The 98,371-nt window shown below is 58.2% G+C and carries 80 protein-coding genes, 4 tRNA genes and 1 riboswitch (1 of these 85 running past the window's edge); of the genes, 31 read left to right on the top strand and 53 right to left on the bottom strand.

Annotated elements, in window-relative coordinates:
* Nucleotides 1-215 carry the beginning of a hypothetical protein gene (locus G505_RS0110240; protein WP_028109470.1) on the bottom strand. The gene continues 574 nt to the left of window position 1, outside the view, so 215 of the gene's 789 nt are visible here — the first part of the coding sequence; its start codon is at nucleotides 213-215; the stop codon falls past the left edge of the window.
* Between the two features lie 223 nt (nucleotides 216-438).
* Between G505_RS0110240 and G505_RS0110245 the strand changes: the two genes are divergently transcribed.
* Nucleotides 439-2,034, top strand: a complete 1,596-nt coding sequence (locus G505_RS0110245; RefSeq protein WP_028109471.1) for an ABC-F family ATPase — start codon at nucleotides 439-441, stop codon at nucleotides 2,032-2,034.
* Between the two features lie 54 nt (nucleotides 2,035-2,088).
* On the opposite strand, the gene G505_RS0110250 is transcribed toward G505_RS0110245, so the two are convergent.
* Complete coding sequence (locus tag G505_RS0110250) at nucleotides 2,089-2,979, bottom strand: LysR family transcriptional regulator (RefSeq protein ID WP_028109472.1); 891 nt, start codon at nucleotides 2,977-2,979, stop codon at nucleotides 2,089-2,091.
* A gap of 84 nt (nucleotides 2,980-3,063) precedes the next feature.
* Here G505_RS0110250 and G505_RS0110255 point away from each other — a divergent pair, with 84 nt between their 5' ends.
* A complete protein-coding gene (locus tag G505_RS0110255; protein ID WP_028109473.1) occupies nucleotides 3,064-3,507 on the top strand; it encodes a PACE efflux transporter in 444 nt (147 codons plus the stop codon).
* A 484-nt stretch (nucleotides 3,508-3,991) separates the two neighbouring features.
* Nucleotides 3,992-4,603, top strand: coding sequence for a chromophore lyase CpcT/CpeT (locus tag G505_RS22450; protein ID WP_028109474.1), 612 nt, complete (start codon nucleotides 3,992-3,994; stop codon nucleotides 4,601-4,603).
* Between the two features lie 45 nt (nucleotides 4,604-4,648).
* Here G505_RS22450 and G505_RS0110265 read toward each other — a convergent pair whose 3' ends face one another.
* Nucleotides 4,649-5,266, bottom strand: coding sequence for a response regulator transcription factor (locus G505_RS0110265; RefSeq protein ID WP_028109475.1), 618 nt, complete (start codon nucleotides 5,264-5,266; stop codon nucleotides 4,649-4,651).
* Nucleotides 5,267-5,396: 130 nt separating this feature from the next.
* Here G505_RS0110265 and G505_RS21270 point away from each other — a divergent pair, with 130 nt between their 5' ends.
* The 5 genes from G505_RS21270 (at nucleotide 5,397) to nrfD (ending at nucleotide 11,684) form a co-directional block, all read left to right on the top strand.
* Nucleotides 5,397-7,202, top strand: a complete 1,806-nt coding sequence (locus tag G505_RS21270) for a sensor histidine kinase (protein ID WP_051216059.1) — start codon at nucleotides 5,397-5,399, stop codon at nucleotides 7,200-7,202.
* An 82-nt stretch (nucleotides 7,203-7,284) separates the two neighbouring features.
* Nucleotides 7,285-7,578: a DUF3144 domain-containing protein gene (locus tag G505_RS0110275; protein ID WP_028109476.1), complete on the top strand. Its 294-nt coding sequence runs from the start codon at nucleotides 7,285-7,287 to the stop codon at nucleotides 7,576-7,578.
* Between the two features lie 297 nt (nucleotides 7,579-7,875).
* Complete coding sequence (gene phsA, locus G505_RS0110280; RefSeq protein ID WP_028109477.1) at nucleotides 7,876-10,155, top strand: thiosulfate reductase PhsA; 2,280 nt, start codon at nucleotides 7,876-7,878, stop codon at nucleotides 10,153-10,155.
* Nucleotides 10,156-10,167: 12 nt separating this feature from the next.
* Nucleotides 10,168-10,740, top strand: a complete 573-nt coding sequence (locus tag G505_RS21275; RefSeq protein ID WP_035385301.1) for a 4Fe-4S dicluster domain-containing protein — start codon at nucleotides 10,168-10,170, stop codon at nucleotides 10,738-10,740.
* Complete coding sequence (nrfD, locus tag G505_RS0110290) at nucleotides 10,737-11,684, top strand: NrfD/PsrC family molybdoenzyme membrane anchor subunit (protein WP_028109478.1); 948 nt, start codon at nucleotides 10,737-10,739, stop codon at nucleotides 11,682-11,684. The genes G505_RS21275 and nrfD overlap by 4 nt, the downstream gene beginning before the upstream one ends.
* A 379-nt stretch (nucleotides 11,685-12,063) precedes the next feature.
* Here the strand turns inward: nrfD and G505_RS0110295 are convergent, their stop codons facing one another.
* Nucleotides 12,064-13,047: an alpha/beta hydrolase gene (locus G505_RS0110295; RefSeq protein WP_051216060.1), complete on the bottom strand. Its 984-nt coding sequence runs from the start codon at nucleotides 13,045-13,047 to the stop codon at nucleotides 12,064-12,066.
* 68 nt (nucleotides 13,048-13,115) lie between these two features.
* On the opposite strand from G505_RS0110295, the gene G505_RS0110300 reads away from it, so the two are divergent.
* Nucleotides 13,116-13,424 (top strand): YqfO family protein, encoded by a 309-nt coding sequence (locus G505_RS0110300; RefSeq protein WP_028109480.1) that lies wholly within the window; start codon nucleotides 13,116-13,118, stop codon nucleotides 13,422-13,424.
* Nucleotides 13,425-13,430: 6 nt separating this feature from the next.
* Here G505_RS0110300 and G505_RS0110305 read toward each other — a convergent pair whose 3' ends face one another.
* Nucleotides 13,431-13,934: a CBS domain-containing protein gene (locus tag G505_RS0110305; protein WP_028109481.1), complete on the bottom strand. Its 504-nt coding sequence runs from the start codon at nucleotides 13,932-13,934 to the stop codon at nucleotides 13,431-13,433.
* A gap of 221 nt (nucleotides 13,935-14,155) precedes the next feature.
* Between G505_RS0110305 and G505_RS0110310 the strand changes: the two genes are divergently transcribed.
* Nucleotides 14,156-15,061 (top strand): LysR substrate-binding domain-containing protein, encoded by a 906-nt coding sequence (locus G505_RS0110310; protein ID WP_028109482.1) that lies wholly within the window; start codon nucleotides 14,156-14,158, stop codon nucleotides 15,059-15,061.
* 248 nt (nucleotides 15,062-15,309) lie between these two features.
* Entirely contained in the window at nucleotides 15,310-16,140 is an 831-nt protein-coding gene (gene nadE, locus G505_RS0110315; protein WP_028109483.1) for an ammonia-dependent NAD(+) synthetase, read from the top strand.
* A 45-nt stretch (nucleotides 16,141-16,185) separates the two neighbouring features.
* On the opposite strand, the gene G505_RS0110320 is transcribed toward nadE, so the two are convergent.
* The 3 genes from G505_RS0110320 to G505_RS21280 all read right to left on the bottom strand — a co-directional run bounded on the left by G505_RS0110320 (nucleotide 16,186) and on the right by G505_RS21280 (nucleotide 20,292).
* Entirely contained in the window at nucleotides 16,186-17,262 is a 1,077-nt protein-coding gene (locus tag G505_RS0110320) for an alkene reductase (RefSeq protein ID WP_051216061.1), read from the bottom strand.
* A gap of 194 nt (nucleotides 17,263-17,456) precedes the next feature.
* Nucleotides 17,457-18,704 (bottom strand): diaminopimelate decarboxylase, encoded by a 1,248-nt coding sequence (lysA, locus tag G505_RS0110325; RefSeq protein WP_028109485.1) that lies wholly within the window; start codon nucleotides 18,702-18,704, stop codon nucleotides 17,457-17,459.
* Between the two features lies 1 nt (nucleotide 18,705).
* Nucleotides 18,706-20,292 carry a Na+/H+ antiporter NhaC family protein gene (locus tag G505_RS21280; protein WP_051216062.1) on the bottom strand — a complete coding sequence of 529 codons (1,587 nt, stop codon included), beginning with the start codon at nucleotides 20,290-20,292 and terminating at the stop codon, nucleotides 18,706-18,708.
* A gap of 90 nt (nucleotides 20,293-20,382) precedes the next feature.
* Nucleotides 20,383-20,581: riboswitch (Lysine riboswitch) on the bottom strand.
* A gap of 252 nt (nucleotides 20,582-20,833) precedes the next feature.
* Here G505_RS21280 and G505_RS0110335 point away from each other — a divergent pair.
* Nucleotides 20,834-21,775 carry a YeiH family protein gene (locus G505_RS0110335; RefSeq protein ID WP_051216063.1) on the top strand — a complete coding sequence of 314 codons (942 nt, stop codon included), beginning with the start codon at nucleotides 20,834-20,836 and terminating at the stop codon, nucleotides 21,773-21,775.
* Here G505_RS0110335 and G505_RS23050 read toward each other — a convergent pair.
* On the bottom strand, nucleotides 21,752-21,904 hold the full coding sequence (locus G505_RS23050) for a hypothetical protein (protein WP_157509162.1): 153 nt from the start codon (nucleotides 21,902-21,904) through the stop codon (nucleotides 21,752-21,754). The genes G505_RS0110335 and G505_RS23050 overlap by 24 nt on opposite strands.
* Nucleotides 21,905-22,011: 107 nt before the next feature.
* Nucleotides 22,012-22,905, bottom strand: coding sequence for a DMT family transporter (locus G505_RS0110345; protein WP_035385302.1), 894 nt, complete (start codon nucleotides 22,903-22,905; stop codon nucleotides 22,012-22,014).
* A gap of 107 nt (nucleotides 22,906-23,012) precedes the next feature.
* On the opposite strand from G505_RS0110345, the gene G505_RS0110350 reads away from it, so the two are divergent.
* Nucleotides 23,013-23,894: a LysR family transcriptional regulator gene (locus G505_RS0110350; protein WP_028109488.1), complete on the top strand. Its 882-nt coding sequence runs from the start codon at nucleotides 23,013-23,015 to the stop codon at nucleotides 23,892-23,894.
* A gap of 123 nt (nucleotides 23,895-24,017) precedes the next feature.
* Complete coding sequence (locus G505_RS0110355) at nucleotides 24,018-24,923, top strand: manganese-dependent inorganic pyrophosphatase (RefSeq protein ID WP_028109489.1); 906 nt, start codon at nucleotides 24,018-24,020, stop codon at nucleotides 24,921-24,923.
* Nucleotides 24,924-24,992: 69 nt separating this feature from the next.
* Here G505_RS0110355 and G505_RS21285 read toward each other — a convergent pair whose 3' ends face one another.
* A complete protein-coding gene (locus G505_RS21285) occupies nucleotides 24,993-25,853 on the bottom strand; it encodes a hypothetical protein (protein WP_035385303.1) in 861 nt (286 codons plus the stop codon).
* A 224-nt stretch (nucleotides 25,854-26,077) separates the two neighbouring features.
* Between G505_RS21285 and G505_RS0110365 the strand changes: the two genes are divergently transcribed.
* On the top strand, nucleotides 26,078-27,352 hold the full coding sequence (locus tag G505_RS0110365) for an O-acetylhomoserine aminocarboxypropyltransferase/cysteine synthase family protein (RefSeq protein WP_028109490.1): 1,275 nt from the start codon (nucleotides 26,078-26,080) through the stop codon (nucleotides 27,350-27,352).
* A 62-nt stretch (nucleotides 27,353-27,414) separates the two neighbouring features.
* Here the strand turns inward: G505_RS0110365 and G505_RS0110370 are convergent, their stop codons facing one another.
* The 3 genes from G505_RS0110370 to G505_RS0110380 all read right to left on the bottom strand — a co-directional run bounded on the left by G505_RS0110370 (nucleotide 27,415) and on the right by G505_RS0110380 (nucleotide 28,993).
* Complete coding sequence (locus G505_RS0110370) at nucleotides 27,415-27,630, bottom strand: DUF7661 family protein (RefSeq protein WP_028109491.1); 216 nt, start codon at nucleotides 27,628-27,630, stop codon at nucleotides 27,415-27,417.
* Nucleotides 27,631-27,781: 151 nt separating this feature from the next.
* The gene (locus G505_RS0110375; protein ID WP_028109492.1) at nucleotides 27,782-28,525 is read right to left on the bottom strand and encodes an outer membrane protein OmpK; all 744 of its coding nucleotides are present in this window, start codon (nucleotides 28,523-28,525) and stop codon (nucleotides 27,782-27,784) included.
* Nucleotides 28,526-28,744: 219 nt separating this feature from the next.
* Nucleotides 28,745-28,993, bottom strand: a complete 249-nt coding sequence (locus G505_RS0110380; protein ID WP_028109493.1) for a hypothetical protein — start codon at nucleotides 28,991-28,993, stop codon at nucleotides 28,745-28,747.
* A 539-nt stretch (nucleotides 28,994-29,532) separates the two neighbouring features.
* Between G505_RS0110380 and G505_RS0110385 the strand changes: the two genes are divergently transcribed.
* Both G505_RS0110385 and G505_RS0110390 read left to right on the top strand, forming a co-directional pair.
* Nucleotides 29,533-30,678: an efflux RND transporter periplasmic adaptor subunit gene (locus G505_RS0110385; protein ID WP_028109494.1), complete on the top strand. Its 1,146-nt coding sequence runs from the start codon at nucleotides 29,533-29,535 to the stop codon at nucleotides 30,676-30,678.
* Between the two features lie 12 nt (nucleotides 30,679-30,690).
* Nucleotides 30,691-33,840 carry an efflux RND transporter permease subunit gene (locus G505_RS0110390; protein ID WP_028109495.1) on the top strand — a complete coding sequence of 1,050 codons (3,150 nt, stop codon included), beginning with the start codon at nucleotides 30,691-30,693 and terminating at the stop codon, nucleotides 33,838-33,840.
* Between the two features lie 45 nt (nucleotides 33,841-33,885).
* On the opposite strand, the gene G505_RS0110395 is transcribed toward G505_RS0110390, so the two are convergent.
* The gene (locus G505_RS0110395) at nucleotides 33,886-34,587 is read right to left on the bottom strand and encodes a tellurite resistance TerB family protein (protein ID WP_028109496.1); all 702 of its coding nucleotides are present in this window, start codon (nucleotides 34,585-34,587) and stop codon (nucleotides 33,886-33,888) included.
* Nucleotides 34,588-34,915: 328 nt separating this feature from the next.
* Here G505_RS0110395 and G505_RS0110400 point away from each other — a divergent pair, with 328 nt between their 5' ends.
* Entirely contained in the window at nucleotides 34,916-36,628 is a 1,713-nt protein-coding gene (locus G505_RS0110400) for a hydrogenase maturation protein (RefSeq protein ID WP_028109497.1), read from the top strand.
* A 110-nt stretch (nucleotides 36,629-36,738) separates the two neighbouring features.
* A complete protein-coding gene (locus G505_RS21290) occupies nucleotides 36,739-37,467 on the top strand; it encodes a GTP pyrophosphokinase (RefSeq protein ID WP_051216078.1) in 729 nt (242 codons plus the stop codon).
* 9 nt (nucleotides 37,468-37,476) lie between these two features.
* On the opposite strand, the gene G505_RS0110410 is transcribed toward G505_RS21290, so the two are convergent.
* The 8 genes from G505_RS0110410 to G505_RS0110445 form a co-directional block, all read right to left on the bottom strand.
* Nucleotides 37,477-37,953: a L,D-transpeptidase family protein gene (locus tag G505_RS0110410; protein ID WP_245568361.1), complete on the bottom strand. Its 477-nt coding sequence runs from the start codon at nucleotides 37,951-37,953 to the stop codon at nucleotides 37,477-37,479.
* A gap of 110 nt (nucleotides 37,954-38,063) precedes the next feature.
* Nucleotides 38,064-39,668, bottom strand: a complete 1,605-nt coding sequence (locus tag G505_RS0110415; protein WP_245568362.1) for an endonuclease — start codon at nucleotides 39,666-39,668, stop codon at nucleotides 38,064-38,066.
* A 321-nt stretch (nucleotides 39,669-39,989) separates the two neighbouring features.
* Nucleotides 39,990-40,610, bottom strand: a complete 621-nt coding sequence (locus G505_RS0110420; RefSeq protein ID WP_028109500.1) for a 3'-5' exonuclease — start codon at nucleotides 40,608-40,610, stop codon at nucleotides 39,990-39,992.
* A gap of 68 nt (nucleotides 40,611-40,678) precedes the next feature.
* Entirely contained in the window at nucleotides 40,679-41,554 is an 876-nt protein-coding gene (locus tag G505_RS0110425; RefSeq protein ID WP_157509167.1) for a YjjW family glycine radical enzyme activase, read from the bottom strand.
* A 14-nt stretch (nucleotides 41,555-41,568) separates the two neighbouring features.
* Nucleotides 41,569-43,116, bottom strand: coding sequence for a YjjI family glycine radical enzyme (locus tag G505_RS0110430; RefSeq protein ID WP_051216064.1), 1,548 nt, complete (start codon nucleotides 43,114-43,116; stop codon nucleotides 41,569-41,571).
* 122 nt (nucleotides 43,117-43,238) lie between these two features.
* Nucleotides 43,239-45,191 carry a DNA topoisomerase III gene (locus tag G505_RS21295; protein ID WP_051216066.1) on the bottom strand — a complete coding sequence of 651 codons (1,953 nt, stop codon included), beginning with the start codon at nucleotides 45,189-45,191 and terminating at the stop codon, nucleotides 43,239-43,241.
* A gap of 72 nt (nucleotides 45,192-45,263) precedes the next feature.
* Nucleotides 45,264-46,022 (bottom strand): TetR/AcrR family transcriptional regulator, encoded by a 759-nt coding sequence (locus G505_RS21300; protein WP_051216068.1) that lies wholly within the window; start codon nucleotides 46,020-46,022, stop codon nucleotides 45,264-45,266.
* Nucleotides 46,023-46,220: 198 nt separating this feature from the next.
* Entirely contained in the window at nucleotides 46,221-47,858 is a 1,638-nt protein-coding gene (locus G505_RS0110445; protein WP_028109503.1) for a methyl-accepting chemotaxis protein, read from the bottom strand.
* Nucleotides 47,859-48,303: 445 nt separating this feature from the next.
* On the opposite strand from G505_RS0110445, the gene G505_RS0110450 reads away from it, so the two are divergent.
* The 3 genes from G505_RS0110450 to G505_RS0110460 all read left to right on the top strand — a co-directional run bounded on the left by G505_RS0110450 (nucleotide 48,304) and on the right by G505_RS0110460 (nucleotide 53,045).
* The gene (locus tag G505_RS0110450; RefSeq protein ID WP_028109504.1) at nucleotides 48,304-49,707 is read left to right on the top strand and encodes a wax ester/triacylglycerol synthase family O-acyltransferase; all 1,404 of its coding nucleotides are present in this window, start codon (nucleotides 48,304-48,306) and stop codon (nucleotides 49,705-49,707) included.
* 106 nt (nucleotides 49,708-49,813) lie between these two features.
* Entirely contained in the window at nucleotides 49,814-52,630 is a 2,817-nt protein-coding gene (locus G505_RS0110455) for a TolB-like translocation protein (protein ID WP_028109505.1), read from the top strand.
* 58 nt (nucleotides 52,631-52,688) lie between these two features.
* Nucleotides 52,689-53,045 carry a hypothetical protein gene (locus G505_RS0110460; protein WP_028109506.1) on the top strand — a complete coding sequence of 119 codons (357 nt, stop codon included), beginning with the start codon at nucleotides 52,689-52,691 and terminating at the stop codon, nucleotides 53,043-53,045.
* Between the two features lie 46 nt (nucleotides 53,046-53,091).
* Here the strand turns inward: G505_RS0110460 and fabV are convergent, their stop codons facing one another.
* The 8 genes from fabV to tig all read right to left on the bottom strand — a co-directional run bounded on the left by fabV (nucleotide 53,092) and on the right by tig (nucleotide 63,045).
* Nucleotides 53,092-54,294, bottom strand: a complete 1,203-nt coding sequence (gene fabV, locus G505_RS0110465) for an enoyl-ACP reductase FabV (protein ID WP_028109507.1) — start codon at nucleotides 54,292-54,294, stop codon at nucleotides 53,092-53,094.
* Nucleotides 54,295-54,540: 246 nt separating this feature from the next.
* Nucleotides 54,541-56,385 carry a SurA N-terminal domain-containing protein gene (locus G505_RS0110470; protein WP_028109508.1) on the bottom strand — a complete coding sequence of 615 codons (1,845 nt, stop codon included), beginning with the start codon at nucleotides 56,383-56,385 and terminating at the stop codon, nucleotides 54,541-54,543.
* A gap of 95 nt (nucleotides 56,386-56,480) precedes the next feature.
* Nucleotides 56,481-56,557 (bottom strand) — tRNA-Asp (locus tag G505_RS0110475).
* A gap of 44 nt (nucleotides 56,558-56,601) precedes the next feature.
* Complete coding sequence (hupB, locus tag G505_RS0110480; protein ID WP_028109509.1) at nucleotides 56,602-56,874, bottom strand: nucleoid-associated protein HU-beta; 273 nt, start codon at nucleotides 56,872-56,874, stop codon at nucleotides 56,602-56,604.
* A gap of 294 nt (nucleotides 56,875-57,168) precedes the next feature.
* Nucleotides 57,169-59,517 (bottom strand): endopeptidase La, encoded by a 2,349-nt coding sequence (lon, locus tag G505_RS0110485; protein WP_028109510.1) that lies wholly within the window; start codon nucleotides 59,515-59,517, stop codon nucleotides 57,169-57,171.
* Nucleotides 59,518-59,672: 155 nt separating this feature from the next.
* Nucleotides 59,673-60,953, bottom strand: a complete 1,281-nt coding sequence (gene clpX / locus G505_RS0110490) for an ATP-dependent protease ATP-binding subunit ClpX (RefSeq protein WP_028109511.1) — start codon at nucleotides 60,951-60,953, stop codon at nucleotides 59,673-59,675.
* Nucleotides 60,954-61,025: 72 nt separating this feature from the next.
* Nucleotides 61,026-61,643, bottom strand: a complete 618-nt coding sequence (clpP, locus tag G505_RS0110495) for an ATP-dependent Clp endopeptidase proteolytic subunit ClpP (RefSeq protein ID WP_028109512.1) — start codon at nucleotides 61,641-61,643, stop codon at nucleotides 61,026-61,028.
* A gap of 91 nt (nucleotides 61,644-61,734) precedes the next feature.
* Entirely contained in the window at nucleotides 61,735-63,045 is a 1,311-nt protein-coding gene (tig, locus tag G505_RS0110500; RefSeq protein WP_028109513.1) for a trigger factor, read from the bottom strand.
* Between the two features lie 407 nt (nucleotides 63,046-63,452).
* Here tig and G505_RS0110505 point away from each other — a divergent pair, with 407 nt between their 5' ends.
* Nucleotides 63,453-63,746 (top strand): hypothetical protein, encoded by a 294-nt coding sequence (locus G505_RS0110505; RefSeq protein ID WP_028109514.1) that lies wholly within the window; start codon nucleotides 63,453-63,455, stop codon nucleotides 63,744-63,746.
* 251 nt (nucleotides 63,747-63,997) lie between these two features.
* Here the strand turns inward: G505_RS0110505 and G505_RS0110510 are convergent.
* The 3 genes from G505_RS0110510 to G505_RS0110520 all read right to left on the bottom strand — a co-directional run bounded on the left by G505_RS0110510 (nucleotide 63,998) and on the right by G505_RS0110520 (nucleotide 64,298).
* Nucleotides 63,998-64,073 (bottom strand) — tRNA-His (locus tag G505_RS0110510).
* An 8-nt stretch (nucleotides 64,074-64,081) separates the two neighbouring features.
* Nucleotides 64,082-64,158: transfer RNA gene (locus G505_RS0110515), tRNA-Arg, on the bottom strand.
* A 63-nt stretch (nucleotides 64,159-64,221) separates the two neighbouring features.
* Nucleotides 64,222-64,298, bottom strand: a tRNA-Pro gene (locus tag G505_RS0110520).
* A gap of 303 nt (nucleotides 64,299-64,601) precedes the next feature.
* Here G505_RS0110520 and folD point away from each other — a divergent pair.
* Nucleotides 64,602-65,456, top strand: coding sequence for a bifunctional methylenetetrahydrofolate dehydrogenase/methenyltetrahydrofolate cyclohydrolase FolD (gene folD / locus G505_RS0110525; protein ID WP_028109515.1), 855 nt, complete (start codon nucleotides 64,602-64,604; stop codon nucleotides 65,454-65,456).
* 78 nt (nucleotides 65,457-65,534) lie between these two features.
* On the opposite strand, the gene cysS is transcribed toward folD, so the two are convergent.
* Entirely contained in the window at nucleotides 65,535-66,908 is a 1,374-nt protein-coding gene (gene cysS, locus G505_RS0110530) for a cysteine--tRNA ligase (RefSeq protein WP_028109516.1), read from the bottom strand.
* 166 nt (nucleotides 66,909-67,074) lie between these two features.
* Between cysS and G505_RS0110535 the strand changes: the two genes are divergently transcribed.
* The 3 genes from G505_RS0110535 to G505_RS0110545 all read left to right on the top strand — a co-directional run bounded on the left by G505_RS0110535 (nucleotide 67,075) and on the right by G505_RS0110545 (nucleotide 69,111).
* A complete protein-coding gene (locus tag G505_RS0110535; RefSeq protein ID WP_028109517.1) occupies nucleotides 67,075-67,569 on the top strand; it encodes a peptidylprolyl isomerase in 495 nt (164 codons plus the stop codon).
* Nucleotides 67,559-68,317 (top strand): UDP-2,3-diacylglucosamine diphosphatase, encoded by a 759-nt coding sequence (locus G505_RS0110540; protein WP_051216069.1) that lies wholly within the window; start codon nucleotides 67,559-67,561, stop codon nucleotides 68,315-68,317. Before G505_RS0110535 ends, G505_RS0110540 begins: the two co-directional genes overlap by 11 nt.
* 194 nt (nucleotides 68,318-68,511) lie before the next feature.
* Complete coding sequence (locus G505_RS0110545) at nucleotides 68,512-69,111, top strand: Yip1 family protein (protein WP_028109519.1); 600 nt, start codon at nucleotides 68,512-68,514, stop codon at nucleotides 69,109-69,111.
* Nucleotides 69,112-69,183: 72 nt separating this feature from the next.
* On the opposite strand, the gene purF is transcribed toward G505_RS0110545, so the two are convergent.
* The 10 genes from purF to fabB form a co-directional block, all read right to left on the bottom strand.
* Nucleotides 69,184-70,698, bottom strand: a complete 1,515-nt coding sequence (purF, locus tag G505_RS0110550) for an amidophosphoribosyltransferase (protein ID WP_028109520.1) — start codon at nucleotides 70,696-70,698, stop codon at nucleotides 69,184-69,186.
* A 54-nt stretch (nucleotides 70,699-70,752) separates the two neighbouring features.
* Nucleotides 70,753-71,241 carry a CvpA family protein gene (locus tag G505_RS0110555; RefSeq protein ID WP_028109521.1) on the bottom strand — a complete coding sequence of 163 codons (489 nt, stop codon included), beginning with the start codon at nucleotides 71,239-71,241 and terminating at the stop codon, nucleotides 70,753-70,755.
* Between the two features lie 134 nt (nucleotides 71,242-71,375).
* Nucleotides 71,376-71,951, bottom strand: a complete 576-nt coding sequence (locus G505_RS0110560; RefSeq protein ID WP_028109522.1) for an SPOR domain-containing protein — start codon at nucleotides 71,949-71,951, stop codon at nucleotides 71,376-71,378.
* A 3-nt stretch (nucleotides 71,952-71,954) separates the two neighbouring features.
* A complete protein-coding gene (folC, locus tag G505_RS0110565) occupies nucleotides 71,955-73,208 on the bottom strand; it encodes a bifunctional tetrahydrofolate synthase/dihydrofolate synthase (RefSeq protein WP_028109523.1) in 1,254 nt (417 codons plus the stop codon).
* On the bottom strand, nucleotides 73,208-74,074 hold the full coding sequence (gene accD / locus G505_RS0110570) for an acetyl-CoA carboxylase, carboxyltransferase subunit beta (protein ID WP_028109524.1): 867 nt from the start codon (nucleotides 74,072-74,074) through the stop codon (nucleotides 73,208-73,210). The genes folC and accD overlap by 1 nt, the downstream gene beginning before the upstream one ends.
* A gap of 224 nt (nucleotides 74,075-74,298) precedes the next feature.
* The gene (truA, locus tag G505_RS0110575) at nucleotides 74,299-75,090 is read right to left on the bottom strand and encodes a tRNA pseudouridine(38-40) synthase TruA (protein WP_028109525.1); all 792 of its coding nucleotides are present in this window, start codon (nucleotides 75,088-75,090) and stop codon (nucleotides 74,299-74,301) included.
* A gap of 269 nt (nucleotides 75,091-75,359) precedes the next feature.
* Complete coding sequence (locus G505_RS0110580) at nucleotides 75,360-77,165, bottom strand: FimV/HubP family polar landmark protein (protein ID WP_028109526.1); 1,806 nt, start codon at nucleotides 77,163-77,165, stop codon at nucleotides 75,360-75,362.
* A gap of 150 nt (nucleotides 77,166-77,315) precedes the next feature.
* A complete protein-coding gene (locus G505_RS0110585; RefSeq protein WP_028109527.1) occupies nucleotides 77,316-78,332 on the bottom strand; it encodes an aspartate-semialdehyde dehydrogenase in 1,017 nt (338 codons plus the stop codon).
* Entirely contained in the window at nucleotides 78,316-79,461 is a 1,146-nt protein-coding gene (locus G505_RS0110590) for a 4-phosphoerythronate dehydrogenase (RefSeq protein WP_028109528.1), read from the bottom strand. The genes G505_RS0110585 and G505_RS0110590 overlap by 17 nt, the downstream gene beginning before the upstream one ends.
* A gap of 103 nt (nucleotides 79,462-79,564) precedes the next feature.
* Nucleotides 79,565-80,785: a beta-ketoacyl-ACP synthase I gene (gene fabB, locus G505_RS0110595; RefSeq protein ID WP_028109529.1), complete on the bottom strand. Its 1,221-nt coding sequence runs from the start codon at nucleotides 80,783-80,785 to the stop codon at nucleotides 79,565-79,567.
* A gap of 125 nt (nucleotides 80,786-80,910) precedes the next feature.
* Between fabB and mnmC the strand changes: the two genes are divergently transcribed.
* Entirely contained in the window at nucleotides 80,911-82,866 is a 1,956-nt protein-coding gene (gene mnmC / locus G505_RS0110600) for a bifunctional tRNA (5-methylaminomethyl-2-thiouridine)(34)-methyltransferase MnmC2/FAD-dependent 5-carboxymethylaminomethyl-2-thiouridine(34) oxidoreductase MnmC1 (RefSeq protein ID WP_169628211.1), read from the top strand.
* 79 nt (nucleotides 82,867-82,945) lie between these two features.
* On the opposite strand, the gene G505_RS0110605 is transcribed toward mnmC, so the two are convergent.
* The 7 genes from G505_RS0110605 to prmB are packed head-to-tail and all read right to left on the bottom strand — an operon-like array spanning nucleotide 82,946 to nucleotide 89,308.
* A complete protein-coding gene (locus tag G505_RS0110605) occupies nucleotides 82,946-83,218 on the bottom strand; it encodes a YfcL family protein (RefSeq protein ID WP_028109531.1) in 273 nt (90 codons plus the stop codon).
* Nucleotides 83,219-83,227: 9 nt separating this feature from the next.
* On the bottom strand, nucleotides 83,228-84,340 hold the full coding sequence (locus tag G505_RS0110610) for an ATP-NAD kinase family protein (protein WP_028109532.1): 1,113 nt from the start codon (nucleotides 84,338-84,340) through the stop codon (nucleotides 83,228-83,230).
* A 7-nt stretch (nucleotides 84,341-84,347) separates the two neighbouring features.
* Nucleotides 84,348-84,875 (bottom strand): elongation factor P hydroxylase, encoded by a 528-nt coding sequence (locus tag G505_RS0110615; protein ID WP_028109533.1) that lies wholly within the window; start codon nucleotides 84,873-84,875, stop codon nucleotides 84,348-84,350.
* A gap of 1 nt (nucleotide 84,876) precedes the next feature.
* Nucleotides 84,877-86,043 carry an MFS transporter gene (locus tag G505_RS21305; protein WP_051216072.1) on the bottom strand — a complete coding sequence of 389 codons (1,167 nt, stop codon included), beginning with the start codon at nucleotides 86,041-86,043 and terminating at the stop codon, nucleotides 84,877-84,879.
* Nucleotides 86,044-86,050: 7 nt separating this feature from the next.
* Entirely contained in the window at nucleotides 86,051-87,256 is a 1,206-nt protein-coding gene (locus G505_RS21310; protein WP_051216073.1) for an MFS transporter, read from the bottom strand.
* Entirely contained in the window at nucleotides 87,253-88,353 is a 1,101-nt protein-coding gene (gene aroC, locus G505_RS0110630) for a chorismate synthase (RefSeq protein WP_028109534.1), read from the bottom strand. The genes G505_RS21310 and aroC overlap by 4 nt, the downstream gene beginning before the upstream one ends.
* 31 nt (nucleotides 88,354-88,384) lie before the next feature.
* A complete protein-coding gene (gene prmB, locus G505_RS0110635) occupies nucleotides 88,385-89,308 on the bottom strand; it encodes a 50S ribosomal protein L3 N(5)-glutamine methyltransferase (protein ID WP_028109535.1) in 924 nt (307 codons plus the stop codon).
* 243 nt (nucleotides 89,309-89,551) lie between these two features.
* Here prmB and smrB point away from each other — a divergent pair, with 243 nt between their 5' ends.
* Nucleotides 89,552-90,082 carry an endonuclease SmrB gene (gene smrB / locus G505_RS0110640; protein WP_028109536.1) on the top strand — a complete coding sequence of 177 codons (531 nt, stop codon included), beginning with the start codon at nucleotides 89,552-89,554 and terminating at the stop codon, nucleotides 90,080-90,082.
* Here the strand turns inward: smrB and sixA are convergent.
* Entirely contained in the window at nucleotides 90,056-90,529 is a 474-nt protein-coding gene (gene sixA, locus G505_RS0110645; RefSeq protein WP_028109537.1) for a phosphohistidine phosphatase SixA, read from the bottom strand. The genes smrB and sixA overlap by 27 nt on opposite strands.
* Nucleotides 90,530-90,902: 373 nt before the next feature.
* On the opposite strand from sixA, the gene G505_RS0110650 reads away from it, so the two are divergent.
* Together G505_RS0110650 and G505_RS22735 are read left to right on the top strand one after the other, a co-directional pair.
* Nucleotides 90,903-93,686, top strand: coding sequence for an insulinase family protein (locus tag G505_RS0110650; RefSeq protein ID WP_028109538.1), 2,784 nt, complete (start codon nucleotides 90,903-90,905; stop codon nucleotides 93,684-93,686).
* Between the two features lie 140 nt (nucleotides 93,687-93,826).
* Entirely contained in the window at nucleotides 93,827-98,107 is a 4,281-nt protein-coding gene (locus G505_RS22735) for an EAL domain-containing protein (RefSeq protein WP_084643950.1), read from the top strand.
* Nucleotides 98,108-98,371: the final 264 nt, after the last annotated feature.

Below are 98,371 nucleotides of genomic sequence, written 5' to 3' on the forward strand. Positions count from 1 at the left end.
CCGGACAACTCGGTGTCCAGCAGCGGCGTGCCGTCCGGCCCGGTCATCTGAGCCGTCTCCCAGCCGTCACCATCGAACAGAGTATGGAAGCCGATGTCCCCGTCAATGGCATTGATCTCGATGTAGACCCGGCACTCCCCCAGATCCCCGCAGGGGGCATCCGCCCACGCAGGGGCGGCCAACAACAGAGCCATGGCGCTCAGTGCGTACCTCATACCCACCTCCCTTCAGCACAGTCTTCGGTTCCAATCCCGCGCCTGCGGCAAGAAACCATGGATTCGAGCCCAATAAGGATAGCAGCATAGACACATAAAAATTGTGGATACTGCCGCCCTCGGTCCTCGGCTGAACAGGACAGGATCGAACAACACTTGCACAGTGACGCTCTGACAGGTACCCTGCGGCGTTTTTTTAATTTCATACTGGGAATGCAGCACCTTGATCATCGCCTCCAACATCACCATGCAGTTCGGGGATAAGCCCCTTTTCGAAGACATCAGCGCCAAGTTTGGCGGCGGCAATCGCTTTGGCCTGATCGGCGCCAATGGTGCCGGTAAGTCCACCTTTATGAAGATCCTCTCCGGTGAGCTGGAGCCCTCCGCCGGCAACGTCAGCCTGGAAGCCAACACCCGCATGGCCAAGCTGGGGCAGGATCAGTGGGCCTTCGAAGAGTACACGGTGATCGACACGGTGATCATGGGTCACCAGGAGATGTGGAAGGTCAAGGCCGAACGTGATCGCATTTACAGCCTGCCGGAGATGAGTGAAGAGGAGGGGATGCTGGTTGCCGATCTGGAGGTGCAGTTTGCCGAAATGGATGGCTACAGCGCCGAAGCCCGTGCCGGAGAGCTGCTGCTGGGCCTGGGCATTCCTGAGGATCAACACTTTGGCCTGATGAGCGCCGTCGCCCCCGGCCTCAAGGTACGGGTTCTGCTGGCCCAGGTGCTGTTTGCCGACCCGGACATCATGCTGCTGGACGAGCCCACCAACAACTTGGATATCCACACCATCCACTGGCTGGAAGAGGTGCTCAACGGGCGCAACTGCACCATGATCATCATCTCCCACGACCGCCACTTCCTGAACTCGGTGTGCACCCACATGGCGGACATCGACTATGGCGAGCTGCGGATGTACCACGGCAACTACGACGAGTACATGACCGCTGCCGAACAGGCTCGTGAGCGGATGTTGGCGGACAACGCCAAGAAGAAGGCGCAGATCGCCGAGCTGCAGAACTTCGTCAGCCGCTTCTCCGCCAACGCCTCCAAGGCGCGCCAGGCCACCTCTCGTGCCAAGCAGATCGACAAGATCCAGCTGCAGGAGGTCAAAGCCTCCAGCCGCCAGTCTCCCTTCATCCGTTTCGAACAGGAGAAGAAACTGTTCCGAAACGCCCTGGAGGTGGAGAAGCTGTCCCAGGGCTTTGATGACGGCCTGCTGTTTAACAACCTGGAGCTGCGGGTGGAAGTGGGTGAGCGCATCGCCATCATCGGTGAAAACGGCATCGGCAAATCCACCCTGCTCAACACCCTGGTGGGCCGCATGGCGCCCAAATCCGGCACCGTGAAGTGGTCTGAAAACCACAACATCGGCTACTACGCCCAGGAGCATGCCGCCGACTTCGATACCGATCTGAACCTGTTCGACTGGATGGGACAATGGGCCACCGAAGGCGCCGACGAGCAGACCATCCGCTCCTTCCTGGGAAGAATGCTGTTCTCTCAGAATGAGATCAAAAAATCCACCCGGGTGATCTCCGGTGGTGAACAGGGACGGATGCTGTTCGGTAAGCTGATGATGCAAAAGCCCAACATTCTGGTGATGGATGAGCCGACCAACCACATGGACATGGAATCCATCGAGGCGCTCAACCTGGCCCTTGAGAACTACGCAGGCACCCTGCTGTTCGTCTCCCACGACCGTCAGTTTGTCTCCTCCGTGGCCACCCGCATCATCGAGCTGAAGGCGGACGGCATCACCGACTTCCACGGCACCTACGACGAGTACCTGCGCAGCCAGGGCGTCGAAGGCTGATCATCGCGGCCCGGGACTGCGTGTCCCGGGCTGGCCCTGCCAGCTAGGCGACTGTTACTCCAGCCCATCTCTAAGTAATCCCTTCAGTGCGTGCTTCAGCCAGTTCAGGGCTGGGCCGCTCTCCGCTCCCGGGCGAGTGACCAGGTCCACCGGCACCTGCCAAGCCTGGCTATCAAACTCTGGTTCCAGCGGCAAAAGCCGGGGGCCAAATACCGGGTCTTGGGTCAGGTGCTGCGGAATGTAACCCCAACCAAAACCTCGGCTGGCCAGCTCCGCCACCATGTAGAAGTTGTTTGTGCCCCAGCAGTTTGGACTGACCGCAGGGAAATCTCCCATCAGAGTTCCCGCCGTCCCCCTCACCAGAAGCTGCCGATGCAAACTCAACTGATCCAGGGTCAGGTTCTGCTCCTTCGCCAAGGGGTGCTTTGGAGACACCACCGCCACAAAGGGCAGACTGCCTATATAGCTAGTATCCAGTTCAGTTGGGTAGGGGATTTGAGAAAACATCAGCCCCAAATGTACGCGGCCGCTATCAACCAGTTCCACCACATCCGGGCTGACCACGGTCAAAAACTCTAACGCGGTAGCAGGAAAGCGTTCGGCAAACTGAGTCAGGACCGCTTCCAGCCCCGGCATCATCAGGGCCTCATCCAGGGCAAACACCAACTGGCTCTCCTCTCCCAAACTCAAGCTTTGCGCACTGCTTTGCAGCCGCTGATGATGCAACATCAGCATCTGTGCCTGCTCGAACAGGGTCCGGCCGTGGGGAGTCAGCACAGGCGAACGACCGCTGCGGTCGAACAGGACAAGGTTCAGATCGATCTCCAGGTTGGCAATTCCCTGACTGACCACAGACTGCGCCTTGCCCAATCGCCGGGCGGCGGCTGAGAAGGAGCCTTGCTCCACCGCGGTGACAAACATGCGTAACTGTTCCAGGGTATACATATCTACAAAACCGATAGCTACTAACTTTCACCTATCATAATAAAAAATAGAATGGGCGCCATAAGCCAATTTAAGGAGCCCAACATGTCCACCAAAGAACGCATCCTCCATACCCTGCTGTTCGAGGCCTTCGCACTGATCATCATCGTCGGCATAGTGCCGCTGTTTTTGCAGGTGGCCACCCACACCATCGCTGGCATCTCCATCGCACTGTCGCTGATCGCCATGGGGTGGAACTACGCCTACAACCTGATGTTCGACAAGATGTTCGGCGAGGATCGCACCAGCCGCTCCCCTCTGATTCGTCTGGGTCATGGCCTGGGTTTTGAATTGGGACTGCTGCCTCTGACTCTGCCGGTACTGATGTGGGCGCTCAACAAGAGCCTGTGGCAAGTACTGCTGCTGGATATCGGCTTTATCCTGTTCTTCCTGGTCTACGCCATCATCTTTAATTGGGGATACGACAAGGCACGCGCATCCCTGATGACCAGAAGCATCAACTGCGAAGCCGCTAAAGAGGTAAGTTAAGCGAAAGCGACCCGACCAGGTTCCCAACTTTGCCGCTCGACGTGAGCGGCATCACCCCACCTTCACAGATGTCAGAATGCGCCTCACAAGAACAGAAACTGACCAATTTTGGCCATTTTCTTTTGTTACTATCCCGTTGTCGTTGTCTGTTTCCAACGATTATGGGTGTCTGTAATGGATCAGGAATTCTAGGCCTGAGCCCATCGAATGACTCTCCCAGGGGCAAATGGAAGTCAGTGAGCCTGATGCCCCGGCACTTTGCCGACCACCATCCTATGTCGTAGGCCAACTTATCATCCACAGGCCGACTGCATACACCGGCAATCCCTTGTTGCTTAACGGCACAGGGGATTTTCTTTTTCTGGTTGCCACGTATCTGTGCACCGAAACTCAAAATTTCATCCGCGGCACCTCAGCCTCTCTTATTATTGTCGCATTTATGCAACAATCCTCTTTCACTCCGAAGCGACTCTGTTGGATGGCTATGAGGCTACTGACTTCTCTGTTTCTGCTGACTTATCTGATTCAACCGGCCCAAGCCATTGAAGCCAAAGAGCAATTGGCACAGTGGATGAACGGCAATTACTCCAGCAAAACCCAGTCGAAAGAGCTTCTCAATTACTTTGACCTCAATCTGCACATTGTCCCGATCTGGACAGAGCGCAGTGATGGCCCCTGGCTCTACTCGGAGCATGCCTCTTCAAAAAGACCCGAGCGCCCATTTCGTCAGCGGGTACTGCGCCTGGAGACCACCCCATCTGGGGTTCTGATCCACCTGTTTGAACTGCCCACACCCAGACACTTTGCCGGCGCCTGGCACTCCCAAACGCCGCTGGAGTCGCTATCCCCAGAGCAACTGCTCCCCAAACCCGGCTGCAACGTCGAGCTGGTCTATGACCCCAATACTCAGGGGTATAAGGGACGAACCGGCGCAGACAGCTGCACCAACCGCATGTATGGTGCCAGCTATTCGCAAACCGATCTGGAGATCTACCCTGACCGCATCATTCGCTGGACCAAAGGGTACGACGACAATGGGCAGCAGCTATGGGGTGCCGCCCAGGGTGGCTATAGATTCGAAAAGAAAACCCATTGAATGACAGCACCACCCAGAAGCGGTGTTGTTACGACACTTAAGCGATCACGTTTTCTGATCGATAGAGTCAAGCAGCGAGGAGTACTTCAGCAGACCGGCCATGTTGCTGGCGTGCAGTTTCTTCATCACGTTGGAACGATGCACTTCGATGGTGCGCACCGACACAAACAGAGTGTCTGCCATCTGCTTGTTGGTGTAACCGTTGATCACCAGGCGAAACACCTGCTGCTCACGTTCGGTGAGGTCCTGGAGCAGGGCCAGTTGATTCAGGTCGTGGTGGAGTTTGTCGCTGTGGGCCAGCCCGCGCTGCACCGCTTCGAACAGCTCCTTGCCCTGGACCGGCTTCTGAAAGAAATCGAACGCCCCGTTTTTCAGCGCTTCCACCGCCATCGGCACATCTCCATGGCCGGTGAGGAAGATCACCGCCAGTGGGCTGTTGGCCTCATTCAGCTTTTGGTGCAGCTCCTGGCCGGTCAGCTCGGGCATGCGGCTGTCGAGGATGACACAACCGGGTTGACCAAGATCCACCGTCTCCAGGAAGGCCGCACCACCGCTGAAGGCATTGACCTTCAGGCCATACCCCTCCATCAGGAAGCTCAACGAGTCGAGAATCGCCTCATCATCGTCCACCAGATAGACCATCTCTCCCTGGTTCTGGGTCATACTCTCTCCTCGAATTAGTCTTTTCTCATAGAGTGATATCTCAGATCCGACCAATAAGCGATAGCAAAGTCCCTAACTTTGAGTCGCTTCACATTGAATCCGGCGCCGACTGGCTTATGTTAAAACCATCATGAAATTGATTCTGGATCAAGCCGTGCGCATTGCCCCCCTGTGGATTGGACTACTGAGCCTGTTACTGCTGTTTTCCGGAGCACTGCGGGCGGCCGACAAGACTGAGCAGCACCTTAAGGTGGGAGTCCTGGCCAATTGGGGCTACCTGCAGGCAGAAAAGCGCTGGCAGCCGATGATGGACTACCTCACCGAGAAGGTGGACGGAGCCCGCTTCAGCGTACGCCCCGGCTCCTTCGAGGAGCTCAACGCCGCCCTGGAGGCTGGTGAGATTGAGTTTATCGTCACCAACCCGGGTCAATACCTCTACCTTTCCAATCAGTTTCCACTCTCCTGGCTGGCCACCATGCGCTCAGCCAAACACAATGGCGCAACCTACGCCATCGGCTCCACCATCATCGTCCGCGCCGACAGCGACTATCGCACCCTGTACGACCTCAAGGACAAAGTGGTCGCCGCCAGTGGTCGTCACGCCCTCGGCGGTTACCAGGCCACCGTAGGGCTGATGCATAAGCTGGGCATGACTCCCGAAGATTTCTTCAAGGAGGTGAAGTTTTTAGGCTTCCCCCTGGGGCCGCTGATCTTCCAGGTGCGAGACCGCAACATCGATGCCGCCATCACCCCCTTCTGTACTATGGAAGAGATGGTCGAAAAAGGAGTAATCCGCACCGAAGACTTTCGGGTGATCAACCCGAGTCGTCCTCCCGGCTACGACTGTCAGGTCAGCACCCAGCTCTACCCCAACTGGTCTTTCGCCGCCAGCGAAGAGGTCAGCTACAACCTGACCAAACAGATCACCCGAGCCCTGTTTGAGCTCACCCCGGATCACCCCGCCGCCATCGAAGCTGGCACCCTAGGCTGGACCGCCCCCATCAGTCAGCTCAAGGTGATTCAACTGTTCTCCAACCTCCACTACCAGAAGCAGGAGGTCAGCAAATGGGACCTGCTGCTGGAGTGGATGGAGGCCAACCGCAAGTGGGGCGTGGCCATCGCAATGCTGTTCGTCATCGCCACCCTCTACCACTTCTGGATCGAGTTCAAGTTTCGTCAGAAAAGCGACACCCTGGTGGAGACCGAGCGGGAACTCAAGCGCAAAGCGGTTCAGTTGGAGCGACTCCACAGCGCCGCAGTGATAGGAGAGATCGGTGCCGGCCTGGCCCATGAAATCAACCAGCCCATCGCCGCCATCAACAACTACAGCGAAGGCGGCCTGGTTCGATTACGCAGTCAGACCCAGCCCGATACGGAGATGCTGGCCCTGCTGGATAAGATCAATCAGCAATCCCAGCGAGCCGCGTCTGTCGTTCAGCGTATTCGTGGCCTGCTGAAGCGCCGGGATACGGTGCTCGAGCGGGTCAACCTCCTGAGCCTGGTGGATGAAGGGATCTCCTTGATGAAGCTGGAGCTGGAGCGCCACAGAGTACAAGTTCGTACCCTGGTCAAAGGTGAACCCTATTTCGCCCGAGCAGACAGGGTGGGAATGCAGCAGGTACTGATCAACTTGCTGAAAAACAGTGTAGATGCCCTATCAGAACTCTCAGGCAATCAGGGCGAAATCCTTATTGAACTGCGATTCGATGAACAACGGGTGCGATTGAGGGTCATAGATAACGGTCCCGGCTTCGCCGAAGACCCGCAAACCATGATGGCCACCTTCACCACCACCAAGAGTGACGGTCTTGGGCTGGGGCTGGCCATCTGTAGCGACCTGGTCAAAGCCCAGGAGGGGGAGTTCTCCATCCGTAACAACGATGAAGGAGCAGGCTGCATTGCCGAAATCACTCTGACCAGAGCCAACGAAGCCTGATCACAACTTTAATCCAGTCCCCGGCACATCGGGGACAAAGCTGCTAGCTTGGCAGCTTCAACACCATAGAGAAGAGAGTCCCATGTCCGAATCCAACAAGGCGTTTTTCGATCGCGCCAACGCCCATATTCACCTGGCGAACGACCACAACAAGGATCCTCAGGTACAGGCTGGCGAAGTGAGTGCCTCCTTTATGTGGGCCCTGGCCCGCTATAACGCCTGGTTCGGCGCTTCCGGCTTCAACAGCGCCGAAGAGATGACCGTTCGTAAAGAGGAGATGATGGAGTACTACATTGATGAGTATCGCAAGATGCTGGAAGCCAACATGAAGGACTACATCGAGAACTTCGACGGCTATATGAAAAACCAGGGCTAAGACCCCTCTCTCGAAAAGCGCCCAACCGGGCGCTTTTTTGTATCAAGAATCATTCTCTTATCCCCCCGCCGACATTTATGTGGTTTACCACAATAGACAAACACCCAATCACTCATCGCTCAAAAATCGAACTGCGAAAGAGATCACAAAGCGTTAACCAATCAGAGTGATATGTGGTTTACCACAATACCGACCCTTGCCTCCCCGTTCGACACTGACCCTGACAACTGAGTATCCCTCCCGCTGACCGCTGCACCCGGTGAGCGGGGAGACCCATCAAAATCCAAAAGGGGAATCATGATGAAACTCGATCGGCGAACCTTTATGAAAGGAGCCGGGGCAAGCACCGCAGGTTGTGCTCTGGCCAGTCTGCTGCCAGGTACCCTGGGCGCCCTAGAGCAGACCGAGCTCAAGGGTTCAGCAATTGAGGTGAAGAGCATCTGTGAAATGTGCTCCACCCGCTGTCCCATCTCCGCCCGCATCGTCAACGGCAAGAACGTCTCCATTCTGGGTAATGCCAACGCCAAATCCTTTGGCGGAGCGGTCTGCGCCCGTGGCGGCGCCGGTCACAGCCTGCTGTACGACAAGCAGCGCCTGGTGAAACCCCTGAAACGGGTCGGCGAGCGTGGTGAAGGCCAGTGGAAAGAGATCGAGTGGGACGAAGCCTACGCCCTGATCGCCGACAAGCTGGGCACCATCAAAGAGAAGTATGGCCCGGAAGCGGTCTCCTTCTCCTCCAAGTCCGGCTCCAACCACAAACACCTGTTCCATCTGGCTAAGGCATTCGGCAGCCCCAACACCTTCAACCACGGCACCACCTGTCCCACCGCCTACAAGATCGCCGCCTTCGCCATCTTTGGCACCAAGATGAAGCGCGATCTGGGCAACTCCAAGTACATCATCAACTTCGGCCACAACATCTACGAAGGGATCAACATGTCCGAGACCCGCGGCATGATGAAGGCCCAGGCGGATCGTGGCGCCAAGCTGGTGGTGTTTGAGCCCCGCTTCTCGGTGGTCGCCGACAAAGGCGATGAGTGGCATGCCATCAAACCGGGTACCGACGTCACCGTAGCCCTGGCTCTGTGTCATGTGCTGATTAAAGACAACCTCTACGATAAAGCCTTCATCGAACGCCACGTGATCGGCTTCGACGAGTTCGCCAAAGAGGTGGCTGGCTACACGCCTGAGTGGGCCGAGTCCATCAGCGACGTCCCCGCCGAGGACATTCGCCGCATCGCCCACGAACTGGCGGCCGCCGCACCCCATGCGGTCATCGACTTCGGGCACCGCGCCACCTTTACCACCGAAGAGTTTGAGATGCGCCGCGCCATCTTCGCCGCCAATGTGCTCATCGGCAACATCGAGCGGAAGGGCGGCATCTACGCCGGCAAGAAAGCCAAGACCTACAACAAGTTTGCCGGTGCCGACGTCACCCCCGGCCTGGCCAAGCCCAAAGTGGATATGCCCAAGCCCACCGCCAAACGCATCGACATGGTCGACCAGCAGTACGAAATGCTGTGGTCCAACGGCGGCATCTACCAGAGCATTCTCGACTCCGCCCTGGACGAGGTCCCCTACAAGACCCGTGGCTGGGTGATGAGCCGCACCAACCCCATGCAGACCATGACCGATCGCGCCCGGGTAGTAAAAGCGATGAACGCCATGGACTTCATCGTCTGCTGCGACGTCTACGTCAGTGAGACCGCCGCCTACGCCGATGTGATCCTGCCTGAGTCCACCTACCTGGAGCGCTCCGAGGAGGTGTTCGACAAATCTGGCAAGAACCCTGCCTACTATGTGCGTCAACCCGTGGTCGAGACCATCGGCGATACCCGCCCCTCCTGGCAGATCTGGAAGCAGGTGGCCGACGCCCTGGGCCTGGGTCAGTACTTCCCCTGGGAGAACATCGAGACCCTGCAGCTGCTGCAGGTGAAGAAGGACGCCAAGCTGCTCAATCGCATCAAGCAAGAGGGTTACGTCAGCTTTGGTAAGCCTCTGATGTTGCGCGAGCCCGAGATGGTGGCCAACTTCGCCGCCCAGTACGACACCGCCCGTACCCTGGACGAGGATGGCACCTACGCCAGCGCCATGAAGTTCAAGACCCCCAGCGGCAAGATTGAGCTGAGCTCCGCCAAGGTGGAGAAGATGGCCCCGGGCCGGGGCGTGATCAAGTACCGCGAGGTGAACCTGAAGAAGGCGGACGAGCTGTTCTTCATCCAGGGCAAGACCGCCATTCACACCAACGGTGCCACCCACAATGTGCCCTACCTGGCCAACCTGATGTCCGACAACGCCGTGTGGATTCACCCGCTGACCGCCGGCCTGCTGGGGATCAAGAGTGGCGACGCCATCCGCCTGCACAACGACGTGGGCAGTGAAGAGGGTAAAGCCCTGGTCACCCCAGGCATCCGCCCCGACACCGTATTTGCCTACATGGGCTTTGGCTCCAAGAACAAAGAGCTGGCCCGGGCCTTCGGCAAGGGCGTCCACTGCGGCAACCTGCTGCCTCATGTCACCGCTCCGGTTGTAGGGATGAACCTGCACACCACCGGGGTGAAAGTGGAAAAGATCTAATCGGAGATGGTCATGAAAAAACGCTATGTAATGGTGCACGACGAGAACAAGTGCATCGGCTGCCAGGCCTGCAACGTGGCCTGCCGCAGTGAGAACAGTATCCCAGACTCGGTGACCCGGCTGCAGGTGCGCATCGAAGGCCCGGTAGGTAACTTCCCCAACCTGGCCTTCAAGTACCACCGCGTGTCGTGTCAGCAGTGTGAAGATGCTCCTTGCGTCAAGGTATGCCCTACCGGTGCCGCCTACGTGGGCGACGATGGCATCATCACCATCAACGACAAGAAGTGTGTGGGCTGTCAGTACTGCATTGCCGCCTGCCCCTACAAGGTGCGCTTCATCAACCCAGAAACCCGGGTACCGGACAAGTGTAACTTCTGTAAGGACACCCGCCTGTCCCGGGGCGAACAGCCCGCCTGTGTCAGCGTCTGTCCCACCGACGCCCTGGTGTTTGGCGATGCCGCCGACCCAAGCAGCGAAGTGAGCCAACTGCTGGACACCCAGCCTAACTATCAAGACAAGGTTCACCTGGGCACCAAGCCTCGTGTGTACCGCATTCCCGGCAAGAAGGGAGGGATCAACGCATGAATGTACTCTGGGGATCCATGGAACAATACGATCCGGTAGTGTGGAACTGGATCATCGCCGTCTACCTGTTTATGGCAGGCCTCTCTGCCGGCTCCATGCTGGTGGCCATCGGTCTGCGCTGGTATAAGCAAAGCCGCGGCCTGCCGGTAGACGGTCTGCCGGTGATTAAGGCTTCTGCGGTCATCGGCCCTCTGGCCATCGTCGCAGGTATGGGCCTGCTGGTGCTGGACCTCACCAAGCCCTGGGAGTTCTACATCATCCTGCTCAACTACAACCTGACGTCTGTGATGGCCTGGGGTGTGTTGTTGCTGCTGGCCTACATTCCTCTGGTGTTTATCTACTCCGCCCTGGTGTTTGAAAAGTCCCTGGTGGCGGCCATGCCATCGCTCAAGGGGATCATGGGCGTGTTCCGAGCCATCGAAGGTGGCCTGAACAAGCTGATCTTCGCTCTGGCCATCGGCGTGGGTGTCTACACCGGCTTCCTGTTGTCGGCCCTGATCAGCTACCCGATCCTGAACACCGCGGTACTGCCCGGCCTGTTCCTCGCCTCCTCTTTGAGCGTGGGCTCTGCGGGTAACATTCTGGTGGCCACCCTGTTCTTCAGTAAGAAGTCCTCCGACTGCATCGAGCAGGTACACCGCATCGAGTATCCGGTGGCCTTCAACGAAGCGATGCTGCTGGTGCTGCTGTTCGTCGGCCTGAACTTCTCCGGTCCCGCGGCCCAGGCAGCCCTGGCGGCCATCAGTGACGGTACCTGGGCCCAGGTGTTCTGGGTCGGAGTGGTCGGCATCGGCCTGGGTGTACCGGTACTCTCCAGCGTGTTTGCCCCCAAGTCCTGGAAGCACAGCAAACCCTTCCTGGTAACCGTGGCCAGCTGCACCATCATCGGCGTGCTCGCCCTGCGTCACTTCGTGGTCTACGCCGGCCAGATGTACACCAGTTAATCTTCATCCTTGCATAAGCAAAGGGGAGGCTCACGCCTCCCCTTTTTTTGGATCCATGCCCCGCCATCAGCCGCAGCCTGGGAACAGAGGCCGACGGCCAACCCGAGTCTCCCATACCAGTCACATCTGACGGTGCACAGAAATAAATCAGGCTCCCGGACACCATAAAGGTCTGGGCATCCAGCATTAACAACGCCCTGAAGCCGACTTGGCAGAGGGTCAAGCTGTCGCCCGGGGACGCGGCGGCGGCTGACGCTCATTGGCCAGACGATTCAGTGGCTGCGCCTTCAGCCGATCATGAAAAGCAGAGCCAGCCACCGTGCTTTAGCCGATTGGCGAATGGAGGCGATGGTCAGCACCCGGCAACACCGGCCGATGACTAAGGGGGCGGAAGCTGCCCGAGCCAGGTCTCCACCACAGACCGAACATCCTCGGACACCACCACCCCCATATGACTGAGTCCAGGCAACACCCGGATATCGGCTTCGAGCAGGGGCTCGACAGTCGGCTTGAACTGCTCGGCAACAAAGGCTTCATCCTCACTGCCTATCAACAACAGGGTGGGCTGGCTGATGGCGGCCAGATCCTGTCGGTAGTGTCTGGGAGCAAAACCCATCATCAACCGGTAGGAGTAGGTCAGGGTTTCAGTGCCATCTCGATAGGGCTTAGGCATGTCGAAGGCAATGGCCGGCAGGTGGGAAAAGCGGTCTATGCCCACCCTCTCGAACATGCTCAGCCCGATGATCCTCGGTGTAAAGGGGCGGGCCCAGCCGCCGGAGTTGGGCCGAACCGTCGGAGCGTCGTACCTTAAGAAGGGTGCCAGCAGCAGATAGCCGTCCACCTGGTTGCCATACTGGCTTCCGGCGAAACGAATCGCCAGGCCGCCACCGGAGGAGTGCCCTCCCACGACGATTCTGGCCTGGGGCTGACGCCTGCGGAGCTCTGCCAACAGATCCGCCAGATCGTCCTCCAGCTGATCCTGGTAGTCGATGTCTCCGCGGCGCTTGGGCCGCTCTCCATGGCCTCGCAGGTCCGGGGTCACCACCTGAGCAATGCCGTTGTCACTCAGATGATTGGCCAGGGGATAGAGATAACGGCTGTGCCAGCCTGAGCCGTGCAGCAGCACCAGCACCAATTCGGAGTCTGCAGGGTAAGACCGGTAGCTCAGCTCAGTGCCATCTCTGGCGTTAAAGCCCTGCAATTTTGGCAGGGCAGCGTAATCCAGCCTGAGCTCATCGAAGGCCAGGGACTCAGCTTCGGTATCGGGCAAGGAGGCTGTGCCAAAGGCAACCAGCACCCCGGCCACCCCCAGGTAGACGGCGATGGAGCCCGCCACAATTCTCACCGTCACACTCGATATCACCTTGACTCCTTGGCAGATTCAGCCCCGATTACGCTAAAGTAACAAGATACCCCATAGTGAGAAAGACAATGAAGAAACTGGAATTTTACGTTCCCAAAGCTCACCTTGAGTCTGTTCTGGAGGCGCTGTTTCATGCCGGGGCCGGCCGAATCGGCAACTACGACAGCTGCTGCTGGTACACCAGCGGCATGGGCCAGTTCCGGCCGTTGGAGGGGGCCGATCCCTATGTACACAGCGGCGAGCAGGTTCACCGGGAAGAGGAATACAAGGTGGAACTGGTCTTCCAGGCGTCCCTGCAGACCGAGGTGATCTCGGCACTGAAGCGGGCCCACCCCTACGAGACTCCGGCGTATCAGGTGCTCAGTATCGAGACCTGATTCCCCTCAATGGGCCGAGCGTCGATAAAGGTGGCGCAGCGCCCCCACCAGATCCCGGCGGCTTACCATCCCGACCAGATGGCCATTGTCCACCACGGGAAAGTGACGCGGGTGCCAGGAGCGCCCCTCGCGAGCTCGCTCCTTCAAAGGCATGGTGCTTAGGGTCACGGCACTGCCATTGCCATCGATGGGGTAGAGGGTATTGGGGTCCACGCAGATGCGCTCTGCCAGGGCCAGCAGGTCGTCTCTGGGGGTCAGCACGGTGACCTTACGCTGCATCAATTCGCACACCTGAGCACACTGCTGTGGTTCATAGTCGTGGTACCAGAGATCGAGCAGCAGATCATGCTCGCTGAGCACCCCCACCAGGCGGCCATGGGCATCGATAACCGGAGCAGCCCCAAGGCGCGCCTCGAGCAGTTTATCCAAGGCATCCCCGGCATCGGTATCGGGATGGAGCACAACTTCGGGATCGTGCATGACGCTGGCGACAGTCAGAGATTGGGGCATAGGGCACCTCCTGTTGCTGGCGGCGCCGCAACTCCCAGTCAGGGCGCCGCTTCCTTTACGACAAATCTCTTTCTATTAACTCCTGTTTTCCCACATATTACCTCTCATGTGGAGGAATTTATTGATGTGACCTCCAGTTTTATTCAGTGAAATTTATAAAGCCAGTTAACTGTGGTTCAATGCTTGCAGAACTGGATTAACTTCGAACCGGAGCCATCAAGGTGCGTTTCTCTCTCAAGCAGCTGGCGGTATTCAATGCCGTTGCCGATTTCGGCAGTGTCAGTAAAGCCGCTCAGACCCTCTCTTTGACTCAGTCGGCCACCAGCATGTCTCTGTCTCAGCTTGAGAAGTCTCTGGGACGGCCGCTGTTTGAACGACAGGGCAAGCGCATGGTCCTCAGCCACTGGGGCAACTGGCTGCGCCCGCGAGCCAAACAGTTGCTGCACGATGCCCGTCAGATTGAACTGGGTCTCTACGACCAACACCTGATCAGCGGTGAAATTCAGCTGGGGGCCAGTCAGACCGCCGCCGAACACCTGGTGCCCGAACTCATCAGCCGCATCGACGGCGACTTCCCCGAGATCCGCATCGAACTGACGGTGCACAACACTCAGAAGGTGATCGAGGGGGTGCTGAGTTACCAGTACGACATCGGCATCATCGAGGGGCGCTGCGACGACAGTCGCATCTGTCACGAAGTGTGGTGCGACGACCACCTGGTGATCATCGCCGCCAAACATCACCCCTTTGCCCGCCAGAAGCAGATCAGTGCCGCCCAGTTGGAGCAGGCCAAATGGGTGCTTCGTGAGCAGGGAGCCGGTACCCGGCGCATCTTCGACAGCGCCATTCACGGCCTGGTCTCCGAACTGGATGTCTGGCGCGAATATGAACATGTGCCAGTGCTGCGTACCATGGTCACCAAAGGCTACTACCTGAGCTGTCTGCCCTATCTGGATGTGGCCGCTCAACTGGAGAGCGGCGAACTGGTGGCACTGGAAGTCCCTGGGCTGGACATGACCCGGACCCTCTCTTTCGTCTGGCGCGCAGACTCTGCAGACAACCCGGTTCGTGAGTGCATCCGCCACGAAGCAAAACAACTGCTCTCCCGCTTGCCCAGCGCCCGATAACCTCACAACCCTTTTGATACAGCACATCAGTTTTGCTGATGTGTTCACACGGCAATTTGTGACACCCATCACACCACGCCAACTCAATGATGCGCGTCATCACCCAATAGCTGCACTGTGACAGTGACTCAATGCACCAAACTCATGCAAACGCCCAAATCCACGGCTTACAGCAGCTGTGAGCTTTCGCCCCCGGGATGGCAATGCTAAATTATCCAGCTATTACCAGCCTGCCAACGGAGCACACAGTGAAAGGACAGATCCTACGAGAGATGAAAGTACTTGCGGCCATCGAACCCGAGTTTGAGGTTCAGCGCCGGGTCGCCTTTATCCAGGGGAAACTCAGGGAATCGGGATGTAAGAACATCGTTCTCGGGATCAGTGGGGGCGTGGATTCCAGCGTCACCGGCCGCCTGTGTCAGCTGGCCGTCGATGGCCTCAATGAGGGTAAGGAAACGCCAGAGTATCGCTTTATCGCCGTGCGCCTGCCCTACGACGTGCAGAAAGACGAAGATGAGGCGCAGATGGCCTGCCGCTTTATCCAGCCCAGCAAGCAGGTGGAAGTGAACATCAAGGCGGGCGCCGATGGCATTCACGCCGAAACCCTGGCCGCGGTGACCGCAGCCGGCATTGAACTGCCCAGCGAGGACAAGGTGGATTTTGCCAAGGGCAACGTCAAAGCCAGGATGCGCATGGTGGCCCAGTATGAGATCGCTGGCCTGGTGGGCGGCCTGGTGGCCGGCACCGATCACAGCGCCGAAAACGTCACCGGCTTCTACACCAAGCATGGTGATGGCGCCTGCGACCTGGTGCCGATCTTCGGCCTGAACAAACGCCAGGTCCGGAAGATGGCCACCTACCTGGGGGCCCCGGAGCAGTTGGTGGTGAAAGCGCCCACAGCGGATCTGGAGTGCGATCGCCCTGGCCTGGAAGACGAAGTGGCCCTGGGACTGAGCTACGACCAGATTGATGATTTCCTCGAGGGCAAACAGGTGGCACCGGAAGTGGAGGCCCGCATCATCGGCATCTACAAAGCCACCCAGCACAAGCGCCAGCCGATCCCCACCATCTACGACTAATTAGAAAAGCCCGCGACAGCGGGCTTTTTGATGTGCCTCATCCACTCAGGCGATGGGGTAATCGGTATACCCTTCGGCGCCACCACCATAGAAGGTGGCTTGAGCGGCATCGTCCACCGGTGTCAGCGCCAGTCCCTCACGGCAGCGACGAACCAAATCCGGATTGGTGATAAAAGGCTGGCCGAAGGCGATCAGATCCGCGAGCCCCCTGTTCAGCATCGCCTGACCACTCTCCAGGGTATAGTTGCCGGCCACCATGATCGGCCGAGGGTAACGTTCTCGCAACTGCTCACGGAAGCGGTCCGGTGTGCCGTTGCCGCCGCCCTCTGACAAGTGCAGATAGGCCAGCCCCAGGGGGGCTAACGCCGCCACCAACTTGAGGGTCAGCTCCGGGAGTTCCGGATCCAGCCCCCCACTTCCGCCGACGTAGGGGGAGAGGCGCAGGGCAGTGCGCTCTGCGCCGATCGCCGAGGTCACCGCCTTGATCACCTCCAACAGAAAGCGCAGTCGGTTCTCCTGACCGCCACCATAGCAGTCACTGCGTTGGTTGCTGGAGCGACACAGAAACTGCTCCAGCAGGTAGCCATGGGCACCATGGAGCTCCACACCGTCGAATCCGGCCTCCATGGCGTTAACGGCAGCCTGGGTGAAATCGGCGATGGTGGCGTCGATATCCTCCTGGGTCATGGCTCGCGGCTCACCGGTCTCGATCATGCCAAATCCACCTTGGGGAAGCGGCCCATATACCCGGTCTGGCACCTTCAGCGCCGAGGGTGACACCGGCTGCTCGCCGGCAATGCTGGCGTGGGAGCGGCGCCCCACATGCCATAACTGGATGAAGATCTTTCCGCCTTTGGCGTGCACCTCATCGGTCACCCGCTTCCAGCCATCGATCTGTGCCTGAGTGTAGATCCCCGGGGTCAGCGAGTAGCCTCGGGCCACGGTGGAGATGGGCGCCCCCTCGGTGATGATCAGCCCTGCGCCGGCCCGCTGGCCATAGTATTTCACCATCAGCTCGCTTGGCCTGTCTCCGGGCTGGTCGGTGCGGGCGCGAGTCATAGGAGCCATGACAAAGCGGTTGGCCAGCGGGAGGCTTCCCAGCATGAAGGGGGTAAATATCATCAATGTACTCCTTGGTGAGGGTGGGTGCAGCGGCGCTCCGTCACCTGCGGTTGTCCTGACGATGTCGCGGCGCATCCGGGAAAAGCCCAAGAGAACGGTACCATCACCCCACAGGTGCGAACAGGGGGCACACGATCTAAGCGGGGGGGGGCTGTCGACACAAAGCCCGCAGAAGCGGGCTTTTAGGGTCGGCCTCAGACTGGCAGGGTGTGCTCCCCCTGCCACAGCAGCTCCAGGGGTTCCCGCTCACGGATCAGGTGCAACTGCTCGTTGTCCACCATCACCTCGGCCACCCTGGGGCGACTGTTGTAGTTGGACGCCATGGTAAAGCCGTAGGCACCGGCACCACGCACCGCCAGCAGATCCCCTTCGGCCAGCGCCAGGCTACGCTCTTTGCCGAGGAAGTCGCCGGTTTCGCACACCGGGCCAACGATGTCGTACACCCGCAGCTCCTGCTGACGGGGAGTGACCGGCACAATTTGCTGACAAGCACCGTAGAGGCTGGGTCTGAGCAGGTCGTTCATGGCGGCATCGACGATGGCAAAATCGCGATCCTCGCCCGCTTTCAGGTACTCCACCTTGGTCACCAGGATACCCGCATTAGCCATGATCGCCCGACCCGGTTCCAGGATCAGCTTGAGCTGACGCCCGCCCAGGCTGGGCAGCAGCGCCTTCACATAGTCTGCAGGACTGGGCGGAGTCTCGTCGGTGTAGGGCACCCCCAGGCCACCGCCGAGATCCAGGTGCTCGAGGTCGATGCCCTCCTCAGCCAACTGGTCCATCAGCCCCAACAGCCGCTCCAGGGCCTCCACAAAGGGACGGGCCTCGGTCAGCTGGGAGCCGATGTGGCAATCCATGCCGGTCACCTTCAGGTTGGGCAGCTCTGCGGCCCGCCGGTACACCGCCACCGCCCGCTCCCAGGGGATGCCGAATTTGTTCTGCTTCAACCCGGTGGAGATGTAGGGGTGGCTGTTGGCATCGATGTCGGGGTTGATCCTCAGAGACACCGGGGCCTGCGCCCCCATCTCCCCGGCCACCCTGTCCAGGCGCTCCAGCTCAGCCTCAGACTCTACGTTGAAGCAGAGAATGCCCGCCGCCAGTGCCTGACGCATCTCCGCCTCAGTCTTGCCCACCCCGGAGAACACCACCTTGGCCGGATCGCCGCCGGCCTGAAGCACCCGGGCCAGCTCGCCACCGGAGACGATGTCGAAACCGGAGCCCATACGGGCCATCAGGTTGAGGATGGCCAGGTTGGAGTTGGCCTTCACCGCGTAACAGATAAGGTGGTCCCGCCCGCCCATGGCGTCGCTGAAGGCGTGCCAGTGGCGCTCGATAGTGGCCCGGGAGTAGAGATAACACGGCGTGCCGAATCGTTCGGCGGCTTCCGCCACCGGAACCGATTCCGCCATCAATTGCCCGTCACTGTAGTTGAAGTAGTCCATATCAAGCCCCTTCAGTTTGGTAGTGGTCTTCTCCACCTTCCCGGCGGCGCAGCAGCCCCACCAGAACCATCAGTCCCAGACAGCTGATCAGCAATCCGGCGGCCACAGAGCCAGTAAAGCCCAGTACCAGGTAACCTGCCAGGGCCAGACCGGCGGCCATCACCGCGTAGGGCAACTGCGTGGCCACATGGTCCATATGATGACAGGCGGAACCGGTAGAGGAGAGGATGGTGGTATCGGAGATGGGTGAGCAGTGATCGCCGAACACCCCACCGGCCAGAGCCGCAGACAGGGCTGGCACCAGCAGGGCTGGCTCAAGGGCCAACGCCATGTTGGCGGCGATGGGCAACATGATGGCAAAGGTGCCGTAGCTGGTGCCGGTGGAGAATGCCGCAGCGGCGGAGATCAAAAACACCAGGGCCGGCAGCAGAGGCTGAGGCAGGCTTTCCGAAGCCAGACCAGCCAGGTACTTGCCGGTTTCCAGGTCGGCAATGACCCCAGCGATGCTCCAGGCCATCAGCAAAATGTAGACCGCGGGCAGCATGGAGTGCATCCCCTTGAGCAGTGCCCGGCCAATCAGCGCCGGAGATACCCCTTGGGCAATCATCCCCAAGGCAGTGATCACTATGGTGATACTGCCGGCGGTTGCCATGGACCAGGCACCGTCGGCGTTCTCCAGGGCGGCAATCAGGGCAAAGGGTTCGCCGGCGGCCTCCAGCGCCATGTCACCGGAGAACAGCATCAGACCCACCACCAGGCTCACCAGCAGTACCAGAGGACCAGCCAGGTTCAGCACAGTGCCGCTGCGGGCCTGCTCCAGACCCAGATCTTCACCGGCTGGGGTGCCCTTTTGTGCATCCCAGAGTTGACCGGCCTGGGCCCGGCGCTCTGCGGCAGCCATGGGCCCGATGTCCAGACGCAGATACACCACACACAACAGCAGGGCCAGGGCGGTCAGGGCATAGAGGTTGAAGGGGATCATCTGGGCAAACAGAGACAGGGCGGTGATCTCGGTCAGCCCATGACTGGCGAGCAATGCGGCCAGCAGAGACATGATGTAAGCACCCCAGGTAGAGATGGGGGAGATCACACACACAGGCGCCGAAGTGGAATCGATGCAGTAGGCCAGCTTCTCCCGTGAGATGCCGTATTGATCGGTGACCGGCCGGGCGACGTTGCCCACCAGCAGGGCATTGAAATAGTCATCGATGAAGATCACCGCCCCAAGGAACAGGGTCATCAGCTGCGCATCCCGACGGTCTCGGATGCGACGACGGGCCCACTGGGCAAAGGCCCGGGTGCCACCGGACACGGAGATCAGCGCCATCAGGATCCCCATGGTCATCAGAAAACCCAGGGTATACAGGTTCCAGCTGGCGAAGCCGTCACCGTCCCACACCAGACCGGCGGCGCGGGAGGTCAGTTCGGACAGAATCACCGAGGGGGCGAAGTCCGCCAGCATGACGATCCCCAGCAGAATACCCAGACCCAGGGAGAGCAACACTCTGCGAGTCACAATCGCCAGGCCAATGGCGGCCACGGGAGGCAAAATGGAAAGTGCCGAATCGGCGTAACTGATTAAAGCCATCGTTTCTCTTTGTCTTATAAGTACGATGGAGGCTGCTGACAGTGGCGATATGCCACGGACGTCACCCGGGCGTGAATGAGGGTGACGACGTCCTTCAGTAGCGCTCCACAGTAAATTTAATCCCCAATATCCGTTTGGGATTTACCATGGCAGTGCTGCACCTGTTAGATACAGCCCCAGCGACCGGGGATGACGCCCCTGCCACTTCGGCATCGACTCCTTTCTCTCGACCTCATCGGGTGTCACCCTAAATCGAGATACTGATAGGCGATGCGCCTCTACTGTTACCCAGTGCGGGTAACGATCTGTGTGTTACAGCCTATAACAGAATCTGTTTCTAACGCCAGTAAAAAGTTAAAAAACTGGCATTTAGACCGCTTGTTCGCTCAAAACCCACAAAACAGTAACTTTTAGCCGGAAGAGGTTACATCCCGCTTCCCAGGTACATTGAGCATCACACAGGACAAAAGCGTGATCGGGATCTCATCACTGTCTGACCATCTGCTTATACTGAGCGGCTTTCACCGATGAGATCCCATTGATGTCACGCCCCAGCCCAACACTGTTCTCCCGCCCCCTGCACGCCCTGTTCTGGCTCACAGCCCTGGCCTGCCTGTTGCCGGTGATCAGCTCGCCCATGGCGCTGGTGCTGGGCATCGTGGCCGCCAGTCTGGGCGCCACCCCCAAAGGGGTGAACACCGGCGCCCTGGCCAAGAAACTGCTGGCTTTCTCCATCGTCGGCCTGGGTTTCGGCATTCAGCTGGACCAGGCCATCGAGGCCACCCGGGCGGGACTGGGCATCATCGTGGTCACCATCTTCGGCACCCTGGCCCTGGGCACCCTGATGGCCCGGGCCCTGAAACTGGACCGCAAGACCGGTCATCTGATCGCCTCAGGCACCGCCATCTGCGGCGGCAGCGCCATTGCCGCGGTGGCACCGGCCATCGACGCCGACAGCAAGCAGGTCTCTCTGGCCCTAGGGACCGTGTTCGTACTCAACTCGGTTGCCCTGTTCCTGTTTCCAGTGATTGGCCATTGGGTGGGACTGACTCAGGAGCAGTTCGGCATCTGGAGCGCCATCGCCATCCACGACACCTCCTCGGTGGTGGGGGCCGCCGGTGCTTTCGGGGACCAGGCACTGATCACCGCCACCACCCTGAAGCTGGCACGGGCCCTGTGGATCATCCCGGTGGCCTTCCTCAGTGCGCTGGCGTTTCGCAGTCAGAGCCGCAAACTCAGCGTGCCGATGTTCATTCTCTATTACTGTGTGGCCATAGGTGTGGCTCATCTGCTGCCACAGATGGCGCCGGTGTGGGAGGGGGTATTCTGGGCCAGTAAACGGCTGCTGGTGGTCTGCCTGTTCCTGATTGGCTGTGGCATCACCGCCCGCCGACTGAGAGAGGCGGGGCCGCGGCCGCTGATGTTGGGGGTTGGCCTGTGGCTGGCCATCAGTTCGGTGTCACTCCTTTACCTTATCGCCTGACACGCCCAGCACCACCGCCAGCACGGCAGCGAAGCCCAGCAGCTCCAGTGTCGCCCTGATCATCCCATCCGTGGTCAGGGCCACCACCACCATCAGCGGCAACAGCAACCACAATGCCCCCTGTCTCATCACCTGATCCTCTGCGCTATTTCAGGGGATCATCATGGTCGCCAGGGCAGCAGCCATCAAACGCCATTTCGACTGTTATATTCCCAAAAGCTATATAAAGCTAAATATTAATAACTATGTGCCGAGGCCGATCTTCGGCTTGATACCAGCCAGCCCGCCAACATGTTCAGCCCCAGAGCCAGTCCATAGACCAGGTAAAACGGGTCCCCCAGCAGCACCAGGTAGCCGGCGGCCACAAGAGGAATAAACAGGGTCAAGGTGGCCAGAAAAGACGCACTCAGGGTGCGCAGGGCAAACAGCCACATAAGATAGGAGAGGCCATTGATCCACACCCCATTGACCACTATCGAGGGCCAGGCACCGGTGTCAGGCAGAGCAATGGAGGAGTAGCGGCACACCCCCGCCAGAGAAGCCAGGGTTGCGACAGCAAAGTAGACCAGGGTCAGAGACACGGGTTCCAGGGTGATCCTTTTGCTCAAAACGGAGAACAGGGCAAAGCAAAAGGCCCCCAGCACCACCCAAGCCAGCAACATGGGCTGCGCCAAGGAGAGACTGGAGAGCTGACCCCGACTGAGTACCAGCACCACCGCCATCAGCCCCAGCATCACTGCCACCCCCTGCCTGCCACTGAAACTCTCCTTCAACAGCAGTGGCGCCAACAGGGCAATCATCACCGGCCAGGTGTACTGCACAATGAGCACCTCCATGCTCTCCCCCTGGCGATACCCCAGATAGAGCAGCAGATAGTAGAGGTAGGTGCCCAGAAACCCCAGGCCGGTGGCGGTCAGCCACTCCCGTCTGTCGTAGGCGGCCAGCCAACGGATGCGCCCTGACACCAGGCCGACGACGAACAGCGCCGCAAGCGAAGTCAGGCTGGACCAGAACAGAAACTGGTGATGATCCAGGCTGGCCTGGCCGAAGCGAGCCACCACCGGAATGGCCGCCCACAACAGGATACAGGCCAGGGCACAGATAAGACCTCTGACAGCTTGGGAATTCATAAAACGGTCCGAAATAATCCACACAGATGGCCATTGTCTGCGCCATCATCATTCTTGTAAAATGATGGATTGCGCATTCAGATATCATTCTTTGAGAACTGAAATCTATGGACTTCAAACAACTCAGAACCTTCAGCGCCGCCGCCAGGCTGGGCAGCTTCAGCGAGGCAGCTCATCAGTTGGGCTATGTGCAGTCCGCGATCACCAACCAGATCAGGACATTGGAATCCCAGCTCGGCACCCAGCTGTTTTCCCGAAACGGCCGTGGAGTGGAGCTCACACCGGCGGGGGCCACTTTGCTAGAGTATGCGGATCGTCTGTTTACGCTTCGCCAGGAAGCTCAGGACGCCGTGAAACAGGGCAGCCAACTGTCCGGTGAGGTCACCCTGGCGGGTTATGAAACCCTGCTCACCTACAGGATGCCCGCCGTTCTGGACCGCTTCCTGCGTGATCACCCTCAGATCCGGCTTAATGTCCAGCCTCTAAGCGTCAAGCTGCTGAAAACACAAGTGCTCAGTGGTCAGGTAGACATCGCCCTGCTTCTGGAGGAGTCGTTCGAGCTGAAGGGGCTGACCAGCCGTCATCTGGGCGAGGAGGAGGTGGTGGTGATCGCCGCCCCCAACCACCCTCTGGCCAGTCAAGTCAGGGTGACTGCCGCCGATTTGGCCGGGGAAAACCTGCTGCTGACCGAACCCGGATGCAGCTATCGCAACCGCTTCGAGCGGGCATTGATTCGTGCCGGTGCCTACAACGGCAACCGCATGGAGTTCACCAGCATCGAAGCGATCAAGTCCTGTGCCCGGCTGGGCACCGGCATCGGCGCCATCAGCCGCATCTCCGTTGAGGGAGAGCTCAGCCGGGGCGAACTGGTGGCCCTCGACTGGGAGGGGGAATCGCTGAACTCCGGCTTCTACGTTGGCTGGAATGAACGCCGACGCCTGACACCCGCCGCAGAGCTGCTTCTTGAGTACCTGAAACCGCAGCGCTGACCTCTACTGGCCTATAGATTTCGCCGCCGGGCTTTACACGCCTGGCGGGGATTTTTATAGTAGCCGCCTCTCTATCCGGAACAGGCCCGCTGTGGGGCCGCAGTAGTGAAAAGGATCCCCCAAATGATCAACGTATTTGGCCACAAGAGCCCCGACAGCGATTGCGTCAGCTCTGCCGTGATTGCCGCCCACTGGCTGACCGCTCGTGGCAAAGACGCCACCCCCTTCCGCCTGGGTGAAGTAAGCCGTGAGACTCAGTTCATCTTCGATTTCGCCGGCGCCGAGCTGCCGCCACTGCTGGAGAAACCCCTGAAAGGGGAGCAGGTCTATCTGGTGGACTTCAGCGAAGCCGAGCAGGCCCCCGACGACATCAACGACGCCGACCTGGTGGGCATCGTCGATCACCACCGTCTGGGCACCCTGACCAGCGCCGCCCCCCTGGAAGCCTGGCTGATGCCCCTGGGCTCCTCCGCCTCTGTGCTGTTCGAGCTGTTCGCCATCCACCAGGTGGCGATCACTCAGCCCATCGCCCGTCTGATGCTGGGTGCCCTGCTGAGCGACACCGTGGGCCTGAAGTCCCCCACCACCACCGAGCGTGACGCCGAGATCGTCGAGCTGCTGGCCCCTCTGGCCGATGTGCAGGTGGAAGCCTTCCTGGCCGACCTGCTGGCAGCCAAGACCAACGTCGAAGGCCTGTCCACCGAAGCGCTGCTGGACAAGGACGTGAAGAACTACGAGATCGCCGGCAAGTCCACCACCCTGGGTCAGCTGGAGCTGGCCGACTACGGTCAGGTGGAGCACGCCCTCGAAGAGATGCAGGCGGTGATGAACCAGCGTGTGGCCGACAAGGGCCTGGATCTGGCGGCACTGATGCTGACCAACATCCGCTCCGAGGAGACCCGTCTGCTGGTCGCCGGCCCTCTGGCCGACACCCTCAAGGCTGCCAACGGCGACAGCCTGACCTTCGCCGGCTTCCTGAGCCGCAAGAAGCAGATGCTGCCCTGGGTGACCCAGGTACTGGCCGGCTAAGCCGACCCAAAGACCAAAAACCGGCCATCTGGCCGGTTTTTTTGTGCCTGAGCCTCAGGTAATGGAGGGCTAACCTCCTTTGATGGTGAAGGTCTTATAGCTGTAGTTGCCATCAGGCAGCTTGGTGGCCAGGCCATACTCGCCGTTGGTCAGCAGGCTATAGGCCGCAGGGTCCCCCAGTTGCACCTTGTCAGGGGTGTTGAGTGTCCACTCCTGCTGGATCTCCTGCAGCCGTCCCTCATAAGCCTGAGCCCCCAGCAGTGAGGTAAGGGCCCAGTAAGTGTACTCGGTCACCATGCAGCTGTAGTCACAGGTGCTGTCGTCATAGGTGTACCAGGCCCCTTCCGGGTATTTGGCCGGAATGGCGGTAAAGCGGCCTCCCCTGGCCTGATCCATGGCGTCGGCAATCTGACTCTCCGGCACCTCTCCAAAGATCTTGGGGTACACCTGAGAATAACCGCCGTGAGTGATCAGGTGCAGCACCTCCTCCAGGGTTGCGTCGAAAGCGCCGGGCTTGGAGCCTCCGGGATGCACCTCTGCACCATAAAGATCCTGAATCGTCCCCTGGCCATCCAGCTTGTCCCCCAAGGCCTGCATGTCGGACTCCTTCGGCACCATCACCAGAGTCGCCTTGCTGGCCACAAGTTTGTCCACCACCGCTTCGTTATCCACAAGGCCGTTTTCGTCGTTGTCCAGGTACTGAGCCATCACCTGGGCGGCATGCAACATCTTGGTGCGATCGATATTGGCGGTAGCCCGAATGGTTACCCCAAACACATCGATGGAGAGAGGAAGCGCTTTCTCCAGAGCAGACTCACCTGTGGTCGGCGGCGTGGTGCCGGTGTTACTGCTGCTGTTGCTATTACTGCTGCCATTGCAGCCTGCCAGGACCAGAGCGGTGGCCAGGGCCAGTAGGGTCGGTTGCTTCACAGGGGATCCTTAGTGTCTTAGGTTGGGTCAACCTGAGACTAACCCGCGAGCAGAGGTCAATGGGGTAAGGGGGCGCAACCTGGAGTAAGCGGCTGTAAGAACGAAAGAATGGTTCTGATTCACCATAAGCAGATTAAATAGTTATTTAACCAAAGCGACTATTTATCTGCACCAAGTTGGTGATAAAGTAATCTGTTCATCCCGAGAAAATAGGAAGTAGAAGTATGAAGCTGGAGTCCCTTGCACTGCACCACGGCTACGAGTCGGAGGCCACCACTAAGGCGGCAGCGGTCCCCATCTACCAGACCACCTCCTACACCTTCGACGATACCCAGCACGGGGCCGATCTGTTCGATCTCAAGGTGGCGGGCAATATCTACACCCGCATCATGAACCCCACCACCGACGTATTGGAGAAGCGGGTTGCCGCCATGGAGGGGGGCATCGGCGCCCTGGCCCTGGCCTCGGGCATGGCCGCCATCACCTACGCCATTCAGACCCTGTGTGAAGTGGGTTCCAACATCGTCAGCACCAGCCAGCTCTATGGCGGCACCTACAATCTGTTCGCCCATACCCTGCCCAAGCAGGGCATCGAGGTGCGCATGGTGGATGCCAATGATTTCGACGGTTTCGATGCCGCCATCGACGCCAACACCAAGGCGATCTTCTGTGAGTCCATCGGCAACCCGGCGGGTAATGTGGTGAACCTGCGCGCCCTGGCGGACATCGCCGACAAGCATGGGGTGCCACTGATTGTGGACAACACCGTGGCCACCCCCTTCCTGTGTCGCCCCTTCGAGCATGGCGCCCACATCGTCATTCACTCGCTGACCAAATACATCGGCGGTCACGGCACCGCGGTGGGAGGCATCGTGGTCGACTCAGGCAAGTTTGACTGGGTGGCCAACAAGGAGCGATTCCCCATTCTCAACGAGCCCGACCCCTCCTACCACGGGGTGGTCTACACCGAGGCACTTGGCGAAGCTGCCTTTATCGGCCGCTGCCGGGTGGTGCCCCTGCGCAACACCGGCGCCGCCATCTCTCCCCACAACGCCTTCCTGATTCTGCAGGGACTGGAAACCCTGGGGCTAAGGATGGAGCGCCACTGTTACAACGCCAAGAAGCTGGCGGCCTATCTGTCCGATCACTTCAAGGTGAAGTGGGTCAACTACGCCGCCCTGCCAGCCAGCCCCCATTTCGACAACTGCCAGCGCTTCTGTGGTGGTCAGGCCTCGGGAATCCTCAGCTTCGGCATCCGCGGTGGCCGCGAGGCCGGCGCCCAGTTTATCGATGCCCTACAGATGGTACTGAGACTGGTGAACATCGGTGACGCCAAATCTCTGGCCTGTCATCCTGCCACCACCACCCACAGACAGCTCAACGAAGAGGAGTTGGCCAAGGCCGGGGTGAGTGAGGATCTGGTGCGGCTGTCGGTGGGCATCGAGAACATCGACGACATCATCGCCGATATCTCTCAGGCACTGGAGAAGGTGGAGTAACACCGGCGCCACTGGCCGCTATTGAGAGTCGCGACAACAACAAAGGGGCCATACGGCCCCTTTTAGCTTCTGCGTCTCACCCTGGGATGGCGCTCGCTGGCCAGTTCATGGAAGAGATCATCCAGGTAACCACACAGCTCTGACTCCTCCATGTCCGGTGGAAACACCACCTCATGCACCCGACTGAGGTGACCTGTGTCAGATTCGCGAAACAGCTGCCACTCCGACCCTATGCGCATCACCACCATAGGGGTACCAAACAGATTGATCTTAACCATTCTTCCCTCCCCTATACCCAATGCAATGAAGAGATGACCAGTTCAGTTGAATGACCAGAGGATTAATGCACTTGGTATAAAGTCAGAATGGCTGAACGCCGCTCAAAAGAAAAGGGGCCATCCGGCCCCTTCTGCTTATCGTGCTGTGCCCTTACAGGTGGTACTTCACGATAAAGGAGTAGGTGCTCTGATCGATGCCCTTCACGCCATACTTGTTCTGCCAGTAATCGTACTCGATACCGATGAACAGGCTGTTGGCCTTGGACTCACCAAACAGGGAACGACCCAGGTCATACTTGATCTGGGGATTGATGTGCAGGTTTTCTTCGTAGGCGGCGTTGTCGGAGGCGAACACCCAGTCGATGTAACCATCAACCACCAGGGCGGCATTGCCTACGGGGATATCGAAGCGGTACACAGGAGTCAGCTGCCAACCTTCACTCAGGTTGTTGCCGCTCTGAGGGTCACGCTTGTAGGTGTTCACCTGCAGGTAGGTGAAGCCGGGTACCTTAAGGTCCACACCCACACCGTAAAGCAGGGCTTCTACGGGGCCGCGACCAAACTCCTGGGTCAGCGCCAGGGAAAGATCGGTAACAGGACCGGCCGCCAGCTCTTTGCCAAAGATCTTGCCAAAGCTGAAACGGGGGGAGATCTCGCCATAGGTAGCGGACTCGTCGGTCCCATTGAAGTCGATCATGTCGTAGAAGGCGAACCAGTCGCCGTAGCTGAAGCCACCGGCAGTTTCCAGGGTGACCGTGGTCTGGCGGTGGGAAGGAGCCAGGTCATAGTCTTCGCCGTGAAGCAGAGTGGCACTGGCGTCCCACCACTGGATTGGGCTTTGGGCAAGGGCAGGCATGGACGCAAGCAGGGCCAGCGCCAGGGTAGTCTTTCTCATTGTAGGGTTACCTTAATACAACAGGCAGGGTGGGCCCCGCCGTTTTCTTTATAATTAGGGATTTCCAATGAAAAGAGAGACCTTTCCATAGGAAAGCCCGGGCAATATAGAGAACAACACCCAACAATTCAAAAACTTTGGTAACCAGCGCTTAATATATAAACACCGGCTCAAGAAAGGGGCAATTTTGTGGCCTGGATCCCACCAGGCCAGCGGGGATCAGGCAGTGGTGTCCAGCAGGGTGCCGAGCATCTCATCGCTGTGCCGCAGTAGGGTAGCACCCGCTGCGCCATAGAGCGGTGCCTGAGTGGCAGACAGCAGGGCACTCTCCGCCGATGGCTTAGCGACACTTTGCTGAGGATTGGCTCCCTCCGCCTGAACTGAGGCGATGGTGTGAGCGTCCCTATCCAGTTGGGCCTGACTCTGTTGAATCAACTGACTGGCACTGTGTATGGCTGACATGGACATGAGGAACTCCCGCTGTTTGGACTGCCAGACTAGCTTTAAGGTCGCCAAAGAACAAGCGTCAACTGTTTGCTTCCCAAGAGTAACAGATTAAATGAAATAGCATAGTGACATATTGACAACCTATTTTAACTGTGTGCAAATCCCCGCGTCTTAACCTAAGCTGAACCAAATTTGGATTTCTGCATAAGCAGAAATATCTCTTTCAGTTTCCACTAGGAAAAAAAAGGAGTTCCCTTAGGTCAAGATCCCTTGTCCAAGGTGTGACGCCCTCAGCCACCCCAAGACAAATATCCTTTTACATCAAGCAAATGCATGGTAATTTCGTTCGGGACCTCATCATTACCCCCCCAAATAAATACCGTCATTTACCCCATTGCAATTGACAGCTTTACACAGGGTCTTTCTCTTACAATTTGTCGCACAATGTTGTCTTGTTATACAGGTGGAAAGTATGAGATAAATACCGTCTTACTCTTTTCTCTTTGCTTATTTCGCCCGTCCCCGGGCGAGCACTGTCTATTCGAAAACTAGGAGTCCAGATGCGGCATTCGCTGAAGCTGGCCACGGCGGTGGCCGTAGCCCTGTCTCTGTCTGCCTGTGGTACAGAAGAGCCCGCAGCCAAACACCCTGGCGGCCAACAGACCGCTCAGGTCAATGTGGTGACCGTCACCCCTCACGCCCAGGCCATTAGCGTAGAGCTGCCTGGTCGCAGCCGCGCCTACCTCAACGCCGAAGTACGCCCCCAGGTCAGTGGCGTCATCACCGCCCGCAGCTTTGTCGAAGGTGGCATGGTGGAAGCTGGCCAGTCCCTGTATCAGATCGATGCGGCCCCCTATGAAGCGGCGCTGATCAGCGCCAAAGCGGACCTGGAGCGCGCCAAGGCCAGTGAACTGTCCACCCGGGCTACCTACAACCGCTACCAGGAGCTGATCCACACCAGCTCCATCTCCAAGCAGGACCTGGACCTGGCTCAGGCGGCATGGATGGAGGCCAGGGCCAGTGTCGAGATGGCCAAAGCCGCCATTCACCAGGCCGAGATCAACCTGGACTACACCAAGGTCGAGGCGCCCATCTCCGGCCACATCAGCCGCTCCGCGGTGACCCCGGGCGCTCTGGTGACCGCCAACCAGGGGCAGGCGTTGGCTCAAATCTCCCAGCTGGATCCCATCAACGTGGACATCGTCCAGTCCAGCACCGAGATGCTCAAGCTCAAGTCGCAGCTGGCCTCAGGCAAACTGATGCAGTCCGACACCACCGAAGTCACTCTGATTCTGGAAGACGGCACCGAATACACCCACAGAGGCACCCTGAAGTTTGCCGAAGTGACCGTGGATGAAGGTACAGGCTCGGTCAGTCTGCGCGCCGAATTCCCCAATCCAGACGGCCTGCTGCTGCCCGGCATGTTCGTCCGCACCCGCATGGTGGTCGGCACCGATCCTCAGGCGCTGATGGTGCCCCAGAAAGCGGTCACCCGTAATCCCAAAGGGGAAGGCATGGCCATGGTGGTCAATGCCGACAACCAGGTGGAAGCCCGGGTTATCACCACCGCTCAGGCCATTGACCACCAGTGGCGCGTCACCGCCGGCCTCAAGCCCGGTGACAAGGTGATCACCGAGGGGCTGCAGAAGATCCGTCCCGGCGCCACCGTGGTGGCCCAGGAGATCACCCAGATGGCATCCAAATAACCGGGAGAGTTCATGGCTCGTTTCTTTATCGATCGCCCCATCTTCGCGTGGGTGATCGCCATTATCGTGATGCTGGCCGGTACCCTGGCGATCACCACCTTGCCGGTGTCCCAGTACCCCAACATCGCGCCGCCCACCATCGAGATCAACGCCAACTACCCTGGCGCCTCGGCCAAGACGGTGGAAGACACCGTCACCCAGGTGATCGAGCAGCGGATGACCGGCCTGGATCACCTGCGCTACATCGCGTCTCAGAGCGACAGCTTCGGTAATGCCACCATTACCCTGACCTTCAACGCCGAAGCGGACGCAGATATCGCCCAGGTGCAGGTACAGAACAAGCTGCAGCTGGCGATGCCGCTGCTGCCACAGGAGGTGCAGGCCCAGGGGATCAGTGTCAACAAGTCCTCCAGCGGATTTTTGATGGTACTGGGCTTTGTGTCTCAAGACGGCTCCATGGACAAGGCGGACATCGCCGACTACGTGGCCGCCAACATCCAGGACCCCATGAGCCGGGTACCCGGGGTAGGCGACATCACCCTGTTCGGCGCCCAGTACGCCATGCGCATCTGGCTGGATCCGCTGAAGCTGAACCAGTTCAATCTGACCACCAGTGACGTGGTGGCGGCCATCCGCGAGCAGAATGCCCAGGTGTCCGCCGGTCAGCTTGGCGGTGCCCCCTCGGTGGCCGCCCAGGAGCTGAACGCCACCATCTCTGCCCAGTCCAGGCTGCAGACTCCGGAGGAGTTCCGCAACATCGTGCTCAAATCCGACATGGACGGCGCCAAGGTGTTCCTGGGCGATGTGGGCCGGGTGGAGATCGGTGCCGAAAGCTACTCGGTGACCTCCTTCTACAATGGCCAGCCCGCCTCGGGCCTGGCGATTCAGCTGGCCACCGGAGCCAACGCCCTGAACACCGCCGAAGCGGTGATGGCCAAGATGGATGAGATGCGCCCCTACTTCCCTGAAGGGCTGGATGTGGTGCTGCCCTTTGACACCACCCCCTTCGTCAGCAAATCCATCGAAGGTGTGGTGCACACCCTGCTGGAAGCGATCGTACTGGTGTTCTTCATCATGTACCTGTTCCTGCAAAACTTCCGGGCCACCCTGATCCCCATGATTGCGGTGCCCGTGGTGCTGCTGGGAACCTTCGGCATCCTGGCGGCCACCGGTTTCTCCATCAATACCCTGACCATGTTCGCCATGGTACTGGCCATTGGTCTGCTGGTGGATGACGCCATCGTGGTGGTGGAGAACGTGGAACGGGTGATGTCCGAAGAGGGCTGCTCTCCCCTGGAAGCCACCCGCAAGTCGATGGATCAGATCACCGGCGCCCTGGTGGGCATCGGCCTGACCCTGTCGGCGGTGTTCGTGCCCATGGCCTTCATGTCCGGCTCCACCGGGGTGATCTACCGCCAGTTCTCCATCACCATCGTTTCTGCCATGGCCCTGTCGGTAATGGTGGCCATCATCCTGACCCCGGCCCTGTGTGCCACCATGCTCAAGCCGGTGAAGAAAGGACACGCCTACACCGACAAAGGCTTCTTCGGCTGGTTCAACCGCAGTTTCAACCGCTGGACCGATCGCTATGAAGGCAGTGTGGGCGGCATCCTCAAACGCACCGGCCGGGTGTTTGGCATCTACCTGGTACTGGTGGTGGCCACCGGCTGGATCTTCCTGCGCATGCCCACCGCCTTCCTCCCCGATGAGGATCAGGGGGTGATGTTTGTCCAGGCGATCCTGCCCGCCAACGCCACCCAGGAAAGCACCCAGCATGTACTGGACAAGGTCAACGACTACCTGCTGGATCAAGAGGGCGAATCCGTGGAATCGGTGTTTACCGTATCCGGCTTCAGCTTCGCCGGCATGGGTCAGAACATGGGCCTGGCCTTCGTCAACATGAAGCCCTGGGATGAACGTACTGCCCCGGGCACCGATGTGCAGTCGGTGGCCGGGCGGGCCATGGGTGCTTTCTCCCAGATCAAGGAAGCCCTGGTGTTTGCCTTCGTGCCCCCTGCGGTACTGGAGCTGGGCACCGCCAACGGTTTCGATCTCTATCTGCAGGATAAGGGCGGCAAGGGCCACGACGCCCTGATTCAGGCGCGCAACCAACTGCTGGGAATGGCCGCTCAGGAGCCCAGCCTGGTTGGGGTTCGTCCCAACGGCCAGGAGGATGCCCCTCAGTACCAGTTGGACATCGACCACGGCAAACTGCGTGCCCTGGGACTGAACATCACCGAGGTGAACAGTGCCCTGGCGACCGCCTGGGGTGGCGCCTACGTCAATGACTTCATCGACCGCGGCCGGGTGAAGAAGGTGTTCGTCCAGGGTGAGGCGGAATACCGCATGCAGCCTGGGGATCTGGATACCTGGTATGTGCGCAACAACCAGGGTGAAATGGTGCCCTTCTCCGCCTTCGCCACCGGCCACTGGGAGTATGGCTCTCCCCGACTGGAACGTTTCGGCGGCCTGCCGGCGGTCAACATTCAGGGTGCCACCGCCCCGGGTGTCAGTACCGGTGACGCCATGGAGACCATGGAGCGGCTGGCCTCTCAGTTGCCTCCCGGCTTCGGCATCGAGTGGAACGGCCTCTCTTATGAGGAGCGGCTCTCCGGCAACCAGGCTCCGGCGCTGTACGCCCTGTCGATTCTGGTGGTGTTCCTGGTACTGGCGGCGCTGTATGAGAGCTGGTCCGTGCCCTTCGCGGTAATTCTGGTGGTGCCTCTGGGTATCATCGGCGCCCTGCTGGCCACCTATGGCCGCGGGTTGTCCAACGACGTGTTCTTCCAGGTGGGCCTGCTCACCACCGTGGGTCTGGCCACCAAGAACGCCATCCTCATCGTGGAGTTCGCCAAGGAGTACTACGAGAAAGGTGCCGGTCTCATCGAAGCGACCCTGCACGCGGTGCGGGTACGTCTGCGTCCCATCCTGATGACCTCCCTGGCCTTCGGCCTGGGCGTGGTGCCCCTGGCGATCAGCAGTGGCGTGGGCTCCGGTGCCCAGAACGCCATCGGTACCGGCGTACTGGGAGGCATGATGAGCTCCACCTTCCTGGGGATCTTCTTCGTGCCACTGTTCTTCGTGATTGTGGAGCGTATCTTCAGTCCCAAGGAACGTAAGCAGCCTGAGGCGACGCCTCAGCCGGCAGAAGCCGAGTCATAGAACGACAAAAGCCCCGCCGTGCGGGGCTTTTTTATGACGGTTGAATCAGGCCAATTGCGCTTCCAGCTGGGCCACCAGCTCCGGCTGCAGCTGCAGTTGATTGGCCAGTTCCTTAAGATAAGCCTGCTCCATGAAGTTCTGTTCATCCACCATGATCACCGACGCCAGGTAGACCTCGGCAGCCTCCTCCGGGCCGGATACCGCAGCCGCCACTTCGGTGGGATCCAGGGGTTTATCCAGCTCCTGTTGGACAAAGTGGCTCACCTCGTCAGAGGCGCCCATGGCGTGCACCGCCTTGAAGATGCGCCCCTTCTCCTCGTCATCCACATGACCGTCTGACTTGGCGGCGGCGATCATCGCCTTGAGTACCACCATGGAGTGCTGTTCTGTGGGGGCGGGCAGCGCCTGAGGCTGGGGTACCGCCTGGGGTTGAGCAGCAGGTTGAGGGCTCTGGGAGCTCTCTGCCGCGCCTCCCTGGTTGGCCTGCCAGTCATTGAACACCTTATAGGCCAGGGCGCCCAGGGCGGCGGCGCCACCGAGTTTGGCGGCCTTCTTACCCATCTTGCGCCCCTTCTTGGAACCCACCAGCATGGTCAGCAAGCTGCCGCCCACGGCACCGCCGATCGCCCCTTTGGTCATGTCGGACATGCCCCCCTGGCCACTGCCCTGACTCAGCCCACTCTTGGCCTGCTTGGCCATGTCACCGCCACTGGCCATCACTTGATTGAGTAACCCTTTGAAATCCATCCATTCCCTCCAGATCTCTTTGCCTCCCCTCGCGGGGAGCGGCATTCGCTATGCCCATACCGTTGTTTTTCTGAACGTTTCCAGCATAGACGAGGGCAGAGTCTCTGTTAAGTCTGCCTTTGTAACCAGACATTGGCACCCTGCCGAGGTGACCCTGTAGCCATTCCTTTGCCGAGTTGAGAACAAAAAGTAGCAAACTTAATACCGCTTTTGTGAAGCCGCGCATCCTTTACCCTTTTCCTTGGCCATGAAAATGATTCACCATTGGCAACCAATATGCGGCCCAGGGCCGCGCCGGAAGGACTGAAATGGGGAGGTATCGTCTTTCATGCGGGTATTACTGCTGGTCACGGCCTTTAATGGCCTGTCTCAACGTATCTATGGTGAACTCAAGGCCCGGGGGCATACCCTGAGCGTGGTGCTCGGTGGCAATGAATCCGAGGTCCGTGACGCCGTGGAGCAGTTCGAGCCCGACTTGATCCTCTGCCCCTTCCTGAAACACCGCATCCCCGATGATATCTGGCAGCAGCGTCTGTGCATCATCATCCACCCGGGCATTCAGGGGGACCGTGGTCCTTCGTCTCTGGACTGGGCCATCATCGACCAGCAAACCGAGTGGGGCGTGACCGCCCTGCAGGCGGATGCTGAAATGGACGCCGGTGACATCTGGGCCACAGGCAACTTCCCCATGCGCGATGCCTCCAAGGCCAGCCTTTACCGTCGCGACGTCACCGCCATGGCGTCCAAGCTGGTACAAGAGCTGATGACCCGGGTGGCAGACAAAGGCTTCAGCCCCGAGCCTCTGGATTACAGCGATCCCAAGGTCAAGGGCGAGCTCAAGCCGCTGATGAAACAACCGCTGCGCAGCATCGACTGGCTGGCAGACGACAGTGACACCATCCTTCGCAAGATTCGCGCCGCCGACAGTTTCCCCGGGGTGCTGACCGAGCTCTACGGCGAGTTGGTCTACCTCTATGGCGCTCACCCTGAATCGACCCTGGGCGGCGCCCTGCCCAAGACGCCCCTGGCCACCCGTGACGGCGCTTTGTGCATCGCCACCACAGATGGCGCCATCTGGGTCAGTCACATGAAACTGAAGAGCGACACGCCACAGTTCAAACTGCCGGCAACCTGGGTGATGAAGGCGCACCTGGACGGAGTTCCCGAGTTGGCACCGCCACTGCTTCCGGAGATGACCACGCCCGGCTTTCAGGAGATCCGCTATCGGGAAGCGGATGGCGTCGGCTATCTCCATTTCGATTTTCATAACGGCGCCATGGGCACCAGCCAGTGCCGTCGTCTGCTCCACGCCTACCAGGCGGCCTGTCGACAGGACACCCGCGTGCTGGTACTGATGGGTGGCGAGGATTTCTGGAGCAATGGCATCCACCTGAACCACATCGAGGCGGCCGACAATCCCGCCGACGAATCCTGGCGCAACATCAACGCCATCAACGATCTCGTCAGTGCGATCCTGCTGACCGACGACAAACTCACCGTTGCCGCTCTGGGCGCCAACGCCGGTGCCGGCGGTGCCATGATGGCTCTGGCCTGCGATCAAGTGGTGGCCAGGGAGGGCGTTGTCCTCAACCCCCACTACCAGAGCATGGGCCTCTACGGCTCCGAATACTGGACCTACTCCCTGCCCAAGCGCGTCGGCGAGGCCACGGCCCGGCGCCTCACCCAGTCCTGTCTGCCCGTGGGGACCACCCAGGCACTCAAACTGGGGTTGGTCGACAAGGTGCTCGAGGAAACCCAGTCTCATTATGAGCGCCAATTGATCGACTACTGCCTGACCCTGGCCAGCGATCATGAGTTTCACCGCCGGCTTCAGGCCAAGACCAAAACCCGGGCCCGGGATGAAGCCCGACATCCTCTGGCCGAGTATCGCCGTCATGAGCTGACCAAGATGCACCATTGCTTCTACGAACCGGACAGCCACTACCACAGGCTGCGCAAGGAGTTCGTCTATAAAGTGTGCCCCTGCTCAACCCCTCAGAGGCTGGTTTACAACAAGCCTCTGGTGAAACGTACCGGCTGACGCTCACTCTTGAGGGTCTGAACCGCTCAGGATTTTACAGGCGACGAAGGATAACTGATTGATATAAAATAGGGATAGTTAAGGACCTGATGGACAATTTTGAGGATCCCATGAATCAAGGACGTAGCCTCACCCCGGAGGATCTCAAGGCCCGGGCGATCCGTTTCTATGAGCGTTATGGTAAGGATATGGAGCAGATCAGCGACCTGCTCAATATTCGCTTAACCCAGCTGGCCCAGGCCTATACCCTGGAGAATGCCCTGCCCCAGGAAGCCATCACCATCACCACCCGGGTAAAAAGTCTGGGCAGCTTCCTGAAAAAGCTGGAAAAGCGTGGCTGGCCCCAGTTCTACTACCCCACCGAAGTAATTCAGGATCTCATCGGCGCCAGAGTGGTGTGCTGGTTTGTGGACGACTGCCGTGGCATGGAGAAATTCATCGCCGGGTCCAAACACCTCACCATTCATGACGAGGTGGAAGATTACATCGACGACCCCAAACCCTCGGGCTACCGCTCTATCCACCTGCTGGCAGATGTAGGGTATGACCGGGTGCACCGCAGTGGCCGAGAGGTGGAGATTCAGGATGGCTCCATGGTGTGTGAGATTCAGATCCGTACCATGCTTCAGGACGCCTGGGGGCAAATCACTCATGAGTTCCACTACAAGGCTCAGAGCGCCGGGGTAAACAACCGCTTCTATGAGCGGATCCTGGCGGAGATCGCCAGTCGCCTGTGCAACGAGGACAACTCCCTGCTGACCCTGCGTGATGCCTACCAGGATCTCGCCAAGGAGCAGATCAAGCCCTCCTCCCATGAAGGGATCAAGGGAGCAGATTAAGTCGGGCCGCTACCAGCGAATCTCGATGGGCGTGCCCACCGGCACCAATGCCATGAATTCATCCATCTCGTCGTTGGTCAGGGCGATGCAACCGTCGGTCCAGTTAAACCATTGAGTCAGGGGTGCCAGCCACCCCAGGCCGTTGCGCTGTCCGTGCACCATGATGAGCCCTCCAGGCGACACACCGTGTTCTGCTGCAGCGGCCCTGTCCTGGGCGTTGGGGTAGTCAATGTGCATCGCCCGGTAGAAACTGGAGTCCTCCTTGGTGTAATCAAGGATATAGCGCCCCTCCGGGGTCTTCTCATCCCCCTCCTGCTGCTTATGCCCCTGGGGATTGGCCCCAAAGGCTACCGAGTAGCTGCGCACCACCGCTCCCTGCTCCAGCAGTTCCATCTGCCGTTGTGACTTGTCTACCCTGACCAGATCCACCTGAGCCAAGACTGGGGCACTCACCAGTGCCATCAGCAGCATCCCTTTATAAGTCAAACCCTTTTCTCCCTTTCAGACCGACCCGTCAACATGCCGGAGCCTCAATTGAAACACAGCGGATAAACACAGGGCCACCCGTAGGTGGCCCTTATTCACCGACTGACGCCCTACCAGATCATCTCCACAAACTCCGGGTGATCGACGAAGGGGTTACGATTGCCCTGATGATCGAACGCCGCCTGGTTGCGGTCCCGCTCCTTCTGGCTGACGGGATCCTGCAGGTGCCACGTCTTCAGCAGGGCCAGCAGCCAGGGCTCAAACACCCGGTCGGCACTGCCGTCCAGCACCAAATCAGAATTGCTGGTGTTGCTCTCCCAGCCCGCAATCTTATCCTGATAGCGGGTTGCCATGTAGAAGTAAGCTCGGGCCAGATCGCCCTTGAACTCATCGATGGGCTCAAACAGGGTGCGGCCGCTGGCATCGGTGCCCAATTTGGAGCCATTGCCTGAGGTATAGCTGGCGCTGACCACCTCGCCATAGGGGTAGTTGCTGCGCTTGGCATTCACATAACCATCGGTGGCAAAGATGTGGTGCACATCAGAGTTCATCGGCTCCACCTTGCCGCCAAACCAGCTCTTGGGGAAGGAGTGCTCACGATTGTAGCAATCCCCTTCGCGGCTGTAGCTGCCACACTGGTCCTGGCCGGCGCTGAAGTGGACGCTGTCCCCGGAGGCAGGCTTCTCCGAATAGATGTCCAAAATGGAGCCATCATTCTCGTAATAGTTGTCCAGCTCATTAGCCTGGTAGAACTGCCACAGGGCCGTGTACCCCTGAGAGGAATGCCCCTTGATGATGTTGTGCAACTCACTCTTGAGCGGGTAGCCGGTGAGGCCTTCGGCACTCAGGTAGTAGGCTTCCAGGTTGGTGGCTCCACCGTTGTCGCCGCCGCCGTTATCGCCTCCGCCGGTGCCCACGGTAAAGCTGCTGCTCTGGCTGTAGGTGAACTGGCTCCCCTGCACCACCACCTGTCCACCGATCTCGATACGGTAACCGGCACTGCCCAGGAGTCCGTCACCATAACTGTCGTTGATGGTGAACCGGTAGTCGTCATCGGCCAGACAGAAGGTCTCGGTCACCTGCTCATTGTTGCCGTAGCCATTACCACTGTAGAGTTCGGTGTCCTGGGCATTGATCAGGCTCCAGGAGGTCTCACTGCCATAGCCATCTGTGGTCAGTGCCAGAGTCGCCTCGGTGTCGCTGCAACCCGGTACGGGAGTCGAGTCGTTACGCGGGCGGAAGTTGTCCACATAGACAATCTCATTGCCGTCGAAGCCGCTTTCATCGTAGAAACGCAGCCCCACCTCAATGCTGCCGCTACTGGAGGGGGTATGGCTGTGACTCAGTGTCTGCCACTGTCCGATCAGGGCCGGATTGGAATACCCCTGGTAGGTGCCCACATAGAGGCGTGCCTTGACGTTACCTTCGGTGTGGTAGAGATCCACCGACACCTCGATGGGCACCCCGGCAGTCACGGAAATTGACTGCCTGAAGTCGGTATTACTCTGGGTTCCGGTCAGCACCTCCACCTGAGCGGAGCTGTTTCCGGTGGTGGCAAAAGCCGACGACTGACTGAGACGAATACCACTGTCTATGGTGGTCCACCCCTGGGGCGTTCCACTGCTCCAGGTTTCAAAATCGCCATTGTCTATCTGTGCCTGCACAGCACCGGACAGCAGTAACAGAGCCCCGGAAAGGCCAATTAGCTGTTTCATCCTGTTTCCTCGCGTCATAACGCCACCTGAAGGTGGCTTGTTGTTGTTTCCCGGCCGGTGTAGCACACCGGCTAACAGCTGCACTCGTAAACGTGTGCAGCTCGGATAGTGACCAAATGATGTAATATTTCAATCATTAATCGAGAAAAGACTGTTCAAAATCAACTTTTATAATTAACAAACGAAACATAAGCACAACACCCGGCACCACCCCGACCGGCTGCCACCGGTGACAGCACCCACTCTCCCTGAGTGAGTGCGACTCAATGCAACGCAGTGACGTGATGTTTATCGGATGATGACAGGACAGCTGAAAGAGAGTCAGGTTAGGGAGGCAAGCACCCTGGAAATTTGAGCCTTGGGGGTCTTGGACAACTTCTTCAGTTGGGCAAAATGGGGGGCACGCACGCCCCAGTCAGCGTGCAGATCCGCCAGCATCGCCAACCAGAGATCGGCGGTCATCTGTGCATCGGCCAGAGCACGGTGGAACACGCCATCATGGGGAATCGATTTGAAGGTCACCAGAGAGCCCAGCTTGTGGTTGGGCGCCTCGGGATAGAGACGGCGGGCCAGCAGCATGGAGCAGACAAAATCTCCGGCATAGTCCCGGTCAATGGCCGCCAGCTCGGCGTCCAGGAAGCGCTGATCGAACGACGCGTTGTGAGCCACCAGGTTGGAGCCGTCAATGAAGTCGGCAAACGCATCCATCACCTCATCGCACCCAGGCGCGCCCGCCAACATGGCGTTGGTGATGCCGGTATAGCCTTCGATGAAACCACTGACCCGAAACCCGGGGTTCATCAGTTGCTGGAACCGGTCGATCACCTGCCCTTGCTGCAGCTTGACCGCCCCGATCTCTATGGCCCTGTCCCCCTGATTGGGAGAGAGGCCGGTGGTTTCAAAATCGAGCACCACCAGGGTATCGGCAGGCGTTTGAGTCAAAGGAGGCATAGGCATTCCAGCAACAGACGGGTGGCCAAGCTTACCCTAAGGTCAGCCGGGTTTACAGCTCAGAGGCGCACCATAGGCAGCAATGTGACCCCCGCTTCAGACAGGTCGCGATGTAAGGTCTCCATCCGCTCTGGCGTGGTTTGGGCCAGACTCCGGCCCCGCTCACCCACCCCATGATGCTGGTAGCGATTGAGGCGAAGCGCCGGGGGATTGGGCAACGAGTGGTACAGCTCGATGAGTGCCGTCAGTTCGTCGTCGCCGTCGTTGACGCTCTCCACCACCAGCCAGCGAAGCTCCGCCAGCTTACCCGTCTGGGCCAGAAGCCGGGCACTGTCCAGCACCTGCTGGTTATCCCGGCCGGTCAGGCGCTTGTGAACCGCCGAACCCATCCCCTTGATGTCCAGCATCACCCCGTCCACCCGCTCCAGCAAGGCTGGCCAGTGGCCCGCCGCCAGCAGGCCGTTGGAGTCGACCAACCGTCCCAGGTGGGCAGTGCGGCAATCCTTGTCCAGGGCATCACACAACCTCACCAGAAACTGGCGCTGTAAGGTGGCTTCTCCGCCGGAGAAGGTGACGCCATCGAGCAGGGGGGCATGACGGGCAATGCGCTCCACCAGGGAGGCCACATCGAAGCTCACCGCATTGGGGTTACCACTTCTGGGACAGTGAGGCAGACAGAGATCGCAACTCTGACACTGGCTTTCGTCACACAATTTGCGCTTGCGCTGGCCGGAGCCCCGCTCAAGGGACAGGGCGCCATTGGGGCAGTGGTCGATGCAGTCACCACACTGGTTGCACTGACCTATGGTCTGGGGGTTGTGGCAGCCGGGACAGTTCATATTGCACCCTTGGAAGAACACCACCAGGCGGCTGCCCGGCCCATCCACACAACTGAAGGGCAGGATGCGACTCACCATCCCGGGTCGTTGAGCCACAGGGGACAGAGATCTTATTTCCACAGGGAAACCGGGTGCTGCTCCTGGCTGACCACCCTGGCCTGACGCTCAAGAATCTTCACCACGTCCACCGCCTCTGCCCCTAAACAGGTGGAGTTGTGCCGCTCCGCCTGATGGCGGAACTTGTCGATGTCGGATCGCTTCACCATGTAGCCGGTGACCCGAACCAGATCGTTGTCCGACAGGTTGGCGGTGAACATCTTCAGCCCCATGCCAAATCCGCCGCTGACCAGACGCTCCAGGGCGCCGGGGTTGTGACGTATGGTGGGGTCCAGGCCGAAGATGTCGCTGATGCCGCCATCAAAGTACTGATGCATGGGCGCGCAGGCCAGGATATGACTTAGGGGATCCGGCTCGCTGCCCACCGGGATGCGGGTGCCGGCGGTCTCCTCTTTGTCGCAGGAGATGCCGGACTGGGAGTGCAGCCTCATCAATCCGCCTTCACAGTGGATCATCTCCAGGTGGTCCACCTGGCGACGATAGGCAGCGACAATGCGCTCACCCAGGGCGGTGGCTTCCCGATCCAGGCCATAACGGCCGGGCATGCCCTGGGCATCCATCAACAAGTTCACCAGCTCCGCCAGTCCATAGAGGCCAAACATGGCAGTGAAGTGCCCCAGAGAGACCAGCCCCTCCTTGCACAGGAAGTGATGCTCAAAGAAGCCGGACTGCTCCACCAAAAAGCGGATGCGATGGGTCATGGCACTGGCCATCAGCTCAGCGCAGCGGGGCACTACATTGTCGATGTAATCCTGTTCACTGCCATCACACAGCTCGAAGGAACGCATCAGGTTCAGACGCAGCAGGGTGTGGGAGCCGCCGCCCAGAGGCAGGGCGTTGTAGCAGCTGACCACCCCATAGCCTTTATCAAATTCGGCATCGATCGCCTCATGGTTGGCTACATGGGGCTTGTTGCAAGCGATGATGTTGTCGGTGACCCGGCGCAGCAGGTCATCCGGGGTCACCCCCTCCTGATAGCGGAACGTCAGGTTGGGCACCGACTGAGCCAGTTTGGCATCCACCTTGAGGATCATCCGCCCTACCCGGCTCTCCTCGGGCCCCAGGTTCGCATGAACAAAGGAATCCGGCAGGGTACGGTCCAACCGCTGCCAGAACAGGGTCAGGGCCTTTTCCAGCTCGGCATCGTTCACCCCATCTACGAAAGGCTCCAGCAGCTGGTCCAAGTGACCGAGGAACACCGGATAGCCGGTCACCGACGGCACATTGAGATAAAGAATGGAGAGAAAATTCAACGCCTCGTCCAGATCCTGGGGGGCCGCCAGCTCCAAAAACTCACTGCCCTGGGCCATCGCCTTGGCGTAATCCGGCAAGACGTACCTGGGCTTAAAGGGGCTCTGACTCTCAAACATGTCGTGGAGAATGCCACGCTCGAACGCCCGCTCCACCTCCTCGCCATAGGGATTTCTGGGCAACAGCGACTCCGCCAGCTGAGCCAGGGCCAGCTGTTTTTGGGGCAGAGTGAGATTGGGGTTGGTGATGTGGCCGAGCACGGCCTGTTGCAACTGTTCTATCTGGGACATGGGCGATAAACCACCGGGCCGCATCGGGCCAAGACTTCAACTGCCCCCATTCTCCCCCCTGGGGGCCTAAATTGAGTGAACCAAGATCACAAATCCGGCTCTGGCCAGCCGCCCGTCCCAGCCTATGTCGGGGATTTACCCCTGGTTTTTCTGCCCTTAGTCGTACGACTACCTCGACCAGATTTGGGGGTCGCCGCCCTTCCTCGTCGACTGGGGGCCGACACCCCTCGAAGGGACTCCGGCAGATGCTGCCGGGCACCGGACACCAACGCCTGAAGCTGTTCGGTCAGCGGCCCCATAAACCCCTGATAACTGAGCTGACGCTCTCGTATCGACTCCAGTGCCGACTCCCAGCGAGCGGTCATATCCGGGGTGGTGGCACTCTCCGGCAAACTGGCGATCAGCGCCCTGCCCGCCTCGGTGGCCCGAATCTGCTTGCCTTGGCGGGTAAGAAACCCGCGTTTGAACAGCAGTTCGATGATGCCAGCGCGAGTGGCCTCGGTGCCCAGGCCGTCGGTCTCCTTGAGGATGCTCTTGAGCGCCATGTCGGTCACATGGGCGGCAATGTTGGTCATGGCCGCCAGCAAGGTGGCATCGGTGAAATGCTTGGGAGGCTGAGTCTGTTTCTCCAGCACCTCACCACGCTGGCAATGAAGCGGCTGGCCCTCATTCAGTTGCGGTAGCCTGGCACTCTCCTCGTCATCACTCTTCTCCTTCTGGGGAAACAACGCCTTCCAGCCCATCTCCACCGGCACCTTGGCCCCCGCCCGGAACAGGCCCGTGCCTATGGTGACCTCCACCTTGGTTTCATCGAAGCGGTAATCCGGGTAGAACTGCAGCAGGTACTGACGGGCAATCAGCTCATAGAGTTTTCTCTCATCGGCAGAGAGGCTGCCGGCGCCGCGCTTGTCGGTGGGGATCACCGCATGATGGGCATCCACCTTAGCATCGTTCCACGCCTTGCCCCTGCGGCCGGTGTCCGCGCCCTCCACCGCCTGTGACAGGGCATCGCTGTTGGCAGCGATGGCGGCGGTGACTCGGGGGGCGTCCCCGTGTTGCTGGCTGGGCAGATGGCGACTATCGGATCTGGGGTAGGTGATCAGTTGGTGACGCTCATACAAGGCCTGAGCCAGGTCCAGCACCCGTTGGGCACTGAAGCCAAAGCGTTTGGCCGCATCGATCTGCAGGGCGGACAGGTTGTAGGGCAGTGGCGCCCCCTGGCTCTTACGCTTCTTTGACAACGAGGAGACGGTGCCTGGTTTATCGGTAATGCGCCCGGCCACGTTCTGAGCCAGCCCCCGTGCCAGTACCCTGTCCTCCTCGTCCATATAGGGTTTGCACGCCTCGCTGGGCACCCACTTGGCGGTGAACGCCTCGCCCGCCTCGGTAGTGAGATGAGCAACAACTTCATAGAAAGGTTTGGACACGAAGGACTCGATGGCCAGATCCCGGCGCACCACCAATCCCAGCAGCGGCGTCTGTACGCGGCCGACAGAGAGTACCCCGGAGTAGTTCACCTTGCGCCCCTGCAGGGTGTAGGCCCGGGTCAGGTTGATGCCATACAGCCAGTCGGCCCGTGAGCGGGCCAGGGCGGACACCGACAGGGAAACAAAATCGCGATTGCTGCGCAGCTGCCCCAGGGCACGGGTGACCGCCGCCGGGGTCAGATCGCTGACCAGCAACCGTTTCATCCCCTGACGTTTGGCCTGGGTCACCTTGCAGTGGTGCACCACCTCATCCACCAGCAACTGCCCCTCCCTGTCCGGATCGCCGGCATGCACCAGCTCATCTGCCTGCTTCATCAGCTTGCGCAGTACCGTCAGCTGCTTGTGGCACCCCTTGCGGGTCTTGAGCTGCCAGTCATTGGGTAGGATGGGCAGGTGTTGTTCCTGCCAGGAGCGCCAACTCTCGTCATAGTCGCCCGGCTCCGCCTGCTCCAACAGATGGCCGACACACCAACTGACACAGTCGCCATTGCCCAGCTCAATGTAGCCCTCATGCTTCTTGTGGGGCTTGGGCAGCACGGCGGCAATGGCCCGTCCCAGGCTGGGTTTTTCGGCGATGTAGAGTCTCATGGCGCTCACTCACTGTATAGATAGACAGTAGTGTAGCGAAAGCTGGCCCCGGTGTGAACCGGGGAAGGGGGATCAGGCCTGACGACCACTCGGCGGATTGGCTGTCAGGCAGCGACTGCAGGAGCAAATATCATCGCCATGATGATCAATATGGCGGGAGACCAGCTCGGCCAGTTTAAGGTAAAGGGGCTCATCCACAGGCACATTCCAGTGGAAGGCATTGACTATGGTCAGGATGCTCTCCATCTGCACGCGGCTGCGTCGCTGTTCATCCAATTTGTTCACCAATCGGCTTTCGTACGCGGTGGCCTGACCGTACAGCTGAAAGTACACCATCTGGGCCAGGAGCCGCAGCCGCTCATCACTCTCCTGCAGTTCCCCCGCCTCTCTGGCCTGATTCGCCAGTCGATGTATCAGCTCGATAAAGCGGTTGGCCCGCTCACGGAGCCGATCAACCCGATCACAACTGGCCAGCGGCCACACTTTGGAGTTGGCGGATATGGAGTAGAGTGCCATGAAGGTGCGATTGCGGCTGGCCATCTCCAGCACAGAGATCATCGGGATCAGGAAACGCTCCTGGGCACTCAGGTGAGGATAACGGCTCAGAACCCCCTCCATGTCACCGCCTGCGGCACTGCGCAGAAACAGACACAGCAGCAGGTCCTCCTTGCTCTCAAACAGGGCATCGACTGTGTCCGGGGATACCCCGGCAACCTTGGCAATATCGGAGAAATTAAAGGAGACGATGCCCTTCTCCTCAATCAGTCGTTCAACCACTTGCAATAGCGACTGGCAGTTGGCCTGGGCCTGACGATCGACAGGACAATGCATTATGTATTTGTATTCCCTCAACCCTAAAGGCCGAAATTAGCGGTTTCCAGAAAACTTTGTTGTGACTGCGTTCAACAATCCCGGACAGTCACCCTGAACCGAATTCGGTTTTGGGACCAACCTCCCTGAAATAGGGCTCGCACCCTCCTTATCCGGTTGCGCATACAAGAAGGCCCCGCGTATGCGGGGCCCCTTCATTCAGCTCAAGCGATAACGGCCAATCAGTTGCTGCAATTCATTGGCCTGGGAAGCGATCCCCTCGCCAACCTGTCGGGCCTCGGTGGCATTACGCTCCACCGATTCTCCCACCTCTTTAACCCGCAGCACATTCTGGCTGATCTCCTCGCTGACGCGGCTCTGCTCCTCGGCAGCCGCGGCGATCTCCATATTCATCTGGCTCAGCTGTCCCACCTCTTCGGTCACCAGGCTGAGCATCTCGTCCACTTCGGTGGCCTGATTGGCGCACACGTCGGCGAACTGCTGGCCATGCTGGATGGACGCCACCGCCTCCTGGCTCTCACTCTGCAGACGCTCAATCATGGTCTGAATCTGCTGAGTGGACTCCTGGGTTCGCGACGCCAGAGAACGCACCTCATCCGCCACCACGGCGAAGCCGCGCCCCTGCTCACCGGCCCTGGCCGCTTCGATGGCCGCATTCAGCGCCAGCAGGTTGGTTTGCTCTGCGATGGTACGAATCACATCCAGAATCGCCCCAATCTCCTGACTTTCATGCTCAAGGCGCTGCATCACCTGCCCTGAATGGCTCACCGCCCCCTGCAGTTCGATGATGTTCTGCTTGGTTTCATTGAGATTGCGCTTGCTCTCTCCAAGACGGCCGTTGGTTTCCGCCACATTGTTGGCCGCCACCTGGGCACTGGAGCTGACCTGGGAGATGGACGCCACCATCTCGGTCATGGCACTGGCCATCTGGTCGGTCTGCGAGTTTTGATCGTGAATATCGCTGGCTGTTTCGCCCATCTCCCGCTGCAGGGTGTGAGACTGGCTGGTCAGCAAAGTCGACACCTGATGCAACTGGTTGAGGATCGCCACCTGCTGCTGCTGCAACTCTCTGGCATCCCCGGCCAGTTTGCCCAGTTCGTCCTTCTGCTCCAGAGTAAGCTGGGTAGTAAAGTTCCCAGACGCCAGCTCACGCAGAAATTCGCCAACGCTGCGCATGGGACGAATGATGAAGCCGTTGCTCACCATGCCCCCCACCACCAGTGCCAGGGAAAAAGCCAGGGCAAGGGTGACCATGGCCAACATCAGTTGCTGGTCTGCATGCTGCTGATGCTCCTTCACGGCCCTCTCCTGAGACTCCGCCATGGCGTCCACCAGAGCATCCAGGCTCTTGGCCGGCGCACGATCGATCCCCCGAACCAGGGTGTCTGTGCCGGCAGCATCATAGCCGTTTGCCAACTGATACTCCCTGCCTTCGCGGTACTTCTGTCCCAGCACCTTGTGCGCCTCGATAAACGCCTCCAACTTACTGGCCAGTCCGGCATCCAGTTCTCTGAGCAGAGCCAGCGTAGACTCGGCGTCTTCACGTACCTTGGCCTCGACCTTCAGGTACTTACCCCAATACTTTTCCCGGTCCTGCTCCTTGTAGGTTCGCACCAGGACGTTTTTCCACTCCTGTACCTGCGCTTTGAAATCCACTTCCAGGGTGAGCACCTGCTCCCTGGCCACCACATCTTGATGCAGTACCTGCTGGTAATAGCCGACCACAGTGACCTGGCTGTAGAGGGCAAAGCCTGCCCCAAGGAGCAAAAGCAGCATGCCCACCAAGTTGGCGAACATCAGTTTCTTGCTAATGCTGAGATGACGGAGAAGCTTCATATATCGGCCCTTAAATGTTGCTGAGACTCTTGTAATCCGTACGCGGAAAACCCGCTTTACTGGGGTTAACGGCAGGGTAACATCAAGCTGTAATGGTATTTTCGGGCCACCTATTCACAGCCTCACACATCTGCCAACACCCGGTTAAGACGCTGTAAAAACAGAGTAAATACACTAATTTTTAACTCCTTATACCCATCTGATTTAATTGGCCAAATTCTTACGAAACCGAGCGCCTGGCTAAACCTGAACCAGATCACATCCCGCAACACTCAGTTGCAGCTAAAGATCTCAAATTAATTAAGGTTAATGGCAAAAAAACCTCCTTTGTTTAGATCCAGCTCATTGACCAGAGCCTGTCCCCTTCATACCTTAGGAGGACAGACCAGCACCGATGGAGAGGTGTTGGCCGGTAGCAACCGAAGATCACATGGAGTACGTCCGCATGGCCCGCTTGTCCCTGATTGATGCATCCTTTGTTCTGTTTGAAACAGCCGCCACTCCCATGCATGTGGGTGGTCTGATCGAGGTCGAGCCGGACAGCCCAGACTATGCGGACAGACTGTTTGAACACCTGATGAGCTGTGAACAGGTCCACGCCCCTTTCAATAGAGTGCTCCACTTCGGACCCGGGCTATGGCCAAGCTGGAAGCGAAAAGCCAGACTGAACCTAAACCAGCATCTGTTCCGCCATCACCTGGATGACCATGGGGGAGAGCATCAACTGCAGCGCGTGCTCGGATCCATTCACAGCACTCAGATGGACAGGCGAAAGCCGCTGTGGGAATGTCACCTGATTGAAGGGCTGACCGGCGGAATGGTCGCCATCTATGTGAAAATTCATCACGCCTGCGCCGACGGCATGAAACTCAGCGCCCTGATGCAACAGATGCTCAGTGCCGACCCTGACACGATCGCCAGCCCGGCATTCTGGCAGTTCTCCAAGCAACGCCACCGCAGTCCCAATCCCACACTGAAACTGGCTTATGACTTCGCTCATACCCTCTACCATCAGGTTCAGGAGTTACCCAACCTGGCCAAGCTCACCGGCAAACTGTTCTCCAGAGCCTTTTATCCCAGTATCAGCCGCCTGCCTATCCCCTTCACCGCTGAGCGCACCCTGTTTAATCAGGGACCCGACAGCGAGCGGGTCATCGCCTGGGGCGGGCTGCCCCTGAGCTCCATCCGACGCATCAGTCAATTTACCGGGGCGTCCATCAACGAAGTGGTGTTGGCAGTCTGTGACGCTGCCCTGCATCAATACCTGATTGAACACCAACACCCCAGTGACAAACCTCTGGTGGCCATCATGCCGGTGAACATGAAGGGAGAGGGAGACACCCGGGACAACCACTTCTCCCCGGCCCTGATTGAGCTGGGCAGGAGACAGAACCTGCCCACAGAACGCCTCAAGGAGATCATGATCTCCAGCCGGCAGATCAAACACGAAGCCAAGAGTTTCTCGCCCACCGCCTTCATGAACCTGTCGGTGGTCACCAATGCCCTGATGCTGTTGATCGGTCGCCTGGGTCTGGACACCAAGCTGCCTGCCATCAGCAATCTGATCATCTCCAATGTGCCCGGCCCCAAGGAGCAACGCTACCTTTATGGCGCCTCCATCCGATCCATTACGCCCTTCTCACTGTTGCTGCCGGGACAGAGCCTGAACATCACCATGTTCAGCTATGACGGCCAGCTCAACATCGGCGTTGCCGCCTGTCACACTGCCCTGGCGGATGCGGACAAGTTGATCCCCTATATCAGTAAGGCCCTGACGGCGCTGGAGCTGGACCTGCTTAACGTGACTCTGGAACTGGCAAACAGGGAAAAAAATAGGCAACTTCAATAAGCTGGCTTTGCAAACCGGAAGCCTGGCAGGATAGATTGGGCAGAGTTGATCCGCAGCGAGCGGGCTGCTCGTGCCCCTGCACACCGTTATTCACAGGAAGTGTTCCATGAGATCCGCTCTGTTTGCCGCCCTGCTGTGGCTGTTGCTCACGCCGCCTGGAGTGGCCGCACCCGACCATCAATGGCAAACTCTGGAAACTGAGTTATACCGCATTCACTTTACCCCCGAGCATGAACATTGGGCCCGGCAGTTGGCCACCGACGCCGACCGGTTACAAAGGGCCGTCGGAGACTCAGTCGGCCATCAGTTGCCCGGCAAGGTCGACCTGGTCATTCGCGACCCCCTCAACCTGGCCAATGGATTTGCCCTGCCGGTGATAGGCCGGAGTCGCACCGTGTTCTACACCACCCCCCCACTCTCTGACTCTGTGATCTCCCATATGCCGCAATGGTCGACCCTGCTGCTGGTGCACGAGCAGGCTCACCTGAATCATCTGGCCAGGGAGTCTCGCTCCCCCATGACCCAGCTCTGGCAATCACTGTATGTGGACTTTCTTGAGGTCCCCCGCTGGGTGTCTGAAGGCTATGCCACGGTGATCGAACATCAGCACGATGGCAAGGGCCGACCCGCCAATGCCCTGGTGCAGGGGATCTTGATGCAGTGGGCCCGCGAAGGGTATCTCCCCAGCTATCGACAGTTGTCCGGCGATGAGGAGAGCTACCTTGGCATGAGCATGGCCTACCTAATGGGGTCCAGCTACCTGCTGTGGTTACAACAACAGCACGGAGAGGAGAGCCTCAAGCAGGTATGGACCCGGATGGTGGCCAAGGAACCGCGCAGCTTCGATCAGGCGTTCGAAGGGGTGTTCGGTCAGGAGCCCGAACGGCTGTATCGCCGCTTCGTGGCAGAAACCACCTATCTGGCGATGACGCAGGAATACGCGGCCGAGGCGGAGACCGCTGAACTCTGGCTGAAACACCACTGGCAGTTGTCGGCACCCAGCCTGTCCCCCTCCGGAGCAAAACTGGCCCTGATTGAAGGGGACCGCAAGGGCTACAATCAGAAACTGGTGATCTACAGCAACAGTCCCAATGACACCGCTCGCAACAACTGGCTGGAGCGACGACGCGAGCGGCTCGACGCCGATCCCCAGGATATCCCGGACAAGGAGCCCGAGCAGTTTAACCCGGAAGTGCTTCACTCCCTGCCACGTCGCAGCGGCATGATGACCGATCCTGTCTGGCTGAATGAGACACAGCTGGTATTCAGTCAACTGAGTCAGGGAGATCAGGGCCGCTGGCATTTTGACCTCTATCTGTGGCACTTAGACACCCAGGAGGTGACCCGGCTGACTCACAGGCAGAATCTTGTGCGCCCCTTCCCCCACCCCGAGGGAGGAAAGCTGCTGGCCCTGCAACTTCAAGGGGGGCGAAGCAGTGTGGTGGAACTGAAACTGGACAGTGGCACACTCACCACCCGGGTGATGGCGGCAGGTAACGAGATCCTCGACTTTCCCGGCTACCGTCCCGGCGATAACCAGCTGAGTTATCTGAAGCACAGCCAGGGTCACTGGGACCTGTACCTCTCCGACGGGCAACAGGAAACCGCTGTGGGACTGGCACAGACCAATGGGGGGAATTTCCTCAGCTATCCGAACTGGCAGAGCCGGGACTCCCTGCTGCTGAGCCTGGGGAATAACAACGGCGTGGCCAGCTACCGCTTCAACGTCAGCGACCGCTCACTGACCCGGCTTACCAGTTACCGTCAGGTGGCCACTGCCCCCCGCAGCGACGGTAAGACGCTCTACTTCGTTGCTACCACCAGCCAGGGACAGAACCTCTATCGTCAGCCCATGAACGTGAGCCTGCTGGCTCGGACCACCCTGGCGCCCATCAAGACTCAGCCGCAGCCGCCGCTCCCAGCCCAGGATGAGCGACCAGCCACAAGCTACGGCGTCGGCCCCCAGTATGGCTCAATGGCCTTCGGCACTCAGCTGAGCCCCTGGCAACAGGCACTGGAGGTTGGCATCAAGGGCGGCGACCCCGTCAACCGGCTGCGTTGGCAATTGCTGGCCCAGGGAGACATCTCCGGCATCCAGCAGGGCATCCAGGGCTCACTGAGATGGCAAGGCTGGCCTGTCGACCTCAATGCGGACCTGCTGGCCCTGAAGCAGGACTTTGGGGAGTTGTCGCAGAGCCAGGCCCCACAGCAGGATGAGCGGCGACTGGTGGCCCACCTGGGCGGCCAGTGGCACCGACGCTTTGGCTCGGCGATGACGCTGCATCTGGGCGGTGGCGCCACCCTGGGTAAGGTGGAGGCTCGAGGCAGCGATGTGGACACCGACCTCAGCTCCGCCTATCTGGATGCCAGCCTGAGGGGCAGCTGGCGCCGGGGGCCCCTGTCCCTGGGCAGTCAGTTGCAGGGCAGACATACCTGGGGAGAGAGCCAGGACCAATGGCAGCGCAGCGACAGCCAGCTCAGTCTGTCCCTGGGGTGGCAGGATTGGCGCCTGATCGGCCACGGTGCCCTGTGGGATCTTGGGGGCCGCCCCGCTCCCGTAGACCAACTGAGGCTGGGTGGCGTGCCCAGCAGCCTTACGCCCCATTGGCTCCCCTGGGGGCAGGTAATGGAACCGGCCCTGCCCCATTCAGCCCTCACCGGAGAGCGGTTGGAGCGACTGGGCATCAGCCTCGGCAATGCGCCTGTGCAACTCTTCTATCACAGCTATCAGATGGACCGGGGAGACCGCCTGCCGGTGGCCGGAGTCAACCTGGGGCTGGAGGGACTCTCTCCCTATATCTTCGATGCCCTGCCTGAGTTTGACGGCCTGAAGATGCAGATGGGGGCCGGTTGGGCCGGCGATAATGGTGTAGAGGACCCCATAGGCTGGAGCGCCTGGCTGAGCCTCTACTACCAGCTCTAGTCACCTGGCCCCCACTTAGGTATGGTGGGGGCCTCGAAATGGCCAGCAGAACATCACCATGACTCCAGAACAACTGCTCGCGCAGCTCTTCGCCCTGCCCACTCAGAAGCTCGACAGTCTGGCACTCTCTACCGTGGTGCTCAGCCTGCTGCATCACGAAGGGGAGGCGGTCCGGCTGATGGAGGGAACCCTGGATGGCAGTCCCCATCACTGGGTGATCTGGCAGGACCGCCTGGTGGACTTTCGTTACCCCGGCATCCAAACCCCGGAAGCCGGCATCCGCCCCGTCGATGAGTGCTCACACTACAGGGGAGCGCCAGCAAAAGTAGCCCCCGTTCCCAAAGTGATGCTGCCCGCCTTCTGTGGCGGTGACCACGCCCACTTCGATCATCTGGCCGGTAAGGGCGAGGCATAAAAAAAACCGCCCCTGGGGCGGTTTTTTTCTATCAGAGTCACTCGACTCAGATGTCAATAACGTCGAACTCAACCTGAGGGTTGACGTCGGCCTCGTAGTCAATGCCTTCAACACCAAAGCCAAACAGCTTGAGGAACTCCTCCTTGTACTCGACGTAGTCGGTCAGCTCCTTGAGGTTGTCGTCGGTCAGCTGAGCCCACAGATCGCGGCAGTGCTTCTGGATGTCCTCACGCAGCTCCCAGTCGTCCAGGCGCAGGCGGTTCTCTTCATCCACCTCGGCAGCAGAGCCGTCCGCCTTGTAGAGGCGCTCACTGAACATGCGGTAGATCTGCTCCATGCAGCCCTCATGCACGCCCTCTTCGCGCATCTTCTTGAACACCATGGCGATGTACAGAGGCATAACCGGAATGGCGGAGGAGGCCTGGGTCACCACGGACTTGAGTACCGCCACATTGGCGCTGCCGCCATTGGCCTTGAGCTTGGCATCCAGGGCATGAGCCGCACGGTCCAGATCCTTCTTGGCATCCCCCAGGGCACCGTGCCAGTAGATGGGCCAGGTGATCTCAGTGCCGATGTAGCTGTAAGCCACGGTCTTGCAGCCGTCGGCCAGCACACCCGCATCGTTCAGGGCGTTGATCCACAGCTCCCAGTCCTCACCACCCATCACGGTCTTGGTGGCGGCGATCTCTTCCTCGGTGGCAGGCTCGATGGAGGCTTCGAACAGGGCATCCTTGTTGGTGTCCACGGCGGTGGCGGTGTAGGTTTCACCCTTGGGCTTAAGCACGGAGCGAACCACTTCTCCGCTGTCTGGCATCTTACGAACCGGGGAGGCCAGGGAGTAGACCACCATATCCACCTGACCCAGGTCGGCTTTGATCAGGTCGATGGTTTTCTGCTTGGCCTCGTGGCTGAAGGCGTCACCGTTGAGGCTCTTGGCGTACAGGCCGGCCTCGTGGGCCAGCTTGTCGAAAGCCGCGGCGTTGTGCCAGCCAGCGGTGCCAGGCTTCTTCTCGGTGGCGGGCTTCTCAAAGAACACGCCGATGGTGGCAGCGCCACAGCCAAAAGCGGACGCGATGCGGGAGGAGAGGCCATAGCCACTGGAGGAGCCGATCACCAGTACCCGCTTAGGGCCTTCGGCGATGGCACCCTTGGCCTGGGTGTAGGCGATCTGCTCACGTACATTCTGCTCACAACCAACTGGGTGAGTGGTGGTACAGATGAAACCGCGAATCTTTGGCTTGATGATCATCAATAATTCCCTTGTCTGGTGCCTGCATTTTGGCAGGAGTTCGGCCCCAAGTTTAGGCCCGTTCTAAAAATTTTCCGGAAAGCTTATCCAAAAGCGCCGACTACGGAAAGGAAAAACCCGCAGATCCGACCATCACCCCAAATACCCATGACACTAAATTTCAGCTGAAAGACCCGACATTCAGTGCACCGGCCAAAATAAAAAAGGCGTGGCCGGAGCCACGCCTTTATCGACTGACGCCCCCCCTTATTGGGCGGCGTAGTAGCTGACCTCGGCACTGGTGCGCAGGGCGGCAATCAGCGACTGGTAGTTTTCCTGTCCCATCATTCCAGCCAGACGCAACTTCAGGGCCTCGGCAGCGGCGCGCTCAGCATCGCCGTCGGTCACCTTGTCCAGGGCCACAATGGCGTAGTCGCCACTGCTCAGCTTGATGCTGCCCAGGGTCGGCTTACCGGCAGGACGAGCCAGGGTAAACACCTGAGACACCAGCTGAGGATCTACACCAGGCTTGCCCATACGGCCCAGGCCGGTTTCCGTCACCATACCTTCCAGGGTCGCACCGGACTCCAGCTCAGCCAGTTTGGTCTTGGCGGCAGCCTCGGCCAGTTTGGAGGCCTCTTCCGCCTTCAACTGAGCCAGGATCTGTTCACGCACCTCATCCAGAGGCTGAGTGCCTGCGGCGTGGTATTCCTTAGCACGTACCACGAGCACATGACCACTGCCCAGCTCGATCACATCGCTGTTCATCTGATCCAGAACCACGGCATCAGAGAAGGCGGCATTCAGTACCTTAGGATTGCTGAAGGGCTCTTGAGCATTGAAGCGGTTAAACAGCTCGGTGCTCTGAACCGCCTTGCCCACTTCGGCAGAGGCGTCACTCAGGCTCTCAGGGAACTGGAAGGCCGCATCCACCAGACGCTGCTGCATGTCATAGAAGGCTTCCTGGGCTTTCTCAAGCTTCACGGTGTCGGCAATCTCAGCCTTAACATCGTCAAACGGCGCCGCCACATTGGTTTCAATGTCCTTGGCCTGGATGATCTGGAAACCGAAGTCAGACTCCACAATCTCAGACACCGCCCCCTTCTCCAGGGCAAACAGGGCATCATCGAACGCCTGATCCATCATGCCGCGCTGGAACCAGTCCAGCTCACCGCCATTCTCGGCGGAGAAATCTTCGGAGACCGCTTTGGCCACATCGGCAAACGCTTCACCGGCCTGGATGCGAGCCAGCGCCTCTTCCGCCTTGGCGCGATCTTCAACCAGAATCATCGCCGCCAGACGGCGCTCAGGCTTCTGATACAGATTCTGATGGCCGTCGTAGTAGGCCAGCAGTTCGTCGTCGCTGACCTCCATATCCTTGGCCAGGTCAGCCGCACTCAGCTCGATGTACTCCAGGCTCACCTGCTCGGGAGTGGCGAAACGATCCAGATTGGTGTCGTAGAACGCCTGCACCTGCTCATCGCTCACACTGACCTGATCCAGGTAACCGGACTTGGCGATGGTCAGATAACGGACATCCCTCAGCTGTTGCTGCAGGGCCAGCAGGTCCTGAGCCTGCTCGGAGGTCACAATTTCACTGCCAAACAGGGTACTCAGCAACTGTTGACGCACCAGATCCTGGCCGATGGTGGCCGCCAGACGATCCGGGGTCATGTTGATCTGCCGCAGAACCGCCTGGTAACGGTCGTTATCGAATGCGCCATCTACCTGAAACTCAGGGGTCTCTACGATGGCTTGCTTGATCTGCTCATCGGATACGCGCAGACCCAGGGCACGGGCCTTCTGGTCAATCAGGCGTTCGGAGACCATACGCTCCAGGACGGAACGCTCTACATTGGCCATCCAGGCAGGGTCGGCAGCCAGGGTGTCAAACATCTCGCCCATCTGGTTGCGAAGGCGGTTCTGCTCATTCTGCAGCGCAACGCTCAGGTCGTAGCGGGTGATGTCTTCACCGTTGACGGTGGCGGCATTGGCCTGGCCGTTGGAGCCCAGGTAGCTGTAGATTCCGGACAGTGCAAATGAAAGAATCACGGCACCCAGGATGATCTTGGCGGCGCCTCCCTGCGATCCTTCACGAATTTTTTCTAACATCAGACGTCTCTTTTCGAACGAGCTGGAAGGGGTTGTATCCCAGTATACGGGTACAAAATAAAAAAAAGCGCATCGGGGATGCGCCTTTGTATAGCTGGCGGAGTGGACGGGACTCGAACCCGCGACCCCCGGCGTGACAGGCCGGTATTCTAACCAACTGAACTACCACTCCGAAACTAAAAAACGCTCAGAAAAGTCGGAGCGTCTTCAGATATCTTAGTTTACCGCGTCTTTCAGCGCTTTACCGGCCTTGAATGCAGGGATCTTCGCCGCAGCGATCTTGATCTCTTGGCCAGTTTGAGGGTTGCGACCAGTGCGCTCAGCACGCTCGCGAACTTCGAAAGTACCGAAACCAACCAGGGAGATCTTGTCGCCCTCTTTCAGAGTGTCGGTGATTGCTTCAATGAAGGAATCCAGAGCGCGGCTGGCCGCTGCTTTGGAAATATCAGCACCAGAAGCGATTTGATCGATCAGTTGAGATTTGTTCATTTCATCCCCTTCAATTCTAATTTTGCGCCGCTGCCATTCCATACGCTAGCGCGGTCTGCGGAGAGTTTTATATCAAGCCTAATTTCAAAGTTCAAGCGTTCAAAGTGCCGCATGACATGGAAACCAGGATACCGCTCAAAGCCAGTCATGCCGCGCCCTATAGCGCACTGAGCCTTGGTTCAAACCATACACTACACAGCGAAAACGAGATTGCAAAGCCCTTTTTGCGGTTTTTGCCCCAAAATCAAAAATGCGCCTTAAAAAAGGCGCATTTTGGGGGGTGTTTAGCCACTTTTAGGCCACAGATTCAAACCCTTCCGGAGGATTTTCCAGAGCCAAGGTCAAAACTTCATCAATCCATTGGACCGGATGGATGGCCAAATCCTTCTTCACGTTTTCCGGAATCTCCTCCAGGTCCCGCGCATTCTCTTTAGGAATAAGCACAGTTTTGATGCCACCGCGATGAGCGGCCAGCAATTTTTCCTTCAGACCACCGATGGGCAGCACCTCACCCCGCAGGGTGATCTCCCCGGTCATGGCCACATCGGCGCGAACCGGGTTACCGGTGAGACTGGAGACCAGGGAGGTGCACATGGCGATGCCCGCAGAGGGGCCATCTTTCGGGGTTGCCCCCTCGGGCACGTGCACATGGATATCCCGCTTCTCGTAGAAGTCCGGATTGATGCGCAGCTTCTCTGCCCGGGAGCGCACCACGGTCATCGCCGCCTGGATAGACTCCTGCATCACATCACCCAGGGAACCGGTGTAGGTGAGCTTGCCTTTACCGGCCACGGAGGTGGCTTCGATGGTCAGCAGATCGCCGCCCACCTCGGTCCAGGCCAGGCCTACCACCTGCCCCACCTGATTGTTCTCTTCCGCCTTGCCATAATCAAAGCGCTGAACACCCAGGAAGTCCTTGAGGTTGTCACCGTTGACGGTCACCGACTTCTGCGACTTGTCCAACAGCAGTTGCTTCACCGCCTTACGGCAGATCTTGGAGATTTCACGCTCCAGGCTGCGCACGCCCGCTTCACGGGTGTAATAACGGATGATGCCGATGATGGCGTCATCTTCTACGGTCACCTCACCGGGCTTGAGGCCATTACGCTTGATCTGCTTGGAGAGCAGATGCTGCTTGGCAATGTTGAGCTTCTCGTCTTCGGTGTAACCGGAGAGGCGAATCACCTCCATCCGGTCCAGCAGAGGGCCAGGGATATTCATGGAGTTGGAGGTGGCCACAAACATCACGTCAGACAGGTCGTAGTCTACTTCCAGATAGTGATCGTTAAAGGCGTTGTTCTGCTCCGGATCCAGCACCTCCAGCAGCGCCGACGCCGGGTCTCCACGCATGTCGGAGCTCATCTTATCGATCTCATCAAGCAGGAACAGCGGGTTGCGCACTTCTACCTTGGCCATCTTTTGAATCAGCTTGCCAGGCAGTGAACCGATGTAAGTACGACGGTGACCGCGGATCTCCGCTTCATCACGCACCCCACCCAGGGCCATACGTACGTATTTACGGCCGGTGGCACGGGCGATGGACTGTCCCAGAGAGGTCTTACCCACCCCTGGAGGCCCCACCAGGCACAGAATAGGTCCTTTCAGCTGCCTGACTCTGGATTGCACCGCCAGGTACTCCAGGATCCGCTCCTTCACCTTCTCCAGACCATAGTGGTCGGCATCCAGTACCTCCTGAGCCCGGGCAATGTCCTTCTTCACCTTGCTGCGCTTGGTCCAGGGCACGCTCACCATCCAGTCGATGTAGCTGCGCACCACGGTGGCCTCGGCAGACATGGGGGACATCATCTTCAGCTTGTTCAGTTCGGCTTCCGCCTTCTCCTGAGCTTCTTTAGGCATGCCCGCATCGGCAATCTTCTTGGAGAGTGCCTCAAACTCGTCGGGCACATCATCCAGCTCGCCCAGCTCCTTCTGAATCGCTTTCATCTGCTCATTCAGATAGTACTCGCGCTGGCTCTTCTCCATCTGTTTCTTGACGCGGGAGCGGATCTTTTTCTCCACCTGGAGAATGTCGATCTCCGACTCCATCATCGCCATCAGGTACTCCAGGCGCTCGGCGACGTTGTCCATCTCCAGGACCGCCTGCTTCTCCTCCAGTTTCAGCGGCATGTGCGCAGCCATGGTGTCTGCCAGGCGCGCCGCCTCATCGATGCCATTGAGGGAGGTAAGCACCTCAGGAGGAATCTTCTTGTTGAGCTTAATGTAGCCTTCAAACTGGCCGATGGCGGTGCGCACCAGCACCTCCTCCTCGCGCTCCTCCATCCGCTCTGTTTCCACAAAGCGAGCGTCGGCCACCAGAAAGGGCTCCTCATCGGTAAACTGTTCAATTCGAGCACGCTGACTGCCCTCGACCAGCACCTTGACGGTACCGTCAGGCAGCTTCAGCAGCTGCAGAATCGACGCCACAGTACCCAGCTGGTAAACATCATCGACCGAGGGGTCGTCCTGCTCAGCCTCTTTCTGGGCCACCAGCAGAACCTGCTTGTCCTGCTCCATGGCCGCTTCGAGGCAATTGATCGACTTCTGCCGGCCAACAAACAGGGGGATCACCATATGGGGGTAGACCACCACATCCCGTAATGGCAAAACCGGGATCTGGACGAGGTCGGAGCGCTCTATTGTCATGGCTCTATTCCATTTCAGCTACCGGCCTGCTCCAAACGCAGGCCATCCGTAATTCAGTATATGGGGGCATTTCTGACAGTTTCAATTGTTTATTTGAATTCGAACCAATAAAAAAGGAGCCCAAATAGGCTCCTTTTTTCAACACACTAGCGAAATCACTCTGATGAAGCCGCCTGGGCATCTGAGCCATCGTAGATCAGGATGGGATCGGACTCCCCCTTGATCACAGACTCGTCGATCACCACCTTGCTGACGTTGTCCGCAGAGGGCAGATCGTACATGGTATCCAGCAGCACGCCTTCAACAATAGAGCGCAGGCCACGGGCACCGGTCTTCCGCGCCATCGCTTTCTTGGCAATGGCACGCAAAGCGTCGTCACGGAACTCCAGATCCACATCTTCCAAAGCGAACAGGGCACCATACTGCTTGGTCAGCGAGTTCTTTGGCTCCTGCAGAATCTCAATCAGTGCAGACTCATCCAGCTCACCCAGAGTCGCCACCACCGGCAGTCGGCCAATGAACTCGGGGATCAGACCATACTTCACCAGATCCTCAGGCTCCACCTGTTGAAAGGTTTCGGTCAGTGACTGATTGTCATTCTTTCCACGGACCTCGGCACCAAAGCCGATGCCGGTGCCGGTCAGGGCACGCTGCTCAATCACCTTGTCCAGGCCGGCGAATGCTCCGCCACAGATAAACAGGATCTTGGAGGTGTCCACCTGCAGGAACTCCTGCTGGGGATGCTTACGGCCACCCTGTGGCGGAACCGCAGCAACAGTGCCTTCGATCAGCTTCAGCAGCGCCTGCTGCACACCCTCACCGGACACATCCCGGGTAATGGAGGGGTTGTCAGACTTACGGGAGATCTTGTCGATCTCATCGATGTAGACAATGCCGCGCTGCGCCTTCTCTACATCATAATCGCACTTCTGCAGCAGCTTCTGGATGATGTTCTCCACATCCTCACCCACGTAACCCGCTTCGGTCAGGGTGGTGGCATCGGCCATGGTGAAGGGCACATCCAGGAAACGGGCCAGGGTCTCGGCCAGCAGGGTCTTACCCGAACCGGTGGGACCGATCAGCAGAATGTTGCTCTTGCCCAGTTCCACTTCGGCGTTGTCGCCGCCGTGGCGCAGGCGCTTGTAGTGGTTGTACACCGCCACCGCCAGCACCTTCTTCGCCTGGCCCTGACCAATTACATAGTCATCCAGGTGAGAGCGGATCTCGTGAGGCGTGGGCAGGCGATCGCTGTCCCGCTTGGGCACCAGCTCCTTGACCTCTTCACGAATGATGTCGTTACAGAGATCCACACACTCATCACAGATATAAACGGAAGGGCCGGCAATCAGCTTGCGTACTTCGTGCTGGCTCTTTCCGCAGAAGGAGCAGTACAGCAGCTTGCTGTTTTCGCCATCGCCCTTGGAGATATCACTCATTCAGCTACCTCATCGCTGTGCCCGCCGAAGGGAAAGTCCACCTTAGTGTACGTCACCTCCGGCTGCTTTGCTTTACTCTGCGCCGCGCTTGGTCAGTACGGAATCGACCAGTCCGTACTCGACGGCTTCCTTGGCACTCATGAAGTTATCCCGGTCGGTATCCCGCTCGATGATCTCGAGAGGCTGACCGGTGTGCTCAGCCAACAGGCTGTTCAGTTTTTGTTTGATGCCGATGATCTCCTGGGCATGGATGGCGATATCGGACGCTTGGCCCTGGAAGCCGCCCAGAGGCTGGTGGATCATCACCCGGGAGTTGGGCAGCACATGGCGCTTACCCTTGGCCCCACCGGCCAGCAGGAAGGCGCCCATGGACGCGGCCTGACCCATGCACACTGTGCTGACGTCGGGCTTGATGAACTGCATGGTGTCATAGATGGACATGCCTGCAGTCACTGACCCACCGGGGGAGTTGATGTACAGATAGATGTCCTTGTCCGGGTTTTCGGACTCCAGGAACAGCAGTTGCGCCACCACCAGGTTGGCCATGTGATCTTCTACCGGACCGGTAAGGAAGATCACCCGCTCCTTCAGCAGGCGCGAATAGATGTCGTATGAACGTTCACCCTTGGCGGTCTGCTCAACCACCATAGGGACCAAAGCGTTGAGAGGAGATTCGAGCAAATGCTGCATATTCAATCCGTTTCCTAACAAAATGGCTCGCATGAGAACAACCCCATACGAGCCATAATATGATCGGCCACAGGGGCCAAGTCAAATCAACTTAGGCAGCAGGCTGCTGTTGATTCATGAACTCTTGGAAGTCCACTTCCTTCTCAGAAACTTTAGCATCGGCCATCAGAGCTTCTACAGCTTGCTCTTCCAGGGCGACATTGCGCATGTTCTGCATCATTTCCTGGTTGTTGTTGTAGTACTCAACAACTTCCTTGGGATCTTCGTAAGCGGAAGCCATGGATTCGATCAGAGCGGAAACACGCTCCTCTTCCACTTTCAGCTCTTTCTGCTTGATCACTTCACCCAGCAGCAGACCGATGCGAACGCGGCGCTCGGCTTGCTCGGTGAACAGCTCAGCAGGCAGCTCAGGCATGTTGTTGCCCTGCATGCCGCCGAAGCGCTGCATCGCCTGCTGACGCAGAACATTGATCTCGCCCTCAACCAGAGGCTTAGGCACGTCAATCTCGTTGGCCTTCAGCAGACCGTCCAGAGCTTGCTCTTTCACCTTGGCTTTCAGGGCCTGGCTCAGCTCGCGCTCCATGTTCTTGCGGATCTCGGCTTTCAGAGCATCCATACCACCTTCGGTGATGCCGAACTTGGTCACGAACTCGTCGTTCAGCTCAGGCAGAACCTGGGCTTCAACGGAGTGCAGCTTGATGGCGAACTGAGCGGCTTTGCCTTTCAGGTTCTCGGCGTGGTACTCCTCAGGGAAGGTCACGTCGATGGTGAACTCGTCACCCGCTTTCTTGCCCATCAGGCCATCTTCGAAGCCGGGGATCATGCGGCCGGAGCCCAGAACCAGCTCGAAACCTTCAGACTTGCCGCCGTCGAAGGCTTCGCCGTCGATGGAACCTTCAAAGTCCAGCTTAACCTTGTCGTCGTTGGCCGCTTCGCGCTCAACGGCATCGAAAGTAGCATGCTGCTTGCGCAGAGTCTCGATCATGTTGTCTACGTCGGCATCAGTCACGTCGCAAACAGGCTTCTCGATTTCGATGTCGGTCAGGCCAGCCAGCTCTACCTCAGGGTAGACTTCGAACAGGGCGTTGAACTGCAGATCTTCACCCTCGTTGTCAGCAACAACCTCGAAGCGAGGGGCGCCGGCAGGGTTCAGCTTCTGCTCAACGATGGCTTCGAAGAACTTCTGCTGCATCAGCTCACCCAGGGTCTCCTGACGGATGGCAGCGCCGTAGCGCTTCTTGAATACAGACACAGGCACTTTACCGGGACGGAAACCGTCCAGACGTACGCGCTTGGCTTCGGCCTTCATCTTCTCAGTTACTTTAGGCTCGAATTCGGCGCTCTCAACGGTAATGGTCAGGCGGCGCTCCAGGCCTTCCAGGGTTTCAAAAGAAACTTGCATTAGGTTACCTCAAGTACTCGTGTTCTTTGTGGCCGGTCGTTTATCCCGACCGGCGAAAAATCGTGGCGCGGCCCTGTTTCCAAACCGCGCAATTCAGGTGTGAATCAACGACTTTAGACCTCGAAGCCCGATGCGTGTCATGGCTCCAAAATCGGCCGAGGTTGCCCGTCGGCGCCTGTCACATCCTGCCTAAGCCAATAGTAGGACGCGCCATTATAGCCATAGGTCTATGCGGAGTCGAGACGGCATTGTCAATGGCTGGGGAAGATTTTCGCCAGCGCACTGTTTAACGCACTTTTCCCGGCAATTTCTGAGGCAGATCAATAGCAGGGCCAGGCGCTGTGGCACTCCCTGGCACCAGCAACCACACTTAGTATAAGAACTGTCCAGTGTACTGGAGGACGCCCATGCGAGCCCAATACTGTCACATCGGCAATCAGATGATCGAAGTCGCGGTCATCGACGAGGTAATGACCATCAAAGGACACGGCAGCCTGTCCGACGTCACCGTGGACATTCCCTACGCAGAGGCACTGGAGGCAGCCAAGGCCTATGTGGAACAGCACGGCGGTGACCTGCCCCAACTGTATCGGGCCGGCTGGATGGCGGAGGAAAACCGCTACGAAGAGAAAGGGATCTACTCCAGCAACCCCGACCTTCAGGTCTGGCAGGACCGTAAAGCCACAGAGCAAACGAAATAGCCCGTAGGGCAGGCACTGTCAAAGAACGAAAAACGCTCTGTTATCACAGGGCTTTTTTCTGAATACACGGTGGAGTGGCCGATGGAGATTGAATCCTCAGCAACCGAAACCTAAATTCAATCTATACATATCAGGGACTCAGTCTTCACCCTGGCTCCCCCCGAAATGAATCCGATTGCGGGGCCAGGCAGAGTTTGACCAGATTGCAGATACGAAAAAGCCCCTGAAAATCAGGGGCTTAATCTAAATGATGGGGTGGCTGATCGGGCTTGAACCGACGACAACCGGAATCACAATCCGGGACTCTACCAACTGAGCTACAGCCACCACTGTTATGGCGCACCCGGCAGGATTCGAACCTGCGACCAGCTGCTTAGAAGGCAGCTGCTCTATCCAACTGAGCTACGGGCGCAAGAAAATGACCAATCCGGTGCATTTTTCGAGTTATCGGCAAACTAGTCAACAACTCTAAAAGTGGTCGGTGATAGAGGATTCGAACCTCTGACCCTCTGGTCCCAAACCAGATGCGCTACCAGGCTGCGCTAATCACCGACAATTTGTTTCTTCTTTTGAGTCCGAGTTGTTTGGAACCAGCTGCTCCCTCTCTTACCCAAAACCGGGGATGCGCTAGCAGGCTGCGCTAATCACCGACTGTTTGTTGTTACGGGTTACCCCTCGACAACGGGGGCGAATATTAGCGGTGGTGGCTTCCAAGGTCAAACACTTTTTTATGCATCCATTTCTAATTGGACAATCCCTGTACTCCAACCACACTAATTTCATGACACAGCGCACTTTAGCTGGCAAAATGCGCTGCGGCGTCAACCTATTCAGCTACATAGGAAGTCTGTAGAGATGACAGCAACACTAATAGACGGCAAAGCCATTGCCGCGTCCGTTCGTCAGAACATCGCCTCACAAGTTCAATCCCGAACCCAACAGGGCCTGCGCGCCCCCGGACTGGCCGTTATCCTGGTCGGCAGCGACCCCGCCTCCCAGGTTTATGTCGGCAACAAGCGCAAAGCCTGCGAACAGGTTGGCTTTGTCTCCCGAAGTTTCGACCTGCCCGCCGATACCGCTCAGTCTGATCTGCTGGCTCAGATCGACCTCCTCAATGAGGACCCCAGTATCGACGGCATTCTGGTGCAACTGCCCCTGCCTGAGCACATCGACAGTGCCACCGTCATCGAGCGCATTCGCCCCGATAAAGATGTGGATGGGTTTCACCCCTACAACGTCGGCCGCCTGGCTCAGCGCATCCCGGTGCTGCGCCCCTGCACGCCTCTGGGGATCACCCACCTGATCGAATCCACCGGTATCCGCACTCAGGGGCTGCACGCCGTGGTGGTTGGCGCCTCCAACATCGTCGGTCGCCCCATGACCCTGGAGCTGCTGCTCGGCGGTTGCACCACCACCACCTGCCATAGATTCACCAAGGACCTGCGCCACCATGTGGAGCAAGCTGACCTGCTGGTGGTGGCCGTAGGCAAGCCCGACTTCATTCCTGGCGAATGGATCAAGCCTGGCGCCATCGTCATCGATGTCGGCATCAACCGCCTGGAGGATGGCCGCCTGGTCGGAGACGTGGAGTTCGATGCGGCCAAAGAGCGCGCTGGACACATCACGCCGGTTCCCGGTGGCGTGGGTCCCATGACCATCGCCTGCCTGCTGCAGAACACCCTGTTTGCCTGCGAGCAGTACCACAGCTAGGCAGCCTTGAGATAAGGCCCCCAACAAAAAAGCCCGCAATTGCGGGCTTTTTTATCTGGCCGGAACAGGCCCTAACGATTACTTACGTCGCCAGGTGGTACCGCCGGCACCATCTTCCAGCACAATGCCCATGGCGGTCAGGGCATCCCGGGCCTCGTCGGCCTTGCCCCAGTCCTTGGCGGCACGAGCATCGTTACGCTGCTTGATCAGGGCTTCGATGGTCGCCACCTCATCCTCATCACCGCCCCCTTGCAGGAACTGCTCTGGCTGCTGCTGCAAAATACCCAGCACTTCGCCAATCCCCTTCAGGGTCGCCGCCAGGTCTGCGGCCAGCTCAGGATTGTTCTCCTTGGCGATGTTCAGCTCCCGCGCCAGATCAAACAGCACGGATACCGCTTCCGGGGTGTTGAGGTCGTCGTTCATCGCCTCGCGGAAGCTTGCCTGATAACTCTCCAGTACCTGTCCGCCCTCCGGGGCACCACGCAGGGCGGTATAGAGCCTTTCCATGGCAGCATGAGCCTGATCCAGATTCTCTTCGGAGTAGTTCAGCTGGCTGCGATAGTGGCTGGAGAGCAGGAAGTAACGCACCGACTCACCCTGATACACCTTCAGCACGTCACGGATAGTGAAGAAGTTACCCAGAGACTTGGACATCTTCTCCTTGTTCACCTGCACCATGCCGGAGTGCATCCAGTAGTTCACGTAGTTGTTGTCGTTGGCACAGCAGCTCTGAGCCACCTCATTCTCGTGGTGAGGGAACATCAGGTCAGACCCACCGCCATGGATGTCGAACACCTTGCCCAGGTGCTTCTCGTTCATGGCAGAGCACTCGATGTGCCAACCAGGGCGGCCTTTGCCCCATGGAGAATCCCAGGAGGGCTCACCGGGCTTGGCGCTCTTCCACAGGGCAAAGTCCATGGGGTTACGCTTGGCCTCCTCCACGTCCACCCGGGCGCCAGCCTGCAACTGCTCCAGGTCCTGCTTGGACAGCTTGCCGTACTCACCGAAGGTGTTCACCTCAAACCAGACATCGCCATTGTCCGAGACATAGGCATGGCCTTTGTCCACCAGGCGCTGAATGATGTCGATGATTTCAGCCATATGGCCAGTCACCGTTGGGGTGATGTCCGGGCGCAGCAGACCCAGGGCATCGAAATCTTGGTACATCGCCTGGGTGAATCGGTCCACCAGGGCATCGCAGCTTTCGCCGTTTTCGGCGGCACGGCGGATGATCTTGTCATCTACGTCGGTGATATTACGGACGTAGTTCACCTCCATGCCCAGGGAGCGCAGGTAACGAACGGCGATATCGAACGCGACGTAGGTGCGACCGTGACCGATGTGACAGTAGTCATAGATGGTGACCCCACACACATACATGCCCACCTTGTTGGGGACGATTGGAGTAAAGGTCTCTTTCTGTCTGGTCAGCGTATTAAAAATCTTTAGCATTGCACCGCTCGTTATACTGTTTGACGTTAAGCGAAAATCAAAGGCGATAGTTTATCACGACTTCTCCTGCTGAAAACGGGCTTTTTGGCCATCAGCGAACTGCCCCTTTTCTCATACCTTTTGCTTAAGGTAAAATTTGTAAACCATTCATAATGAGGTCCCTATTATGGTGACACTGACCACCAATTTCGGCGATATCAAGCTGGAACTTTTTGCCGACAAGGCTCCTAAAACCGTTGAGAACTTCCTGAACTACGTCAAGCAGGGTTTCTACGACAACACCATTTTCCACCGCGTCATCGACGGCTTCATGGTTCAAGGTGGTGGTTTCACTCCTGACATGCAGCAGAAGACCGCCGGGGCTGGCGTAGAGAACGAAGCCAACAACGGTATCTCCAATAAAGTGGGCACCATCGCCATGGCCCGCACCCCGGATCCACACTCCGCCACCGCCCAGTTCTTCATCAACGTGAATGACAACACCTTCCTGGACTTCAAAAGCGAGTCCATGCAGGGTTGGGGCTACTGCGTATTCGGCCAGGTGGTTGAAGGCATGGATGTGGTTGAGAAGATCAAGGCAGTGAAAACCGGCAACCACGGCATGCATCAGGACGTTCCCCTGGAATCTGTGGTTATCGAGAGCGCCAAGCTTGAAGACTGATAACCTTCAGAGGGTCGCCGTCGGCGGCCCTCGCACCCTGTTTATCGGCGATCTGCATCTGAGTGCGGAGCGTCCCGACATCACCAGGGCCTTCGCTCGCTTTCTGAATAACGAGCTCCCCGGTGCCGACGCCCTCTACATCCTCGGCGACCTGTTTGAAGCCTGGATAGGGGATGACGACCTGACCCCCTTTAACCGCGAAATCGCCGCCCTGCTTCATCAGGCCAGTGCCCAGGCTCCCATCTTTTACATCCACGGCAACCGCGACTTCCTGGTGGGGCCAGACTTTGCCAAGCGCGCCGGCATCACTCTGCTGCCCGAAGTGGAGACCCTGACACTCTACGGCACTCCGACGGTGATTCTTCACGGAGACAGCCTCTGCACCGCCGACCTGGAGTATCAGAAATTTCGCCGCCTCAGGAATCGCCCCTGGTTTCGCCTGCTGATGCTCTCCCTGCCTCTGCGCATGCGCCGCGCCCTGGCTCGCCGTGCCCGCGCACGCAGCAAAGCGGTCAATGCCGGCAAGGATATGACCATCATGGATGTCACCCCCTCCGCCGTTGGCCACCTGCTCGATCAAACCCGGACCCAGCGGATGATCCATGGTCACACCCACAGACCCGCCATCCACCCCCTGCCCGGCAACCGCCAACGTGTGGTGGTCGGAGACTGGTACCAACAAGACAGTGTGCTTCTGGTGACGCCGGAGGAGTGTAAACTCTCCAGCCAGGCCCTGCCAAAATCTTAACCAGCTGTAATTACGAAGATTATTTACAACCTTCTCTCATCCGGCTCGGCCCTGGGCCGGATAAAAGCGTGATCTTATTCAAACTTCTCCTTGACTCGCGCTTGGCAATCCCTAATAACTAATCAGGAAGTAGTTGTATCGTCTGATGTTTCGACGACCATCATTGTTTGAGGTTCAAGCAGGGGATAATAACTATGATACTCAATCATTTATGGGGACTTTATGCCCATCCACGCCAGGAATGGCAAAGCATCGAGCAAACCCACGAAGGGGTGGGCGCCAGCCTGGCCCACATCCTTGTCATCGCACTGATCCCGGCCATATGCGGCTTCTTTGCCAGCAGTTACATCGGCTGGAGCATCGGCGCCGGGGATCCCATCAAGCTGACTCAGGCCAGTGCCGCCAAGATGGCCATCGCCATGTATGGTGCGTTGATCGCCGGCGTGTTCCTGTTGGCTTACCTGGCTCACTGGATGGCCAAGACCTTCGGCGCCAAGCCCAGCTTCACCCAGGCGATCGAGCTCTCAGCCTACACAGCTACGCCGCTGTTTATGGTGGGCTTTGCCACCCTCTACCCCGAGCTGTGGTTTGTGATGGTGGTGGGTCTGGCTGGAATCGCCTATTCGGTCTACCTGCTCTATTCCGGGGTGCCGATCATCATGAACATTCCCGAAGAGCGCGGGTTCATCTATGCCAGTTCGCTGGTAACCTGTGGCCTGGTGTTGCTGGTGGCGATTCTCGCCTCTTCGGTGATCCTGTGGAACGTGGGCTTTGGCCCCTCCTACGTGAGCTAGGCCAGACCTAAGTAGGAAAAAAAAACGCGCCGACTGGCGCGTTTTTTCTGTCACAAAGATGCCGCCATCGCCCTAAGGGTGGCAGACGTTGTGAATCTCCAGGTTGCTGCTCTGCTCGGAATCGCGCTTGGCTTTGGCGTCATCGCTGCGATCTGCGTTCAGCTGGTCCAGGTAGGCCTGATCCACATCCTGAGTCACATACTGACCGTTAAACACCGAGGTATCAAACCGGCTCACCGTCGGGTTCTCTTCGCTCACGGCAGCCACCAGATCCGGCAGATCCTGGTAGATCAGGCCGTCGGCGCCAATGATCTTGCACACCTCCTCCACGTCCCGGCCATGAGCGATCAGCTCCTGAGAGCTGGGCATGTCGATGCCGTAGACGTTGGGGAAGCGGATCTCCGGAGCCGCCGAGGCAAAGTACACCTTGCGGGCACCGGATTCACGGGCCATCTCGATGATCTGCTCAGAGGTAGTACCCCGGACCACAGAGTCATCCACCAACAAAACGTTCTTGCCCTTGAACTCCTGACCGATGGCGTTGAGCTTGCGGCGCACCGATTTCTTACGCTCCTCCTGGCCCGGCATGATGAAGGTCCGGCCCACGTAGCGGTTCTTCACGAAACCCTGACGGTAGGGAAGATCCAGTTCGTTGGCAATCTGCAGGGCGATGTCGCAGGAAGTTTCCGGAATCGGGATCACCACATCGATGTCGTGCTCTTCCCACTCCCTGGCAATCTTGGCGCCCAGTTTACGGCCCATGTTCACCCGGCTGGCATAGACGGAGATGCCATCGATGGTGGAATCGGGACGGGCAAAGTAGACAAACTCGAAGATGCAGGGATTCAGCTGTGGGGCTTCGGCGCACTGTTTGGTAAACAGCTGGCCTTCACAATCCACATACACCGCTTCGCCCGGAGCCACATCACGGATGTACTCAAAGCCCACCGCATCCAGGGCCACACTCTCCGAGGCCACCATGTACTCGTGACCTTTGTCTGAGCTGCGCTTACCCAACACCAGGGGACGAATGCCATTGGGATCACGGAACGCCACCAGCCCCTGGCCGACAATCAGGGCCACACAGGCGTAGGCACCTCGTACCGTGGCATGCAGCTTGGTGACTGCCTCAAACACCTGCTCCGGGGTCAGCACATAACCTGGCTTCTGCTGGATCTCATGGGCCAATACGTTCAACAACAGCTCAGAGTCTGAATTGGTGTTGATGTGGCGGCGCATCTGAGCCATCTGCTCGCTGAGCTGATGGGCGTTGGTGAGATTGCCGTTGTGGGCGAGGGTGATTCCGAAGGGGGAGTTGACGTAGAAGGGTTGGGCTTCCGAGGAGCTGGAAGAGCCGGCGGTGGGATAGCGTACGTGGCCTATTCCCACATTCCCCTGTAACCGCAACATGTGCTTGCTTTGGAACACATCCTTCACCAGGCCATTTGCTTTGCGCAGGCGGAAGGCTTCGCCATCCACTGTCACAATACCGGCGGCGTCCTGCCCCCGGTGCTGCAACACAGTCAACGCATCATAAATGGTTTGGTTAACGGAGGAATGAGCAACGATTCCGACGATACCACACATTATGTTTGGTCCTTAGTTGGTAAGAAGTTCATAGTTTGTAGGGTCATTCTGTTTTTATATTTTTGGTAAAAAACTGGAGCTTTGCTCCAAATATTGGAAGAACCATTGGATGACGACCTTGAACTCGGGGATAAGCAGCGAATCCCGCCACCAGTCCGAGGAGGCCGCCGGAGTAAAACTGTCGAGGAAAAACAAGGCTGCGGCCACCACCAGGGCACCGCGGGCGGCGCCAAATACGACGCCGAGTAGACGATCGGTTCCGGTGAGGCCGGTGCGATCCACCATCTGTCCCACCAGGTAGTTCAGCAGGCCACCGAGAATCAGGGTCGCCACAAACAGCACGGCAATGGCCGCGCCGTTGCGCAGCATGGGATCATCGATCTGGGTCAGGTAGACCGCCAGATCTTCATAGAAGCGGCTTGAAATCAGGAAGGCAAGCAACCACACCACCAGTGACATCGCCTCTCTGGCGAAACCACGAACCAGACTAATCAGGACCGACAGGCCCACCACGCCCAAAATGGCGTAGTCTATCCATACCATCACAGCGAGCATCGCCTCCTAGTGTTTCTTGCGCGGCAATTCTAACAGAGGGTGCGGGGTTTCTCACCAAAAATCGCCCCCATAAGGATTCCACTAAAAAGCCCGCATGATGCGGGCTTATACTTCGATTATGACTATATATCTGTGGCCTTATAGGGCACCAGGGCCCCTTTGAGCTCCGTGGCCTTGGCCAGGCGCAACTGCTCCTTCTCCAGCTTGGATTTAGAGACATCCGGCCCGACGAACACCCGGTTGATCTTCCCCTCTATTGGGCGCGACGGAACGCTGTAGGCGCGAAACCCCTTGTCGCGAAGCTCATTGACCAACTTGGTGACATTCTTGGCATTTCTGAAGCTGCCCACCTGTAAGGTCCAGCCCGTTTTCAACGTGCTGCTGTTAACTGGTGTGTTGGGCTCGCTCTTCACCGACGCAATCTGGGCAGAATCAGCGTTCCTGGTGTTCCCGGCCTTGGGCGCGGACGCCGCAGGCTCAGGTGCCGCTTCAGACGTGCCAGCGTCAGGCTGCAGGGCGATCTCCTCGAACGCCTGCTCCGGCACCCCCTGGGGCAGCGCCACCGGTCCCAGTGGGATAGTCGCGAAATTCTCCTCCAGTCGGCGCTTTTCGCCGTCCAGGAGGTTCGGCAGGAAAATGACCGCCAGAGCGGTTAATACCAGGGTGCCGACAATGCGGTTTTTCAGCTGATCCGACAACAGTTACTCTCCCTTAAACAGACTCTGGGCCTGGGCCACAGTGTAAAAGGAGCCAAACACAATGACCAGATCCAAATCCGAGGCCAGTTCACAGGCGCGGCTCACGGCCCGCGCCACCGAAGCGTCGACGTCCCGGGCGCCAACCACCTTAGCGATGCGGCTGCCATCGGCGCCCCTGGGCACCTCAAGAGGTGCGGGGAACCAGGTGTCGACCACCGGCAACAGAGGTTCCAGAGACCCTTCGATCTCCTTGTCGTCCAACATGGCACACACCGCCAACACCCTGCCCTCTCCCCTGAGCTGTGTCAGACGCTGGGCCAGGTGACGGGCTGCATGGGGGTTATGAGCCACGTCAGCGTAGACTCGTGGAAGCTGACTGAGCCGCTGCATCCGGCCGGGCAGAGACGCCTTGGCCAGGCCGCCTCGGATATCGGCATCCTTGAGTGCAGGCTTAAGTTGTTCCAGGGCCGCCAGTGCAGTCACCGCATTGATGGCGGGAAGAGAGGGAATGGGCAGGCAATCAATCTGACGCACAGCCCCGTGAAACTGCCAGCTGTCCAGATGGAATTCACCATGAAAATCCACGCCGGTGCGGAGCAGCGGCGTACCCAGTTCTTCGGCAACCTCAGTCACGGAAAGCGGCAGATCCGGCTCGCCGATAATGGCGGGCACACCAGGGCGGAAGATGCCCGCCTTCTCCCGGCCCACCGACTCCCGGGTATCTCCCAGGTACTCCTGGTGGTCCAGGTCGATGGAGGTGATCACCGCCAGGTCCGCATCGATGAGGTTGGTGGCATCCAACCGCCCGCCCAGGCCAACCTCCAGCAGCACCACTTGCGGGCGATGCTTGGCAAACAGATAGAGGGCACCCAGAGCAGAAAACTCGAAGAAGGTTAACTGAACCTCACCCCGGGCCAGCTCTATGGCCGCAAAAGCCTCCAGATGCGCCTGATCATCCAGTTCCAGGCCATTGATGCGAACGCGCTCATTGTATCGGTGCAGATGAGGAGAGCTGAACACACCCGTGGTGACGTCACCCTCGAGCAGGATCGATTCCATCATGGCGCAGGTTGATCCCTTGCCATTAGTGCCGGCAACGGTGACCACGGTGGAGTGCGGCAGGGTGTCCAGCCCCATCAGGGCGGCGACCTCGGCCAGGCGGCTAAGGCCCATTTCGATGTCGGCCGGATGCACCGACAAGATATGATTAAGCCAGTCCACAAGGGACTGGCTTTCAAATCGGGTGGAGCTGGGCATTACTCAGTCTCTTGGGGTGGCGCCTGGGTAAACTTCCCGATCACTCGAGCCAGGGTGTCCCGCATCTCGCGACGATCCACGATCATGTCGATGGCGCCCTTCTCCAGCAAAAATTCACTCCGCTGGAACCCTTCAGGCAGTTGTTCACGAACGGTCTGCTCGATCACCCGGGGACCGGCAAAGCCGATAAGCGCCTTGGGCTCACCCACGTTGATGTCGCCCAGCATTGCCAGGGATGCGGATACGCCTCCCATGGTGGGATCGGTCAGAACCGAGATGTAGGGCAGTCCACGTTCGCTCATCTTGGCCAGGGCTGCGGAGGTCTTGGCCATCTGCATCAGGGAGAACAGAGCCTCCTGCATACGGGCACCACCACTGGCAGAGAAGCACACCAGGGGCAGGTTCTTATCCAGGCACACCTCAACGGCACGCACGAAGCGGGCTCCGACCACAGAAGCCATGGAACCGCCCATGAAGGAGAACTCGAAGGAGCAGGCCACAACGTGCATCCCCTTCAGTTTGCCCTCTGCCGCTACCAGCGCGTCTTTCTCACCGCTGGCGCGTTCACCCTGGACAATACGGTCTTTGTACTTCTTGGAGTCGCGGAACTTCAGGATGTCCTGCGGTTCAAGATCGGCACCGATCTCTCTCAGGGTGCCTTCGTCGAAAAACTTTTCCAGCCGTGCACGGGCTCCGATACGCATGTGGTGATCGCACTTGGGACACACCTCCAGGTTGCGCTCGAGTTCGGCGCGATAGAGGATCTGGTCACACTGCTCACATTTGCTCCATACACCTTCTGGTACGGAGTGGCGACGGGCCGCGACTGTTTTACTTTTAGGCAGGATTTTCTCTAACCAACTCATCGTCGCTAGTCCTGTTTTCTGAATGGCCTGATTAGGCTGTTATCTGCGTCAATCAGGCTATTAAGTCGATAATAATAGCCTGTTTTCGAATTCTGTTTCTGGCACTTGGGCGCAAACTGGCTAAATTAAACCACAAAGGTCACACTGGCGATACCGAAAACTGGTCTAACCCGATAATTCTCGGGGAAATTGCGGCAATCTTCAGGGTTTATTCGCCGATCTTCCTACAACGGGTCGGGAAGGAACAATGGGCCGGGTTGAGTCTTGGGCAGGCCAAACTCCTGCGGATAGTCCACCTCGACCAGATACAGCCCCTCCGCCTTGGCGGTGGCCGCAGCCAGACTGCGATCCTGACCGGCCAGTAACTCGGCGATCCACTCCACCGGCTGCGCCCCTTTGCCCACCTCCATCAGCGAGCCGATGATGTTGCGCACCATATGGTGAACAAAGGCATTGGCTTTGATATCCATAATGACGAAATGGTTCCGTCGGCTGACACTCAGGTGATGAACATTGCGCCAGGGTGACTTGGATTGGCACTGCACCGCCCTGAACGCACTGAAGTCGTTCTCACCCAGCAGTAGCTGGCCCGCCTGGTGCATCAACGTCTCATCCAGATCGTGATAATAATGGCTCACTCCACGCCCCAGGATCGCCGGACGATACCTGTGGTTGTAGATGATGTAGCGGTAGCGGCGTGCGGTGGCCGAGAATCGGGCATGAAACTCGTCGCTGACCGGCTTGGCCCAACGCACGGCAATGTCACCAGGCAGGTTGGCGTTCAGCCCCAGAGTCCAGGCACGCTCCGGGCGAACGGCATCGGTATCAAAATGCACCACCTGCCCGGTGCCATGAACACCGGCATCGGTGCGTCCGGCGCAGCTGACCTCCACAGGGTGATTGGCAACAACAGAGATCGCTTCCTCTAGCCGCTGCTGGACGCCAACCACTTCTCGCTGGCGCTGCCAGCCATAGTAGTGACTGCCGTCATACTCAATACCCAGTGCCACTCTCATAGACGGTTCAACCTGCTTTTCTCAAAAGGGGGCGCATTATACCAGACTCCGGCCCGTTTGGATCCGGCTCTTAGGCCCGACCACGGCGGGCTATTGTACGTGATTCACAGCGACACAACAGCCGCAGTTCTGAAATCTGACGACACCACACCCGGCATCTCCGCAGAGCAACAGCGCATGCCTCGCTCCAACCCGGTTTTGTGATAGATAGCCGTTGATGGAGCGCAAAAAAACGGCGACCGAGGTCGCCGTTTTCGTTCAGTGCCGGGTTACATCTTATCCAACAGACTCTGGGCCTCCAGCTTCTGGGAGTCGGCGCCCTTCTCCACCACCTCTTTCAGCAGGGCCTTGGCGCTGTCCTTATCATCAATCTCGATGTAGGCTCTGGCCAGATCCAGCTTGGCGCTGAAGCCACCATCCTCATCATCTACATCCACCCCTCCGGCATCACCCACCAGGTCGGACAGGTCGGATTCTCCGATATCCAGGTCCAGGCCGTTGTAGGGCTCGAAGTTAGGCTCTGTCGTGCCAGATTCATCCAGCAGCTTATCGATGTCGATGAACCCCTCCTCCGGATCAGCTTCACTCTGAGAGGGCTCAGGCTGAGCATCCGGCAAGGAGAGTGACGACTCATCCGCAGTCAGATCCAAACCACTCAGGGGTGCCTCGGGTTCAGCCATCGGGGGCTCAGGCACGGAATCCTGGGGCTGGGGTTGCAGCTCAGGCCGGATCTGAGGTTCAGCTTCCTCGGCGGCCCCTTTGAGCAGGGCATCGATCTCATCCTCACCCAGGTTGGGCTCCACTTCCGGAGCCTCGTGGCTGAGCTCAACCATGTCATTGGTGTCATCCAGGGCAACCCCAAGCTCCTCCATCACGGTATCGATGTCGGGCTCCAACTCATTCATCGCCATGTTGGCCAGCAGCTCATCATCCCCTTGGACCTGTGGAGCCTCTGGCGCTACCTCGGTCAGACTGACCTCGGGTTCCTCCATGCTCTGGTGCTCCTGCAGCAGCTCCTCCAGAGACTGGACGGGTTCATCCTCCTCCTGTACCTGAGGATCCAGTTGGATGGCACTTTCCAGGTCCATCCCTTCGGAGCCATCGGCAACCTGGGGGTCAGGTATCGTAGCGACCGGTTCAGCAACAGGAGCCAGGTTCGGATCGGAGATCTGCGCAATGCTGGCGTCGGGCTCTGGGGCGCGACGACGCAGGAACAGCCAGATCAGCGCCAGCACAAAGATGGTGGGCACCACACCGGCAATGCCCACCAACCAGGGCTTGCTCCACAACTGCTGCCAGATGCCGCTCTCCTCCATCTCCTCCACAGGCTCAAACACTTCACCTGTGGGCTCATCAGCGATGGGAGTGAGCAGTTGCTGCTCCAACTCACGATTCACAGCCTGCTGATCATCCAGAGCACCCTGCAGCACCTGGATCTGGCCATTGAGCTCCTCCAGGCGCGCCTTGAGCAGTTCATTCTGCTCCAGCATGGCACCCATCTCATCGATGGACATGCCCAGATCGCGGCGCAGCTGAGCAATCTGTTCGGCAGACTGACGCCTCTGCTCATCCAGCTGACCACTCAATTCAGCCAGCTTGGCACTGACCTCATCCTGACCAGCGGTGCTCACCGGGATGGGTTGGTTGGAGGGTGTGGTGACCGTTTGGGGCCCGGTCTGAGTCTTGGGCTTGGGAGCAGCCTTGGAGGCAGGCTTGGCAGGCTTACCACTCCACTGACGGTCATCCTGTGTAGCTCGCCGCTTGGCTTCAACGGGATCGATGGCCAGGATGGTCTGGCTGTCGGGCAACGTCAGCATCATCCCCTTTTCGAGGGAGTTGAGGTTGTTGGCATTGAACGCCTTAGGGTTGGCTTCATAGAGCGCCACCATGGTCTGGTAAACCGTGGCCCCTTCAGGTTTGTGGGCATTCGCCAGGCGCCACAGAGTATCTTTGGGGCTGGTTGGGCCAATGGTGACCTGCTTTACCTCGCCTTTGGGCCCGGCGAGAGATATCCCTTCGGCAACAGCACCCAGTGAGAGAGAGCAGCTCAGAGCGCCCCCTAGAAGAGCAGCCAATACCCTTTGCTTTCCAGTCATTTTGCAGGCCCGCATATCTCGAATTTATCTGAATCTAATTACAGCGATTTCAACACTATATCTTATCTGATTCCAGGACGACAATTGTTGTGAAGCCGCGCTGGCGCGGGCTTCACAGTTTGCCCCTTGTCAGAGGTAGTCGCGCACCAGAACTTCGCCAATCTGCACCGCATTCAGGGCCGCCCCCTTACGGATGTTGTCCGCCACCACCCAGAGGTTCAGACCACAGGGGTGACTCAGATCCTGACGAACCCGGCCGACAAACACCTCATCCTGGCCGGTGGCATTGCCCACCTGAGTCGGATAGTCAATATCCTCTTCCATCAGGGTCACGCCCGGAGCCTGGTTCAGCAGCGCCTTCACCTCCTCAACCGAGGTGGGTTGGCGGGTCTCCAGGTGAATCGCTTCCCCATGGCCATGGAACACGGGCACCCGCACGGCGGTAGCGTTAACCATCACCGAGGCATCACCGAGGATCTTCTGGGTCTCCCACAGCATCTTCATCTCCTCCTTGGTGTAGCCATTGTCCATGAAGGCATCGATCTTGGGCAGACAGTTGAAGGCGATCTGGTTGTCAAACACCTCGTTGTTCACCGGCAGGCCATTGAGCAGTTGGGCACACTGCTTGGCCAGCTCCTCGATGGCACGGCGACCTCCACCGGAGACCGACTGGTAGGTGGTCACATTGATGCGCTCAATGCCATACTGCTGGTGGATCGGGTTCAGCGCCACCAGCATCTGGATGGTGGAACAGTTGGGGTTGGCAATGATGTTGCGGTTGCGGAACTCCTCCAGGGCGTGGGGGTTGATCTCCGGCACCACCAGAGGCACTTGCGGGTCGTTGCGGAAGTGAGAGGTGTTGTCGATCACCACACAGCCTTCGCCAGCCGCCACCTCGGCCCAACGGGCAGACACCTCACCGCCGGCGGAAAAGAACGCCAGCTCAACCTGGCTCCAGTCAAACTTCTCCACGTCCTCGACAGTCAGCTCCTCCCCCTTGAAGCTGACACTCTTGCCGGCACTGTTGGTGCTGGCCAGTGGAAACAGCTGTCCTACAGGAAAATTCCGCTCCTCCAGAATCTGAATCAGGGTTTCACCAACGGCGCCGGTGGCGCCCAAAATCGCAACATTAAAGGCCTGTGCCATGAGGGTTCTCTCTTGTGTTAAATCCGAGTTGTGACCAGAGGTCGGCCTGCTGTGCAGGTCCCTCTATGGTCAGTGACATAAATTCCCGGCGCTCCAGGTGCGCCTTGCGCTGTCGGTCAAATCCGCCCGGCTGACTGAACCAGGCGCGAAACCGCCGGTCCTGTGCATCGATGTCGTACACCAGTCGCGCCAGCCTGGCCATCTCTCCCTGGCCGGCCAGGTCCGCCAGCCCTACCGAGCTGATACTGGATGGCGGCACAAAGGTGCTCAGTGGCGGTACCTTGCTGATTCCCAGGGTCTGCGCCAGCGTGTTCAGCAACAACCAGTTCCCCCTGAGTTTCGCCTCGACACTGTATCCGGCGATGTGAGGGGTGGCGATGTCGGCCGAAGCCACCAGTTCCGCCAGGGGATTGGGCTCCCCCTCCCACACGTCCAGAATCAGCCGGCAATCGGGACAGGCGCGCTTGTGGGCGACCAACGCCTGATTGTCCACCACCTCTCCCCGGCAGGCATTCACCAGCCAGGCATCCGTCTTCAGCATCGCCAGCCGCTCCCCATCAAGCAGATGATAGGTGCAATCGTCTCCATCGCGGTTCAGCGGCACATGGCAACAGATGATGTCCGATTGAGCCAGCAGGGCGTTCAATTCGACAAAACTGCGCGGGTCACCCTGGCGCTGCAAAGGGGGATCGTTGAGCAGCACCGTCATGCCCAGGGCGGCGGCCCGCTGTGCGGTGGCACTGCCGGTATTGCCGGCACCTATGACCCCGAGGGTACGTCCGGCCAGGCTCACGCCCAGCCTCTCGGCCAGAGTGAGCAGCGCAGTAAGTACATACTCACCGACCGCCTGAGCGTTACAGCCCGGCGCGTTGCTCCAGGGGATCCCTCTCGCCTCAAGGGCCAGGGTATCGATATGGTCAAAACCTATGGTGGCGGTACCGACAAATTTTAGCCCGGGGGCGGCAGAGATCAGTCTCTCATCCACCTGGGTCACACTGCGAACCAGCAGGATATCGGCATCGCGCACCTGCTCAGCACCGATATCACGCCCGGGATAGACGCGGATCTCTGCATGGTCGCCGAACATGGCATCCAGTGCCGGCATATTCTCATCTGCAACGATAATCATCGGTCTGGGAGGGGAGTGGGGAATACAGGAGGGGGAGTGTATCAAAAGCGAAGCCGGGATTCAGTATCCCGGCTTCGTTAGAGTTCTTGGCCGCTATCGGGGGTTAACCCTTGTACTTGCGAACAATCAGAGTGGCGTTGGTGCCGCCGAAGCCGAAGCTGTTGCTCATAAAGGTGTTCACAGGCTGCTCGCGGGTCTCAGCCACGATATCCAGGCCCTCGGCTTCGGGATCCAGGTTGTCGATGTTGATGGAGGGCGCAATGAAGTCATTGTCCATCATCAGCAGACTGTAGATCGCCTCATGTACGCCGGCGGCGCCCAGGGCGTGACCGGTCATCGCCTTGGTGGCACTGATGGCCGGGCTGTTGCTGCCAAACACTTCCTGGATGGCGCCCAGCTCTTTGGTGTCGCCCACAGGCGTGGAGGTACCATGGGTGTTGATGTAGTCGATGGACACATCGTCACCGGCCTGCTCCAGCGCCATCTTCATGCAGCGTACGGCACCTTCGCCACTGGGGGCAACCATGTCGTAACCGTCGGAGTTGGCACCGTAGCCGACGATTTCGCCGTAGATCTTGGCACCGCGAGCCAGAGCATGTTCCAGCTCTTCAACCACAACCATGCCGCCACCACCGGAGATGACAAAGCCGTCACGGTCAGCATCATAGGTACGCGATGCCTTGGTGGGGTCTTCATTGTACTTGGTGGACAAAGCGCCCATGCCGTCGAAGCCCATGGCCAGGGTCCAGTGCAGCTCCTCGGATCCACCGGCGAACACGATGTCCTGCTTGCCCAGCTGGATCTGCTCTACCGCGTTACCGATGCAGTGCGCACTGGTAGCACAGGCGGAGCTGATGGAGTAGTTCACACCCTTGATCTTGAATGGGGTGGCCAGACAGGCGGAAGCGGTGGAAGACATGATGCGAGGCACCAGATAGGGGCCCACGCGACGAACGCCTTTGCTGCGAAGGGTATCAGCAGCCTGCACCTGGTTCAGGGAGGAGGCACCGCCACAACCGGCGATGATGCCGGTACGCAGGTTGCTCACCTGATCCTCTTCGAGGCCAGCGTCTTCGATGGCTTCCTTCATGGCGATGTAGGCGTAGGCAGCAGCGTCGCCCATAAAGCGCAGGGTCTTGCGGTCAACGTGCTCGGAGGTGTCGATCTTCAGATCGCCCCACACGCGGCTACGCAGGCCCAGTTCCTCAAATTGTTCTGAGTAGCTCAGGCCACTCTTACCAGCCTTAAGGGAAGCTTTCACTTCCTCGGCGTTGTTGCCAATACTGGAAACGATGCCCAGTCCGGTAATTACAACTCGCTTCATCGTTGTATCCTGTGTATGAAGATCTTTAAACCGCCGTCATCTTAGCCTGTTTTACAAGCTGAACTGGTCGGCTTTCCCCCCTCGGGGTTAGAATGGCGTCTCAAAATGCAACAGTGAGTACCCCAGTGAATTCCATAAGCCACGCCAAACTGGATTGGCGCGACTCCGACACCCCGGTCTCCATCGAATTTGATGATGTCTACTTCTCCACCGTCGACGGCATCGACGAGACCCGATATGTATTTATGCAACATAACGGGTTTCCGGAGCGATTTACAGAGCACCCCCATGACACTTTGGTTGTGGCTGAAACCGGTTTCGGCACCGGCTTGAATCTGATGGTGCTGTGGCACAGCTTTCGACAGTTCCGCCAACGCCACCCCGACGCCCCCTGCAAACGGCTGCACTTTGTCACCATGGAGAAGTACCCGGTTACCGGTGCGGATCTGGCCAAGGCGCACCGCTACTGGCCGGAGTTTGCCGATCAGAGCCGTCAGCTTAAAACCGCCTACCCCATGCCCCTGCCTGGCTGCCACCGCATGGAGTTTGACCAGGGACAAGTGGTGGTGGATCTCTGGCTCGGCGACGTCAATGAGTGCCTGGAGCAGATGCATGCGCCGCCCCAGGGCGTTGTGGACGTGTGGTTCCTCGATGGTTTTACCCCCAGTCGCAACCCCCAGATGTGGCAGGAGCAGTTGTACCTGCAGATGGCCAGGCTCAGCCGTAAAGGGGCGAGCTACGCCACCTTTACCGCCGCTGGCCACGTCCGCCGGGGGCTGGAGAAGCATGGCTTCAGCGTAGTCAAGGATCAGGGGTATGGCATCAAACGGGAGATGATCTCCGGCCACTTCGCCACCGAGAAGCCCGAGACAACCTCTCCGCTGGAAGTGGCGGTTGTCGGCGCCGGAGTGGCAGCCGCCCACACCGCACTCAGCCTGGTGCAACGGGGCATCAGAGTGACCCTCTACAGCCGGGGAGCCAAACCCGCCGATGGTGCCTCAGGCAACCGCCAAGGTGCCCTGTACCCCTTGATGAACCTGGCAGAGGACGGTCTCAGCACCATCTACCAGCAGGGATTCCTGCTCGCCCGCCAGCGCCTGAATCGGCTGGTGGACGGCGGCCACAGCATCGACCATGAGTGGTGTGGTGTACTGCAGCTGAGCCAGAACCCAAAAGACGCCGACAAGCTGGAGCGCATCGGCAAGGCCGGCTTCCCCAGCGAACTGGTGCATCAGGTGGATCGGCAGGCGGCCAGCCACATCGCCGACCTGCCCCTGGATCGCGGTGGGCTCTACTTCCCCTATGGAGGGTGGCTGGCCCCGGAGCAACTGATCCCCGCCCTGCTTAATCAGGCCAAGGAGACCGGGCTGCTGACCTGCCACTGGCATCACCAACTGATCGGCCTGGACCGTCAAGGTCAGCACTGGCAGCTGCAATTTGACCAAACCAGTGCCTGCCATCCGCATCTGGTGATCTGCATGGGGCATGCCAGCGCAGATCTTTCCCAGACTGCAGCGTTGCCCCTGCTGCCGGTCAGAGGCCAGATCAGCGCACCACTGGCAGGTAACACGCTGTCAAAACTCAAGACGGTACTGTGTGCCGACGGCTACCTGGTGCCTGCCCTGGACGGCCGCCTGACCAGTGGGGCCAGCTTCATCAAGAACAGCCAGGATACCCGGTGGCGCCAAGAGGATGTTGAGGAGATTGCCGGTCGCATGAACAACAGCTTCGGCGACAGTGACTGGCTGTCCCAGCTGCAACTGGATGACAGTGGTCGCGCCGCCATTCGCGGCTCGGTACGGGATCATTTCCCCCTGATGGGTCCCCTGCCCGATTGGGACAGAATCGCAACGGACCCACAAGCCTGGCGTCATCAGCCACTGCCTGAACAGCCCGGAATCCACCTGGTGTCCGGCCTGGGATCCCGGGGGCTGTGCAGCGGTGCCCTGATGGCAGAATCCGTGGTGTCGCAGATCTGCGGAGAACCCCTGCCTCTGTCAGAGCAGCAGTTGCAACGGCTGCTGCCGGGGCGTTTCTGGCAAAGACGCATCAATAAGGGCCACCCACCCGTCGCCCAATAACCCTGCCGCGAACGGCTGACAGAGAAAACCAGAAGAGGCTCCCAGGGGAGCCTCTTACTTATTGAGCGTACGACAGCGGCTAGCTCTGAACCAGCCGCTCCAGCAGCTGCTGCCAGGCGTGACGCACCAGGGCCAGATCTTCCGGGGCCAGTTCACTGCTGGCGTCATCCAGGCGGGCGCCCATATCCTGGGCCAACACCTCAATCAGCCCCTGCTGACTATCCTCCAGGGTGCTCAGGCTCAGGGCCAGGTGCCCCTGTAGGTAGCCACTGGCAAACACCTGATCATCACTGCCCTGCTCCACCATCTCGGTCATCCACTGGTTCGCCAGCAGTTCAATTTGGTCTAACATCCACCCTTCCTACGCTAATGGGTACAACACTTCATCGTGATAGCCGGTGATAACGGGGTACCACCCGGCCAGCTGGGCGTCCAGCTCCGGGTCGCCAGTATCGGCGATCATCGGCCTTCCCTCAAGAGCCTCAAGCTTGGCTTTGGTGGCCAGCACTAGGATGTTCTTTTGGCCTACCGCACGGATCACCTGCGGACTCAGCTGCTGGTTGCCCCGGCCAAACAGGTGTCCCTGACCGCCGATCAGGGTGACCACCAGCTTGGTGGGCCGACCTTCAACCTGACTAATCAGCTGATCCGCTGTCATATCCTGCCCAAGCACCTGGTCTTCAGCAATCAGATCAACCCCGAGCAAGGTGTTCGCCAGCCCCAGGTGCTCCATCACCGCCGCCACGGTGGAACCGGAGCCCATGATGTACTGCCAATGATCATCCAGTCGCTCCTGAAACTCGGCACTGATGTCATCCAGCACCAGGGCTTCAACCTCGACGCCCCCCATCTTAACCGCCTGCACATAATGCAGCGCCTGGGGAATACGCATCTCGCCATAGTGACGGGCCCGGACCTGGCCCTGGCGAAACGCCTCCTCGTCGATGTCCCTCACCTCCGCAAGCTCGGTAGAGAGCAACTCACCGCGGATCATCTTGGCCACCACCTCACCGCTGGCCTTGGGGGTGATGCCATAGACCCCGGAGTGGATTTTCACTCCGGCTGGCACACCCAGCACAGGCTGACGGTCGTGCACCTGGGCACAGATATCCCGGGCAGTGCCGTCGCCTCCGGCAAACAGAATCAGGTCGACCCCTTTGTCCATCAGGGCCTGAGCCGCCAGCTTGGTGTCGGTGTCCCGGGTGGTGTCACTGCATCTGTGCACCACTTGTGGGCGATAACCCAGGCTCTCCAACAACGTCTGGCCCATGGGACCGGAGGCGGTCAAGAGCTCCACTCTGTCGCTGAGCGCCTCGATCTGCTCCAGGGCGGTGGCCATTCTCAGGTGCGCCTTGGGTTCGGCGCCCAGCGCCAGCGCCTGCTCGGCCATGCCATCGCTGCCCTTGAGGGCGACACTGCCGCCTAGCCCCGCCAGCGGGTTGATGATCACCCCGAGTCTGAATTTTCTGTTCATCCTTGCCTCAATGCTCAAATTGTCTGTGGGTCAGGGCTGGCGTGCCATACAGGTGACGTAGATCGTCGATCAGCGCCTGGGCTCTCGGTGGGAACCCCTGGCGAAGATAAGTTAGGGCCTGAGCCTGCACCCTGGCCTGAAACCCTGAACGGTCCACCTCTGCGCCCCCGAGGTTGTCCACACTGACATGGAAGTGACGGCCGGCAGCCAGATGCAATGCCCACTCGATGGCCTGGGGTTTTACTTCGACCTTCTCGAACGCCCTCTGCTGAGACTCACTGCGCCCATCCGGGTGATACCAGTAGCCGTAATCCAGCAACTGACGGCGAACCTCTCCGGCCAGCGTCCAGTGCGCCAGCTCATGAAGGGCACTGGCATAAAAACCGTGGGCAAAATAGATGCGGTGCCAGGGACAGTATTGATCCGCAGGCAGATAGAGAGGTTCACTGCCCAGGTCGATAAGCCGGGTGTGGTATCTTTTGCCCAGCCCTTGATTAAACAGCTGGGTCAGGCGGCCATTCTCTTTCCTTGTCACCTCAATGCATCATCCTGTTGTTGTAGCCTAGCGCCTTGGAGATCAGGGCAGCCAGCAAAGCGGTCAACGCCAGCCCCATGGCCAACCACCAGATCCGCTCTGGATGGTGCTGCCACAGGTGGCCACTGATGTAGATGCCCACAGCCCCGCCACCACTGAACGACAAACTGCGGTACAGCGCCTGGACCCGGCCCTGAATGCCCGCACTGAACTCATGATGGATAAACTGCATTGCACAGACATGAGCCAGGGAAAAACTGGCGGCATGCAGCAGGTTGGCCGGCAACTGCCCCCAAAGAGAGTCCATCTCTGCGGTGAGGAGCCAACGCAGCAGCGCCAGCATACCACAGGCGATCATCAACCAGTCCAAGGGCACACTCCGAAGCAACCTGGGTGTCAGGGCGAACAATCCGACTTCGGCCACCACACCGGAGGCCACCAGCACGCCGGCCAGGGTTTCGTTGATCCCCAAAGATTGCAGGTAAAGCACATAGAAGCCGTAGAAGGGGCCGTGGCTGGCATTCAGGCAGAAGGCAAACAGCATAAACAGAGCGACCCTGGGCCAATGGACCCCACCCCAGCTTCCCCCCTGAGAGGTCTGGTGTCTGTCGCCCCCACTCTTCAATGGAAGGGCAAACAGCAGCATCAGGATCAGCAGTCCACAGCCGATCCAGGGCATAAGGGCGACACTCCAGCGCTCAAACAACCACCCCGCCAGGGCAACCATCACCAGAAAGCCAAGGCTGCCCCAGGTGCGAATCCTGCTATAGAGCTCTACCCTGGGTCTGAGCGCCATCAGGGTCAGGACCTCCAGCTGGGACAAAATGCTGCTCCAGCTGAAGCCAAACAGCAGCAGGGCTGCCGCAGTCGACCAGAACCCCTGTGCCAGGAACAAACTGGCGAACCCCAGCAGCGACAGCACCACGCCCAGTTTGGTCATCAGTGCCCGCTTACCCGTGCGGTCCGCCAGCGTCGCCCATAGGTAGGGAGAGACCATGGCCATGGCCATCTGCGCCGCCATCAGGGTGCCTGTCTCCGGAGCTGAGAACCCCCTAAGTTTCAGAAACACCGCCATGAAGGGCACGGTCAGCGCCTGCATGGCAAAGTAAAACAGATAGTTTGCCGCCAGCAACTGTCGTTGCGGCTGCCAGAAACGGCTCTCTTTCATGGTGTCTTTAACTGACCGCGGACTCCGGGCAGGGACTCTCCTGGCCACCGGGACTGGCAACCCGAAGGTTATAACTGCACGCCCGTGACAGGCCGGCCGCCACCAAAGAGACCAGCGCCAGAGCCATGGCCAGTTGCCAGACTCGCTCTGGTTGCTCTGCCCACAGGTGACCGCTCAGGTAGATGCCGAGGGCGCCACCACCGCTGAACGCCAGGCTGCCATAGAGCGCCTGAACCCGCCCCTGAATCCCAGGGTGAAACTCATGATGAATAAACTGCATGGCACAGGCGTGAGCCAGAGCAAAACTGGCGGCATGCAATAACTGGGCAGGCAACTGCCCCAGAGGCGTAACCATCTGAGAGGTGATAAACCACCTCATCAGGGCCAACAGAGCGCAGGCGATCATCAGCCTGTCCAGAGAAACCCGCCGGAGCAATCGGGGCATCAGGGCAAACAGGGCCACCTCGGCCAGCACTCCAGAGGCAACCAGCAGACCCGCCACGGACTCACCGATCCCCAGAGTCTGCAGGTAGAGCACGTAGAAACCGTAATAGGCGCCGTGACTGGCGTTGAGGCTGAAGGCAAACAGCAGGTAAAGCAGCACCTTGGGCCAGTGAACCCCCTGCCAGCTCCCTTTGGACACCTCGGCGGTTTCACCGTTGCCATTGTTCAGCGCCAGGGTAAACCACAGCATGGCACCCAGAACGGCCACCCCAATCCAGGGAAGCAGACCCGCATCCCACTGATCAAAAGCCCAGCCAGCGACAATCACCATCGCCAGGTAACCCACACTCCCCCAGCTGCGCACCTTGCTGTAGAGCTCGGTTCGAGGTTTCAGGGAAGAGAGCGTCAGCACCTCCAACTGGGCCAATATGCCACTCCAGCAGAAACTGAAGGCCACCAGGGCGGCGGCGGTGGACCAGAAACCCTGGGCCAGGAACAGCCCGGAGAATCCCACCAGGGCCAATGCCAGGCCAGATTTAGCCACCAGTGCCCTGCGCCCGGTGGCGTCAGCCAGAGACGCCCACAGGTAGGGGGAGATCATGGCGGTGGCCATCTGCACCGCCATCAGGCTGCCAATCTCTGGGGCGTGAAATCCGCGAAGGTCGAGGTAGATCCCCATAAAGGGGACTGTCAGCCCCTGAATGGCAAAGTAAAATAGGTAGTTGGCAGCCAGCAGTTGACGCTGTGGCTGCCAGAATCCAGTGGTCATTTGGTCTTCATGGTCAGGGTGGGGGTGGAGACACAGACATCGGCATTCTGAGCACGATGGCGCAGCAGATGATCCATCAGGGTGATGGCCATCATCGCTTCAGCAATGGGCACGGCCCGAATCCCCACACAGGGGTCATGGCGTCCACGGGTCACCAGTTCGGTAGGGTTACCCTCAAGATCGATGCTCTTGCCCGGCACCATGATGGAAGAGGTGGGCTTGAGTGCCAGATGAGCCACCAGTGGCTGACCGCTGCTGATCCCCCCCAACACACCGCCGGCATGGTTAGAGGTAAAGCCCTCCGGGGTCAGCTCATCCCTGTGTTCGCTGCCTCGCTGCTCAACCACATCAAACCCATCTCCCATGGCCACGGCCTTCACCGCATTGATGCTCATCAGGCTGTGGGCCAGGTCAGCATCCAGTCGATCGAAGATCGGCTCGCCCAGTCCAACGGGGACACCATTGGCCACGACAGTCACCTTGGCGCCGATGGAATCGCCGCTTTTTTTCAGGTCCCGCATAAACTGATCCAGCGCATCAAGCTTGGAGGCATCGGGGAAGAAGAAAGGATTTTGCGCCACCTGAGCCAAGTCCACCTGCTCCGCCTTGATGGGGCCCAGCTGGGACAGATACCCGCGAATCTCGATACCATGGATCTGAGCCAGGTATTTCTTGGCGATGGCACCGGCCGCCACGCGCATGGCGGTCTCCCGGGCAGAACTGCGCCCTCCGCCACGGTAATCGCGAATGCCATACTTGTGATGATAGGTGTAGTCCGCATGGCCGGGACGGAAGGTTTTGGCGATCTCGGAGTAGTCTTTGGAGCGCTGATCCGTGTTCTGAATCAACAAACCGATGGGGGTGCCTGTGGTTTTCCCCTCAAACACACCGGACTGAATGGCGACCTCATCGGCCTCCCGCCGTGCCGTGGTGTATCGGGAGCTGCCTGGGCGACGACGATCCAGGTCTTGCTGCAGGTCCGCCTCGCTCAACTCAATGCCGGGGGGGCAGCCATCCACAATGGCGCCCAGAGAAAGACCATGACTCTCACCCCAGGTGGTCACAGTAAAAAGTTTACCTATTGTATTACCAGCCATTCCCCAACGGCACTCCCATATCTAATGTTGACTACTTGAAGCTATCTTGGTGCTCCACTAACTGCTCTCGAGTGAGAACAAACACCCCGTCGCCACCGTTTTCAAACTCTAGCCAGGTAAAGGGAACCTCGTGCAGCTGCTCTGCCAGGGCTACCCAGGAGTTCCCCACTTCCACCACCAGCACACCATTGTCATTCAGGTGCTCTGCGGCTTCGCGCAGGATGCGGCGAGTCAGATCCAGGCCATCATTGCCTGACGCCAAACCCAGCTCAGGTTCGTGATGGAACTCCTCAGGCAAGTCAGCCATATCTTCGGCGTCGACATAAGGGGGATTGGACACAATAAGATCATACTTCTGGCCTGGCAAGGCATCGAAGCAATCCGACTGGATCGGGAAGACGCTGTGCAGCATGCCATGGCGTTCAATATTGATCTGAGCCACGTCCAGTGCGTCGGTACTGATGTCCACTGCATCCACCTCTGCTTCGGGAAAGGCGTAGGCGCAGGCAATGGCAATGCAGCCAGAGCCGGTGCACATGTCCAGCACACGATTCACAGGCTTATTGTACATCCAGGGAGTGAACCCTTTGTCGATCAGCTCGGCCAGGGGCGAGCGAGGCACCAGCACCCTCTCGTCACAGAAGAACTCCAGGCCGGCAAACCAGGCGCTGTTGGTCAGGTATGGCACCGGCGTACGGTCGCGAACCCGGCGAATCACCATCTCAGCGATCTTGTGCTTTTCACTGCTGGTGAGTCGCGCTCGGCGCACCTCATTGCCCAGCTCCAGGGGCAGATGCAGGCAGTGCAGCACCAGGGCCACCGCCTCGTCCCAGGGGTTGTCGGTGCCATGGCCATAATAGATGCCAGCGTCGTTGAAGCGGCTGACGGACCAGCGCAGCATATCTTCAATGGTCTGCAGCTCAGTCACTGCTTCGTCGATAAAAATCTTATCCACCAGGAAAACCCTAAACTTGAGGAAACCGGCACATTGTAACCCGCCCCATGACGGATTACGATTGCATTCCTTTAACCTCAGGGCGCGTCGGCCTTGCTGATTTTTTTGCGCCTCTTACTGACCGTTGTGGTATCAAGATGTTTGGCGCTTATTCTGACTGGGGTGCCACAATACGATTTTCAGCGCCCTTGCAATCTGAACACCTAAGACAAACACGCCCTCGTAGGCCTGAGCGGAGAATTTATGAGCCAGGAAAAAGATGACCAGCTGTTTTCCGAATTGATGCAGGGGATCAAACCTATCAGCCAGGATAAACATCATCACAGGAAAACGGCCAAGTCTCGGGTGGTGGTTGAGGAGAAGCAGCAGCGCCAGATGGCGGACACCTTCTTCTCCGACGAGTACCAGCCTGCCATGCCGGACAGCGGCCCAACCCGCTTCGTGCGCGAGGGGGCGGATCCCTTCGAGTTAAAGAAGTTGCGCCGGGGAGATTACCCGCCGGAGTTGATGCTGGACCTTCATGGTTATCGTGCCCAGGAAGCTCGGTTTGAGCTCATCGCCCTGATTGAGGAGTGCAAGAAGCAGCATATTTATTGCGCCTGCATTATGCATGGCATCGGTGGCGGGGTACTCAAACAGCAGGTCCCTGCCTGGCTGGCGCAGCACCCGGACGTCATCGCCTATCATCAGGCCCCCCTGGAGTGGGGAGGAGACGGGTCACTGTTGGTTTTGGTGGATATCGGCCAATCAGAGGAGAACTGGCATCGTCGGTGATTTAAGCCACTGCAACTCGGCGCCAGGTTCGCTTTTTACCGACGCCACCGCAGCGGTGGCAAACAATGGTGGCTCGACGCCTGGAACAAACTCCCGCACCAGGTAAGCCAGAAGCGGCATATGAGCCACCACCAACACCCGCTCGGCGCCATGGGCCTCGGCGTAGGCCGCAATCACATCGTGGCTGAGCACAGGATCGGCGTTGGGCACCAGTTCTTCCAGGGTTTCAACCTGCACATCGTCCGGCAGAGCCGCCTGCAGGCAGATCCAGCTCTGCTGGGCGCGAACATAGGGACTCACCAGAACCAACTCGCACAGGGACAGCTCCTGGGTCAGTCTGGCGCCCATATGCAACACCTCCCTCTGACCGAGATCGGTCAAAGTCCTCTGACTGTCCACCGAGGCATCAAACCCCGCTTCGCCGTGACGCATCAGATATAGCTGCATAGATACCCCAAAAATCGCTCGCCGCCGAAGGCCTTCATGCTCCAGCAAAATCGTGGCTCCTGTCTACAATGACCGGCGATCTCAGTCCCGATACTCATGACAGGTCAAGAGGGGCATTCTATAGAAAGCCCACACCATTGTTAACTCTAACTCTCACCCTGGGCAAAAAGCACCCACTCACCCAAAAAACCAACCAATAACAAGGTGATTCATTTTGGTTTTCCCTAAGTAAAGGGTATAAGCTAACAAAAATGCCACGTTCGCAGTCAGCTTTAACTAGGCTTATCACTAATAGAACCAGCATGCGCATTGCCCTTGTTGTCTCCGGCGCAATACTCAAAGCACTGCGGTAGGCCCATAGGACTCAACATCAATGCCAGAACTGATCGTCAGCCCTAACGATAACAAGAAATACGCTCAGCTTACCCTAGACAATGGCCTAAGAGTCCTCCTTATTCAGGATCCGGCAGCCAATAAATCCGCCGCCGCCATGGCAGTCAACGTCGGCCACTTCGATGATCCTGACGATCGGGAGGGGATGGCTCACTTTCTCGAACATATGTTGTTCCTTGGGACAGAAAAATACCCCACACCAGGCGACTATCAACGCTTCATCAGCCAGCATGGCGGCAGCCACAATGCCTGGACCGGCCCGGAGTTCACCAGCTACTTCTTTGACATCAACCACGACAGCTATGAAGAGGGGCTGGACAGATTCAGTCAGTTTTTCACAGCGCCGCTGTTTGACGCCCATCTGTCTGACAAAGAGCGTCAATCCGTGGACTCCGAGTTCAAGATGAAGCTCAGAGATGATGTAAGGCGCCTCTATCAGGTTCACAAACAAACCGTCAATCCCGATCACCCCTTTGCCAAGTTTTCCGTGGGCAACCTGCAGACCCTGGAAGACAGAGACGACAGACCGGTTCGGGAAGAGTTACTGGAGTTCTATCAGCACCACTACTCCGCCAACCTCATGACCCTGGTGATGGTTAGCCTGGCGCCGCTGGAGCTGCAAGAGACCTGGGCCCGTGAACGTTTTTCCCAGGTGGAAAACCGCAACATCACCAAGCAATACCCGAACATTGAGCTCTACACCGATGAGCAGCTCAATGTCGAAGTCAGAGCCACGCCACTCAAGGCCCAGCGACGCCTCACCGCCACCTTCCCATTACCCGGTGTGGACCAGTGGTACCACCTCAAGCCCCTCACCTTTCTGGCCCACATGCTGGGATACGAGGGGCGCGGCAGCCTGCTGTCCTTGCTGAAGCGCAGGGGACTGGCCACCAACCTGTCTGCCGGTGGGGGAATAAACGGATATAACTTCAAAGATTTCAACATCAGCTTTCAGTTAACCGAAAAGGGAAGTCAGGAACAGGACACCATTCTTGGGCTGATGTTTCAGTACATTGAGATGGCTAAGAAGCAGTGCCTTGAGCCCTGGCGCTATGAGGAACGAAAGACCTTGCTGGATCTGGCATTCCGCTATCAGGAAGCCAGCAAACCCATGGATCTGGCCAGTCACCTGGCCATCAATATGCACCACTATCCCGAGCACGACATCATCTATGGAGACTATCGAATGGATCGGCTGGATATCCAGCTGGCCAGGGACCTCCTGGGCATGATGCACCCCGGCAGATTAAGGCTGCAGCTGGTGTTGCCTGATCTTGAAACCGATCAGCTTGCCAAGTGGTACAACACCCCCTATTCGATACACCCAATCACCCAGGAGAGGCGGGCCAGCTGGGCCGCAGTCCCCGAGTCTGACGAGCTCAGTCTTCCCGGCCCCAACCCCTATATCGTAAAAGACATTCAGGCCCGTCATGAGGAGCCTGACTCTTCGGTACCCCAGGTGGTGTTTGAGAAGAAGGGCTTCAGGTTATGGCACTTCAAGGACAGCGAGTTTAACGTCCCCAAGGGGCATCTGTTTATCGCACTGGACAGTGATGAAGCACACCGTACCACCAGGGCGGCGGCGCTGACACGCCTCTACATCGCCATGTTGCTCGATGACCTCAGTGAACGTACCTATGCCGCTGAAATTGCGGGACTCAGCTACAACATCTATCCCCATCAAGGGGGACTGACCCTGCACCTCACCGGCTTTACCGGCAAACAGCAGGAGCTGCTCAGCCTTCTGTTGACCCAAATCAGGCAGCCCAACTTCCTGCCAAGGCGGTTCAACGACACCAAAGCAAGGCTGATGCGTAACTGGCACGCGGTCAGAAACGCCCGGCCCATCTCCAAGTTGTTCAACAGCCTGACGGCCACCCTTCAGCATCGCAGCTTCGAACCATTGCGCCTGGCCGCGGGCCTGGAAAGCGCCACCCTGGAGGAGCTCCACGAACACATCAGTCGCATCTATCACCAGATCAGCATCGAGGCCTTTGTCTATGGCGACTGGTTGCGCTCCGAGGCGGACTTCCTGGCCGAGGATCTGCACAACCAGTTGATCAAATTCAGTGCTCCCGGGCCAGAGGTGATCCGCGAGCTGGTGAGTATCGAAGCACGAGGCACCATCTTACGAGAGCTGCCGGCTGAGCATCAGGACAGCGCCATCCTGGTTTACTACCAATCCCGGCAGCACACCCCCGAAAAGGCGGCCATGTTCAGCCTGCTGAATCATGCCATGAGCTCCAATTTCTTCCACGAGCTCAGAACCAAACAGCAATTGGGTTACATGGTGGGCACCAGCTATGTGCCCCTCAATCACTATCCGGGCCTGATGTTCTACATTCAGAGTCCTGTGGCCAGCCCGCTACAACTCATTGAAGCGATTGATCAGTTTATCGCCGATTTCAGCTATGCCCTGATGCAGATCACCCATGACCAATGGCAGGCGACCAAGCAGGGGTTGATACGCCAAATCCTTGAACCAGACGCCAATATTAATGCCAGGGCACAAAGGCTTTGGACCAGCATTGGAAACCATGACAACGACTTTGGACTGCGGCAGAGGATTGCCGAGGAGATCGATACTCTGGAACGGGCAGACATGATTCGGTTTATCGTTAGCCGTATGAAGGCCAAAGTGCCCGACAGACTGATCCTGTTCAGTTGCGGAAACCAGCACCAGGGCCAGTCAGTGATAGAGGGTTCGAGCAATATTGAAGATTTGAATCGATTTAAATCGGAAACCGGTCGCTTTTCTATTTAGCCACAGACACGCACGGAGGTCATGGCCATGGATGAGGCCTTAAAACCCTTGCTTACAGATGCCCCCTGTTCATTCAGGGTGGGTCATGCTAGGTTCGATACACTGCTCTTAGATAAGATAAACACACAATAAATACAGACATGACTTTAAAATCAGTTATTGCTCTGGGCCTCTCTTTGTTACTTTTGTCTCTCCCAACGAAGGCCGACTCACTGCAGCCCGTTACCAAGTTCCAGCACCTTTCTACTGCTCAGGGTTTAAGCCAGTCTGTAGTTACCTCCATTGCCCAAGACAGGCTCGGCATGCTTTGGGTGGGAACCCTGGAAGGCCTCAATCGATTCGATGGCCATGAGTTCAGAACATTTCGCCATCAGCAGGAGGGCAGTAACAGCCTCAGTTCCAATACGATTCTGGACCTAGTTTATCTAAACGATAGCGATACCTTGGTCATCGCAACCCAAACAACACTTGACACCTATAACATCCTGGAAGACCGGTTCAGAACATTAGACACGCCCATTGGGATGAAAGTTAGCCACCTTCATAAAGAAGGAGACACGGTTTGGATAGCGTCTAATATTGGAATATTCAGCTTAGATACAAAAACAATGAAGCTGAAAAAGATCGTTGATAAAATTAATGCGGTTAAATTTATCCCATTTAATGGTGGTGGAATAGCCTTGCTGTACGATGGCAGTTTAATCGTTCACGGAATACAGATGGACCTTCCGGACCGTACGTCCTTCACCGACATAGCAAAGTCTGATTCTCAACTTCTTCTTCTGGGAGATGAGAACATCTTCATTATAAATCAAGGTGAAAAGCCAAGTCAGATCTATGCTGGCAAGGGATTCCAAAAGATAAAACACAATCCTCAGGATAACAGTGTTTACGCCGTTTCAAGAAGTGAAATTTTCTCTTTCGACCTTAGTACGAAGAACAATCAGGAACGACATTATCAAAACCAAAGTGAAGCTATGGCTATTACCGTTGTCCAATTTGATAATGACAGTAATTTACTCATAGGAACCAATGGCAATGGTGTTTTTCGAAAAAGCAGCAAAGATAAAACTGTAGAAAAGCTGTCTAATTCCGAACTTAGTGATATATGGGGCGCACATCAGTTCGGAGAAAACCTACTCCTGGTCGAGAATGACCCTATCATCAACCTGTACGATCAATCATTTAAATTAGTTAAGAGCATTGATACAGGTATATCTGGACCTAAGGGAATCAACGAGTTTTCTGGCCGACTTCTCATTAGCGGAAGAAACAAGCTATTGATAGTTAAAGATAATCTGTCAATGGAGGTCTTGCACCACCCGGCAACTTTCAGCGCTATTATCCCTGATCATTATTCTGGCCAATTGTACTTGGGTACGGTGGAGCATGGCCTAATGATGTTAATCGATTTAGAAGGAAACCCAAGAGTTGAGAAAGCGCCTGTGGATCGCCAAATCAATATGCCAATTCTCAATGGATTGGCCACTAAAAAAGCTCTTTTCATCGGCACACAAACAGGAGCGGTGCAATTAACCAAGCTGAACAACAACTTAATTAGAAATGGCGAATTCCTTAAAGGCAAGATTGTGTCAGGTATCAAACACTCCGAAGGAAGGGTGCTTGCACAATCTTTGGACAGTGGGATTTTCAATATTTCCAGCAATGGTCACGCCGAGGTATTCAGCGATCTTAACAATCACATAGCTTACTCTTTTGAAGTAACAAAAGATCGAATTATCAGTGCCACATCAGGCGGCTTGGTTGTTATTGACAAAAACAGTGGTGAGATCCTTAAAATATTTGGCACAAAGCAGGGGTCGCTGAATGATTTTAACGGCATGGCCTCAGGAAAGTTTAATGACACTCTTATATTTGGTGGAAGCGAAGGCATTAATCTGGTATCCGATATCAACAAGTATAGAGAACAACGTATAGCACCAGTATTAACCTCATTTAGAGTATTCAATAAAAATGTCAAAATAGGTGCCAACCTATCTCAGGCCATTCCTTTCGCAAGCTCCGTAAGCTTAAAATACAGTGACTATCCATTCTCCTTTGCTTTCTCTTCCCCGAGAGAGGCTCTGGATCACGATCTCCAGTACTTTTATCGTCTTCAGGGTTTAGATGATCATTGGCTCGAGGCCAATGGCAATGCCAGAGTAGCCACGTACACCAATGTGCCCTACGGCAACTACACCTTTGAGGTGAAAAGCTCAGATGAACTCGGCCACGAAAGCCCGGTACGCAGCCTGAAAGTTGTTATCCTTCCCCCCTGGTGGCTGTCCAATGTCGCCAAGGCCCTGTATGCCTTGCTCATTCTGGCCATGATCTATCTTGCTCTTCGCTCCATACAGCAAAGACGCATGGTACAACTGCGTATTGCTCAGAGTGAAGAACGCCTCAAGCTCTCTTTGTGGGGCAGTGGCGACGAGATGTGGGACTGGGACATTCGCTCCGGTCGCATCTATCGATCCAATATCTGGGGCACCCTGGACTTCCCTCAGGATGGTCAACGTAGTGCGCCAACAGACAATGGCAACATCCACCCCAACGACAGGGAAAGAGTGAAAAACGCCCTGGATGCACACTTTAACGGCAAGCTGGACCACTTCGAGGCGACCTATAGAGTACGAGACAAGCAGCACAACTGGGTATGGATTCTTGACCGGGCCAAAATCGTAGAGCGGGATGGAGAGGATAAACCAACCCGTATGACCGGAACCATTAAAGACATCAGCAAGCTCAAGGAAGCCGAGGAGCGACTGACCATCTTTGCCCGGGCTCTGACTAACATCTCCGAGGGGATGTTCATCCTCGATGCCAATTTCCGCTACCTGGAGCTCAATGACAGCGCCTGCAAAATTCTGGGTCATGAACGTCGTGAACTTACAGGCAGCCCCCTGGCACTGGGAGCACTGGATGCCAGCTACTTCCAGGAGATCTCCAATATCGTCAAAATCCAGGGCAACTGGGCCTCAGAACTGGAGCACCTTCGCCCGGACGGTCGCCATATCTACCTGGATGTGGTCATTGACCTGATCAAAGCCGAAGACAACCAGCCAAGCTACTTTGTCGGCATCCTGACTGACATCACCCACAGGAAGCAAAACGAAACCGAGCTCAGGCGCTTGACCAACAATGATGTGTTGACCGGCTTACCCAACCGCACCTATCTGCAGATCAGCCTCGATGCCAGGATCAAACGGGAAAATGCCCATTGCCTCTTTGTGTTCGACCTGGATAACTTCAAACGTATCAATGAGACTCTTGGTCACGATGTCGGCGACAGCCTTCTTTGCCATGTTGCCAATCGCCTCAACTCTCAACTGACCAACGAGTGCGAGCTGTATCGATTGGGCGGAGACGAGTTTGCGGTGATCGCCGACAACGACTCCTCCATCAAGAACGCCACCAAGATCGCCACCCGGATTCTGGAAACCTTCGAGCAGCCCTTCCTGATTGAAGAGGAGGAGATCGTGGTCAAAGCCAGTATCGGCATTGTCAGCTACCCGGAGGATGACTCCGATCCCCATGCGCTGCTGAGAAAAGCCGACCTGGCCATGTATCATGCAAAAAGCCAGGGGGGACAATGCTTCCAGTTTTTCAACGACTTTATGAATCAGGATGCTGTCCGGCGTTTTGAAGTTGAAGCGATGATTCGCCAAGCATTGAAGGAAAACTGGTTCGAGTTGCACTACCAGCCCAAGATGGCCCTGGCCAACGAATCCATCTTCGGTATGGAGGCCTTGGTTCGGCTTAACCATCCCACTCAGGGACTGCTCTATCCAGATAAGTTCATCTCCCTGGCAGAGGAGACCGGCCTGATTGCCGACATTGATACCTGGGTATTGAGACAGGCCTGTCAGACCGCTCAGCAATGGCGCAATCAGGGACTGTTAAAAGGTCGCATGGCAGTCAATATCTCCAGCCAGCAGTTTGCTTCTAAGGAGCTGTGCCAACGCCTGGCAACCATCCTGGATGAAACCGGACTGCCTCCAGAGTGTCTGGAATTGGAAATTACCGAAGGAACCGTCATTGAGAGGCCCGACGAGGCAATCTCAATTATGCGCGAGTTGAATCAGATGCATATTCATTTGGCACTGGACGATTTCGGAACAGGGTATTCTTCACTTTCCTATCTCAAGAAATTCCCCATTCATACATTGAAGATAGACAAATCCTTCATTGATGACATCGCCATTTCAGACAAGGACATGAAGATGGTGGACTCCATTGTCACCATCGCTCACAACATGAATCTGCAGGTGGTTGCTGAAGGAATAGAAAATCTATCGCAACTCACTGTTTTGAAAGCTCTTAAGTGTGAATTAATCCAAGGCTACCATTTCAGCAAGCCTCTTAAAAAATCTGATATAGAACAGAGACTTAAAAATGAGAAAGAAAAGTTAATGGCCTGATCTAGAAAAGTTACCACTATTTCAACTTTGGCACGCCCATTGCTCAGTCCTTGCCGACTAATTTTTATTTTCGGCAAGGACAATCGCCATGAAAACAGCAATGAAAACTCTGGTAATCGCCATCGCTTCCGCCACCGCTTTCTCTTCTTCAGCCTTCGTAAGCCATGCCGAAAATGGTAATCAAGCCACGAGCAAAGTTACCGGCTCCATTCCTTGGGTAAAGCCAGTAGAGCAGAACAATGCTGGCGGTATTCCATGGATCAA

The organism is Ferrimonas futtsuensis DSM 18154 (assembly GCF_000422645.1).
Lineage (GTDB): Bacteria > Pseudomonadota > Gammaproteobacteria > Enterobacterales > Shewanellaceae > Ferrimonas > Ferrimonas futtsuensis.

Coding starts and splice junctions, on each gene's coding strand:
- folD (WP_028109515.1), top strand. CDS start 64,602: ATGACAGCAACACTAATAGACGGCAAAGCCATTGCCGCGTCCGTTCGT.
- G505_RS0110265 (WP_028109475.1), bottom strand. CDS start 5,266: ATGACCCAGAACCAGGGAGAGATGGTCTATCTGGTGGACGATGATGAG.
- G505_RS21270 (WP_051216059.1), top strand. CDS start 5,397: ATGAAATTGATTCTGGATCAAGCCGTGCGCATTGCCCCCCTGTGGATT.
- sixA (WP_028109537.1), bottom strand. CDS start 90,529: ATGCAGCTATATCTGATGCGTCACGGCGAAGCGGGGTTTGATGCCTCG.
- G505_RS0110255 (WP_028109473.1), top strand. CDS start 3,064: ATGTCCACCAAAGAACGCATCCTCCATACCCTGCTGTTCGAGGCCTTC.
- truA (WP_028109525.1), bottom strand. CDS start 75,090: ATGAGAGTGGCACTGGGTATTGAGTATGACGGCAGTCACTACTATGGC.
- G505_RS0110505 (WP_028109514.1), top strand. CDS start 63,453: ATGCGAGCCCAATACTGTCACATCGGCAATCAGATGATCGAAGTCGCG.
- fabB (WP_028109529.1), bottom strand. CDS start 80,785: ATGAAGCGAGTTGTAATTACCGGACTGGGCATCGTTTCCAGTATTGGC.
- nrfD (WP_028109478.1), top strand. CDS start 10,737: ATGAATGTACTCTGGGGATCCATGGAACAATACGATCCGGTAGTGTGG.
- cysS (WP_028109516.1), bottom strand. CDS start 66,908: ATGCTAAAGATTTTTAATACGCTGACCAGACAGAAAGAGACCTTTACT.
- fabV (WP_028109507.1), bottom strand. CDS start 54,294: ATGATCATCAAGCCAAAGATTCGCGGTTTCATCTGTACCACCACTCAC.
- clpP (WP_028109512.1), bottom strand. CDS start 61,643: ATGCAGCATTTGCTCGAATCTCCTCTCAACGCTTTGGTCCCTATGGTG.
- G505_RS0110345 (WP_035385302.1), bottom strand. CDS start 22,905: ATGAATTCCCAAGCTGTCAGAGGTCTTATCTGTGCCCTGGCCTGTATC.
- G505_RS0110605 (WP_028109531.1), bottom strand. CDS start 83,218: ATGTTAGACCAAATTGAACTGCTGGCGAACCAGTGGATGACCGAGATG.
- G505_RS0110430 (WP_051216064.1), bottom strand. CDS start 43,116: ATGTCCCAGATAGAACAGTTGCAACAGGCCGTGCTCGGCCACATCACC.
- G505_RS0110650 (WP_028109538.1), top strand. CDS start 90,903: ATGCCAGAACTGATCGTCAGCCCTAACGATAACAAGAAATACGCTCAG.
- G505_RS23050 (WP_157509162.1), bottom strand. CDS start 21,904: ATGAGACAGGGGGCATTGTGGTTGCTGTTGCCGCTGATGGTGGTGGTG.
- G505_RS0110415 (WP_245568362.1), bottom strand. CDS start 39,668: ATGAAACAGCTAATTGGCCTTTCCGGGGCTCTGTTACTGCTGTCCGGT.
- G505_RS22450 (WP_028109474.1), top strand. CDS start 3,992: ATGAGGCTACTGACTTCTCTGTTTCTGCTGACTTATCTGATTCAACCG.
- G505_RS0110350 (WP_028109488.1), top strand. CDS start 23,013: ATGGACTTCAAACAACTCAGAACCTTCAGCGCCGCCGCCAGGCTGGGC.
- G505_RS21295 (WP_051216066.1), bottom strand. CDS start 45,191: ATGAGACTCTACATCGCCGAAAAACCCAGCCTGGGACGGGCCATTGCC.
- G505_RS0110450 (WP_028109504.1), top strand. CDS start 48,304: ATGGCCCGCTTGTCCCTGATTGATGCATCCTTTGTTCTGTTTGAAACA.
- hupB (WP_028109509.1), bottom strand. CDS start 56,874: ATGAACAAATCTCAACTGATCGATCAAATCGCTTCTGGTGCTGATATT.
- G505_RS0110320 (WP_051216061.1), bottom strand. CDS start 17,262: ATGATATTTACCCCCTTCATGCTGGGAAGCCTCCCGCTGGCCAACCGC.
- G505_RS0110545 (WP_028109519.1), top strand. CDS start 68,512: ATGATACTCAATCATTTATGGGGACTTTATGCCCATCCACGCCAGGAA.
- G505_RS0110385 (WP_028109494.1), top strand. CDS start 29,533: ATGCGGCATTCGCTGAAGCTGGCCACGGCGGTGGCCGTAGCCCTGTCT.
- phsA (WP_028109477.1), top strand. CDS start 7,876: ATGATGAAACTCGATCGGCGAACCTTTATGAAAGGAGCCGGGGCAAGC.
- G505_RS0110460 (WP_028109506.1), top strand. CDS start 52,689: ATGACTCCAGAACAACTGCTCGCGCAGCTCTTCGCCCTGCCCACTCAG.
- G505_RS21290 (WP_051216078.1), top strand. CDS start 36,739: ATGAATCAAGGACGTAGCCTCACCCCGGAGGATCTCAAGGCCCGGGCG.
- G505_RS0110535 (WP_028109517.1), top strand. CDS start 67,075: ATGGTGACACTGACCACCAATTTCGGCGATATCAAGCTGGAACTTTTT.
- G505_RS21310 (WP_051216073.1), bottom strand. CDS start 87,256: ATGACCACTGGATTCTGGCAGCCACAGCGTCAACTGCTGGCTGCCAAC.
- G505_RS21280 (WP_051216062.1), bottom strand. CDS start 20,292: ATGGCTTTAATCAGTTACGCCGATTCGGCACTTTCCATTTTGCCTCCC.
- tig (WP_028109513.1), bottom strand. CDS start 63,045: ATGCAAGTTTCTTTTGAAACCCTGGAAGGCCTGGAGCGCCGCCTGACC.
- G505_RS0110380 (WP_028109493.1), bottom strand. CDS start 28,993: ATGTCCATGTCAGCCATACACAGTGCCAGTCAGTTGATTCAACAGAGT.
- G505_RS0110590 (WP_028109528.1), bottom strand. CDS start 79,461: ATGATTATCGTTGCAGATGAGAATATGCCGGCACTGGATGCCATGTTC.
- aroC (WP_028109534.1), bottom strand. CDS start 88,353: ATGGCTGGTAATACAATAGGTAAACTTTTTACTGTGACCACCTGGGGT.
- G505_RS0110275 (WP_028109476.1), top strand. CDS start 7,285: ATGTCCGAATCCAACAAGGCGTTTTTCGATCGCGCCAACGCCCATATT.
- G505_RS0110365 (WP_028109490.1), top strand. CDS start 26,078: ATGAAGCTGGAGTCCCTTGCACTGCACCACGGCTACGAGTCGGAGGCC.
- G505_RS0110395 (WP_028109496.1), bottom strand. CDS start 34,587: ATGGATTTCAAAGGGTTACTCAATCAAGTGATGGCCAGTGGCGGTGAC.
- G505_RS0110355 (WP_028109489.1), top strand. CDS start 24,018: ATGATCAACGTATTTGGCCACAAGAGCCCCGACAGCGATTGCGTCAGC.
- G505_RS0110390 (WP_028109495.1), top strand. CDS start 30,691: ATGGCTCGTTTCTTTATCGATCGCCCCATCTTCGCGTGGGTGATCGCC.
- G505_RS0110305 (WP_028109481.1), bottom strand. CDS start 13,934: ATGCCCCAATCTCTGACTGTCGCCAGCGTCATGCACGATCCCGAAGTT.
- G505_RS21300 (WP_051216068.1), bottom strand. CDS start 46,022: ATGCATTGTCCTGTCGATCGTCAGGCCCAGGCCAACTGCCAGTCGCTA.
- G505_RS0110335 (WP_051216063.1), top strand. CDS start 20,834: ATGTCACGCCCCAGCCCAACACTGTTCTCCCGCCCCCTGCACGCCCTG.
- G505_RS0110370 (WP_028109491.1), bottom strand. CDS start 27,630: ATGGTTAAGATCAATCTGTTTGGTACCCCTATGGTGGTGATGCGCATA.
- G505_RS22735 (WP_084643950.1), top strand. CDS start 93,827: ATGACTTTAAAATCAGTTATTGCTCTGGGCCTCTCTTTGTTACTTTTG.
- purF (WP_028109520.1), bottom strand. CDS start 70,698: ATGTGTGGTATCGTCGGAATCGTTGCTCATTCCTCCGTTAACCAAACC.
- clpX (WP_028109511.1), bottom strand. CDS start 60,953: ATGAGTGATATCTCCAAGGGCGATGGCGAAAACAGCAAGCTGCTGTAC.
- G505_RS0110610 (WP_028109532.1), bottom strand. CDS start 84,340: ATGAACAGAAAATTCAGACTCGGGGTGATCATCAACCCGCTGGCGGGG.
- G505_RS0110300 (WP_028109480.1), top strand. CDS start 13,116: ATGAAGAAACTGGAATTTTACGTTCCCAAAGCTCACCTTGAGTCTGTT.
- G505_RS21305 (WP_051216072.1), bottom strand. CDS start 86,043: ATGAAAGAGAGCCGTTTCTGGCAGCCGCAACGACAGTTGCTGGCGGCA.
- G505_RS0110455 (WP_028109505.1), top strand. CDS start 49,814: ATGAGATCCGCTCTGTTTGCCGCCCTGCTGTGGCTGTTGCTCACGCCG.
- G505_RS0110250 (WP_028109472.1), bottom strand. CDS start 2,979: ATGTATACCCTGGAACAGTTACGCATGTTTGTCACCGCGGTGGAGCAA.
- smrB (WP_028109536.1), top strand. CDS start 89,552: ATGAGCCAGGAAAAAGATGACCAGCTGTTTTCCGAATTGATGCAGGGG.
- folC (WP_028109523.1), bottom strand. CDS start 73,208: ATGCCCAGCTCCACCCGATTTGAAAGCCAGTCCCTTGTGGACTGGCTT.
- G505_RS0110585 (WP_028109527.1), bottom strand. CDS start 78,332: ATGGCACAGGCCTTTAATGTTGCGATTTTGGGCGCCACCGGCGCCGTT.
- G505_RS0110400 (WP_028109497.1), top strand. CDS start 34,916: ATGCGGGTATTACTGCTGGTCACGGCCTTTAATGGCCTGTCTCAACGT.
- G505_RS21275 (WP_035385301.1), top strand. CDS start 10,168: ATGAAAAAACGCTATGTAATGGTGCACGACGAGAACAAGTGCATCGGC.
- accD (WP_028109524.1), bottom strand. CDS start 74,074: ATGAGTTGGTTAGAGAAAATCCTGCCTAAAAGTAAAACAGTCGCGGCC.
- G505_RS0110470 (WP_028109508.1), bottom strand. CDS start 56,385: ATGTTAGAAAAAATTCGTGAAGGATCGCAGGGAGGCGCCGCCAAGATC.
- G505_RS0110555 (WP_028109521.1), bottom strand. CDS start 71,241: ATGGTATGGATAGACTACGCCATTTTGGGCGTGGTGGGCCTGTCGGTC.
- lon (WP_028109510.1), bottom strand. CDS start 59,517: ATGACAATAGAGCGCTCCGACCTCGTCCAGATCCCGGTTTTGCCATTA.
- G505_RS0110375 (WP_028109492.1), bottom strand. CDS start 28,525: ATGAGAAAGACTACCCTGGCGCTGGCCCTGCTTGCGTCCATGCCTGCC.
- G505_RS0110445 (WP_028109503.1), bottom strand. CDS start 47,858: ATGAAGCTTCTCCGTCATCTCAGCATTAGCAAGAAACTGATGTTCGCC.
- lysA (WP_028109485.1), bottom strand. CDS start 18,704: ATGGACTACTTCAACTACAGTGACGGGCAATTGATGGCGGAATCGGTT.